This window comes from Pseudothauera rhizosphaerae, assembly GCF_004801305.1.
In the GTDB taxonomy this organism is placed as follows: Bacteria; Pseudomonadota; Gammaproteobacteria; order Burkholderiales; family Rhodocyclaceae; genus Pseudothauera; species Pseudothauera rhizosphaerae.
The window spans coordinates 1-92386 of the sequence record NZ_SSOD01000022.1; the positions used below are offsets into that span (position 1 = coordinate 1).

Annotated in this window: 101 protein-coding genes and 2 tRNA genes; 36 read left to right on the forward strand and 67 right to left on the reverse strand. The window is 66.2% G+C overall.

The window, feature by feature from the left end; genetic code table 11:
• Positions 1–74 precede the first annotated feature (74 nt).
• Genes E6O51_RS19885 through E6O51_RS19895 form a run of 3 tightly spaced genes read left to right on the forward strand, consistent with a single transcriptional unit; the run spans position 75 to position 3523 of the window.
• Positions 75–1004 (forward strand): electron transfer flavoprotein subunit alpha/FixB family protein, encoded by a 930-nt coding sequence (locus tag E6O51_RS19885; protein ID WP_136386770.1) that lies wholly within the window; start codon positions 75–77, stop codon positions 1002–1004.
• Between the two features lie 31 nt (positions 1005–1035).
• Positions 1036–1701, forward strand: coding sequence for an energy-coupling factor ABC transporter permease (locus tag E6O51_RS19890; RefSeq protein ID WP_136386771.1), 666 nt, complete (start codon positions 1036–1038; stop codon positions 1699–1701).
• 25 nt (positions 1702–1726) lie between these two features.
• The gene (locus tag E6O51_RS19895; RefSeq protein ID WP_136386772.1) at positions 1727–3523 is read left to right on the forward strand and encodes an acyl-CoA dehydrogenase; all 1797 of its coding nucleotides are present in this window, start codon (positions 1727–1729) and stop codon (positions 3521–3523) included.
• Between the two features lie 69 nt (positions 3524–3592).
• Here the strand turns inward: E6O51_RS19895 and E6O51_RS19900 are convergent, their stop codons facing one another.
• From E6O51_RS19900 to ompR, 7 genes are read right to left on the reverse strand one after another with little or no spacing between them, the layout of a single operon-like run.
• Positions 3593–4375: a peptidylprolyl isomerase gene (locus E6O51_RS19900; RefSeq protein ID WP_136386773.1), complete on the reverse strand. Its 783-nt coding sequence runs from the start codon at positions 4373–4375 to the stop codon at positions 3593–3595.
• Positions 4372–4668 (reverse strand): BolA family protein, encoded by a 297-nt coding sequence (locus tag E6O51_RS19905; RefSeq protein WP_408003425.1) that lies wholly within the window; start codon positions 4666–4668, stop codon positions 4372–4374. The genes E6O51_RS19900 and E6O51_RS19905 overlap by 4 nt, the downstream gene beginning before the upstream one ends.
• The gene (locus E6O51_RS19910) at positions 4665–4964 is read right to left on the reverse strand and encodes a YciI family protein (RefSeq protein WP_136386861.1); all 300 of its coding nucleotides are present in this window, start codon (positions 4962–4964) and stop codon (positions 4665–4667) included. Before E6O51_RS19910 ends, E6O51_RS19905 begins: the two co-directional genes overlap by 4 nt.
• Positions 4964–5575, reverse strand: coding sequence for a septation protein A (locus E6O51_RS19915; protein WP_136386774.1), 612 nt, complete (start codon positions 5573–5575; stop codon positions 4964–4966). Before E6O51_RS19915 ends, E6O51_RS19910 begins: the two co-directional genes overlap by 1 nt.
• A gap of 9 nt (positions 5576–5584) precedes the next feature.
• Positions 5585–6061, reverse strand: coding sequence for a group II truncated hemoglobin (locus E6O51_RS19920; protein ID WP_330997926.1), 477 nt, complete (start codon positions 6059–6061; stop codon positions 5585–5587).
• Position 6062: 1 nt separating this feature from the next.
• Positions 6063–7409: an ATP-binding protein gene (locus E6O51_RS19925; RefSeq protein ID WP_230976866.1), complete on the reverse strand. Its 1347-nt coding sequence runs from the start codon at positions 7407–7409 to the stop codon at positions 6063–6065.
• Between the two features lie 37 nt (positions 7410–7446).
• Positions 7447–8184, reverse strand: a complete 738-nt coding sequence (gene ompR / locus E6O51_RS19930) for an osmolarity response regulator transcription factor OmpR (protein WP_136386776.1) — start codon at positions 8182–8184, stop codon at positions 7447–7449.
• Positions 8185–8570: 386 nt separating this feature from the next.
• Between ompR and E6O51_RS19935 the strand changes: the two genes are divergently transcribed.
• From E6O51_RS19935 to E6O51_RS19950, 4 genes are all read left to right on the forward strand, one after another.
• Positions 8571–8879, forward strand: a complete 309-nt coding sequence (locus E6O51_RS19935; protein WP_136386777.1) for a hypothetical protein — start codon at positions 8571–8573, stop codon at positions 8877–8879.
• Between the two features lie 89 nt (positions 8880–8968).
• Positions 8969–9655: a tRNA (adenosine(37)-N6)-threonylcarbamoyltransferase complex dimerization subunit type 1 TsaB gene (tsaB, locus tag E6O51_RS19940; protein ID WP_136386778.1), complete on the forward strand. Its 687-nt coding sequence runs from the start codon at positions 8969–8971 to the stop codon at positions 9653–9655.
• Positions 9652–10137: a ribosomal protein S18-alanine N-acetyltransferase gene (rimI, locus tag E6O51_RS19945; protein ID WP_230976864.1), complete on the forward strand. Its 486-nt coding sequence runs from the start codon at positions 9652–9654 to the stop codon at positions 10135–10137. Before tsaB ends, rimI begins: the two co-directional genes overlap by 4 nt.
• Before the next feature lie 125 nt (positions 10138–10262).
• The gene (locus tag E6O51_RS19950) at positions 10263–11006 is read left to right on the forward strand and encodes a uracil-DNA glycosylase (RefSeq protein ID WP_230976867.1); all 744 of its coding nucleotides are present in this window, start codon (positions 10263–10265) and stop codon (positions 11004–11006) included.
• Between the two features lie 15 nt (positions 11007–11021).
• Here E6O51_RS19950 and lplT read toward each other — a convergent pair whose 3' ends face one another.
• On the reverse strand, positions 11022–12272 hold the full coding sequence (gene lplT / locus E6O51_RS19955) for a lysophospholipid transporter LplT (RefSeq protein ID WP_136386780.1): 1251 nt from the start codon (positions 12270–12272) through the stop codon (positions 11022–11024).
• Positions 12273–12427: 155 nt separating this feature from the next.
• Between lplT and E6O51_RS19960 the strand changes: the two genes are divergently transcribed.
• From E6O51_RS19960 to E6O51_RS19970, 3 genes are all read left to right on the forward strand, one after another.
• Positions 12428–13348 carry a LysR family transcriptional regulator gene (locus E6O51_RS19960; RefSeq protein WP_136386781.1) on the forward strand — a complete coding sequence of 307 codons (921 nt, stop codon included), beginning with the start codon at positions 12428–12430 and terminating at the stop codon, positions 13346–13348.
• Positions 13348–14721 carry a DNA repair protein RadA gene (gene radA, locus E6O51_RS19965; RefSeq protein WP_136386782.1) on the forward strand — a complete coding sequence of 458 codons (1374 nt, stop codon included), beginning with the start codon at positions 13348–13350 and terminating at the stop codon, positions 14719–14721. The genes E6O51_RS19960 and radA overlap by 1 nt, the downstream gene beginning before the upstream one ends.
• An 85-nt stretch (positions 14722–14806) precedes the next feature.
• On the forward strand, positions 14807–15199 hold the full coding sequence (locus tag E6O51_RS19970; protein ID WP_136386783.1) for a DUF4124 domain-containing protein: 393 nt from the start codon (positions 14807–14809) through the stop codon (positions 15197–15199).
• A 126-nt stretch (positions 15200–15325) separates the two neighbouring features.
• On the opposite strand, the gene E6O51_RS19975 is transcribed toward E6O51_RS19970, so the two are convergent.
• Positions 15326–16063 carry an S-methyl-5'-thioinosine phosphorylase gene (locus tag E6O51_RS19975; protein ID WP_136386784.1) on the reverse strand — a complete coding sequence of 246 codons (738 nt, stop codon included), beginning with the start codon at positions 16061–16063 and terminating at the stop codon, positions 15326–15328.
• A gap of 161 nt (positions 16064–16224) precedes the next feature.
• On the opposite strand from E6O51_RS19975, the gene typA reads away from it, so the two are divergent.
• Positions 16225–18042: a translational GTPase TypA gene (typA, locus tag E6O51_RS19980; RefSeq protein WP_136386785.1), complete on the forward strand. Its 1818-nt coding sequence runs from the start codon at positions 16225–16227 to the stop codon at positions 18040–18042.
• Positions 18043–18111: 69 nt separating this feature from the next.
• On the opposite strand, the gene galU is transcribed toward typA, so the two are convergent.
• The 4 genes from galU to smc form a co-directional block, all read right to left on the reverse strand.
• The gene (gene galU / locus E6O51_RS19985) at positions 18112–18984 is read right to left on the reverse strand and encodes a UTP--glucose-1-phosphate uridylyltransferase GalU (RefSeq protein WP_136386786.1); all 873 of its coding nucleotides are present in this window, start codon (positions 18982–18984) and stop codon (positions 18112–18114) included.
• On the reverse strand, positions 18981–21380 hold the full coding sequence (ligA, locus tag E6O51_RS19990; protein WP_136386787.1) for an NAD-dependent DNA ligase LigA: 2400 nt from the start codon (positions 21378–21380) through the stop codon (positions 18981–18983). Before ligA ends, galU begins: the two co-directional genes overlap by 4 nt.
• Positions 21377–22504, reverse strand: coding sequence for a cell division protein ZipA (locus E6O51_RS19995; RefSeq protein ID WP_136386788.1), 1128 nt, complete (start codon positions 22502–22504; stop codon positions 21377–21379). The genes ligA and E6O51_RS19995 overlap by 4 nt, the downstream gene beginning before the upstream one ends.
• A gap of 70 nt (positions 22505–22574) precedes the next feature.
• Positions 22575–26102: a chromosome segregation protein SMC gene (gene smc / locus E6O51_RS20000; protein ID WP_230976865.1), complete on the reverse strand. Its 3528-nt coding sequence runs from the start codon at positions 26100–26102 to the stop codon at positions 22575–22577.
• A gap of 157 nt (positions 26103–26259) precedes the next feature.
• On the opposite strand from smc, the gene dapC reads away from it, so the two are divergent.
• From dapC to E6O51_RS20030, 6 genes are all read left to right on the forward strand, one after another.
• Positions 26260–27456 (forward strand): succinyldiaminopimelate transaminase, encoded by a 1197-nt coding sequence (dapC, locus tag E6O51_RS20005; protein ID WP_136386865.1) that lies wholly within the window; start codon positions 26260–26262, stop codon positions 27454–27456.
• 16 nt (positions 27457–27472) lie between these two features.
• Positions 27473–28294 carry a 2,3,4,5-tetrahydropyridine-2,6-dicarboxylate N-succinyltransferase gene (gene dapD, locus E6O51_RS20010; RefSeq protein ID WP_136386790.1) on the forward strand — a complete coding sequence of 274 codons (822 nt, stop codon included), beginning with the start codon at positions 27473–27475 and terminating at the stop codon, positions 28292–28294.
• A 61-nt stretch (positions 28295–28355) separates the two neighbouring features.
• Positions 28356–29540 (forward strand): PilT/PilU family type 4a pilus ATPase, encoded by a 1185-nt coding sequence (locus E6O51_RS20015; protein ID WP_136386791.1) that lies wholly within the window; start codon positions 28356–28358, stop codon positions 29538–29540.
• 36 nt (positions 29541–29576) lie between these two features.
• Positions 29577–30731, forward strand: coding sequence for a succinyl-diaminopimelate desuccinylase (gene dapE, locus E6O51_RS20020; RefSeq protein WP_136386792.1), 1155 nt, complete (start codon positions 29577–29579; stop codon positions 30729–30731).
• 7 nt (positions 30732–30738) lie between these two features.
• Positions 30739–31683, forward strand: coding sequence for a 50S ribosomal protein L3 N(5)-glutamine methyltransferase (prmB, locus tag E6O51_RS20025; protein ID WP_136386793.1), 945 nt, complete (start codon positions 30739–30741; stop codon positions 31681–31683).
• Positions 31684–31686: 3 nt separating this feature from the next.
• A complete protein-coding gene (locus E6O51_RS20030) occupies positions 31687–32145 on the forward strand; it encodes a response regulator (protein ID WP_136386794.1) in 459 nt (152 codons plus the stop codon).
• On the opposite strand, the gene E6O51_RS20035 is transcribed toward E6O51_RS20030, so the two are convergent.
• The 12 genes from E6O51_RS20035 to E6O51_RS20090 form a co-directional block, all read right to left on the reverse strand.
• Positions 32139–32636 (reverse strand): glutathione peroxidase, encoded by a 498-nt coding sequence (locus E6O51_RS20035; RefSeq protein ID WP_136386795.1) that lies wholly within the window; start codon positions 32634–32636, stop codon positions 32139–32141. The two genes, E6O51_RS20030 and E6O51_RS20035, sit on opposite strands and share 7 nt — an antisense overlap.
• A 1-nt stretch (position 32637) precedes the next feature.
• Positions 32638–32832, reverse strand: coding sequence for a Fe-S cluster assembly protein IscX (iscX, locus tag E6O51_RS20040; RefSeq protein WP_136386796.1), 195 nt, complete (start codon positions 32830–32832; stop codon positions 32638–32640).
• On the reverse strand, positions 32832–33173 hold the full coding sequence (gene fdx / locus E6O51_RS20045; RefSeq protein ID WP_136386797.1) for an ISC system 2Fe-2S type ferredoxin: 342 nt from the start codon (positions 33171–33173) through the stop codon (positions 32832–32834). The genes iscX and fdx overlap by 1 nt, the downstream gene beginning before the upstream one ends.
• A gap of 13 nt (positions 33174–33186) precedes the next feature.
• Entirely contained in the window at positions 33187–35055 is a 1869-nt protein-coding gene (gene hscA, locus E6O51_RS20050; RefSeq protein ID WP_136386798.1) for a Fe-S protein assembly chaperone HscA, read from the reverse strand.
• Complete coding sequence (gene hscB, locus E6O51_RS20055; protein ID WP_136386799.1) at positions 35055–35588, reverse strand: Fe-S protein assembly co-chaperone HscB; 534 nt, start codon at positions 35586–35588, stop codon at positions 35055–35057. Before hscB ends, hscA begins: the two co-directional genes overlap by 1 nt.
• A 28-nt stretch (positions 35589–35616) precedes the next feature.
• Complete coding sequence (gene iscA / locus E6O51_RS20060) at positions 35617–35940, reverse strand: iron-sulfur cluster assembly protein IscA (protein ID WP_136386800.1); 324 nt, start codon at positions 35938–35940, stop codon at positions 35617–35619.
• Positions 35941–35956: 16 nt separating this feature from the next.
• Positions 35957–36340 (reverse strand): Fe-S cluster assembly scaffold IscU, encoded by a 384-nt coding sequence (gene iscU, locus E6O51_RS20065; RefSeq protein ID WP_136386801.1) that lies wholly within the window; start codon positions 36338–36340, stop codon positions 35957–35959.
• Between the two features lie 39 nt (positions 36341–36379).
• Positions 36380–37591, reverse strand: a complete 1212-nt coding sequence (locus E6O51_RS20070; protein WP_136386802.1) for an IscS subfamily cysteine desulfurase — start codon at positions 37589–37591, stop codon at positions 36380–36382.
• A 40-nt stretch (positions 37592–37631) separates the two neighbouring features.
• The gene (locus tag E6O51_RS20075; RefSeq protein WP_136386803.1) at positions 37632–38780 is read right to left on the reverse strand and encodes a cysteine desulfurase family protein; all 1149 of its coding nucleotides are present in this window, start codon (positions 38778–38780) and stop codon (positions 37632–37634) included.
• 11 nt (positions 38781–38791) lie between these two features.
• Positions 38792–39274 carry a Fe-S cluster assembly transcriptional regulator IscR gene (iscR, locus tag E6O51_RS20080; RefSeq protein ID WP_136386804.1) on the reverse strand — a complete coding sequence of 161 codons (483 nt, stop codon included), beginning with the start codon at positions 39272–39274 and terminating at the stop codon, positions 38792–38794.
• A gap of 102 nt (positions 39275–39376) precedes the next feature.
• Positions 39377–40132: a serine O-acetyltransferase gene (cysE, locus tag E6O51_RS20085; RefSeq protein WP_136386805.1), complete on the reverse strand. Its 756-nt coding sequence runs from the start codon at positions 40130–40132 to the stop codon at positions 39377–39379.
• A 47-nt stretch (positions 40133–40179) separates the two neighbouring features.
• Positions 40180–40908, reverse strand: coding sequence for an RNA methyltransferase (locus E6O51_RS20090; RefSeq protein ID WP_136386806.1), 729 nt, complete (start codon positions 40906–40908; stop codon positions 40180–40182).
• A gap of 78 nt (positions 40909–40986) precedes the next feature.
• Here E6O51_RS20090 and E6O51_RS20095 point away from each other — a divergent pair, with 78 nt between their 5' ends.
• From E6O51_RS20095 to E6O51_RS20110, 4 genes are read left to right on the forward strand one after another with little or no spacing between them, the layout of a single operon-like run.
• Positions 40987–41793, forward strand: coding sequence for an inositol monophosphatase family protein (locus E6O51_RS20095; RefSeq protein WP_136386807.1), 807 nt, complete (start codon positions 40987–40989; stop codon positions 41791–41793).
• 10 nt (positions 41794–41803) lie between these two features.
• Positions 41804–44395 (forward strand): DNA mismatch repair protein MutS, encoded by a 2592-nt coding sequence (gene mutS / locus E6O51_RS20100; RefSeq protein ID WP_211091476.1) that lies wholly within the window; start codon positions 41804–41806, stop codon positions 44393–44395.
• Positions 44392–45147 carry a fused MFS/spermidine synthase gene (locus tag E6O51_RS20105; protein WP_136386808.1) on the forward strand — a complete coding sequence of 252 codons (756 nt, stop codon included), beginning with the start codon at positions 44392–44394 and terminating at the stop codon, positions 45145–45147. The genes mutS and E6O51_RS20105 overlap by 4 nt, the downstream gene beginning before the upstream one ends.
• A gap of 11 nt (positions 45148–45158) precedes the next feature.
• The gene (locus E6O51_RS20110) at positions 45159–46298 is read left to right on the forward strand and encodes an NAD(P)/FAD-dependent oxidoreductase (protein ID WP_136386809.1); all 1140 of its coding nucleotides are present in this window, start codon (positions 45159–45161) and stop codon (positions 46296–46298) included.
• A 2-nt stretch (positions 46299–46300) separates the two neighbouring features.
• Here E6O51_RS20110 and dnaQ read toward each other — a convergent pair whose 3' ends face one another.
• From dnaQ to E6O51_RS20125, 3 genes are read right to left on the reverse strand one after another with little or no spacing between them, the layout of a single operon-like run.
• A complete protein-coding gene (gene dnaQ / locus E6O51_RS20115) occupies positions 46301–47020 on the reverse strand; it encodes a DNA polymerase III subunit epsilon (protein ID WP_136386810.1) in 720 nt (239 codons plus the stop codon).
• A 20-nt stretch (positions 47021–47040) separates the two neighbouring features.
• Entirely contained in the window at positions 47041–47499 is a 459-nt protein-coding gene (rnhA, locus tag E6O51_RS20120; RefSeq protein WP_136386811.1) for a ribonuclease HI, read from the reverse strand.
• A complete protein-coding gene (locus E6O51_RS20125; protein WP_136386867.1) occupies positions 47500–48237 on the reverse strand; it encodes a class I SAM-dependent methyltransferase in 738 nt (245 codons plus the stop codon).
• A gap of 224 nt (positions 48238–48461) precedes the next feature.
• On the opposite strand from E6O51_RS20125, the gene E6O51_RS20130 reads away from it, so the two are divergent.
• From E6O51_RS20130 to E6O51_RS20150, 5 genes are all read left to right on the forward strand, one after another.
• Complete coding sequence (locus E6O51_RS20130; RefSeq protein ID WP_136386812.1) at positions 48462–48800, forward strand: hypothetical protein; 339 nt, start codon at positions 48462–48464, stop codon at positions 48798–48800.
• Positions 48801–49404: 604 nt separating this feature from the next.
• Complete coding sequence (locus E6O51_RS20135) at positions 49405–49677, forward strand: DUF1902 domain-containing protein (RefSeq protein ID WP_136386813.1); 273 nt, start codon at positions 49405–49407, stop codon at positions 49675–49677.
• Complete coding sequence (locus E6O51_RS20140) at positions 49674–49919, forward strand: type II toxin-antitoxin system HicA family toxin (protein WP_136386814.1); 246 nt, start codon at positions 49674–49676, stop codon at positions 49917–49919. The genes E6O51_RS20135 and E6O51_RS20140 overlap by 4 nt, the downstream gene beginning before the upstream one ends.
• Before the next feature lie 287 nt (positions 49920–50206).
• Positions 50207–50833 (forward strand): JAB domain-containing protein, encoded by a 627-nt coding sequence (locus E6O51_RS20145; RefSeq protein WP_136386815.1) that lies wholly within the window; start codon positions 50207–50209, stop codon positions 50831–50833.
• Positions 50830–51606 (forward strand): phage antirepressor KilAC domain-containing protein, encoded by a 777-nt coding sequence (locus E6O51_RS20150; RefSeq protein WP_136386816.1) that lies wholly within the window; start codon positions 50830–50832, stop codon positions 51604–51606. Before E6O51_RS20145 ends, E6O51_RS20150 begins: the two co-directional genes overlap by 4 nt.
• Positions 51607–51728: 122 nt before the next feature.
• Here the strand turns inward: E6O51_RS20150 and E6O51_RS20155 are convergent, their stop codons facing one another.
• From E6O51_RS20155 to E6O51_RS22425, 3 genes are read right to left on the reverse strand one after another with little or no spacing between them, the layout of a single operon-like run.
• Complete coding sequence (locus tag E6O51_RS20155; protein WP_136386817.1) at positions 51729–58958, reverse strand: MuF-C-terminal domain-containing protein; 7230 nt, start codon at positions 58956–58958, stop codon at positions 51729–51731.
• On the reverse strand, positions 58891–59073 hold the full coding sequence (locus E6O51_RS21960; RefSeq protein WP_168735350.1) for a hypothetical protein: 183 nt from the start codon (positions 59071–59073) through the stop codon (positions 58891–58893). The genes E6O51_RS20155 and E6O51_RS21960 overlap by 68 nt, the downstream gene beginning before the upstream one ends.
• Positions 59070–59198 (reverse strand): hypothetical protein, encoded by a 129-nt coding sequence (locus E6O51_RS22425; RefSeq protein WP_269140112.1) that lies wholly within the window; start codon positions 59196–59198, stop codon positions 59070–59072. The genes E6O51_RS21960 and E6O51_RS22425 overlap by 4 nt, the downstream gene beginning before the upstream one ends.
• Before the next feature lie 268 nt (positions 59199–59466).
• Here E6O51_RS22425 and E6O51_RS20160 point away from each other — a divergent pair, with 268 nt between their 5' ends.
• Complete coding sequence (locus tag E6O51_RS20160) at positions 59467–59814, forward strand: hypothetical protein (RefSeq protein WP_136386818.1); 348 nt, start codon at positions 59467–59469, stop codon at positions 59812–59814.
• Here E6O51_RS20160 and E6O51_RS20165 read toward each other — a convergent pair.
• The 28 genes from E6O51_RS20165 to E6O51_RS20290 all read right to left on the reverse strand — a co-directional run bounded on the left by E6O51_RS20165 (position 59799) and on the right by E6O51_RS20290 (position 82101).
• A complete protein-coding gene (locus E6O51_RS20165; RefSeq protein WP_136386819.1) occupies positions 59799–61472 on the reverse strand; it encodes a hypothetical protein in 1674 nt (557 codons plus the stop codon). The two genes, E6O51_RS20160 and E6O51_RS20165, sit on opposite strands and share 16 nt — an antisense overlap.
• A gap of 19 nt (positions 61473–61491) precedes the next feature.
• Positions 61492–62466 (reverse strand): hypothetical protein, encoded by a 975-nt coding sequence (locus E6O51_RS20170; protein ID WP_136386820.1) that lies wholly within the window; start codon positions 62464–62466, stop codon positions 61492–61494.
• A 2-nt stretch (positions 62467–62468) separates the two neighbouring features.
• Positions 62469–62909, reverse strand: a complete 441-nt coding sequence (locus E6O51_RS20175) for a hypothetical protein (RefSeq protein WP_136386821.1) — start codon at positions 62907–62909, stop codon at positions 62469–62471.
• Between the two features lie 13 nt (positions 62910–62922).
• The gene (locus E6O51_RS20180; RefSeq protein WP_136386822.1) at positions 62923–65268 is read right to left on the reverse strand and encodes a hypothetical protein; all 2346 of its coding nucleotides are present in this window, start codon (positions 65266–65268) and stop codon (positions 62923–62925) included.
• A complete protein-coding gene (locus E6O51_RS20185) occupies positions 65265–66419 on the reverse strand; it encodes a hypothetical protein (RefSeq protein ID WP_136386823.1) in 1155 nt (384 codons plus the stop codon). Before E6O51_RS20185 ends, E6O51_RS20180 begins: the two co-directional genes overlap by 4 nt.
• Before the next feature lie 8 nt (positions 66420–66427).
• Complete coding sequence (locus E6O51_RS20190; protein WP_136386824.1) at positions 66428–68731, reverse strand: WD40/YVTN/BNR-like repeat-containing protein; 2304 nt, start codon at positions 68729–68731, stop codon at positions 66428–66430.
• 17 nt (positions 68732–68748) lie between these two features.
• A complete protein-coding gene (locus E6O51_RS20195) occupies positions 68749–69210 on the reverse strand; it encodes a hypothetical protein (RefSeq protein ID WP_136386825.1) in 462 nt (153 codons plus the stop codon).
• Between the two features lie 26 nt (positions 69211–69236).
• Positions 69237–69863, reverse strand: coding sequence for a hypothetical protein (locus E6O51_RS20200; protein ID WP_136386826.1), 627 nt, complete (start codon positions 69861–69863; stop codon positions 69237–69239).
• Complete coding sequence (locus tag E6O51_RS20205; RefSeq protein WP_136386827.1) at positions 69860–70081, reverse strand: hypothetical protein; 222 nt, start codon at positions 70079–70081, stop codon at positions 69860–69862. Before E6O51_RS20205 ends, E6O51_RS20200 begins: the two co-directional genes overlap by 4 nt.
• Positions 70078–70320 (reverse strand): hypothetical protein, encoded by a 243-nt coding sequence (locus tag E6O51_RS20210; protein ID WP_136386828.1) that lies wholly within the window; start codon positions 70318–70320, stop codon positions 70078–70080. The genes E6O51_RS20205 and E6O51_RS20210 overlap by 4 nt, the downstream gene beginning before the upstream one ends.
• Positions 70321–70577: 257 nt before the next feature.
• Positions 70578–71117, reverse strand: coding sequence for a glycoside hydrolase family 19 protein (locus E6O51_RS20215; protein WP_136386829.1), 540 nt, complete (start codon positions 71115–71117; stop codon positions 70578–70580).
• A 2-nt stretch (positions 71118–71119) separates the two neighbouring features.
• Positions 71120–71242, reverse strand: a complete 123-nt coding sequence (locus E6O51_RS22430) for a hypothetical protein (RefSeq protein WP_269140113.1) — start codon at positions 71240–71242, stop codon at positions 71120–71122.
• A complete protein-coding gene (locus tag E6O51_RS20220) occupies positions 71239–71550 on the reverse strand; it encodes a phage holin family protein (RefSeq protein ID WP_136386830.1) in 312 nt (103 codons plus the stop codon). Before E6O51_RS20220 ends, E6O51_RS22430 begins: the two co-directional genes overlap by 4 nt.
• Positions 71551–71553: 3 nt before the next feature.
• Positions 71554–72213 (reverse strand): phage adaptor protein, encoded by a 660-nt coding sequence (locus E6O51_RS20225; protein WP_136386831.1) that lies wholly within the window; start codon positions 72211–72213, stop codon positions 71554–71556.
• On the reverse strand, positions 72191–73591 hold the full coding sequence (locus tag E6O51_RS20230; protein ID WP_136386832.1) for a glycosyltransferase family 9 protein: 1401 nt from the start codon (positions 73589–73591) through the stop codon (positions 72191–72193). The genes E6O51_RS20225 and E6O51_RS20230 overlap by 23 nt, the downstream gene beginning before the upstream one ends.
• A 4-nt stretch (positions 73592–73595) precedes the next feature.
• Positions 73596–73862 (reverse strand): hypothetical protein, encoded by a 267-nt coding sequence (locus E6O51_RS20235; protein ID WP_136386833.1) that lies wholly within the window; start codon positions 73860–73862, stop codon positions 73596–73598.
• Positions 73863–73873: 11 nt separating this feature from the next.
• A complete protein-coding gene (locus E6O51_RS20240; RefSeq protein ID WP_136386834.1) occupies positions 73874–74074 on the reverse strand; it encodes a hypothetical protein in 201 nt (66 codons plus the stop codon).
• An 18-nt stretch (positions 74075–74092) separates the two neighbouring features.
• Positions 74093–74320, reverse strand: coding sequence for a hypothetical protein (locus tag E6O51_RS20245; protein WP_136386835.1), 228 nt, complete (start codon positions 74318–74320; stop codon positions 74093–74095).
• Positions 74321–74334: 14 nt separating this feature from the next.
• Positions 74335–74700, reverse strand: a complete 366-nt coding sequence (locus E6O51_RS20250) for a hypothetical protein (protein ID WP_136386836.1) — start codon at positions 74698–74700, stop codon at positions 74335–74337.
• 65 nt (positions 74701–74765) lie between these two features.
• The gene (locus E6O51_RS20255; protein ID WP_136386837.1) at positions 74766–75725 is read right to left on the reverse strand and encodes a N4-gp56 family major capsid protein; all 960 of its coding nucleotides are present in this window, start codon (positions 75723–75725) and stop codon (positions 74766–74768) included.
• 29 nt (positions 75726–75754) lie between these two features.
• Positions 75755–76825 carry a hypothetical protein gene (locus E6O51_RS20260; RefSeq protein ID WP_136386838.1) on the reverse strand — a complete coding sequence of 357 codons (1071 nt, stop codon included), beginning with the start codon at positions 76823–76825 and terminating at the stop codon, positions 75755–75757.
• A 67-nt stretch (positions 76826–76892) separates the two neighbouring features.
• A complete protein-coding gene (locus tag E6O51_RS20265; RefSeq protein WP_136386839.1) occupies positions 76893–77174 on the reverse strand; it encodes a hypothetical protein in 282 nt (93 codons plus the stop codon).
• Positions 77171–79291, reverse strand: a complete 2121-nt coding sequence (locus tag E6O51_RS20270) for a portal protein (protein WP_136386840.1) — start codon at positions 79289–79291, stop codon at positions 77171–77173. Before E6O51_RS20270 ends, E6O51_RS20265 begins: the two co-directional genes overlap by 4 nt.
• Positions 79291–79656, reverse strand: a complete 366-nt coding sequence (locus tag E6O51_RS20275) for a hypothetical protein (RefSeq protein WP_136386841.1) — start codon at positions 79654–79656, stop codon at positions 79291–79293. Before E6O51_RS20275 ends, E6O51_RS20270 begins: the two co-directional genes overlap by 1 nt.
• The gene (locus tag E6O51_RS21965) at positions 79653–79826 is read right to left on the reverse strand and encodes a hypothetical protein (protein ID WP_168735351.1); all 174 of its coding nucleotides are present in this window, start codon (positions 79824–79826) and stop codon (positions 79653–79655) included. Before E6O51_RS21965 ends, E6O51_RS20275 begins: the two co-directional genes overlap by 4 nt.
• Positions 79816–80001, reverse strand: coding sequence for a hypothetical protein (locus E6O51_RS20280; protein WP_136386842.1), 186 nt, complete (start codon positions 79999–80001; stop codon positions 79816–79818). Before E6O51_RS20280 ends, E6O51_RS21965 begins: the two co-directional genes overlap by 11 nt.
• A 2-nt stretch (positions 80002–80003) precedes the next feature.
• Positions 80004–81620, reverse strand: coding sequence for a hypothetical protein (locus E6O51_RS20285; RefSeq protein ID WP_136386843.1), 1617 nt, complete (start codon positions 81618–81620; stop codon positions 80004–80006).
• Entirely contained in the window at positions 81610–82101 is a 492-nt protein-coding gene (locus E6O51_RS20290; protein WP_136386844.1) for a terminase, read from the reverse strand. The genes E6O51_RS20285 and E6O51_RS20290 overlap by 11 nt, the downstream gene beginning before the upstream one ends.
• Before the next feature lie 333 nt (positions 82102–82434).
• Here E6O51_RS20290 and E6O51_RS20295 point away from each other — a divergent pair, with 333 nt between their 5' ends.
• Genes E6O51_RS20295 through E6O51_RS20305 form a run of 3 tightly spaced genes read left to right on the forward strand, consistent with a single transcriptional unit; the run spans position 82435 to position 83195 of the window.
• Positions 82435–82629 (forward strand): hypothetical protein, encoded by a 195-nt coding sequence (locus E6O51_RS20295; RefSeq protein WP_136386845.1) that lies wholly within the window; start codon positions 82435–82437, stop codon positions 82627–82629.
• Positions 82630–82644: 15 nt separating this feature from the next.
• Positions 82645–82947 (forward strand): hypothetical protein, encoded by a 303-nt coding sequence (locus tag E6O51_RS20300; protein ID WP_136386846.1) that lies wholly within the window; start codon positions 82645–82647, stop codon positions 82945–82947.
• 5 nt (positions 82948–82952) lie between these two features.
• A complete protein-coding gene (locus E6O51_RS20305; protein ID WP_136386847.1) occupies positions 82953–83195 on the forward strand; it encodes a hypothetical protein in 243 nt (80 codons plus the stop codon).
• A 480-nt stretch (positions 83196–83675) separates the two neighbouring features.
• Here the strand turns inward: E6O51_RS20305 and E6O51_RS20315 are convergent, their stop codons facing one another.
• The 7 genes from E6O51_RS20315 to E6O51_RS20345 form a co-directional block, all read right to left on the reverse strand.
• Entirely contained in the window at positions 83676–84209 is a 534-nt protein-coding gene (locus E6O51_RS20315; RefSeq protein WP_136386849.1) for a hypothetical protein, read from the reverse strand.
• The gene (locus E6O51_RS20320) at positions 84206–84649 is read right to left on the reverse strand and encodes a RusA family crossover junction endodeoxyribonuclease (protein ID WP_136386850.1); all 444 of its coding nucleotides are present in this window, start codon (positions 84647–84649) and stop codon (positions 84206–84208) included. The genes E6O51_RS20315 and E6O51_RS20320 overlap by 4 nt, the downstream gene beginning before the upstream one ends.
• A 192-nt stretch (positions 84650–84841) precedes the next feature.
• Positions 84842–85411: a hypothetical protein gene (locus E6O51_RS20325; RefSeq protein ID WP_136386851.1), complete on the reverse strand. Its 570-nt coding sequence runs from the start codon at positions 85409–85411 to the stop codon at positions 84842–84844.
• Positions 85365–86270: a DnaT-like ssDNA-binding domain-containing protein gene (locus E6O51_RS20330; protein WP_136386852.1), complete on the reverse strand. Its 906-nt coding sequence runs from the start codon at positions 86268–86270 to the stop codon at positions 85365–85367. The genes E6O51_RS20325 and E6O51_RS20330 overlap by 47 nt, the downstream gene beginning before the upstream one ends.
• Positions 86270–86644, reverse strand: coding sequence for a hypothetical protein (locus E6O51_RS20335; protein WP_136386853.1), 375 nt, complete (start codon positions 86642–86644; stop codon positions 86270–86272). The genes E6O51_RS20330 and E6O51_RS20335 overlap by 1 nt, the downstream gene beginning before the upstream one ends.
• A complete protein-coding gene (locus E6O51_RS20340) occupies positions 86632–87180 on the reverse strand; it encodes an adenine nucleotide alpha hydrolase family protein (RefSeq protein ID WP_136386854.1) in 549 nt (182 codons plus the stop codon). The genes E6O51_RS20335 and E6O51_RS20340 overlap by 13 nt, the downstream gene beginning before the upstream one ends.
• A 75-nt stretch (positions 87181–87255) precedes the next feature.
• A complete protein-coding gene (locus E6O51_RS20345) occupies positions 87256–87546 on the reverse strand; it encodes a hypothetical protein (RefSeq protein WP_136386855.1) in 291 nt (96 codons plus the stop codon).
• 182 nt (positions 87547–87728) lie between these two features.
• Here E6O51_RS20345 and E6O51_RS20350 point away from each other — a divergent pair, with 182 nt between their 5' ends.
• On the forward strand, positions 87729–87917 hold the full coding sequence (locus E6O51_RS20350) for a hypothetical protein (RefSeq protein ID WP_136386856.1): 189 nt from the start codon (positions 87729–87731) through the stop codon (positions 87915–87917).
• Between the two features lie 27 nt (positions 87918–87944).
• Here the strand turns inward: E6O51_RS20350 and E6O51_RS22520 are convergent, their stop codons facing one another.
• Positions 87945–88196, reverse strand: coding sequence for a transcriptional regulator (locus E6O51_RS22520; protein ID WP_136386857.1), 252 nt, complete (start codon positions 88194–88196; stop codon positions 87945–87947).
• Between the two features lie 83 nt (positions 88197–88279).
• Here E6O51_RS22520 and E6O51_RS20360 point away from each other — a divergent pair, with 83 nt between their 5' ends.
• The 5 genes from E6O51_RS20360 to E6O51_RS20380 all read left to right on the forward strand — a co-directional run bounded on the left by E6O51_RS20360 (position 88280) and on the right by E6O51_RS20380 (position 92305).
• Complete coding sequence (locus E6O51_RS20360; RefSeq protein ID WP_136386858.1) at positions 88280–88753, forward strand: helix-turn-helix domain-containing protein; 474 nt, start codon at positions 88280–88282, stop codon at positions 88751–88753.
• 52 nt (positions 88754–88805) lie between these two features.
• Entirely contained in the window at positions 88806–89450 is a 645-nt protein-coding gene (locus E6O51_RS20365) for an HTH domain-containing protein (RefSeq protein ID WP_136386859.1), read from the forward strand.
• 2250 nt (positions 89451–91700) lie between these two features.
• Positions 91701–91777, forward strand: a tRNA-Pro gene (locus E6O51_RS20370).
• 5 nt (positions 91778–91782) lie between these two features.
• Positions 91783–91858: transfer RNA gene (locus E6O51_RS20375), tRNA-Ala, on the forward strand.
• Between the two features lie 24 nt (positions 91859–91882).
• Complete coding sequence (locus E6O51_RS20380; RefSeq protein WP_136386860.1) at positions 91883–92305, forward strand: DUF1566 domain-containing protein; 423 nt, start codon at positions 91883–91885, stop codon at positions 92303–92305.
• Positions 92306–92386: the final 81 nt, after the last annotated feature.

Sequence of the window (92386 nt, forward strand, 5' to 3'; positions counted from 1 at the left end):
CAGCGCCGGCGTACGCGTGGCCGACGTGGCGCAACTCATCGACAAACTCAAGAACGAAGCGAAGGTGATCTGAGATGGCGATCCTGGTCATTGCTGAACACGACAACGCCAGCCTGAAGGCGGCCACCCTCAACACCGTATCCGCGGCCGCCAGGCTCGGCGGCGAGCTCCACGTCCTGGTGGCCGGCAACGGCGCCGCGGGCGCTGCGGCTGCCGCCGCGAAGCTTGCCGGCGTCGCCCAGGTCCTGCTGGCCGAAGCCCCGCACTACGAAGCCCAACTGGCCGAGAACGTCGCTGCGCTGGTGGTGGCTAACGCCGGCGGCTACAGCCACATCCTGGCCCCGGCCACCTCCTTCGGCAAGAACGTCGCCCCGCGCGTGGCGGCCCTGCTCGACGTCGCGCAGATCAGCGACATCGTCGCCGTGGACAGCGCGGACACCTTCGTACGCCCCATCTACGCCGGCAACGCCCTGGCCACGGTCAAGAGCGCCGACCCCGTCAAAGTGATCACCGTGCGTACCACCGCCTTCGAGGCGGCAGGCGAGGGCGGAAGTGCCGCGATCGAGAACATCGCCGCGGGCGCCGACCTGGGCCTGTCGAAGCTGGTCGGCCGCGAACTCACCAAGTCCGAACGTCCCGAACTGGGCGCGGCCAGGATCATCGTCTCCGGCGGCCGGGGCCTGGGCAGCGGCGAGAACTACCACACCCTGCTCGAACCGCTGGCCGACAAGCTGGGTGCTGCGTTGGGCGCCTCCCGGGCCGCGGTCGATGCGGGCTACGTGCCCAACGACTACCAGGTGGGCCAGACGGGCAAGATCGTCGCGCCGCAGCTCTACGTCGCCATCGGTATCTCGGGAGCCATCCAGCACCTGGCGGGGATGAAGGAGTCCAAGGTGATCGTGGCGATCAACAAGGACCCGGAGGCGCCCATCTTCCAGGTGGCCGACTACGGCCTGGTGGGCGATCTGTTCGAGGTCGTGCCGGAACTGACCAAGACCCTGTGAGGAGCCCGGCGGGGCACCGCCGGGACGTGCGATGAATCTGTCGGCCGAGCTGTTTTCCGCGGGATGGCACTGGTTTGCGCTGGTGCTCTCCGCTGCGGTCGGCTGGCTGGTATGGCGCACCGCCCCGTGGAAGCGGCTGGGGTCCGGCACGCAGTCGAACCTGCTGCTGGGCTTCGCCGTGGGCCTGATGCTGATGTGGAGCCTGAAGGCCGGGGTCAAGCCCGGCCTCAACCTGCACCTGATGGGAGCGATGGCGGCCACGCTGGCCCTGGGCCCGCAACTGGCCATCGTCACCCTGGGGCTGGCGCTCACTGGCATCGCGTTCAACGGTGCCATCGAATGGCAGGCGTGGCCGATCAACTTCCTGCTGATGGTGGTGGTGCCGGTGGTGCTGGCGCACCGCATCCACAGGCTGATCGAACGCTTCCTGCCGGCGCACTTCTTCGTCTTCGTCTTCGTCGCCGGTTTCTTCGGCGCGGCGCTCACGGTGATGCTGCAGGGGCTGGTGGCCTCCGGCGTCATGGTGATGGCCGGCGCCTACGAGGCGGCGTTTCTGGCCAGTGATTACCTGCCGTACTTCCTGCTGCTCGGGTTCTCCGAAGGCTGGATCAGCGGTGGAGTGATCACGCTGATGGTGGTTTATCGGCCCGAATGGGTGGCGGCCTTCGACGACCGCCGCTATCTGGCCGGCAAGTGACAACCCAAGTGGAGCAAACACACAAATGAGTGACTACACCGCACCGATCCGTGACATGCAGTTCGTCATGCGCGAACTGGCCGACCTGGATGCCGTGGCCGGCCTGCCGGGGTGTGAGGAAGTGTCCGCCGACCTGGTGGATGCCATCCTGGAAGAAGCCGGCAAGTTCGCCAACGGGGTACTGGCTCCGCTCAACAAGATCGGCGACCAGGAAGGCGCGAAGTGGAAGGACGGCGAAGTGACCACCGCGCCGGGCTGGATCGACGCCTACCGCCAGTTCACCGAAGCGGGCTGGACCGCGCTCGCCAGCGACCCGCAATACGGCGGACAGGGCCTGCCCAAGCTGGTGTCCACCGCGGTGATGGAAATGTGGAAGTCGGCCAACATGGCCTTCTCCCTGTGCCCGATGCTGACCAACGGCGCCATCGAGGCGCTGCTGCTGCGCGGCACCGACGTGCAGAAGGACATGTACCTGCCGAAGATGGTGAGCGGCGAATGGACCGGCACCATGAACCTGACCGAGCCCCAGGCCGGCTCCGACCTGGCCGCGGTGCGCACCCGCGCCGAACCCCAGGGCGACGGCACCTACAAGATCTTCGGCCAGAAGATATTCATCACCTACGGCGAGCACGACCTCACCGACAACATCATCCATCTGGTGCTGGCCCGCCTGCCGGACGCGCCGGAAGGGGTGAAGGGCATTTCGCTGTTCGTCGTACCCAAGTTCCTGGTCAGTGCCGACGGCAGCCTGGGCGCGCGCAACGACGTGCATTGCGTGTCCATCGAACACAAGCTGGGCATCCACGCCAGCCCGACCTGCGTGCTCGCCTTCGGCGACAAGGGCGGCGCCATCGGCACCCTGGTGGGCGAGGCCAACCGCGGCCTGGAATACATGTTCATCATGATGAACGAGGCCCGCTTCGCGGTCGGCATGGAAGGCCTGGCGCTGTCCGAACGCGCCTACCAGCACGCCCTGCAGTACGCCAAGGACCGCGTGCAGGGCACCGAAGTGGGCGTGCGCGGCGGCCCCAAGGTCAATATCCTGCACCACCCGGACGTGCGCCGCATGCTCATGTCCATGAAGAGCCAGACCGAAGCCATGCGCGCCCTGGCCTACATGGTGGGCGCGGCCACCGATCTGGCCCACCTGCACCCGGACGACGCGGTGCGGGCGCAGAACCAGGCCTTCGTGGACCTGATGATCCCGGTGGTGAAAGGCTGGTTCACCGAGAACTCGGTGGACATCGCCTCCACCGGCGTGCAAGTGCATGGCGGCATGGGCTTCATCGAGGAAACCGGCGCCGCCCAGCACCTGCGCGACGCGCGCATCACGCCGATCTACGAAGGCACTACCGCCATCCAGGCCAACGACCTGATCGGCCGCAAGATCGCCCGGGAAGGCGGCGAGACCATCAAGGGAGTGATCGCCGGGATGCGCAAGGTGGAAGCCGAACTGGGCGGTGTGCAGGACGAGTCCTTCGCCGCCATCCGCCGCACGCTGGGGGCGGGCATCGAGGCGCTGGAGAAGGCGGCCGGCTACATCGTCGCCACCTACGGTTCGGACATCAAGGCGGCCCATGTGGGCTCCGTGCCGTTCCTGAAGCTGTTCGGCATCGTCGCCGGCGGCTGGCAGATGGCCCGCGCCGCCCTGGTGGCCCGGCGCCGTCTGGACGAGGGCAGCGGCGACGCGGATTTCTACCGTAGCAAGATCGTCACCGCACGCTTCTACGCCGACCACGTGCTGCCCCAGGCCCACGGCCTGTCCTACACGGTGGTCAACGGCGCCGCCGGGGCGTTGGCGCTGAGCGAAGAGGCGTTCTGATCCCACGCCACGCCTGCAAGGGCGACAAAAAGCCGACCCGCGGGTCGGCTTTTTGTTGGGCGCCGGCGCTTACTTCACGTCGGCCTTGCCGCGCAGGTCGACCACGTGCTTTTCCACCTTCTGCTGCTGCAGGCGCTGCTGCAGTTGGGGCTTCACCTCGTCGAAGGCCGGGGCCTTGAGCGGGCGGATGTCCACCATCTGGATGACGTGGTAGCCGAAGTCGCTCTTGACCGGCAGGGCGGTGTACTCACCCTTTTCGAGCTTGACCATGGCCTCGGAGAAGGGCTGGACGAACATGCCGGGGTTGCTCCAGCCCAGGTCGCCGCCACGCTCCTTGGAGCCCGGGTCGATGGATTGCGCGGCCAGGTCCTCGAACTTGGCGCCGGAGCGCAGCTTGGCGATGATGTCCTTGGCGGCCTGCTCGGTTTCCACCAGGATGTGGCGCGGGTTGTATTCCTTGGTGCCGAGGCGGGCGACGATCTGGTCATATTCCTTGCGCAGGTCGGCGTCGGTCACCGGATTGGCCTTCACCCAGTCCTGCAGGTAGGCGCGCACCAGGATGGCCTGGCGGGCCAGGTCCATCTGCGCCTGCACGTCGGCCTTCTTGTCGAGACCGCGCTTGGCGGCTTCCTGGGCCAGGACTTCGCGGCGGACCAGTTCCTCGCGCACCGCTTCGCGCAGTTGCGGGCTGTCCGGCGCACCCTGGGCGCGCTGCTCGGACAGCATGACCTCCAGGCGCGAGGCCGGGATGGCCTTGCCGTTGACGGTCGCCGTCGAATCGGCGGCGTTGGCCGCCAGGGCGGTCAGGCCGGTCATCAGGCACAGGGCAAGACGGCTGGGCAGTGCTTTCATCGGGTTTCCTTCTCGGTGGGTTGATTGGCGGCCTCGGCGGCCGTGCGGGCACGAATGGCGAGGGCGTGGATGTCGCCCCCCATCATCTCGCCCAGTGCTGCGTAAATCATGCGGTGGCGGGCCACCGTGTTCTTGCCGGCGAAAGCCTCGGCGACGATTTCCAGCCGGTAGTGGCCGCCGCCGGAGCGCGCTCCGGCGTGGCCGGCGTGCAGGGCGCTGTCGTCGCCGACGTCGATGAAACTGGGCGCGAGCGTCTCCTGCAGACGCGAACGGATGCGCTCCACCACGCTCAAGGCAATACCTTCCGGAACGGGCGAACGGTGGTGCGGGCGAACACGCCCTGCTTCACGTAAGGGTCTTCCGCCAGCCACTGTTCGGCCTCGGCCTGGGAAGCGAATTCGGCCACCACCAGGCTGCCGGCGAAGCCGGCCGGGCCGGGGTCGGGCGAGTCGATGGCCGGCATGGGCCCGGCGATCAGCAATCGGCCTTCGTCGCGCAGAGCCTCCAGGCGCGCCAAGTGAGCCGGCCGCGCGGCCATGCGGGCCGCGAGCGTATCCGGCGCATCCTCGCCGATCATGGCGTAAAACATCATTGCTGGGGGTCCTCTTCGAGATAGCGGGACAGGAAGAAGCCTTGCGCGAGCACGAAGGCGAACATCAGCCCCATGCCGCCGAAGAGCTTGAAATTGACCCAGGCTTCCTCGGAGAAACTGTAGGCCACGTAGAGATTGAGCGCGCCCATGACGAGGAAGAAGCTCGCCCAGGCGAGGTTGAGGCGCTCCCACACCGCATCGGGCAGGCGGATTTGCGCTTCCAGCATGCGGCGGATGATGTTGCGCCGGAACGCCAGCGCAGAGACCGCCAGCACGCCGCCGAACAGCCAGTACAGCGCGGTGGGCTTCCACTTGATGAAGGTCGGGTTGTGGAACAGCAGCGTGGCGCCGCCGAACACGACGATGATGGCCAGGCTCACCCACAGCATGGTGTCCACCTTGCGGTGGCGCGTCCATACCCAGGCGATCTGGCCGAAGGTGGCGAGGATGGCGATCGCGGTGGCGAGCAGGATGGGTGCCTGGCGGGCACCGATGCCGTCGCCCAGCCATAGCGCGGCAAGCTGGAAGGCGGCGTCTTCGTTGGCGCCGGCAAGCTTGTAGACCGCGAAGAAGAGGATGACGGGGAGGAGGTCGAAGAGGAATTTCATGCGTGGGGATTATAGCGGCTGCTGGATGCGGACCGGCGCGGCGTGTTCGATGCGGTTGCGCATGTGGTCGGCGAGGGCGGCGAAGGACTGCTGCAGCTTGGCGCGCAGTTCGGCGTCGGTCACCACTTCGGCGAGCGCCTGGCTCATGCACAGCATCCACTGGTCGCGCTCGGCCGCGCCGATGGAGAAGGGCAGGTGGCGCGCACGCAGGAAGGGTGGGCCGAAACGCTCCACGTACAGGTTGGGGCCGCCGAACCAGCCGGAGAGGAACAGGAAGAGCTTTTCCGCCGCGCCGGAAAGATCCTCGGCGTGCATCCTGCGCACATCCCGGGTTTCGGGCAGGGCGTCCATCAGTTCGTAGAAACGCGTGACCAGCGCGCGCACGGCGGACTCGCCACCGATCTGCTCGTAGGGGGTGAGCACCGGCAGGGTGCGGGCGTCAGGCTGCATGGATGTCGACGGGTTCTGGAGGGTGATGTCGTTCATTCTAGCGCGTGCGCCCGACCGGCAAGCGCAGCACGGCGCGCAGCCCACCGCCCTCCCGCGGCAGCAGGTCCAGTTGGCCGCTGTGGGCGCGCATCACGCGCTCGACGATGGCGAGTCCCAACCCGGCGCCCTTGGTGTTGCTGCGCGCGTCTTCCAGCCGGGTGAAGGGCCGGCGCAGGCGTTCGACCTCCAGCGGTGGAATACCCGGACCGCGGTCGGCCACTTCGATGGCGACTTCGCCGTGGGACTGATGCACGCCGACCGTGATCGGCTTTTCGTTGCCCGCGTAGCGGATTGCGTTGTCGATCAGGTTGGCGACGGCGCGCCGCAGCGGCAGGGCGCGGGCTGGCACCGACAGGCTCTCCGGCAGATCCAGTTCCAGCGGGATGCCGCGCAGGCGGTAGGGTTCCAGCAGGCCGACCACCAGTTCGACGAGTTCCACGGGCTGCAGCGGCTCCTGCGGATCGCCGCGGCCGAAGTCGAGGAACTGGCCGATGATGCGGTCCATTTCCTCGATGTCGGCCACCATTGCGGCGACCTCGTCCTCGGGCGCGCCCGACATCTCCACGCCCAGGCGCAGGCGCGCGAGCGGGGTGCGCAGGTCGTGGGAGACGCCCGCCAGGATCAGGGCGCGGTCGGTATCGGCGCGCGCCAGGTCACCGGCCATCTGGTTGAAGGCGTGGGACACCACCGCCAGTTCGGCGGGGCCGTTTTCCTCCTGCCGCGGCGGGCTCTGCCCGCTGCCGACCATGCGCGCCGCGCGGGCAAGGCTGCGCAGCGGCGCGCTGATGCGCGAGACGATCAGGAAGGCGCCGAGCAGGGCGGCCACCAGCGCGGCACTGCCCCACACCAGCCATTCCAGCGCGTAATGCCGCTGCAGGCGCTCGCGCGGAAGCATCACCCAGTATTCGTCCGGGTCCTCGGGATGCAGGCGGAAGCTGACCCAGAAGCCGTCCAGTGCCTTCCAGCGCATGGCGAAGCGGGTGTGGTCGCCGAGTTGGCGGCGAATCTCCCTGGTGAGCAGGCGCATCGGCCGGGTGTTCGGCAGGGGTTGCAGCACGTCGGTGGCTTCGGCCGGATAGATGCGAATGCCTTCGAGTGCCGCCAGGTCGATCAGCAGTTCGGTGCGCAGGCGCGGCTCGGCGTTGAGCAGGGCGGTACGCGTCAGGTTCACGACGCTCGCGACCATCTGGGCGAGGTCGCGGGCGCGGGTGGGTTCTTCGAAATAGCGGAAGATCTGCGACCAGATGGCCAGCGAGAAGCCGAGCAGCAGGGCGATGAGCAGAAAGGTCTGCCACAGCAGCGTACGCGGCAGCCAGCGGGCGAGCCGCTGGCCGCAGGCGCGCACGAGCGCGGGGACGCGCACACGATGGGGCACGTGGGCGTTATTCGCTGTCGGCTGACTTGGGTTCGTCGGGAACGAAGACATAGCCGAATCCCCACACCGTCTGGATGTAGCGGGGCTTGGCGGGGTCGTCCTCGACCAGCTTGCGCAGGCGCGAGACCTGGACGTCGATGGCCCGGTCGAACACGCCGTACTCGCGACCGCGCGCCAGTTCCATCAGCTTGTCGCGCGACAGGGGCTGGCGGGGGTGCTGCAGCAATACCTTGAGCAGCGAGAACTCGCCGGTGGTGAGGGCGATTTCCTCGCCTTCGCGGGTCAGCGTGCGCGTGCCGAGATTCACCCGTACCCGGCCGAAGGTCACCACCTCGTCCTCGGGCGTCGGCGCACCCGGCAGGCTGGGCGGTTGGCGGCGCATGACGGCGTGGATGCGGGCCACCAGCTCGCGCGGATTGAAAGGCTTGGGCAGGTAATCGTCCGCCCCCATCTCCAGGCCGACGATGCGGTCCACGTCGTCGCCCTTGGCCGTCAGCATGATGATGGGCAGCTTATTCTCGGCGGCGCGCAGGCGTCGACATATGGACAGGCCGTCCTCACCGGGAAGCATCAGATCGAGCACCAGCAGGTCGAAGTGCTCACGGTGCAGTGCGCGGTCCATGGATGCGGAGTCGATCACCGCCTTGACGGTGAAGCCCTGTTCCTGCAGGTAGCGCGAGAGCAGATCGCGCAGGCGCGCGTCGTCGTCCACCAGCAGTACGCGATATCGAATTTTGGTATTCATAGGCCGAATCCTATCCCGAGCGATATTCGTGTGCCAGAGCCTTGCACAGGGCCCGTGGCGCCGCCAAGTAACCCTTCGTAAGGTAGCCCGTATCGGGCAATATCCCCTTACAAACCCGGCCGCTAGGGCGTGATGGATTCAACGCAACGTATGCAATTCGGACTATCTTGCGGTAGAGTCTGATCCCACTCGCTGCGTGGGGAAATATAATTCGTCCCGTGATGCTTACCTTGCCTGCCACCTGTCCGTCCGTCCCGTGCCGCCGACTTGCCGGTGCACCATGGCGCGCCGCTCAAACTGCTCTGTTCCTCGTGCTGCTGGCCGGGGGGGCGGGTGCTTCGCACGCCGACGAGCCGGGATTGTCCGCGCCCACGACGGAGGCGGCCATGTCGATGGTGCCTGAAACGGCCCTGGCGGCCGAAATAGTCCTGGCACCCGAAACATCCCTGGTGCCGGAAGTGCCTCTGGCGCCCGCAGCGTCGCTGCTGCAGGAGGAGTTGGTGATCGTCTATCCCCCTGCCGTGCCCGCAGTGCCCCGCCATGTGGAAGTGCGGCGCGCCTTGTTGAGCGACGACGACATCGCCGTCGGCCCCCATGAGCGGCGGCGTCTGAGCGCGGAGGAACGCAACACACTGCGCCTCGAGTTGCGCCGCGCCATGAGCCGCGCCTACCGGGACGACGCTGCCCTGCGCTGACTCCCGTTGCCGGCGATGCCGGGGGCTCCCCGGCGCACGCCGAACGCTTTCCTGCGCCTAGTCCCGCCAGCGGCTAAAATGGCGCGGCCATGAAGATTCTCTCCATCGAAACCTCCTGCGAGCACGGCAGCATTGCGCTGCTCGCCGACGATGCCGTGCTTGAGCACGCCTTGCACGGGCATGCCAACCATTCCGCGCATCTGCTACCCGAAGTTCGTGCCCTGCTCGCCGAAGCAGGCATGGTGCTGGCCGACCTGGACGCGGTCGCCTTTGGCAGCGGACCGGGCGCCTTCACCGGCCTGCGCCTCGCCTGCGCGGCTGCGCAGGGCTTGGCGCTCGGCGCCGGGCTGGGTGTGGTGCCGGTCTGCAGTCTCGCGGCCTTGGCGCTGCAAGGCGAGGGCGAGCGGATTTTCGCTGCCACGGACGCGCGCATGAACGAAATCTATTTCGCCGCCTTCCTGCGCACCGCCGACGGGCTCGAGACCGTGCTGGCGCCGCACTGCGCGTCGGCCGAAGTACTGAGACTGCCTGTCGGCGAATGGTTTGCGCTGGGCTCGGCATTTGCCGCCTACCCCGAACTGGGCGAGCGCTTTGCCGGGCGGCTGCACGGCCTGAAAGGCGATGCGGTGCCGCGGGCGGGCGAAGTCGCGCGGCTGGCCGCGGTCGAGGTGCGCCGCGGCGCGCTGGTCGCACCCGAACTGGCGGCGCCGCTCTACGTGCGCGACAAGGTCGCGCTGACGACGGCGGAGCGCCTGGCGCGCGGGGGGCGGGCATGACTGCGACTGCTTCCCTGCCCGTTTCCCGTGCCGCCGCCGGCGCGTTGAGCTACGTCCCCATGTCCGAGGCCGACCTGGAATGGGTGACCGCCAACGAGGCCGAACTGCACCCTTACCCATGGACGCGCGGCAACTTCGCGGACTCGCTTGGTGCCGGCTACAGCGCCTGGATACAGTCCGACGGCGGCCACCCCTGCGGCTATGCGGTGGTGCTGTCGGTGCTGGACGAGGCGCATCTGCTCAACATCAGCGTTGCGCGCGGGGCGCAGGGCAGGGGACTGGGCGGGGCGTTGCTCGACTTCCTGTGCGCGCGGGCGCGCGCGAGCGGGGCCACGCAGTTCTTCCTCGAAGTCCGGCCTTCCAACCAGCCGGCGCTCGCCCTGTATCGGCGCACCGGTTTCGAGCCGATCGGGCGGCGCAAGGGCTATTACCCGGCACCGGGCGGGCGCGAGGACGCCATCGTGATGAGGCTGCCGCTGTGACGGCGTTCCCGCACCGCGAATCCGTGCTGCGCGAGCTCGGCCTCGGGCCGATCTGGAGGCTGCGCAGCCGGGACACCGCGGAAAGCGGAGCCGGGAAGGCGGCGGCACCGCAGACCGGGCACGCGATGCCGGCCGAAGCGCAGGTCGAAACGCCAGCGGAGCGCCCGCCCGTACCCGTTGCGAAGCCGCCCGCGCCACCGCTTGCACAACCTGCACTGCCCAGGCCGGCCGTGCCGCAAACGGCACGAACGGCCGCACCGGCAGCGGCCGATCCGGCCCGCAGTGCGCACATCGCCGGGCTGGACTGGGATGAACTGGAAGCGGAAATCCGCGCCTGCAAGGCCTGCCGGCTGTGCGAGAAGCGCCGCCAGGCCGTGCCGGGCGTGGGCGACCGCCAGGCGCGCTGGCTGTTCGTCGGCGAAGGCCCGGGGGCCGAAGAGGATCAGCGCGGCGAACCTTTCGTCGGCGCCGCCGGCCGCCTGCTGGACAACATGCTCGCAGCGTTGGGGCTCAAACGCGGGGAAGGCGTCTACATCGCCAACGCGGTGAAGTGCCGCCCGCCCCACAACCGCACCCCGGAAGCGGACGAGATCGCCACCTGCCTGCCGTTCCTGGAACGCCAGATCGCCCTGATCCAGCCGCAGCTCATCGTCGTGCTCGGCCGTCCGGCCGCGCAGGCGCTGCTCGGCACCGAAACGGGCATCGGCGCGGCGCGGGGCAAGCGCTTCGACTACCGCGGCATTCCGCTGGTGGTGACCTACCACCCGGCCTATCTGCTGCGCAACCAGGCGGACAAGGCCAAGGCGTGGGAAGACCTGTGCTTCGCGCGGCGGCGGCTGGCGGAGAGCGGAAGCAGCGGGCAGGGCTGAGGAGCACCCGGCCGGTCAGTGCACGCGGTCTTCCAGCAGCGCAACCGCATCGAATTCGCGCTGGTTCTGCTCGTGGCGCATCCACACCAGCCACATGGTGCCGGCCACGAACAGGCCGAACAGCACGATCACCACCTTGATCGACACCCCGGTCATGATCAGCAGGGCGTAGAGCCCGGTCATCACCAGGATGGACAGGTTCTCGTTGAAGTTCTGCACCGCGATGGAGTGCCCGGCGCCCATCAGGATGTGGCCGCGATGCTGCAGCAGCGCATTCATCGGCACCACGAAGAAGCCCGCCAGCATGCCGACGATCACCATCAGCACCATTGCCACGGTCGCATGCGTGACCACGGTCATCAGGATGACCGCCAGGCCCATGGCGATGCCGAGCGGAATCACCTGTACCGAGCGGCGCAGCGTGATCATGCGCGCGGCGACGACGGAGCCCGCGGCGATGCCGATGGCCACCACGCCCTGCAGCAGCGAAGCCTGGGACAGATTGAAGCCCAGGTTGTGCTCGGCCCACTTGATGACGATGAACTGCAGCGTTGCGCCCGCGCCCCAGAACAACGTGGTGACCGCCAGTGAGATCTGGCCCAGCCTGTCCCGCCACAGCAGTTTCAGGCAGTGGTTGAAGTCGTGCAGCAGGTAGATGGGGTTGCTCTTCAGCGGCTTGTGGTCCACCCCGGTATCGGGGATGTAGACGTTGAACAGCGCAGCCAGCAGATAGAGCAGGCCGACGATGGGCACGGTGGCTTTCAGTGCCGTATCGATGCCGGGCAGGTCGAGCGCCACCAGCCAGGCGGCCACGCCGGGGTGGATCAGGGTGCCGCCGATGACCGTGCCGAGGATGATCGCGCCCACGGTGAGGCCTTCGATCCAGCCGTTGGCAACGACCAGCAGGCGGTGGGGGAGATATTCGGTGAGGATGCCGTACTTGGCCGGCGAGTAGGCTGCAGCCCCGAGGCCGACGACCGCGTAGGCGAACAGCGGGTGGGTGCCGAGAAAGAGCATCAGGCAGCCGCCGATCTTGATCGTGTTGCTGATCAGCATGACCCGCCACTTGGGCATGGAATCGGCGAAAGCGCCGACGAAGGCGGCCAGGGCGACGTAGGAGACGGTGAAGAAGAGCTTCAGCAGCGGCTCGTACTCGGCCGGCGCGGCCATGTCCCGCAGCAGGGCAATCGCAATGATGAGCAGGGCATTGTCGGCCAGCGCAGAGAAGAACTGCGCCGCCATGATGATGTAGAAGCCGAGCGGCATCGATTGCTGTCGCTGTGGTGATCGTCCGAGGAAGGCCGGTTTATATCACGAAGCCGTAACGCGCGTTACGAGTTGGAACAACATTTGACCAAACGGGACTGGCGGGTTGTCGATACATGTTGTAATAGTGCTCATAAATCATCTTTATCCAAATCATGGCAGATCGCAGACTCCAGGTGTTCCACGCGGTGGCCAAGCACGGCTCCTTCACCCGTGCGGCCGAGCACCTGTTCATGACCCAGCCCGCCGTTACCTTCCAGATCAAGCAATTGGAGGAGCACTTCAACACCCGCCTGCTCGACCGCGGCCACGGCCGGGTGGGCCTGACGCCGGCCGGCGAGATCGTCTTCGCCTACGCCGAACGCATTCTGGGCCTGAGCGACGAGCTGGAGGCGAGGGTGTCGGAGCTCACCGACGAGCTGTCCGGCTACCTGAACATCGGCACCAGCACCACCATCGCGGCCTACTGGCTGCCGCACCTGCTCGAAGGCTTCAAGCGCCGCTACCCGCGGGTGATCCCGCGCGTGGTGGTGGGCAACTCGCAGCTTACCGAAGACCGCGTCGCGGCGCGCGACCTGGACGTGGGGCTGATCGAGATCGTCACCGACCAGCCGGGCGTGGAGCGCCGCAGCGCCGCGCGCGACGAACTGCTGGTAATCTGTCATCCGGGGCACCCGCTGGCGCGCGCCAAGAAGCTGACCGCGCAGGAACTGGTCGGCCACGCCTTCATCACTCGCGACCCGGGCAACGCCATCCATGTGCTGGCCGAGCAGTTCTTCCAGGCCGCGGGCATCGGCATCGAGGAAATGAGCGTGTGCGCCGAACTCGGCAGCCTGGCCAGTGTGAAGCATCTGGCCGCCGAGGGCCTGGGCTTCGCCATCGCCTCCAGCGCCGCCATCCAGCGCGACATCCGCGAGGGCCGGCTGGCGGCGATTCCCCTCGATCCGCCGCTCTATACTCCGCTGGAAGTCATCCTGCCGCGGGACAAGTTCCGCTCGCGGCTGATCACCACCTTTGCCGACTACGCCACCGCCGAATTCGCGCACATGGCCACCGCACTGCTCAAGGCTCTGTAATGGCCAAGACGAAGACCGCCTACATCTGCACCGAATGCGGTGCGCAAAGCCTGCGCTGGCAGGGCCAATGCCCGCAATGCAGCGCCTGGAACACGCTGGTGGAATCGGTGGTGGAGCAGGGCGGGGCGGCTGGCGGGCGCTTCGCCGCGCTGGCCGGCACCACCAGCCGCCTGCAGCCCCTGGCCGAACTGGAAGCGCGCGAAACACCGCGCGTGCCCACCGGCATCGAGGAGTTCGACCGCGTGCTGGGCGGCGGGCTGGTGCCGGGCGGGGTGGTGCTGATCGGCGGCGACCCCGGCATCGGCAAGTCCACGCTGCTGCTGCAAGCCCTGTCGGGCCTGGCCCCGGTTCAGCCTGCCGTGTACGTCAGCGGCGAGGAATCGGACGAGCAGGTGGCCTTGCGTGCCCAGCGCCTGCAACTGGAATCCTCGCCACTGCAACTGCTCGCCGAGATCAACCTGGAGCGCATCCTCGCCACGCTGCGCGAGGCCAAGCCGAGGATCGTGGTCATCGACTCGATCCAGACCGTGTATTCGGAAGCCCTGCAGTCGGCGCCCGGATCGGTGGCTCAGGTGCGCGAGTGTGCCGCCCAGCTCACGCGCTACGCCAAGCAAAGCGGCACCACGCTGATCGTGGTCGGCCACGTCACCAAGGACGGGACGCTGGCCGGCCCGCGCGTGCTGGAGCACATCGTCGACACCGTGCTGTACTTCGAAGGCGACACCCATTCCAGTTTCCGCCTCGTGCGTGCGTTCAAGAACCGCTTCGGCGCGGTGAACGAACTGGGGGTGTTCGCCATGACCGACCGGGGGCTGAAAGGGGTGAACAATCCGTCGGCCATTTTCCTGTCGCAGCACGCACAGCAAGTGTCCGGCAGTTGCGTGCTCGTCACTCAGGAAGGCACCCGGCCGTTGCTGGTGGAAGTACAGGCCCTGGTGGACAGCGCCCACAGCCCCAATCCACGGCGCCTGTCCGTGGGCCTGGAGCAGAATCGCCTGGCCATGCTGCTCGCCGTCGCCCACCGGCACGCCGGTGTGGCCTGTTTCGACCAGGACGTGTTCGTCAACGCGGTCGGCGGCGTGAAGATATCCGAACCCGCCGCCGACCTGGCGGTGCTGCTCGCCATCGTTTCCTCCCTGCGCAGCCGGCCGCTGCCGCGCGAACTGGCCGTGTTCGGCGAAGTAGGGCTCGCCGGCGAGATCCGCCCCGCGCCCCGCGGCCAGGAGCGCCTCAAGGAGGCCGCCAAGCTGGGCTTTTCGGTGGCCATCATCCCCAAGGCCAACGCGCCGAAGCAGACCGTTTCCGGCATGCGCGTCATCGCCGTGGACCGCATCGAGGAAGCCCTGGACCGGGTGCGCGAACTGGAAGGCTGATCGATGGCCCCGGTTGGCGGGGCATTCCATGCTCCATGACGAACGCAACGGTGCTATCGTTGCCGAGTCCATGCCGGAGACATGAATGAAACGCCTGATCCCTCTGCTGACAGCAATCCTGGCGACCGCTGCCGATGCCCAGGTCTACAAGTGCAAGATCGAAGAGCGCACGGTTTACCAGGAGATGCCTTGCGAGCGCCCGGAGCAGTCGCATCGGATCGAGGAGCGCATGACGGTGGTCGAACCGTACCCTCAACGCGCCGCCCGTCCGCCATCTCGCACGGCAGCGGCCCCTCAGGCGGAAACGGCCGCGCCTGTTGCCGACAGCGAACATCCATCCTGCCAGCCATTGCGCGACCGCATCAGAAGCATCGATGTGAGCGCACGCCATCGTTCGACGCAGCGCCTCAAGGAGCAGCGCTGGGCAACCAAGCAGAAGCTTGCCGAACTGGGCTGCTCGGAGATGGGTCCGCGCTGAAGGAGGATATCCATACCGTACAGTGCGGCTCAAAGTTTACATAATACAAATTATGGCGATTACGGAGATCGCCGCGGTGACGATCATCACCGGAAACCAGTCAGCGTTCGCTCGTTCTTCGCTGGCTCAAGCTTTGCACAGGTGCTCGAGCACACAGCGCACGCGGATCATCGCTTCCTGCAGCACCAGCTCGATGCTGTCGAACTGGATGGCGTGTTCGCTGGCTGAGCGCCCGGCCGCGTAGTTGGCAACGACGCTAAGGGCCGCGTACGGCAGTTCCAGTTCGCGCGCTAGCGCCGCTTCCGGCATGCCGGTCATGCCGACCAGGTCGGCGCCGTCGCGCTCCAGGCGGTTGATCTCGGCGGCGGTCTCCAGGCGCGGGCCCTGGGTGGCGGCATAGACGCCGCCGTCGAAGACATGCTCCCCGGCCGCGGCCGCCGCGGCGAGCAGGCGCTGGCGCAGCTTGGCGTCGTAGGGTTCGGTGAAATCGATGTGGCGCACGGATTCTTCGGCGCCTTCGAAGAAGGTGGACTTGCGGCCCCAGGTGTAGTCGATGATCTGGTGCGGGATGACCAGCGTTCCGGGGGCGAAATCCGTGCGGATGCCGCCCACCGAGGCCACGGACACCACTGCGGATGCCTTGACCTGCTTGAGCGCCCACAGGTTGGCGCGGTAATTGACCTGGTGTGGCGGAATGGTGTGCCCGTAGCCGTGGCGCGCCAGGAAAACCACGGGCGTGCAGCTCAGTTCACCGAAGGTCAGCGCACCGGACGGCTCGCCATAAGGGGTGCGGACGACCTCCCGGTGGGTGATCTCCAGGGTGGACAACTGGGTGAGCCCGCTGCCGCCGATGATTGCCAGCATTTTCCGCCTTTCTCCGTTGCAAAGCCGCGCCGATTCTAGCACGCGGCCGAGCGCCTTCCCGGACGCCCACGGTGGCGGCCGCCCTGCTCCGCAGATTCCGATGCTGCGCCGCCGCAGGGCGTGTTAGAATCCGCGCCTTTTCAAAGACTTCCGCCCCATCCATGTCCCGCGCTATCCGCAACATCGCCATCATCGCCCACGTCGACCACGGCAAGACCACCCTCGTCGACCAGCTCCTGCGCCAATCCGGCACTTTCCGCGAGAACCAGCAGGTCGACGAACGGGTCATGGACTCGAACGACCTGGAGCGTGAGCGCGGCATCACCATCCTCGCCAAGAACTGTGCGATCCAGTACGGCGACACCCACATCAACATCGTGGACACCCCGGGACACGCCGACTTCGGCGGCGAGGTCGAGCGCGTGCTGTCCATGGTGGACGGCGTGCTGCTGCTGGTGGACGCGGTGGAAGGCCCCATGCCCCAGACCCGCTTCGTGACCCGCAAGGCGCTGGCCCAGGGCCTCAAGCCCATCGTGGTGATCAACAAGATCGACCGTCCGGGCGCCCGTCCCGACTGGGTCATCAACCACACCTTCGATCTGTTCGACAAGCTCGGCGCCACCGAGGAGCAGCTCGACTTCCCGGTGATCTACGCCTCCGGCCTGAACGGCTTCGCAGTGGAGAACATCGACGACGAGCGCAAGGACATGCGCCCGCTGTTCGAGGCCATCCTGCGCCACGTGCCGCCGCCGGAAGTGGATGCCGAGGGTCCGCTGCAGTTGCAGGTCTGTTCGCTGGATTACTCCACCTATATGGGCCAGCTCGGCATCGGCCGCATCAAGCGCGGCCGCATCCGCCCCAACCAGGAGGTGGTCGCCCTGTACGGCGACGAGAACCGCGGCAAGGGCAAGGTCAGCCAGATCCTCACCTTCAAGGGCCTGGAACGCAGTCCGGCGGACGTGGCCGAAGCCGGCGACATCGTGCTGGTGGCGGGCATCCAGCAGGTGAACATCGGCGTCACCCTGTGCGACCCGGACAATCTCGACGCCCTGCCCCCCATCGCCGTGGACGAACCCACGCTGACCATGAACTTCATGGTCAACTCCTCGCCGCTGGCCGGCCGTGAAGGCAAGTACGTCACCAGCCGCCAGATCCGCGAGCGGCTGGAAAAGGAACTGCTGAAGAACGTGGCCCTGCGCGTGAATTTCACCGAGGACGCCGACGTGTTCGAAGTCTCCGGCCGTGGCGAACTGCACCTCACCATCCTGCTGGAAAACATGCGCCGCGAGGGCTACGAGCTGGCGGTGGGCCGCCCGCGCGTGGTGTTCAAGGACATCGACGGCGTCAAGAGCGAGCCCTACGAGATGCTCACCGTGGACGTGGAGGAAGAACACCAGGGCGGCGTCATGGAAGAACTCGGCCGCCGCCGTGGCGAGCTGCAGGACATGCAATCGGACGGCAAAGGCCGGGTGCGCCTGGAATACCGCATTCCGGCGCGCGGCCTGATCGGTTTCCAGGGTGAATTCCTGACGCTCACGCGCGGTACCGGCCTCGCCAGCCACGTGTTCGACGACTACGGCCCGGTGGGCGGTGCCATGGGCGAACGGCGCAACGGCGTGCTGATCTCCCAGAACGACGGCGATGCGGTGGCCTACGCCCTGTGGAACCTGCAGGACCGCGGACGCATGTTCGTGAACCCGGGCGACAAGCTCTACGAGGGCATGATCATCGGCATCCACTCGCGGGACAACGACCTGGTGGTGAACCCGATCAAGGGCAAGCAGCTCACCAACGTGCGCGCATCCGGCAAGGACGAGGCCATCAACCTGACCCCGCCCATCCAGCTCACGCTGGAATCCGCCATCGAGTTCATCGCCGACGACGAACTGGTGGAGATCACCCCGCAGTCCATCCGCCTACGCAAACGTCACCTCAAAGAGCACGAGCGCAAGCGTGCGGCGAAGGCCGACGCGGCCTGAGCGCCCTGCTCCATCGCAGAAAAATGGCGTCCCGCGGGACGCCATTTTTTCGCCACTACCACTCGGAATTCAGCCCCGGCTGGCCAGCCAGGCACCGAATTCCTCGGCCACCTCCGGGTGGCGCAGGGCCAGTTCCACGGTGGCCTTCAGGTAGCCCAGCTTGGAGCCGCAGTCGTAGCGCACGCCGTCGTACTGGTAGGACAGCACCGCCTCTTCCTTGAGCAGGGAGGCGATGGCGTCCGTGAGCTGCAGTTCGCCGCCGGCGCCGGGCTTGAGGGCGCGGATGTGGTCGAAGATGCGCGGGGTGAGGATGTAGCGGCCGACCACCGCCTGGGTGGTGGGCGCTTCCTCGGGCTTGGGTTTCTCGACGATGCCCGTCATGCGCTGGACGTTGCCGCCCTCGCCTTCGGTGCTGACGATGCCGTAACTGCGGGTATCCTCGCGCGGCACGTTCATGGTGCCCAGCACGGAGCAGCGGTGGTAGTTGTACACGTCCACCATCTGCTTCATCACCGGCGTGCTGCCCGGGTTGTCCAGCAAGTCGTCGGCGAGCATCACCGCAAAAGCCTCGTCGCCGATCACCGGCGCCGCGCACAGCACCGCGTGGCCCAGGCCGAGGGCTTCGGACTGGCGGATGTAGATGCAGTTGACGCCCTTGGGCACGGTCTTGCGCACCAACTCCAGCATGTCCTTCTTGCCGCGCGCCTCCAACTCCGTTTCCAGTTCGTAGGCCTTGTCGAAGTGGTCCTCGATGGAGCGCTTGGTGCGGCCGGTGATGAAGATCAGGTCGGTGACGCCGGCGGCCACCGCCTCCTCCACCGCGTACTGGATCAGTGGCTTGTCCACGATGGGCAGCATCTCCTTGGGGCTGGCCTTGGTGGCGGGCAGAAAGCGCGTGCCCATGCCGGCGACCGGAAAGACCGCCTTGGTTACCTTCTTCATAACGAGAGTTCTCCTTGTTGTGGCGCCGCTTCGCCCGCCGTTGCCAGCAGGCGCCGCAGCCCGTCCTCATCCAGAATGGCGACGCCCAGCTCCTGCGCCTTGTCGAGCTTGGAGCCCGCCTCGGCGCCGGCCACCACGTAATCGGTCTTTTTCGACACCGAACCGCTGACCTTGCCGCCCGCCGCCTCGATCAGCGCCTTGGCGGCCTCCCGGCTCAGGCCGGGCAGCGTGCCGGTGAGCACGAAGGTGCGGCCGTCCAGCGCCCCTCCCCCCCTCGCCTCTCCGGCGCCTTCCTCGGCGCCGATGCGGATGCCCAGCCGCGCGCACTCGGCGAACAAGGCGCGCGCCGCGTCGCTGCGCAGGCGTTGCAGGGCGGCCTGGGCCTGGTCGGTACCGATGCCGGCCTCGTCCGCCAGCCGGCCCGCGCTGTAGGCGGGGTCGAGCAGGGTTTCCAGCGTCGGATGACAGGCGGCGACGCGCCCTTCCCCGGTTTTGCCGAGGCGGTCGCTCTTTTGCACCACGGTGCCGTGATGGGGGTCGATCTCGATGGGCTTCAGCACCGCCAGCACCGCTTCCGGCGCCAGCCGCACCGGCGCGCGCGCAGCGGTCGGCGGCTCGATGCCGTATTCCGGGTCGAGCAACTGGGCCAGCACTTCGCGGTTGTGCTCCGCCGCGAAGAAGGCGTGGATGGCGCGCGCGGTCAGCAGTCCCACGTCGGGCACCAGCAGCAGGCTGGGCAGCGTGGCCTGCTGCAGTGCGTCCAGGCTGCCGTAGAAGCGCGCCAGCGCCTTGGCGGTGGTTTCGCCGATGCCGGGAATGCCGATGGCGAAGATCAGCCGTTCCAGCGATACCCCGCGGCTGGCCTGGATCATCGCCAGCAGCTTGGCCGACGAGGTTTCGCCCATGCGCTCCATGTCGATCAGGTCGGCCATGCCCAGGCGGTACAGGTCCGCCGGGTTGCGCGCCCGGCCCCGGTCCACGAGTTGCTCGACCAGCTTGTCGCCCAGCCCCTCGATGTACACCGCGCGGCGGCTGGCGAAATGGATGATGGCCTGCTTGCGCTGCGCGCCGCAGGACAGGCCGCCGGAACAGCGCAACACCGCGTCGTCGGCGCTGATCTTGACCGCCTGGGCGCCGCACACCGGACAGTTTTCGGGCATGCCGAAGGGCTGCAGGCCGGGGGGGCGCCGTTCCAGCACCGGGCCGACCACCTCGGGGATCACGTCTCCCGCCCGGCGCACGATCACGAGATCGCCCACGCGCACGTCCTTGCGCTCGATCTCGTCCTGGTTGTGCAGGGTGGCGTTGGTGACCGTCACCCCGCCGACGAATACCGGCTCCAGCCGCGCCACCGGGGTCAGCGCGCCGGTGCGGCCGACCTGCACCTCGATGGCGAGCAGGCGGGTGATCTCTTCCTGGGCCGGATACTTGTGGGCCACGGCCCAGCGCGGCTCGCGGGTGACGAAGCCGAGCTGGCGCTGCAGGTCGGCATGATTGACCTTGTAAACCACGCCGTCGATGTCGTAGGGCAGTTCGCCGCGCAGCGCGGCGATGCGCGCGTGGAAGGCGATGAGGCCGTCCGGGCCGGAGGACACGGTGCGGTGTTCGCACACCGGCACGCCGAACCCGGCAAAGCGTTCCAGCAACCCGGCCTGGGTGTCCGGCACTTCGAAGCCCTGGTCGTACTCGCCGATGCCGTAAGCGAAAAAGGACAGGGGGCGCCGCGCGGCGATCTTGGGGTCGAGCTGGCGGACCGCGCCGGCCGCGGCATTGCGCGGATTGACGAAGACCTTTTCGCCCGCTGCGCGCTGGCGTTCGTTGAGGGCCTCGAAATCGTCGCGCCGCATGTAGATTTCGCCGCGGATTTCCAATATGGCCGGGGCTGCGCCGGCAAGCTGCAGCGGAATCTGGCGGATGGTGCGCACGTTGTGGGTGACGTCTTCGCCCGTTTCCCCGTCGCCGCGGGTTGCAGCGCGCACCAGCACGCCGTTCTCGTAGCGCAGGCTCATCGCCAGGCCGTCGAATTTCAGTTCGCCGAAATACTCCACCGGCGGGTCGGCCGGTTCCAGGCCGAGGGCGTTGCGCACGCGCGCGTCGAAATTGCGCACGCCCTGCGCGGTGGTGTCGGTTTCGGTACGGATGGAGAGCATGGGCACCGCATGGCGCACCGGCACCAGTTCCGGCAGCGGGGCGCCCCCTACCCGCTTGGTAGGCGAATCGGGCGTGGCCAGTTCGGGATGGGCCGCTTCCAGCGCTTCGAGTTCGCGGAACAGGCGGTCGTACTCGGCGTCCGGGATGGTGGGCGCATCGAGCACGTAATAGGCATGGTCGTGGCGGCGGATTTCCGCGCGCAGCCAGGCGGCGCGCCCGGCGGGGTCCTGCGGTGCTGCCATCATGCGGCGAACAGGCGGCGGGCGAGCACGCTGCCGGCGGGGATTTCGCTGCCGGCCATGCGGTCGTGGAACTGGGCGATCTGGGAGCGGATCAGCGCGGCCGCTTCGGTGCCGAGGGGATGGCGGTTGTCGTCCACCACGCTGCCCTGCAGGGTGTCGGCCAACTGGCGGGCGAACTGCATCATGCGGTCGAAGGCCTGCGCGCCATTGGCCACGCGCGGCACGTCGATCACCAGCGTGATGCCGTTGGTCTGCAGCGTGCGCAGGTTCTCCGCGGTAAACAGGGCCGGCTCCAGATTGCCGAGGGAGTACAGCGTGTTGCCGTCGTCGTCACGCGCATGGAAGCTGCCGTCGTCCTCCAGCGCCAGGCCCTGGGCCTCGGCCAAGCCGCGCAGTTTGGTGCCGGGGAAGGGCTGGCCGGTGCTCACCACGTTGATGCCGATCTGCACGTCCAGGTCGGCGCAGAAGCGGTCCAGGTCAGTGGCCGCGCTCAGCGTTTCGGCGCGCGCCGGCAGCGCGGCCGGCACGGCGAGGAACTGGTCGGCGATGCGCTGCACGCCGCCGGAGAAGCGCGCGAAATCGGCCTCGCCGATGGGGCCGCGGCGGTCCACGAGCTGCATGGCGACGCAGAACCAGTGGTAGCTGCCGGCGCTGTGGGCGGTGAGCGGGCGCCACAGATTCTGGGCATCGTCGAAGGCGAACCAGCGCACCGGCTTGGCGATGCCGTCTAGCTGTTCGCGCTGCACGCTCCACAGGCGGGAGACGTCCAGCGGCTCGATGGATTCGATGCGCACGATGCAGTCCACGCGTTCGTCGAGGACGTCAGGCGCCTCGGGCGAGGCGCGGCGGGACGAGGGTTCGCTGACCGCACGGGGCGCGGCGGGCTGGGGTTCGTCCTCGAACTCCTCGGCATCGCGCAGCGCCTCCGCGAAAGTCGGTTCGCGCCTGTCGTCGCCCGGGTCGTCCTCGCCTTCGCGCGGTTCGAGCAGCACGTCGCGGTGATCCGATTTGAAGGCCTGTTCGGCGTGGCGGCGGTGCTTGCGCTCCTGCCATTTGTTGTAGGCGATGATCAGCACCACCAGTGCGGCGCCTGCTGCTATCAGTCCGATCTGCAGTTCGCTGTCCATATGTCTTCCTGTCCGGGAGGTCGCCCGGGCGGCGCCCTCCTTCTACCTCATTCGGCGTCGTTCGCCTGTTTCAGGCTGTGACGGTCTCCGCCAGCCGCAGCGCTTCCTCGATATCCACTTCCACCACCCGCGAAGCGCCCTGTTCCTGCATGGTCACGCCCACGAGCTGCTGCGCGATCTCCATCGTGATCTTGCTGTGGGTGATGAAGATGAACTGCGTCTGGGATGACATGCGTTTCACCATGCGGCCGTATCGCTCGGTGTTGGTATCGTCCAACGGGGCATCCACCTCGTCAAGCATGCAGAATGGCGCCGGATTGAGCTGGAACATGGAGAACACCAGCGCGATCGCGGTGAGCGCCTTCTCCCCGCCGGAAAGCAGGTGGATGGAGCTGTTCTTCTTGCCCGGCGGCTGGGCCACGATCTGGATGCCGGCATCGAGGATCTCCTCGCCGGTCAGATCCAGCCGCGCCTGGCCGCCGCCGAAAAGCTGCGGGAACAGCGTGCCGAAATGCCCGTTGACGGTGTCGTAGGTGGCCTGCAGTTGCTCGCGGGTTTCCCGGTCGATGCGGCGGATGGCGTCTTCCAGGGTTTCGATGGCCTGGTTGAGGTCATCGGACTGGGCGTCGAGATACCCCTTGCGCTCTTCCGCGCTCTTGAGTTCGTCCAGCGCCGCGAGGTTGACCGCGCCCAGTTCCGCGATCTCCCGCGCCAACCGGCCCACTTCGCGCTGCAGCGAGGTTTCGCGCAGATCATCCGTGAGCAGGGGCGCGAGCGCCGCCTCGTCGGCATCGGCCTCCCGCAGGCGTTCGTCGAACTGGGCGGTGGCCAGTTCCGCGGCCTGCACCGCCAGGCGCAGCTCCGCAACCTTCTCGCGTATCGGCGCACTTTCCTGCTCGGTGCGTAGGCGCATCTCCTCGAGCTGCTTGAGCTGGGCCGCGGCCTGCTCCAGTGCGTCGCGGCGGGCGGCGAGCGCGGCCTCGCGGCTGGCGCGCAGGGCCAGCGCTTCCTGCAGCGCGTCGCGGCTGCGGGCGGTGTCGGTGGCTTCCAGTTCCTGGCGCCGGGCGTCGTGCTCGGCGCGGATGCGTTCGAGCTGTTCGGCGGCCAGTTGCAGGTTGCGCGCGATGTCCTCCAGCTTGCCGGCGCATTCCCGTTCGGAGAAGCGCGCTTCCTGCAGTTCGCGGGCGGTGGCCTGTTCCAGCGCGCGGGTGTTGCGCAGGGTCTGGTCGCGTTCTTCCAGCACTTCCGCGGCGGCGTCCAGGCGCTGGTGCTGCAGTTCGGCCAGTTCCGCGGCGCGGCCGTATTCCAGGTCGGCGCGGGCCAGATGCTCCCGTTCGGTTTCCTCCTGGCGGGCGAGGTCGGCCAGGTCGCGGTCGATCTGCTGACGGCGTTCCAGCGCGCGGCTGCGGGCCTGGGTGAGCTTGAGCAGTTCCACCTGCTCGCCGTGGGCCTGGTTCTGCAGCGCCTGGATGTCGCGCCGCAGGGCGTTGGCGCGTTCCTGCAGTTCGTGGGCGCGGGCTTCGGCCGCCAGCAGCGCGTCGTGGGCGGCGCGGCTCTCGTCTTCCAGCGCCTGCTGCTCGGCGGCCAGGGTGTCGATCTCGCGCTGGCGCTCCATGACGCCATGGGTGCGATCGTCCGGCGTGTAATGGGCGAGGCTGTGGCGGGTGAGCAACTGGCCCGTTCGCGACACCAGGGAAACGCCCTCGCCCAGTTCGGCGTGGTGCGGCAGCCAGTCGTGCAGGCTGTCGACGGCGTAGACGCCGTGCAGCCAACTGTGCAGCGCATCCTTCAAGGCCGGATCGAGCACCTCGATGCGTTCGATGAGCGGCGCGCTGCCGGCCGGAGCGGCCGTTGCAGGCTGCGGAGTTGCGGCAACTGCGCCGAACACCAGCGCCAGCGAGGCCGGCGGCGGCTGGTCCAGCAGCGCGCGGGCGGCGTTGTCGGCGGCAAGGAGTGCGGCCAGGCGTTCGCGTAGCACCGCCTCCACCGCCGGCTCCCAGCCCTGGGCCACGCGCAGGCCGCGCCACAAGGGGGTGAGTTCCGTGAGGCCATGGCGGCGCAGCCAGTCGCCCAGTTCGCCCTGGGACTGCACGCGGGCCTGCAACTGCACCAGGGCGTCGCGTCGCGCGCGCAGTTCGGTGAGGCCGCGCTGGGTCTGGCGCTCGTGGTCCAGGGCGGCCTTGAGCGTGGCCTGGGCGTCGGGCTGGGCAGCCTGCAGGCCCTGCAGTTCCTGCTGTTGTGCCTCCAGCGCCTGCTGCAGGGTTTCGGCGCGGGCCTCCCGCTCGGCCAGCGCGGTTTCGTCCGGCCCCTGGATCGCCGCGCCCTCCTCCTCCAGGCGCACGCGGCGCTGGGTCAGCGCCTCCAGCGCCCGGCTGGCACCGGCACGGTTGGCCTCCTGCACGCGCAACTGCTGCTCGGTCTGGGCCAGTTCCCGGCGAGCGGACGACACGGTGGCGTCGGCGGCCTGGCGGGCGGATTCGGCTTCCGGCAGTCGCTCAGCAATCTCGGCATGGCGGGCTTCGGCCTGCTCGGCGCGGATGGCGGCGTTTTCCTGCAACTCGGCCCAACGCTCGCGCTCTTCGGCCAGCGTCCCGCGGCGGGCCTGCCAGTGCTGTTCGTCGGTTTCGAGCTGGGCGATGCGCGCTTCCAGGCGCTGGCGGGCGTCGCCCAGGTGTTGCAGTTCGGCTTCCAGCCGGCTGACTTCGGCGGAGGCCGAAAACAGGTCGCCCTGGGCCTGATGCACGATCTCGGAAGCTTCGAAATGCGCTTCCCGTGCGGCCTCCACGGCGGATTCCAGTTCCTGCAGGCGGGCACTGTCGGACTCGATGCGGCGCGTGGCGTCGGCAAGCGTTTCCCGCAGGCGGCCCTGCTCGGCGCGCGCCTCGTTGCGCTTCAGCAGCCACAGCAGTTGCTGGCGCTCCACGTGGGCGGCGTTGAGCGCGCGGTAGCGCTCGGCCACCTCGGCCTGGGTGCGCAGGCGCTCGATGCGCTCGCCCAGTTCCATGCGGATGTCTTCCAGGCGGATCAGGTTGTCGCGGGCGTCGGCCAGCCGCCCTTCGGTTTCCTTGCGCCGCTCCCGGTACTTGGTGACGCCCGCGGCCTCTTCGAGGAAGCCGCGCACTTCCTCGGGGCGGGCCTCGATGATGCGCGAGATCATGCCCTGCTCGATGATGGCGTAGGCGCGTGGCCCCAGGCCGGTGCCGAGGAAGAGGTCGATCACGTCCTTGCGGCGCACATGGACGTTGTTGATGTAGTAAGTGGATTCGCCGGTACGCTCCAGCACGCGCTTGACGGAAATCTCCGCATAGCGCGACCACTGCCCCGCGGCCTTGCCCTCGTTGTTGTCGAACACCAGCTCCACGCTGGCGCGCGACACCGGCTTGCGGGTCGTAGAGCCGTTGAAGATCACGTCCTGCATCGACTCACCGCGCAGGGCCGAGGCGCGGGTCTCGCCCAGCACCCAGCGCACCGCGTCGATGATGTTGGACTTGCCGCAACCGTTGGGACCGACCACGCCCACCAGGTTGCCGGGGGTGAGCACCGTGGTGGGGTCGACGAAGGTCTTGAAACCGGAGAGTTTGAGCTTGGAAAGACGCACGTCGGGACGGTTCGGTTTCGGCCAGTCTGCGAGGGGCGCCGGGCTTCGGCGCGAAGCGCGCCATGATAACATCTTCGCCCTTCGAGCCCGCGTGGCTCCGTGTGTCGGCGCCGTGCCGTACCAGGCGTCCGGGCCGTTCTTCGAAGCGACGACCGCCGTGAATCCGAACCTCTCCCGCCTCCAGTCCTACCCTTTCGAGAAGTTGCGCGCCCTGTTCGAGGGGCTGACCGCCCCCGCCGGCCTGAAACCGATCCGGCTCTCCATCGGCGAGCCGCAGCACCCCACCCCGCCCTTCATCCGCCAGGCCCTGGCCGACAACCTGGACGGGCTCTCCACCTACCCCACCACTCAGGGTACGGAGGCATTGCGCGGGGCCATCGCCGGCTGGCTGATGCGCCGCTACAAGCTGCCGGCGGTCGATGCCGCCACCCACGTGCTGCCGGTCAACGGTTCCCGCGAAGCCCTGTTCGCCTTCGCCCAGTGCGTGGTGGACGGCAGCCGGCCGGGCGCGAAGGTGATCTCGCCCAATCCCTTCTACCAGATCTACGAAGGCGCGGCCCTGCTCGCCGGGGCGGAGCCGGTGTTCCTCAACAACACCGCGGCCGCGGACCACTTCGGCCCGAATTTCGACTCCCTGCCGGAATCCGTGTGGCGGGACGTGCAACTGGTGTACGTGTGCTCGCCGGGCAACCCCACCGGCCGCGTGCTGGGCCTGGACGAGTGGCGGGACCTGTTCGAGCGTTCCGACCGCCACGGCTTCGTCATCGCCGCCGACGAGTGCTATTCGGAGATCTACTTCGACGAGGCCGCCCCGCCCCTGGGTGCGCTGGAAGCCGCCCACCGCCTGGGTCGCGGCGATTTCCGCAACCTCGTCAGCTTCTCCAGCCTGTCCAAGCGTTCCAACGTGCCGGGCATGCGCTCCGGCTTCGTCGCCGGCGACGCGGCGGTGCTGAAGGCTTTCCTGAGCTACCGCACCTACCACGGCTGCGCCATGAGCCCGGCGGTGCAGGCGGCCTCCGTCGCGGCCTGGTCGGACGAGGCCCACGTGCAGGAAAACCGCCGCCTGTACCGGGAGAAGTTCGACCGCATCGAGCCCCTGCTCGCCCCCTGGCTGGGCATCCAGCGCCCGGATGCCGGCTTCTACTTCTGGGCATGCACACCGCTTCCCGACACCGAGTTCGCCCGCCGCCTGCAGGCTGAATATAATGTGACGGTCCTGCCGGGCAGCTTCCTCGCCCGCGAGGCGCACGGCATCAACCCCGGCGCCGATTACGTGCGCATCGCGCTGGTGGCCGAGCCGGGCGAATGCCTGGAAGCCGCCGAGCGCATCGCCGCCTTCTGTCAAAAACTCTGAAACACGGAAATCCCCCATGCAAGCACTGCAAAAGATCATCGACGACGCCTTCGAGAACCGCGCCAGCCTGTCGCCCGCCGCCGCCCCTGCCGAGGTGCGCGACGCGGTCACCCGAGTGATCGCCGGCCTGGACGCCGGCACGCTGCGCGTAGCGGAAAAGAAGGACGGCCAGTGGGTGGTCAACCAGTGGATCAAGAAGGCGGTGCTGATCTCCTTCCGCCTGCGGGACAACGAAGTCATCCCCGCCGGCGGCCTCAACTTCTTCGACAAGGTGCCGACCAAGTTCGGCGACTACACGCCGGAGCAGTTCCAGCAAGGCGGCTTCCGCGTGGTGCCGCCGGCCGTAGCGCGCAAGGGCAGCTACATCGCGAAGAACGTGGTGTTGATGCCCTCCTACGTGAACATCGGCGCCTACGTGGATGAAGGCACCATGGTGGACACCTGGGCCACGGTCGGTTCCTGCGCCCAGATCGGCAAGAACGTGCATCTGTCCGGCGGCGTGGGCATCGGCGGCGTGTTGGAGCCGGTGCAGGCCGGCCCGGTCATCATCGAGGACAACGTTTTCGTGGGCGCCCGTTCCGAGATCGTCGAAGGTGTGGTCATCGAGGAAAACGCCGTGCTCTCGATGGGCGTATACATCGGCCAGAGCACCAAGATCTACGACCGCGAAACGGGTGCGATCACGTACGGCCGCGTGCCCGCCGGCGCCGTCGTGGTGCCGGGCAGCCTGCCTTCGGCCGACGGCAGGTACAGCCTGTACTGCGCGGTGATCGTGAAGAAGGTGGACGCCCAGACCCGCGCCAAGACCGGCATCAACGAACTGCTGCGCGGCGCCTGAGCGCACTGCCCACGTCCGCGCGAAGCTTCCCCCTGCCCGATTCCCCCTGGAGCGCACCCTGATGATGTTCGACAAGCTCTTCCAGTTGATGGCCGACAAGAAGGCCTCCGACATCTTCATCTCGGCCGGCGCGCCGATCCACATCAAGATCCAGGGGCACACCATGCCGATCAACCAGCAGGTCATGGAACCGCCCATGATCAAGCGGATGATCTACGAGATGATGAGCCCCGAGCAGATCGAGCTCTTCGAGCACGACAAGGAGCTCAACCTCTCCTTCGGCCGGCGCGATCTGGGCAACTTCCGCGTCAACGTGTTCTGGCAGCGCAACAGCGTCGGCATCGTGGTGCGCTACATCCAGGGCGACATCCCGACCCTGGACGAACTGCAGTTGCCGACCTCGCTGGCCGACGTGGTGATGGAAAAGCGCGGGCTGATCCTGGTGGTGGGCGCCACCGGCTCGGGCAAGTCCACCACGCTGGCGTCCATGATCGACCACCGCAACCGCAATAAGTCCGGCCACATCCTCACCGTCGAAGACCCGATCGAGTACCTGTTCAAGCACCGCAAGTCGGTGGTGAACCAGCGCGAGGTCGGCATCGACACCCATAGCTGGCACGAGGCCCTGCGCAACGCCATGCGCCAGGCGCCGGACTGCATCCTGATCGGCGAAATCCGCGACCGGGAGACCATGCAGGCCGCGCTGGCCTACTCCCAGACCGGCCATCTGTGCCTGGCCACGCTGCACGCCAACAACGCCTACCATGCTCTGAACCGCATCGTTAACTTCTTCCCGCTGGAAAACCGTCCGCTCCTCTACCTCGACCTGGCGGTGGCGCTCAAATGCATCATCTCCCAGCGCCTGGTGCGCAAGCCCGACGGCAACCGCCTGCCCGCGGTGGAGATGCTGATGAACACCCGCCACGTGGCCGAGCTGATCGAACGGGGCGACCTCAACGAGGTGAAGGAAGCCATGGAACAGAGCCTGGCGCCGGGGTCGCAGACCTTCGAGCAGGACCTGTTCCGCCTCTTCCACAGCAAGATCATCACCCTGGACGAAGCGCTGGCGAACGCCGATTCACCCACTAACCTGCACTGGCTGATCAACAACGGCCAACTGGTCGAGGCGCCCAAGGACCAAGGCGGCAGCAAGAACACGCCCATCATCGATTTCGAACGCACGCAGCCGGACGGCACCTCCTTCCGCGAATTCACGCTGCACATGGACGACGAGCCCGCCACCTGACCGCCGGCCGCCCGCCAACACCACAACAACGGCCACATGACCCCCACCCCCGATTCCCCCACGCTGGCGCTGGCCGCCGAGCTGATCGCCCTTCCCTCTGTCACGCCGGAAGACGCCGGCTGCCTCGACCTGATTGCCGCCCGCCTGGCGCCGCTGGGCTTCCGCCTGGAGCGCATCGACAGCGCCGGCGTCTCCAACCTGTGGGCGCGGCGCGGCGAGACCCGCCCGGTCCTGTGCTTCGCCGGCCACACCGACGTGGTGCCCACCGGGCCGCTGGAAGCGTGGCAAAGCCCGCCTTTCGCGCCCGCGATCCGGGACGGCTTGCTGTACGGCCGGGGCGCGGCGGACATGAAGACCTCGCTCGCCGCCTTCGTCACCGCCATCGAGGCCTTCGTCGCCGCCCATCCGGACCATACCGGCTCCATCGCTCTGCTGCTCACCTCGGACGAGGAAGGCGTGGCCACCGACGGCACGGTCAAGGTGGTGGAAGCCCTGGCCGCCCGCGGCGAACGGCTGGACTGGTGCGTGGTGGGCGAACCGACCTCGGTGAATGCGCTGGGCGACATGATCAAGAACGGCCGCCGCGGTTCGCTCTCCGGCACGCTGCGGGTCAAGGGCGTGCAGGGCCACGTGGCCTATCCGCACCTGGCCCGCAATCCGGTGCATCAGCTCGCGCCGGCGCTGGCGGAACTGGCGGCCATGCGCTGGGACGAGGGCAACGAGTTCTTCCCGCCCACCACCTGGCAGGTCTCCAACATCCGCGCCGGCACCGGCGCCACCAACATCATTCCCGGTGAATGCGAGGTGCTGTTCAACTTCCGCTTCGCTTCGGTGAGCACCGCCGAATCCCTCCAGGCCCGCACCCACGAAGTGCTGGACCGCCACGGTCTGGAATACGAACTGGACTGGCATCTGTCCGGCAAGCCCTTCATCACCGGGCGCGGGCGCCTGGTCGCCGCGTTGAGCGAGGCGATCCGCGCCACGACCGGGGTGGAGACGGAACTCTCCACCACCGGCGGCACCTCCGACGGGCGCTTCATCGCCGACATCTGCGCCGAAGTGGTCGAATGCGGGCCGGTCAACGCCAGCATCCACAAGGTGAACGAATGCGTCGCCGTCGACGCGGTCGAGCCCCTGTCCGCCATCTACCGCCGCACGCTGGAAAACCTGCTGCTGGCCGAAACGAACTGAGCACGCGATGAGCCACGAACACGAGCACGATCATGATCACGAACATGAACACGAATTCGGCCCGCTGGCCGAGCTGGTCACCGTGCGCGACTGGATCCGCTATGCGGTGACCCGCTTCAACCGCGGCAAGGTGTTCTTCGGCCATGGCTGCGTGGACGCCTACGACGAGGCGGTGTGGCTGGTGCTGGCCAGCCTCGATCTGCCCCTCGACCGCCTCGACCCCTTCCTCGATGCCTGCATTACTTCGGAGGAGCGTGAGGAAATCTTCACCCGCATCGCACGCCGGGTGGACGAACGGGTGCCGACGGCCTATCTGGTGAATGAAGCGTGGCTGGGCGACTTCCGCTTCTACGTGGACGAACGCGTGATCGTGCCGCGCTCCTTCTTCGCGGAACTGCTGGAAGACGGCCTGGCGCCGTGGGTGGAGGACCCGGAGGCGGTGGGCAGCGCGCTGGACCTGTGCACCGGCTCGGGCTGCCTGGCGATCCTGATGGCGCACGCCTATCCGCACGCCGACATCGTCGCGGCGGACCTGTCCGGCGACGCGCTGGAAGTGGCTGCGCGGAACGTGGCGGACTACGGGCTGGAGGGGCGCATCGAACTGGTGAAGAGCGACGTGTTCGACGGCCTGGGCGGACGGCGCTTCGACCTGATCGTGAGCAATCCGCCCTACGTCACCGCCGAAGCCGTCGCCGCCCTGCCGCCGGAATACCTGCACGAGCCGCGGATGGCGCTGGGCTCGGGTGATGACGGGCTGGACGTGGTGCGCCGGCTGCTGGCGGATGCGGGTAAACACCTCAACCCCGGCGGAATCCTTGCCGTAGAAGTGGGTCATAACCGCCACATCGTAGAACAAGCCTTCCCGGATCTGCCGCTGATCTGGTTATCGACACGGGGAAGCGACGATACGGTCTTCGTGCTGCGCCGCGAGGATCTGCCCCAGGAGAGCTGATAAATGGCCATCGAGCGCCCCATTCTGCTGGTCGAGGACAATCCCGACGACGAGGCGCTCACGCTGCGCGCATTCAGCAAGAACAGGATCGTCAATCCGGTAGTGGTGGCGCGCGACGGGGTAGAGGCGATCGACTATCTGTTCGCCACCGGCAGCCATGCCGGGCGCGACGTTTCGGTGATGCCGGCGGTGATCCTGCTGGACCTGAAGCTGCCCCGCATCGACGGTCTGGAGGTGCTGCGCCGCATCCGCGCGGACGAGCGCACGGCGCTGCTGCCGGTGGTGGTGCTGACCACCTCGCGGGAAATCCAGGACATCCGCGAGGCCTACCGGCTGGGAGCCAACAGCTACATCCGCAAGCCGGTGGATTTCGAGCGCTTCATCCAGACCGTGAGCCAGTTGGGCGTGTATTGGCTGTCCCTCAACGAGGCGGCCGACGCCCCGGGGAACAACCACTACTGAGCGTCGCCGAGCAGCCGCTCGATGTCCGCAGCGATGTCCGCCGGCGGGGTGTTTGGCGCGTAGCGCTGTACCACCTTGCCGGCGCGGTCCGCCAGGAACTTGGTGAAATTCCACTTGATGGCCTGCGTACCCAGCACGCCCCGCGCGGCCTCGCGCAGATGGACGTACAGCGGATGGGCCTCGGGGCCGTTGACCTCGATCTTCTCGCTCAACGGAAAGCTCACCGCGTAGCGGCCGCGCGTGAAGTCGGCGATGGCGCAGGCGTCGCCCGGCTCCTGCCCGCCGAACTGGTTGCACGGGCAGCCGAGCACCGAGAATCCGCGCGCCCCGTAGCGTTCGTGCAGGGCCTGGAGCCCTTCGTACTGGGGGGTGAAGCCGCATTCGCTGGCGACGTTGACGATCAGCAGCACCTGGCCGCGAAAATCCGCGAGCGGCAGCGGTGCACCGTCCAGGCGGCGCAGTTCGAAATCGTAGACCGTGGCGGCGGACATCTCAGTGCACCTCGTCGATCCACGCCTGCTGGATCGCCTCCAGGATGCGCTCGCCGCAATGCTTGGGGTCGTCGTCGAACTCGGGCAGGTCGATCACCCAGCGCATCAGGTCCACGAAGTTGATCTTCAGCGGGTCCACGTCCGGGTGGGCGTCGGCGAGCTGGAGCGCGATCTCTTCCACTTCGGTCCACTTCATCAGTGCTTGCCCTCCCGGGCCATGTTGATGGTGTAGCGCGGAATCTCGATCACCAGCGGCGTGTCGCCGACGATGGCCTGGCAGGACAGGCGCGACTGCGGCTCCAGGCCCCAGGCCTTGTCGAGCAGGTCTTCTTCCTCTTCCTCGGCCTCGCCGAGCGAATCGTAGCCTTCGCGCACGATCACGTGGCAGGTCGTGCATGCACAGGATTTCTCGCACGCGTGCTCGATCTCGATGCCGTTGGCGAGCAGGTTGTCGCAGATCGAGTCGCCCGGCTTGGCCTCGATCACCGCCCCGTCCGGGCACAGTTCCACGTGGGGCAGCACGATGATCCGGGTCATGGTTCGCTCTGGTTCACAGTTCAATTTCATCCAGCTTGTGCCCGGTCAGCGCGCTGCGCACGCTGCGGTCCATGCGCCGGGCGGCGAATTCGTCGGTGGCACGCGCCAGGGCGTCGATGCACTGCTTGATGCGGCGGTGGTCGGTGCCGTCGCAGGCCTCGCGCAGCGCCGCAAAGGCCTGGTCGATGGCCGTGCGCTCGCTCTCGTCCAGCAGGTCGCCGTCCTGCGCCAAGGCGTACTCGGTGGCTTCCATGAGCCGGTCGGCTTCCACCTGCTGCTCGCGCAGCGCGCGCGCCAGCATGTCGTCGCCGGCGTGGTCCACGCCCTCGCGCAGCATGCCGGCGATCTCGTCGTCGGTGAGCCCGTAGGACGGCTTGACCAGCACGCTGGCCTCCACGCCGGAGGACATCTCCCGCGCCGATACCGACAGCAGGCCATCGGCGTCCACCTGGAAGGTCACCCGGATGCGCGCCGCGCCCGCCACCATGGGCGGGATGCCGCGCAGCTCGAAGCGCGCCAGCGAGCGGCAGTCGCTCACCAGTTCGCGCTCGCCCTGCACCACGTGGAAGGCCATCGCGGTCTGGCCATCCTTGAAGGTCGTGAATTCCTGAGCGCGGGCGATGGGCAGCGTGGAATTGCGCGGGATGATCTTCTCGGTGAGCCCGCCCATGGTCTCTAGGCCCAGCGAGAGCGGAATCACGTCCAGCAGCAGCCAGTCGTCCTCGTCCTTGCGATTGCCGGCCAGCACATTGGCCTGGATCGCGGCGCCCAGCGCCACCACCTTGTCCGGGTCCAGGTTGGTGAGGGGTTCCTGGCCGAAGAACTCGGCCACGGAGCGCTGGATCTGCGGCATGCGGGTGGCGCCGCCCACCATCACCACGCCTTTGACGTCCTCGGGCGCGAGCCCCGCGTCGCGCAGCGCCTTGCGCATGGGCGCCAGCGTCTTCTTCACCAGGTGCGCGGTCATGTCCTCGAACTGCCGGCGGCTGACGGCGAGATTCACCTCCTCGCCGCTGGCGAGCGACACCCGGATCGGCGCCTCGTCGCTGCCGGTGAGCAGTTCCTTGACCTCCCGCGCCTTCATCTGCAGGCGGCGGGCGTCCTCGGAGGACGGCGGTTCGATGTGCGACTGGTCCAGTATCCAGCAGAACAGCCGGTGGTCGAAATCGTCGCCGCCCAGGGCCGCGTCGCCGTTGGTGGACAGCACCTCGAACACGCCGCGGGAGAGCTTGAGGATGGACAGGTCGAAGGTGCCGCCGCCCAGGTCGTAGACCGCGTAGATGCCCTCGGAGGCGTTGTCCAGGCCGTAAGCCACCGCGGCCGCGGTGGGTTCGTTGAGCAGGCGCAGCACGTTCAGCCCGGCCAGCGTGGCCGCGTCCTTGGTGGCCTGGCGCTGGGCGTCGTCGAAATAGGCCGGCACGGTGATCACCACGCCGGTCAGTTCGCCGCCCAGCGCGGCTTCGGCGCGCGCGCGCAGCACCTTGAGAATCTCCGCCGAGACTTCCACCGGGCTCTTGATGCCCTGCACGGTGCGCAGGCGCACCATGCCCGGCGCGTCCACGAAATCGTAGGGGCTGGATTCCACGTGGGTGACGTCCTTCAGCCCGCGCCCCATGAAGCGCTTGACCGAGACGATGGTATTGCGCGGGTCCACGGCCTGGGCGGCCATCGCCCCTCGGCCGACCTCCACCGTGCCGTCGGCCTTGTAATGCACCACCGACGGCAGCATGGCGCGCCCCTCCTCGTCGGCCAGGCACACCGCGATGCCGTTGCGCACGGTGGCGACCAGCGAGTTGGTGGTCCCCAGGTCTATGCCCGCGGCCAGGCGATGCCGGTGCGGCTCGGTGGACATGCCGGGTTCGGCGATTTGCAGCAGGGCCATCAGCTTTCCAGCGCCTCGAGGGCGTCGTCGATTTGGTGTTGAAGTTTTTCCAGGAACATCAAGCGGCGCACGGTCTCCGCGGCGGCTTCCAGGTCTTGGCGTTCGTCGAAGGCCTCGTGCAGCGTGGCGAGCATCTCGCGGCCGTGCTGGCGCAGGCGCTGGTGCAGGTGTTCGAGTTCTTCCACCTCGCCGGCCGTGCGCGCCTCATCCACCGCCTCGCGCCACTCCATCTGTTCCATCAGGAACTCCGGCGACATGGCGGTGTTGGTCTCCAGCGCCGGGTCGATGCCGGCCAACTCCAGCAGATACATGGCGCGGCCGAGGGGCTTCCTGAGCGTGCGGAAGCCTTCATTCACGCGCGTTGCCCACTGCATGGCGCGGCGCTTGTCGGCATCCGGGAAATGGGCGTAGCGGTCCGGGTGAACCTCGCCCTGCAGGTCGTGGAAGGCCGTTTCCAGCGCCCCCTCGTCCAGTTCGAAGCGGCGCGGCAGGCCGAACAGCGCGAAGAAATCCTGCTGCAGGTCGATGCTCATGGCGAGTCCGGTTCCCCCCGTAGCCGACTCAGACGTTGAAGCTCTCGCCGCAGCCGCAGGAGTCCTTGACGTTCGGATTGTTGAACTTGAAGCCCTCGTTGAGCCCCTCGCGCACGAAGTCGAGCTCGGTGCCGTCGATGTAGGGCAGGCTCTTCGGGTCCACGATCACCTTGACGCCGTGGCTCTCGAACACCACATCCTCGTCCTCGGTGGCGTCCACGAACTCCAGCTTGTAGGCCATGCCCGAGCAGCCGGAGGTGCGCACCCCCAGGCGGATGCCGTAGCCCTTGCCGCGCCTGGCGATGAAGTTGGCAACGTGTTTGGCGGCGCTTTCGCTCAACGTGACGGCCATGGGGGCTTTCCTCCGCTCAGAGTTCGTGCTTCTTCTTGTAGTCGGCCACTGCCGCCTTGATGGCGTCCTCCGCGAGGATGGAGCAGTGGATCTTGACCGGCGGCAGCGCCAGTTCCTCGGCGATCTGGGTGTTCTTGATCTCCAGCGCCTGGTCGATGGTCTTGCCCTTCACCCATTCGGTGACCAGCGAGCTGGAGGCGATCGCCGAACCGCAGCCGTAGGTCTTGAATCTGGCGTCCTCGATGACGCCATCCCTGCCGACCTTGATCTGCAGCTTCATCACGTCGCCACAGGCGGGCGCACCCACCATGCCGGTGGCCACGCCTTCCTCGTCCTTGGCGAACGAGCCGACGTTGCGCGGGTTTTCGTAGTGGTCCAGGACCTTTTCGCTATATGACATTTTCCTTGCTCCTGTTTCCTTGCACCCAGTGCGCGGCCCTCAGTGGGCAGCCCACTGCACGGTGTCCAGATCGACGCCTTCCTGCACCATTTCCCACAGCGGGGAGAGCTCGCGCAACTTGCCGATCTTCTGGTGCAGCAGGGCGACTGTGTAGTCGATTTCCTCTTCGGTGGTGAAGCGGCCGATGGTGAAGCGGATCGAGCTGTGCGCCAGTTCGTCGTTGCGTCCCAGCGCGCGCAGCACGTAGGACGGCTCCAGACTGGCCGAGGTGCAGGCCGAGCCGCTGGAAACGGCCACTTCCTTGACCGCCATGATCAGCGACTCGCCCTCCACGTAGGCGAAGGAAATGTTCAGGTTGTGCGGCACGCGGTGTTCCAGGTCGCCATTGACGTAGGTGGCGTCGATGTCGGAAAGCCCCTTCAGCAGCTTGTCGCGCAGCCCGCGGATGCGGGTGTTCTCCTCGGCCATCTCCTCGCGGGCGATGCGGAAGGCTTCGCCCATGCCCACGATCTGGTGGGTGGGCAGCGTGCCGGAGCGCAGGCCGCGTTCGTGGCCGCCGCCGTGCATCTGCGCTTCCAGGCGCACGCGGGGCTTCCTGCGCACGTAAAGGGCGCCGATGCCCTTGGGGCCATACATCTTGTGGGCGGAGAAGGACATCAGGTCCACCTTGAGGGTGGCAAGGTCGATGTCCACCTTGCCGGTGGCCTGGGCCGCATCCACGTGGAAGACGATGCCCTTCTCGCGGCAGATCTCGCCGATCTCGGCGATGGGCTGGATCACGCCGATCTCGTTGTTCACGAACATTACCGACACCAGGATGGTGTCCGGGCGGATCGCGGCCTTGAAGGCTTCCAGGTCGATCAGGCCGTCTTCCCGCACGTCCAGGTAGGTGGCCTCGAAACCCTGGCGCTCCAGCTCGCGCACCGTGTCGAGCACGGCCTTGTGCTCGGTCTTGACGGTGATGATGTGCTTGCCCTTGCCCTTGTAGAACTGGGCCGCGCCCTTGATCGCCAGGTTGTCCGATTCGGTGGCGCCGGAGGTCCAGATGATCTCCTTGGGGTCCGCGTTGACCAGCGCGGCGACCTGCTCGCGCGCCTCCTCCACGGCCTTTTCGGCGTCCCAGCCGTAGGCGTGCGAGCGGCTGGCGGGATTGCCGAAATGCTCGGTGAGCCACGGAATCATCTTCGCGGCCACACGCGGGTCCACCGGCGTGGTTGCCGAATAGTCGAGGTAGATGGGGAACTTGAGCATCGCGTTTCTCCGCAGGTCTTGCTTGTGTCTGTGTATCAATCTAGACCGCCATCGCGGTCAGGTTCTTCAGTTCGTCGGCCAGCCGGCCGAAGGTGGTGAGAAAGCGCGCCACGTCGTCCGTGCCGTTGTCGCGCCCGAGGCTGACGCGCACTGCGCCGCGCGCGGTCTGCGCGGGCACGCCCATCGCCAGCAGCGTGCGGGAAGGCTCCGGGTTGGCGCTGGAGCAGGCCGAGCCGCTGGCGCAGGCGAAACCCGCCCGGTCCAGCTTGGCCACCAGGGTTTCCCCGTCGATGCCGTCGGCGGCGAAGAATACGGTGTTCGGCAACCGCGGGGCAGCCGCGGAAAATACGGTGGCGCCGAAAGCCGCGAGTCCCCGTTCGAGTTCCCCGCGCAGCGTGGTCAGGCGCTGCGCCTCGGCCTCGCGCCGGGCCGCTGCCCGTTCGCAGGCGATACCAAAGCCGACGATGGCGGCGACGTTCTCGGTGCCCGAGCGCAGGCCGCGCTCCTGGCCGCCGCCGGCGATCAGCGGGGCGAGTTCCACCCGCTTGTCCAGCACCAGCGCACCGGCCCCCAGCGGGCCGCCAATCTTGTGCGCCGACACGGTCAGCGCCTGCACGCCGAGGGCGCGAAAATCCATTTCCACCTTGCCCAGCGCCTGCACGGCATCCGTGTGCAGACAGGCGCCTGCGGCACGCGCCTCCCGCGCCAGCGCGGCCACGTCCTGCAGCACGCCGGTCTCGTTGTTGGCGAGCATCACCGAGATCAGCGCCGGCCGCTCCGCGAGGACCGCCTGCCAGTCGCCGGCATCGATCCGTCCCTGGCCGTCCACCGCGATCTCGCGCCCGGTCCAGCCCTGGCGGCGCAGTTGCAATGCCGGTTCGCGCACACAGGGATGCTCAATGGCGCTCACCGCCACCACGCCCGGCTTCATCGTCGCCGCGGCACCCTTGATGAAGAGGTTGTTCGCTTCCGAGCCGCCGCTGGTGAACACTACCTCGGTGTAGTCCGCACCGACGGCCGCGGCTACGCGCGCACGGGCCTCGTCGATCGCCGCCCTCGCCTGCCGGCCGTATTCGTGGCGGCTGGAGGCATTGCCGAAACGCCCGTCCAGCCACGGCAGCATGGCCTCGCGCACCACCGGGTCGAGGGGTGTGGTGGCGTTCCAGTCGAGGTAGGTGGGGGCGAACATGCGGGCGGACCTCAGGCGGACACCGCCTCGCGCAGGGCAACCATGGCACGACGGCGCACGTCGACGATGACGTTGAGGTCCGGCTCCGGCGCCACCTCGCGGTGCACCAGCGCGGCCAGCGTCACCGATGCCAGGTACTGGTACATGCGCTTGTTGAGGTTGGTCCACAGGTCGTGGGTCAGACAGACGTGCTCGTCCTGACAGTTCTGCCGGCCGCCGCACTGGGTGGCGTCGAGCGGTTCGTCGACGGCGACGATGATGTCGGCCACGGTGATGTCCTTCATGTCGCGCGCCAGACGATAACCGCCGCCGGGACCGCGCACGCTGCTGACCAGCTTGTAGCGGCGCAGCTTGCCGAACAACTGTTCGAGGTAGGAGAGCGAGATGCTCTGCCGCTCGGCAATGCCTGCCAGGGTTACCGGGCCGTCGGTCTGGCGCGAGGCCAGATCGATCATCGCCGTCACGGCAAATCGTCCCTTGGTGGTCAGTCTCATGATGGCTCCTCGCAAAGTCGGCGAAAGCGTCCGGATCACGAGCTCTGCGGCCAATACCCGAACGTTTCGCTCAACTATACGGTTTCCGACAAAAACGGTCAACTAATCGACCATCTTCGACAGATGGTCGGGATCGAACTCGTCCGCCGCGGCAAGCTCCCCGTCGAGCGGGATGCCCGCCGCCTCCAGGCGTTCCACCAGCACCTGCAGGCGGCGGTCGGTCTCCACCGCGTGGTCGAGCAGGCCGTGCAGCGCCTTGGACAGCGGGTCGTCCATGTCGCGGGTGACGCCGTAGGCCGAGAATCCCATCTGTTCCGCCTTCTGCGCACGCGCGCTCTCCCGCTCCGCATCGAGGATGCGCGCCGGATTGCCCACCACGGTGGCGCCCGCGGGCACCGGCTTGACGACCACGGCATTGGAGCCGATTCTGGCGCCGTCACCCACCGTAAACCCGCCCAACACCTTGGCGCCAGCCCCGACCACCACGCCCTGGCCCAGGGTCGGATGGCGCTTGGTGCCGCGGTACAGGGAGGTACCGCCCAGCGTGACACCCTGGTAGATGGTGCAGTCGTCACCGACCTCCGCGGTTTCGCCGATCACCACGCCCATGCCGTGGTCGATGAACACGCGCCGGCCGATGACGGCCGCGGGGTGGATTTCGATGCCGGTGAAGAAGCGGCCGATGTGGCTGACGAAGCGTCCCAGCCAGTAGAAGCCGGCCTGCCACGCTGCATGCGCGAAACGATGGAAGATCAGCGCGTGCACGCCCGGGTAACAGGTCAGCACCTCCCACGTGGAACGGGCTGCGGGATCGCGTTCGCGAACGCTGGCCAGGTCTTCACGCAGGCGGTCGAACATGGAAGCTTTTCTCCTGATGTGGATCGGATCGTAAATTTCCGACTATTTTAATCAACTTTGCGTTCGAAACTAGTGAGCAGGCCGCGCAGGATGCTCACTTCTTCCTTTTCCAGCCGGGCACGGCCGAACAGGCGGCGCAGACGCGGCAGCAGGCGCTTCGGGTTGGCCGGATCGTGGAAGCCGCTCTGCGTGCCGGCCCGTTCCAGATGGGCAAGGAAGCCCTCCACCTCGTCGTGGGTGGCCAGCTCCGGGCGCGGGTCGGCGGGCGGCCGGGGCGCCAGCGCCGCCATGCGCAGTTCGTAGCACAGCAGTTGCACCGCGGCGCCGAGATTGAGGGAGGAGTATTCCGGGTTGGCCGGGATGCTCACGGGCATGCCGCAGATCGCCACTTCCTCGTTGGTCAGGCCGCTGGTTTCGTTGCCGAACACCAGGGCGACCTCCCCGTCTGCAGTATGGGAGAGGAGTTCCGCCGCGGCCTCCCGCGCGTGCAGGCGCGGCAGAGCCAGTTCGCGCCGGCGCGCGGTGACCGCCGCCGCCAGCGCCGTGCCGGCCAGCGCCTCCTGCAGCGTGGACACCACGTGGGCCGCGTCGAGCACGTCGATGGCCCCGGAAGCACGCGCCCAGGCTTCCCGGCTGGGATGTTCCTGCGGCGCCACCAGCCACAGCCGCGACAGGCCCATGGTCTTCATGGCCCGCGCGGCGGCGCCGATGTTGCCCGGATGGGACGTGCGGGACAGCACGATGCGGACGCGGTCGAGCGCGAGGGCGCCGTTCATATTAAAATTCAACGTTTTTCGTTTTCATTCCTGCGGAAGCCGCCCATGGGACGCTTCCCTCACGCGAGACCGACGCGCATGCACCCCACCCTGAACATCGCCGTGAAGGCCGCCCGCAAGGCGGCCAGCATCATCAACCGCGCCTCCCTGGACGTGGACCTGCTCAAGGTTCAGTCCAAGTCGCCCAATGACTTCGTCACCGAGGTCGACCGTGCGGCGGAAGCGGCCATCATCGAGGTGCTGCGCGAGGCCTACCCGGAACACGGCATTCTAGCAGAGGAGTCCGGCGAGGCCGGCGACACCGCCAACAGCGAATTCCAGTGGATCATCGACCCGCTGGACGGCACCACCAACTTCATCCACGGCTTTCCCCAGTACGCGGTCTCCATCGCCCTGGCGAAGAACGGCGTGCCCGAACACGCGGTCGTGTTCGACCCCAACCGCAACGAGCTCTTCACCGCCTCCAGGGGCCGCGGCGCCTTCCTCAACGACCGCCGCATCCGCGTCTCCAAGCGCATCCGCCTCAACGAATCCCTGATCGGCACCGGCTTCCCCTTCCGCCAGCTCGACCACGTGGATGCCTACCTGGCCATGTTCAAGGAACTCACCGGCAAGACCGCCGGCATCCGCCGCCCCGGCGCCGCCGCGCTGGACCTGGCCTGGGTGGCCTGCGGGCGCATCGACGGCTTCTGGGAACTGGGCCTGTCGCCCTGGGACATGGCCGCCGGCGTGCTGCTGATCCAGGAAGCGGGCGGTCTGGTGTCCGACCTGGCCGGCGAAGCCGACTACCTCGCCACCGGCAACGTGGTGGCCGGCACGCCCAAGATCTTCACCCAGCTCCTGCCCATCATCCAGGCCTGGCGCCCGGCCGGCGTACAGGCTTGAGACCGCGCGGATGAACGCCCCCGCCCCGGCACCGATGGACGACGCTCTGCTCCAGCACACGCCGATGATGCAGCAGTACCTGCGTCTCAAGGCGCAGTACCCGGACACGCTGCTGTTCTACCGCATGGGCGACTTCTACGAGATGTTCTTCGAAGACGCGGAGAAGGCCGCGCGCCTGCTGGACATCACGCTGACCACGCGCGGCCAGTCGGCGGGCGAACCCATCAAGATGGCCGGCGTGCCCTTCCACGCGCTGGAGCAGTATCTGGCCCGCCTGGTGAAGCTGGGCGAATCGGTGGTGATCGCCGAGCAGGTAGGTGAGCCGGGTGCGACCAAGGGGCCCATGGAGCGGGCGGTGAGCCGCATCGTCACCCCCGGCACGCTGACCGACGCGGCCCTGCTGGACGAGCGCAGCGATTCGCTGCTGATGGCGGTGAATCTGCACCGGGGCACGCTGGGGCTGGCCTGGCTCAACCTCGCCAACGGCGACCTGCGCATCCTCGAATGCCCCAGCGACGCGCTGCAAGCCCAGTTCGAGCGCCTGCGCCCGGCCGAGGTGCTGAGCCCGGACGGTCTGTCGCTGCCCCTCCTGCAGCAGCTCGCCCCCGTGCTGCGCCGGCTGGCCGACTGGCAGTTCGACGCCGAGACCGGCACGCGCCTGCTGACCGGCCATTTCGGTACCCGCGACCTGGCCGGTTTCGGCGCCGAAGGCATGCCGGTGGCTCTGGGTGCCGCCGCGGCACTCTTCGACTACGCCAAGGCCACCCAGCGCCAGAGCCTGGAACACGTCACCGGCCTGCGCGTGGAGCGCGAGACCGAATACCTGCGCCTGGACGCCGCTACCCGGCGCAACCTGGAGATCACCGAGACCCTGCGCGGCGAACCCGCCCCCACCCTGCTCTCCCTGCTGGACCACTGCGCCACCAGCATGGGCTCGCGCTGGCTGCGCCACGCCCTGCACCACCCGCTGCGCGACCGTCTCGAAGCCGCCCGCCGCCACGGCGCCATCACCGAACTGCTTGGCGAAGGGGAAGCCCGCGCGCTGACTGGCCTGCGCACCGCGCTGCGCGGCATCGCCGACGTGGACCGCATCACCGGCCGGGTGGCCCTGCGCTCCGCCCGCCCGCGTGATCTGGCCGCCCTGCGCGACAGCCTGGCGCGCCTGCCGGAACTCCACGCCGCCCTCGGTACGCCGGCCGACCCCCTGCTCGCCGAACTGCGCGCGAACCTCGACATCCCCACCGACACTCTGGATCTGCTGATCTGCGCCGTGGCCCAGGAACCCGCCGCGGTACTGCGCGACGGCGGCGTGATCGCCCCCGGTTTCGACGCCGAACTGGATGAGCTGCGCGGCATCCAGACCAACTGCGGCGAATTCCTGATGGCACTGGAAACCCGCGAGCGGGAACGCACCGGCATCGCCAACCTCAAGGTGGAATTCAACAAGGTGCACGGCTTCTACATCGAGGTCAGCCGCGCCAACGCCGATAAGGTGCCGGACGACTACCGCCGCCGCCAGACGCTGAAGAACGCCGAACGCTACATCACCCCGGAACTGAAGTCCTTCGAGGACAAGGCCCTGTCCGCCAACGAACGCGCGCTGGCGCGGGAAAAGCTGCTCTACGACGACCTCCTCGAAGCGCTCGCCGCGCGCATCCCGGCCCTGCAGCGCATCGCCCGGGCGCTCGCCCTGCTGGACGGCCTCGCCGCGCTGGCGGAAACCGCCGCGCGCTACGGCTACGTCCAGCCCCGGTTCTCCGACCAGCCCGGGCTGGAGATCGCCGCCGGACGTCATCCAGTGGTGGAGCGCCAGGTGGAGGACTTCATCGCCAACGACTGCGTGCTCGCCCCCACCCGCCGCATGCTGATGATCACCGGCCCCAACATGGGCGGCAAATCCACCTTCATGCGCCAGGTGGCGCTGATCTGCCTGCTCGCCCACGTGGGCAGCTTCGTGCCCGCCACGGCCGCCCGCATCGGCCCCATCGACGGCATCTTCACCCGCATCGGCGCCTCCGACGACCTGGCCTCCGGACGCTCCACCTTCATGGTGGAGATGACCGAGGCCTCCGCCATCCTGCACGGCGCCACCGAACACAGCCTGGTGCTGATGGACGAGATCGGCCGCGGCACCTCCACCTTCGACGGCCTCGCGCTGGCCTTCGCCATTGCCCGCCACCTGCTGGAAAAGAACCGCTGCCTGACCCTGTTCTCCACCCACTATTTCGAACTGACACGCCTGAACGCCGATTACCCGGAATGCGCCAACGTGCACCTGGACGCGGTGGAGCACGCCCATCGCATCGTCTTCCTGCACGCCCTGGAAGAAGGCCCGGCGAGCCAGAGCTACGGCATCGAGGTGGCGGCCCTGGCCGGCATCCCGGCCGCGGTGATCCGCGACGCCAAGCGCCGCCTGCGCGCGCTGGAGAACCGGGAAATCACCACCGGCCCGCAAGCCGACCTGTTCGCCGCCCTGCCGGATACCGAACCCGAACCGCCCTCCCATCCGGCACTCACCGAACTGGCCGCCACCGACCCGGACGCACTCAGCCCGCGCGAGGCCCTCGAACGCCTGTACCAGTTGAAAAGGCTGGCTTCTTGAGCACACCCATCGACATCAGCGAGGAAGCCGGGGTGCGCTACCTGCACTTCGGTTCCGAGTGGGTTCAGGGCGCCATGCGCATCCGCCGCCCCAATGCGCTGGAACTGGCCTACACCCGAGAGATGATGGCCGGCCTGCTGCTGCGGGACGCCGACGCCTGGCCGCGCACCGCGCTGGTCATCGGCCTGGGGGCGGCTTCGGTGACCAAGTTCCTCTACCACCACTGCCCGCAGGCGCGCATCCAGGTGGTGGAGATCGAACCCCGCGTGGTGGCCGCGGCCCACCAGTTCTTCCGCCTCCCGGACGAGGACGCGCGCCTGGCCATCCACGTGGGCGACGGGGCCGAGTACGTGCTGAACACCCAGCGCCGCTTCGACTACATCCTGGTGGACGGCTACGACCGCAACGCCCGCGCCGGCGTCCTGGACACCCTGCCCTTCTACCAGGCCGTGCGCGCCCGGCTCACCGACAGCGGCCTGATGGCGGTGAACCTGTTCGGCCGCTCCCGCGGCTATCGCGCCAGCCTGGAGCGCATCATCACCGCCTTCGACGACCGCGCCATCGCCTTCCCCTCCTGCGACAGCGGCAACGTGGTGGCCTTCGGCGCCGCGGGCGAAGCCGTCGAACTGCCGCTGGCCGAACTGCGGGAACGGGCGCAGGCGCTGAAGGACCGCACCGGCGTGGATCTGCTGCCCACGGTCACCCGGCTGGAACAGGCGGGCAGCCTGCCCGGCGGGCGGCTGGTGCTGTAGGAAGCTGAGGCGTGGAGCGCATCGACTGCGCCGTCATCGGTGCCGGCGTGATCGGCCTGGCTTGCGCCCGCGCGCTCGCATCGGCCGGACGCGAAGTCCTCATCCTGGAAGCCGGCGACCGTTTCGGTGGCGGCAGCTCCAGCCGCAACAGCGAAGTCATCCACGCTGGCCTCTACTACCCGACCGGTTCGCTCAAGGCCGCCCTGTGCGTGCGCGGCCGGGAGCTGCTGTACCGCTATTGCGCCGCCCGCAACCTACCCCATCGCCGCTGCGGCAAGCTGGTGGTCGCCACCGCATCCGCCCAGGAGGCCGGACTGGACCGCATCGCGCAACGCGCGGCGGCCAACGGCGTGGACGATCTCGTCCGGCTCACGGGCGCGGCGGCCTGCCGCCTGGAACCGGCGCTGCACTGCACGGCCGCCCTGCATTCGCCCTCCACCGGCATCGTCGATTCCCACGCGCTGATGCTCGCCCTGCTGGGCGACGCCGAGGCCCACGGCGCGCTGCTCGCCCTGCGCACGCCGGTGCTGGGCGGCGAATGCGGGCCGGAGGGGCTCGTGCTGCACACCGGCGGCGAGGCGCCGCTGCGGATTCACGCGAACATCGTGATCAACGCCGCTGGGCTCACCTCACCGGCGCTGGCCGCCCGCTTCGACGGCTTTCCCACCGCCCACCTGCCCCAGGCGCACTTCGCCAAGGGCAACTACTTTTCCCTGCAGGGACGCACGCCCTTCTCGCGGCTGGTCTATCCGGTGCCGGAAGCCGCCGGCCTCGGCGTGCACCTGACCCTGGACCTGCAGGGGCGTGCGCGCTTCGGCCCGGACGTGGAGTGGTTGGACCTGGCGGGGCGGGACCTGCCGCCGGATGCGCAGGATTTCGACTACCGCGTCGACCCGCGCCGCGCCGATGCCTTCCATGCCGAAATCCGCCGCTACTGGCCGGCCCTGCCCGACGACGCGCTGGCGCCGGACTATGCCGGCATCCGCCCGAAAATCTCCGGGCCGGGCGAAGCGGCGGCAGATTTCCGCATCGACGGCCCGCAAGTGCACGGTGTGCCGGGACTGGTGAATCTCTTCGGCATCGAGTCGCCCGGCCTCACCGCGTCCCTGGCCATCGCCGAACGGGTGGCTGCGCTGCTGCGCGAAGCCTGAGATCAGGCCGCCGTCGGTTCCTCCGCCGGCGGCAGCCACAGGCAGGCGCCCTTGCTGGCCTTGGCGATGTCCTGCAGCACCACCGCGTGGGCGGCGAGTTCCTCCTCGCTCGCCCGCAGCACGGCCAGCGCCGGGCGCTCACCCAGCGCGGCCTCGGCCTCCACGCTGCCCGGTGCGGGCTCTTCCAGGGCGATGATCAGACTCTCCTGGCCGCGCGTCATGGCCAGGTAGACCTCGGCCAGGATCTCCGCGTCCAGCAGCGCGCCGTGCAGCGTGCGGTGGCCGTTGTCCACCTGGTAGCGTTCGCACAGGGCGTCGAGCGAGGCCTTCTTGCCCGGGTTCTGCTCCTTGGCCATCTTCAGCGTGTCGATGACGCCGCCGCACAGGCTGTTCAGCGTGGAGCGGCCGAGCAGGGACAGTTCGTGGTTCAGGAAGCCCACGTCGAAGCTGGCATTGTGGATCACCAGTTCCGCGTCGCGCACGAAGTCCTCGAACTCGGCTGCCACGTCGGCAAAGCGCGGCTTGTCGGCGAGGAACTCCTCGGTGATGCCGTGCACCGCCACCGCCTCGGCGTCGATGCCGCGCCCCGGATTGACGTACACGTGGTAGTGCCGCCCGGTGAGGCTGCGGTTGACCATCTCCACGCAGCCGATTTCGATCACCCGGTCGCCGTTGCGCCAGTCCAGGCCGGTGGTTTCGGTATCGAGGACGATTTGTCGCATCTTGGCAATTCCTGTTCGCTTCAGTTTTCCACCGCGGCGCCGGCCTTGCGCACGGCGTCCACACCGCGCCGCGCCAGGGCGTCGGCCCGCTCGTTCTCAGGATGGCCGGCGTGGCCGCGCACCCAGATCCAATCCACCTTGTGGCGCCGCGCCGCGTCGTCCAGCGCCTGCCACAGGTCGGCGTTCTTGACCGGTTCCTTCGCGGCGGTCTTCCAGCCGCGCGCCTTCCAATTGTGGATCCACTCCGAGATCCCTTTCTGCACGTACTGGCTGTCGGTATGCACGCGCGCGTCCACCGGGCGCTTGAGGGCATTGAGCGCGCGGATCACCGCCAGCAGTTCCATGCGGTTGTTGGTGGTGTGCGGCTCGCCGCCCCACAGTTCCTTCTCGTGCGCGCCGGCGCGCAGAATGGCGCCCCATCCGCCGGGGCCCGGATTACCGCTGCAGGCCCCATCGGTAAAGATTTCCACGACTTCCATCTACTGGCTTTTCCTCGTTCCTGTGACCGACCGCCCGCGCTGGGCGATCGGTGCCATGCGTTTTGCAGTGGCGCGCTTTTCGCGCCAGTTGGGGGTGATGAGCCGCATCCCCTGTACGCGCTTGATCCCGTGCAGCATGTAAGCCGCCCCGCACACCGGCCACCAGCGCGCCCCGGCCTGGTCCATGAAGCGCCAGTGGTCGAGCCATTTCTCGCTGCCGGCCGCCGGCGCGTAACAGCCGAAGGCGGCCCCCTGCATCTCCAGACCGAGCAGCGTCAGCCAGTCCTTGATGCGGAAGGGCGACAGATACTGCCCCCGCCACGGAAAGGCGCCGCGCCGGCGCGCCAGCAGGCGGCGCGCGCCCCACAGGCTGAACGGATTGAAGCCGGCGATGATCAGGCTGCCTTCCGGCATCAGCACCCGCTCGACCTCGCGCAGCACCTGGTGGGGCGTGGGCGAGAACTCCAGCACGTGCGGCAGCACCACCAGGTCCAGGCTGCCGCTGGCAAAGGGCAGTGCCTCGCAGCGCGTGACCACCGCCACGTCACCCAGCCGGGCGGCACGAAAACGGTAGGGCATGCGGTTGGCCCGCAGGAAATCCACTTCCGGCAGGCCGAGCTGCATCGCGTTGTAGCCGAAGATGTCCGCGACCATGCGGTCGAATCCCGCCTGCTCCCATTCGAGCAGATAACGGCCTTGCGGCGTGTCCAGCCAGTCGGACAGGCTGAGGATTGACATGGGCGATTGGCGCTTCAGAATCTGCGGCATGGACATTATCCACGCGATTTCGCGCTGAAACCAGCGTGGATGCTTGATCGTAGAGGATATGCGTCTAATTCAAAGATAGAGATCTGAGACGCTACATCCCGCGTTCGTGCTGGGGCGATTCACGAGTATTAGACAGCCTACCCCAGCTGGACGCAGATCGCTAAACTGTATATCCGTACAGCCTCAGTGCCGCCATGTTCGTCCGCGTCAAATGCCTCCGCCGCGGAGGACGCCGAATCCCTGATCACGAAGCCGATCACCAGGACAACCACTTCTGTGGCGATCTGCAGACCCGCGCCAGGGCATTCGAAGTCCATCCGCCACTATCCAGTCACGGACCGCTGCGCGTGCTCTACGACGCCAGCGTCGTGGTTATCCTGTCCGGAGCTAGCGGTGGCATGCTGATCCGTGGCTACGAGGAGTGCCGCGGCGCGGCGGTACTTCAGGAGTGGGAGGTGCGCCCGCTTGCTGCGGCGATTAGTCAGGACGGGATCGCCCGGTGGGAATGGCCAGATATTCCGGCCAGCCGATAGCCGCGCGCACGCCGACGGCGCGCTAGACCCTGCATCGCGTCAGGCGCGGCCCGCCGTGGCAGATGACCACGACCAGCCCGAACAAGTCACGTTCGATCCAGAAGGTGTAGTGGCGGCCGTCGCCGCGGGTCCAGCGCTCCATGAGCTGGATCGTGGCACCGCAATACGGCTTGCCTCGCAACGCGTTCGCAACGAAACGCCTGATCGCACGCATGGGCGGCGCAACCGATGGACAATGGCACAACAAGGAGAGCTTCCATGCAGACCACCATCATCATCCCCAGCCCGCAATGCGGCCACCCCAGTCAAGCCATGGGGGCCTAGTGCGGTGGAAGTCGCGTTTTTCGGCCTGATCCTCGTGGCCTATCTCGTTGCAGTAGCGATCATCCCATGGCAGGGTCTGCAAGCCATCCTCGGTGTGACATGGGCGCTGATGGCCCTATCCGTCGTATGGTCGCTGATCTCCGGGCTCTTCCGGTAGCGATGGCGCTGTACGCACATCCAGTTATGCTGCACGGCCGCTTGCTTCTATACTTCGGAGATGAAAGCGCCAAACTTGATTCTTCGCTGCTATGCCAAGCAAGAAGACAGGCAATGGGTCGCCGTGTGCATCGACCTGTGCCTTGCCGCCCAGGCCGACACCTTTCATGCTGCGCGCCAGAAGCTCGAAGCGCAGATTCTGGAGTACGTCGAGGACGCGCTGACCATCGACAAGGCGTTTGCCGACGACCTTCTCCGCCGCAAAGCGCCCTTGCGGCAACGCTTGGAATACCTCGCCATCGTCACAATGGCGCGGCTGCATCTCCTGCGCCGCAAGCTCGGCCACGCATTCCGCACCACCCTCCCCGTCCACGTCGGTAAAGACTGCCACGCATGAGTGGGGCGCATCCGCCCCTCACATGCAAGGAAGTCAAGGCCGCGCTCAAGCGGCTTGGGTTTCATCCGCGCCCGCAGAAAGGCACTTCGCACGAGCAGTGGGTGAAGTACGACCGCGACCGCCTTGTGGGCAAAGTCACCGTCGATTGCCCAAAGCAACCGTTCTCGCACACGCTGGTCGCTTCAATGGCGAAGCAGGCCGGCGTCTCCAAGGCATCGTTCTACAAGGCCGCGAAGTCATAACCCACGCTTGACCTTGCCGCCGATCCGGGCGTAACCTGCGCGCATCCCGAGAGGGATGGAGGCGTCAGAACCTTCGAGATAGAGCGGCACCCGCACCCGAAAGCCATGCGGTTTTTTTGCGCCCGCGCCATGTAGGTCAATGGCCGGGAGGGCGACGGCCATACAACACCCGCAAGGGGAAAACCGTCCGCCTGGCTCTATCCAGGTTCTGAACCTCCCGGCCGCCCAGCCGGTGCGCGTCAGAACGCTCCGGCTGTGCTTCGAGCACTCATAGAGGAGCGTTTCTCATGACCCGCACCGCCCTTGGCGCACCCGCGCCTGAATCACCTTCCGTTTTCACAACCCACGAAGCCCGCACCATCCGCCGGGCGCTCGACATCATCGAGGAAAAGCGCCTGCGCAATGCGCCGGTGCTCTACTACTTCGAGGATTTCCAGCGCTACCTGACGCTGCGCTTCGCCGGGCTGGCCAACGAGCAGGGCCACGTCCTTTACCTGGACGTCGAACGCCGGCTGCTGGCAGCAGAAACGGAATTCTTCGGCGACCACAAACGCGTCCCGTGGGACATCCGCAGGGTGGCGCTGCGCGCCATCACCCTGGGCGCTGATAGCGTGGTATATGCCCACAACCACCCCAACGACAACCCGACCCCGTCGGAACCGGACGTGAGACACCTGACGTGGCAAGAGGGCGCGCTGAGTCCGCTCAACATCACCCTGCTCGACAGCTACGTCGTGACATCTCGCGGCATCACCAGCATCAAGGACTACCGCAAGCGGCAGCAGGAAGAAGACTTGCGCCTCCGCATGGAACAGGCGGATCGCTGGAGCGCCGAGCGCCGCGCCAAGATCGCCGCCACCAAGGCCCGCAAAGCCGCCGAACGTGCAGCACAACGCCAAGGAGAAGCAGCATGAACGCCCTGATCCCCACGGCCGGCGACGGCCTGACCATGAGCAGCATAGACCTGCTGGAAATGGTCAATGCAGCACGGAAGCAGTTTGGTGAAACCGAGGTGCGACGCAATGACTTCGTTGCTCGATGCAAAGACGAACTGGACGGGGAGTACTACGAAACTTTCGTAGTGAAGAATCCGAACGGGACGGAGTCCGAAGCTATCAAGATGACGCGGGATCAGTGCATGTACGTACTGATGCGCGAATCGAAGGCTGTGCGCCGTTCGGTGACGAATCGCTTGAAGGCTCTTGAGGCGCCCGCCATCCCGCAGACGCTCCCCGAGGCGCTGCGCCTGGCGGCCGAAGCCATCGAGCGAAACGAGCGGCTGGCGCTGGAGAACAAGGCGCAGGCCGAAGCGCTGGCCGAGGCGGCGCCGAAGGTCCAGGCGCTCGAACTCATCTCCGCCGGCAAGGACTCGCTGACGCTCACCCAGGCCGCCAAGGTGTTGGGCGTGAAGATTTCTGAGCTGACCACCCGGATGCACGCGGAAGGCTGGATTTACCGCCAGAACGGCACATGGGTCGGGTACGACTACCGCATCAAGAGCGGCGCCCTGTCCTACAAGGAAGCCAACTACACCGACGAGAAGACTGGACTGGCGTGCATCAAGCCGTACTGCCACGTCACGCCGAAGGGGTTGGTGAAGCTCGCGGTAATGTTCGGTGTCGACCTGCCGAGCGGCGAGTTCGTGCCGCCGTCTCCGTCGCCGTCTGGCCCCAGGCCGCACGCATGAAAACCCTTTCCCTCTACCGCACCCTGCGCCGCGCCTTCGGGCCGGCGCGCTCCTACCGCCTCGCCCGCCTTCTGCGCGGGTGACGCCTGGCCCGCCGCGCATCCTGCCGCGGCGGGCCTTCCTCACTGCGCCGTCGCCGCCGCCCTGAACCGCTTCGCCACCTCCTGCGCAAACTCCGGCCCCTCCATCACCCTCGCCTGCTGCACTGCCCTGCCCGCGGCCTGAGCGCCGATCACTAGTGGCGGCGGCGTCCCGCGCATCAGCGCCGCGGCGTTCGCCCGCGAAATCCCAGACTGCTGCAGTACCTGCCGAATCTGGAACGGATTCATCCCGGCCGCCCTCGCCGCCTGCACCAGCCGGTGCATCTCGGTGAAAGCATCCTCCTGCCGGCGCTGGGCCGTCGTCCGCGCCTCCCGGATGTCCTCGGGCGACACCGCATTGACGCTGCGCAGCGTGCGCGTCAGCACCTGCCTGGCTTCCGTCATCGCGTCGTTGAACTCGAACGAGCGGTAGTAGAGCGCCGTCTTCGGGTCCATCGTGGAAGCCCGCCAGCCCAGCAGCGCCACCATCTCATCTTCCATGTCGTAGGGCTGCCCGCTGCCCTCCCGCCGCACGCCCTGTGCTGCGAGCGTCAGCCGCTCGACGTTCCCCACGAATCCAGGCTGCAGCGCCTTGCGCAGATGGTTGGCGATATCGCCCGCCTGGTCGAACGCAGCGGCGTTCTCCTGATACACCTTCCCGCCCGTCTCCTTCTTGTTCGCCAGCACCTGGAAGATCGCACTCGTTGCGATGTCGGCGCCGAAGAACGGCGTCAGCATGTCCTTCACGGCGCTGGCTGCCGCATCCTCCCACGGCTGGTCGCGCAACATCGCTGTGATCGGCCGCTTCCAGTATCCGTAAGGGTCGAGGAAGCTCAGATCGAAGTAGCGCAGGTTCCCCTTCTCGTCGCGGCCGGCAAAGAGGAAGGTGGAGTTCTTCTGCCACTCCGGCGCCAGATCGCGCAGCGCCTCTTCCTCGTCGTCATCCACGCCCGCCATCGCTTTGGTCAGCGCGGCCAGGCCGTAGAACATGCCCGACACCATCGCCATGCCCACGGCCCGCTTCATTCCCATCGCACGGATTGCCGGGTTGTCGCTCTTCAGATCGGCGGCGGTGATGCGCAGCATGTTCGCCGTGGTGCGCACGATCTCGGCCGGGAAGGACACGAAGGTTCCCATCAGCGGGAAGCGCGAGAGCCACCGCACGCCAGCCCCCACCATCGAATAGGTCGGGTAGGTGTTGCGGATGCGCTGCGCCGCCTCACGCTCGGCCTCGGCCAGGCTCATGCCGGCCTTCATCAGGTTCGCCTTCTCGTTCTCGAAGCCGATGACTTTCCAGAAATCGTCGCCGAAACTATAGAAGCCCTGGGCGATCTGGTTGACCTGCCTCATCCCGCGCAGACCCTTCGCAATCGCTCCCTCGCTCGCCCCGAAGAGGCGCATCACCGCGTCGACGCCGGTGTCGGCCTTGGCGTCCTCGATGTAGCGCATCATCTCGCCCGCGTAGGGCGTGTCGTAGACCACACCCAGCTTCTTCAGGTGGCGTAGGTAGGCCAGATCGTCGCCGCTGGCGTTCTGGCGCACCTGCTCGCGGAAGGCTGCGACGCTCTTCCTCATCTGGCTCAGGTCGAAATGCCCGTTCGCCAGCGCGAAGAACATCGCCGACTGCCAGTTGCGCATCGCCGTGGTCGGGGAGAGCACCGTCTTGCCATACTTCACCAGCCCGTTCGCCCGCACGATGAAGCGGTAGAGGTCGCTCATCTTCTCCTTCGCCAGCGCGTCCTTGAATGCCTGGGCCACCTCCGGGAAGGTCCATAGGCCGTTGAGCGGCGCATACACCTCGGAGCCTTCCGCGGCAATCTGCGTCGTTGCGGCCGGCGGCCGGTCTCGGCCCTCGAACAGGAAGGTTCCGACGCCAATTTCCCTCACCCGATCCAGGAAGCGCTGGTTCCAGATCAGCCGACCCATCTTCGTGGCCGACTTGGTGAAGTTCAAACGGGAGTCGGTGTATTCCCCGAGCAGCGCGCGAATCTCCGGCGGCACGTTCTTCCGGCGCGTCAGCACGCTCAAGTCCTTGGCACCCAGCTTGCCCTCGGCGATGAAGCTCTCCATCGAGTCGTAGGCCGTGCCGTTCTTCAGAATCTCGTTCAGCGCCACATCGGCCAGCCGCAGGGCTTCGGCCTCGCTCGTCTTGCCGTCCTCCATGTAGCCGTCGCGCAGGTAGCGCCGCGCCGCGTTGAGTGTGGATGTCGGCACCTTCCGGAACCACGTCGGATCGTCGAACGCCTGGTAGGACCGATGCACATAGGCACCGATGTTGCCCCTGATCTTCTCGTACAGCTCGATTTCATTGATCGCCGCCGCGGCATCATTGGCGCGACCTGACGACTGCGCCTGCAGCATCAGCGCGTCGATCCTGCTCTGGATGATCTGCAGGTATTCGCCGGACAGGCTGTCGATGTACTGGCGCATCGCCACCACCGCGGCGCGGGTCGCCTCCGGCAGCCCCGCCGGCACCTTTCCCGCCAGCGCCTCGGACAAGGCGCGCTGCTGCGCATCGGTCAGCTTGTCGAACGGCACGCCGTAGTCTTGCTTCACCGCCCGTTCGAGTCCGCCGACCGCATGCCGGACATCAAACTCCACTGCCTGGAACTCGCTGTCGCGCTTGATCTTCTCCGCGAACACCGCATCGGGCAACAGACCGCCGGGCGAGAGCCAGCGGCGCAACTGCTGCTTGGCCTTGTTCCACAGCGTCCTGTCCTGTTCGCGCAGTCGGGTGTTTTCGGCCCTGAAGGGGTCGTTCTGGTTGGAACGCTGCTGGCCGGTGGCGCGCTCGTAGAGGAGCTGCGCCTGGTTGGAGATGGCAGAGGCGGTACGCCCGGCGCGCGAGAACCGGAACCGGTCATCGAACTCGTCGAACGTCCCGCGGTTGTCCGTGCTCTTGAACTGCCACGGCTCGAACACCACGAAAGCCCACGGCTTGCCGGCGTCGTCCAGCATGATGATGCCGTCGCGCCCCTGGCGCTTGAGCGCTTCCCGGCGCTTCGCCGCAGACTGCGGGTCTTCAATCGCCTGCGTCTCTGAGAGCTTCATCACGTAGGGGTTTTCCATCCGCAGCCAGCCGCGGTAGAGGTGTCCGCCATCGGCGTACTTCTCGGCCACGCCCTTGTCGCGGGTGAAGAAGTGACCCATCCCCGCGGTGGCGTGGTTGGACGACAGGCCCAGCCGGCCGTTGTCGAACGCCTCGAACTCGTTGGGCGAGCCGTGCATGAAGACGATGGGTTTGCCCTCCGTCGTCTTCATCTTCGAGTCGGCGAACCACATCTTGAAGTTTTCGGAGGCGGTCACGGCCGCCAGGTCCGGCCGGCTCGCCTGCCGCCCGTCGTCATCCTCTTTCGTCAGCACATCCCCGCGCGCAGCCTGCCGCACGCCAGCCCGTGCGAACGCCACCAGATCATCCACCGTCAGGTCGCGCGGGTAGAAGCCGTGCCGCATGCCCCAGGCGCGGATCATTGCCACCCACACACGCACGATGTCGCCCACGGGCTTGCCCAGGCGCATGTCGATCCAGTTAAGCAGTTTGCCGTCTGCCGCGCTAAAACCCGCCTGCCGGCCTTCCAGTACAGCCTGCTCCACGATGTAGGCCGCCGCCTCGCTCTGGTTGTTGGCCTCGCCGGCATCCATCATCCGGCCGGCCACGCGCGAGAGGAAATCACGTAGCGGACGTGCGAGCTTGTCGCGCCGGCCGATCAGATCCATCGCCTTCGCGTCGATCCGCTCACGCTGCTGGCCGTGGGTCGTCTCGTGCAGCAGCACGGCCGGCACGGTCTCGGCGGTCAAGTTCGGACCAACCATGAAGGTCAGGCCAGACTTCGGATCGTAGAAGCCCTGCACAGTCTCCCCTTCCGAGAAGTACTGCACCGACTCCATGGCCGAGCGCCCCGTTGCGCGGGAATACGCCTGCGCGATGCGCAGCGGATTGGTGCTGTCGATCATCACCAGCCCGCCACGCTTGCCTTCATCGCCACGCTTGAGCATCGCATCCACGGCGCCGGCCAGCGACGGGAAGCGGGCCGCCATAGCCTCGCGCAGGGTGGCGCGGGTGATGGGCGACGCCTGGGTCGGCGCAGGACCAACCGAGCGGCGCAGGCCGGGTGCGGCATTGACAACGTCCGCCTCGGTGATTACGCTTGGGTTGAGCCTCTTGATGGTGTTCGCCTCGGGCAATTGGAGCCCGACTGCACGAAGCCATTGAGGGGCTTTTTGTGTTTGGTAGTAGCGCAGATCGCCACGCATCCAGTTCTCGATGTCGGCAACCCTGTCCTTGCCGTAGATGCTGGCGATCCGGTTGATGCGGTGAAAGCCGCCGCCCTTCGCATCCATGTGGATCGCCACGACAACCGGGCGGCTGCTCGCATCGCGCGCTTCCACCAGCGCAACCAACGCCCCTTGCTCGGTACGAGAGTTGAACACCATCACCGGGTCAGCCAGCAACGCCGGCAGATTGCGCAGCACTTCAACCGGCACGTCGTGCTCGCGCACCGCCGGCCGGCTGGCCTTGTGGATCACGCTCGACGGCATCTGAACCGGCAGCGCCTTCGCCCCCAGCGCGCGCAGCACGGCAGGCGTGTCTCCCACAGTCAGATCAGTACGCGGCGCGGTCTCTGCTGCTGCGATGCGATCCACCGCCTGCGCGAACTGCTGCGCGTCGTATGCGTCGGGAGTGAAAGCGGCTCGGCCGGCGCGCGAGAAGCGCAATCCTCCCGTCTCGCCCTCTTCGTACTCGATGGACTGCACCGGCGCCTGCTGCCCGGTCTGCGCATCGAGCCAGTCAAGGAACGGCGCACGCCGGGCCGCCAGGTTGCCGGCTGGAATCCCCGCAGCGTCGTACAGCAGGCGCTCCACCTGCGGCACGCTGGTGCGGAACTTGTAGTTCGGCGCGGCCTCGATCTCCGCCACGCGCTGCCCGGTGAGCGCCGCCACGATCTCGGCGCGCGCCTGCGCGTTCTCCGGTCCAGTCAGACCATCCGGAGAGCCGTTGCCGTCGGTGCGATCGAGCAGGATGCGCAGCGCCTGGCCGAGCGGAGAGCCGGCTTCCGGCGGCGCTACTGCCGCCCGCCCGCCGTCCGCTGCTCCAGCAGATTCAACCGCTGCGCCGCCGGCCACAGGTCCTGCGGAAGCGGATTCCACTCGGCCCACGGCGGGCACATCAGGCTGTTGTGGTGCAGCGCCTGTGCCTCGGTCCAGGTCAGCGCCTGCTTGCGCACCGCTCGGCGTAGCCACTGCGGCATCGGTTCGGTCGTCAGGGCTTGCGCCATCTTGGGATCCTTGGATTTGTGCGGCAGGAACCGCAGTGAAGCGGCCGGCCACCTTCGGGTGAGGAACGACGGTATAGGGCTCGCCGCGCTCGCGCGACCAGCGTTCGGCGGCGCGTGCAGCACCGGTTTCGGTGAGCGGCATCGCCCGCGTGGGCTGGGCCTGTTGCGCTGCTCCCTGATTGGATTCGGGCGCCACCAAGGCGGCCACGAACCGGCCCTCCCGCTGCGGATGGGGCATCGCCACCCACTCGCCGCCGGAGCGCTCGCGGTTGCGCGCCGCCACACGCTGCGCCGCCTCCATCGTGCCGAGCGGGATGCTCATGCGCTCGATGCTTCGGGCGGGTTCGGGCGCGACTTCGGTCGATTGACCACCACCAGAATATCCAGCAATGGCGCGGGATTCCGCTTGGTCCACGGGGGTGTTCGCCGCCATCCGATCAGCACCACCGGATGCCGCCGCATTCGGCTCCTGCGCGGCGACCTGCTGGGCAAGCTGCTGCGTCGCCCCGCCATCGACCGCCAGCGCCGCCGCGGCTGAGATCGGGCCGTCCGCAGGATTGATGCCCATCTGCTCGGAAGGCCTGCGCGCGGCCTGCAGACGCCGGCCCGCCTCGATGTTCCGCTGCTGCTTCGCCATGCGTTCATCAATCTCCGCATGGAACAGGTCGATCTCGTACCGGCTGGTCGTGCTCTTCGGGCGGCCGTTCTCGTCGAGGATGACTTGAGGTTCGACCTGTTCGCGGAGCGCAGCTTCGACGTCCCGCCGCCTGGTTGCAGGGCTCTGCACCATCTCTTCAGGGGCGGCTTGGCCTCGGCCAGCCTCGAACTCCGCGCGCTGACGGTACAGCTCCGCAGCGCGCGCGTCAGCCGCAGCCACTTCGTTCTCGCGCTCGACCTCGGCCTGCAGGATCTGTTCGTTCGGCGTGCCGGTGCTCACCGGGGCGGGCAGCAGGCCGGCGGGCTCATCCACGAACTCCGGCTCAATGGTCAGCCCGGCGGGCTCCTGCTGGCCGGCATCCGAGCGGCGTGCCGGCAGCACGTTCGCACCCGCCCCCATCGCGCCGCCGGCAATCGCCCCTTCCACCGCTGCACGCGGCACGCCTTCCATCAGGTCGCGCCCTTCGGCCCAGTTCTGCCACATCTGCTCCTGCACGGACTGCGGCAGTTCCTCGAACGCGCCCTCGCTCAGCGCGCCGCCGAGCATCCGGCGGACCAGCCCCTGCGGCGGGCGATCCGCCGCCAGTCCGCCGGCAATCGCCGTTTCAGGATCGACCACGCCCAGCCGCTGCGCCAGCCGGCCACCGGCATATCCCAGTCCAGCAGTCAGCGCTCCGGTACCAGCCGCCGCTGCAGCGGCCCGCCGGGGATCGACGCTCTCGTCGATATGGCTCATGGTCTGGCCGGCAGAGATGGCACCTTCACCGCCCGCGCCAGCAATAACCGCCTGGCGGGCTGCCTGCGCAGCGCCCGCGGCGCCGGCAGCGGGGCGAGCGACGGCCCCCGCCATGCGCCCCACGGTCAGCGCGCCGCGCCCGATAAAGCCGCCGGCCGCCATCCCCGGCAGGGATTCCGCCACCAGCCCCGCCACGTTGCCGGGGTTGCGCAGGTAGGCGCCGGCCACGTCCGCCGCGCTGCCCTCGTCCCACGCCTGTTCGATCTCGGCAGTGCCTGCCTGGCGCTGCGGGCTGTACTCGGCGCGCGCCTCCTCGGCCCACTTGCCGGGCTGGAAGCCGGTCGCTTCGCCCAGGGCGTCAGCCGCCTCGCTCACGTAGCGCTCGCCGGTGATGGCCGCCACCGGGATGTCGGCGAGGCCCGTCAGCGCGCCGGGCAACTGCTGCGCACCGCGCTTCACGTCGGTGGCGAGGTCGCCGGCAAGGGAGGTGTTCTGCTTGGGCGAGGCAGTCCCAGCCAAGCCATCATCGAACTGATCAAAGAAGTTGCCAGCTGCTGGCGCGGCATCCTCTGCGTCGAATTGATCGAAGAAATTCGTCGCCATTCCCTACTCCTTCCTGCTCAAACGTACAGCGCTGGCCGTCAATCGCCACGATCACCGCACCCCACAGCAGCCGCAACAGGCGCGGCGACTTGTCGATCAGTTCCAGTGCGCTCACTTCGCCTTCCACGCCAAGAGCAGCCCAACGATCCAGCCGAGCGGCGTCAAGGCCATGACCACAAGCCACACCCACAGCAGAACGAAGCGCCAGGGCGGCAGGTCTTTGATGGCCGCAATCACCATTCGCGCAGCACCCAAAGCAACGGCGTTGCCGCCAGCATGAGGATCGCCAGGCCGATGCAGAACCGAAGCCATGGCGACAAACCCGCCTCAAGCTGAAGTCCGTCCTTGTTCATGTGGATTCCCCCTGTGAATGTGTTCGGTAGCAGCGGGAGGGCACCGTCCCCCTCCCCGCTGGTAAATCAAACTGGACGCGATGCCCCCGTCAGCAACACAGCAAGGCCGTTCCGATAGGCTTGCGCCGTCCGTCCAGCGGTGATATGAAGCGAGGATGCATAAAACCATCCTCGCTTTCTTTCTGGCCTTGCCTGTAGTCGTCCAGGCTGCGAACTACGGCACCTGCCTTCTCGACAAGCTACCCGGCACCGCCAACGACGTAGCCGCCAACGCCATCGTGCAGGTCTGCCTGGCGGAGAACCCCGGCGGTATCCAGGCAGTCGCACAGGGCTCCGGACGGGGATGGTTCAGTCACAAGTCTGGTGCCGAATGCACGGCCAAGCTCGCCGCCGACACCCGGAGCAACCGGGCGGCGGCGTTGATTCGGCAGGCGTGCGTGAAGCTGTACGATGAGCCGAACTTTTTCGACCAGTTCGACCCGCCTGCTCAACCTGCCAGATAGCGCGCGGCTGCCCCTGCCCCATACTTCCTATCGAACTCGGCCGCACGCTGCGGATTTGCTTTGAGGGCAGCCACTGCAGCCGTTGGAACTTGCGTGGAAGCCGCCGCCGGCTGCTCCACGAACTGCCCGGTCTGGTTGTTGAGCACCCTCGCCGGTACGTTCCGCATCGTGTTCGCGGCTTGGTCGAACTCCTGGCCGCCGGGGACGACGGTGAAGCGGTTCGGATTGGCCTGTCCAGACCACAAACGGATCTGCTCTGCGATGGCTGGACGATCCGCCGGGGCGGCCTGATCGTACTGCTGCTGGAGTGCTTCTACTCGCTGCGCAGCGTTATTCTGGAAGCCGCGTGCGATGGCTTCGCTCAGTGCGCGCTGCTGATCCATCCCGAGGCGCTCGCGGTCCAGGCCGAGCCGCGCAGTCGCCTGCGCATCCTCCTGCTGGCCGCGGATCAGCCCTGCGGCCACCTGCCGGCCGGAACGGCTCGGGCCGGTGAGCATGTCGCGGAACATCTCCGTGGCCGTCTTCTGCCGCGAGAGGGCGCCGCCCTGGTTGAAGGTGATCCCGTCTCGGATGGCCGTCATCTCGCCCCTGATCTGGTTCGCGCGGGCCATGCGCTGGTTGGCGAGGTTCAGGTCGATGCCGCCAGGAAGTCCACCACGCTCGGCAAAGGCGCGTGCAACCAGCCCGCCGCCGCTCGGCACGGTCGACACCCCAGGCCGCATGCCGCCCGCAACCCAGTCCGCCGTATCTTCCTGGTCGTTGGTGTAGATCGTGCGGCCGTCCGCCCCGGTCAGACGGGTGATGCCCGGCGCGCCGGAGACCGCGCGGGCGGCGAAGCCCTGGCCGGCCAGCCGGTCACCGGCCGTCAAGCCCTGGTTGGCGATGGTCGGACCGAAGGCTTCGCGCATGAAACTGCGCTGGGGACCGCCCGTCAGTCCGTATTCCTGGATGAGCGGAGTCATGTTCTTCAGCGCCCCGCTGTCCTGCAGGGCGCGCCGAACCAAGCCGCCACCTTGCGGTGCGTCGAAGCCGACATCGCGGTTCATGAAGCTCGTCGGCGGCTCGGCTGTTGGCTGCTGCCCGCCCAGGCGTACCGGCTCAGGGTTGCCGGTGAATGCGGTGCGCGCTGCAGTGGAGATGCCTTCAGCCACGGGCCGCGTGGCCTCGGTGAGCGCATTGGACGCCCCGGACGCAGCACGCCATGCATCACGCGCGGCACCCAGCGGCACGCCAGCCGCGCTGCGCAGGGTCTGCCCTGCCGCCGCACCAAGGCCGCCCGCCCGGTAGGCCCCGGAAATCTCACCCGGCGCACCCAGCACTGCCCGCTGCGTGTTCGGGATGGTGTTGCTCGCCCCCAGCGTGCTCATGAGCCCGCGCGCCACGTTGCCCAGTTCGCTGTTGGCGCTACCGTAGAGCCCGCCGGAGCGATTCGCGTTGACGCGGTTCATCGTCTCGCCGAAGGTCGGTGAGCGCTTCAGTGCCTGCGCGACGAGGCCGGTTCCGGCCGGCTGGCTCGTCCCGCCGGGCGGACGGGTAATACCGGAAGACGCCATCAGCGAACCACCGCCAGCTTGCGGCGGCCGAGAAAGCGCCTGCGCCACCAAGCCACGAGGCCGCAGCGGATCGGGTCTGAAGAGGTCGTCGTCGTTCGTTGCCATGTTCCTTCTCCTTTGAAAATCAGCTCGTCTCGCTCTGCACCGCCACTTGGGCGGAGGCGTGCACCGCGTTGAGGGCTGCCGCGGCTTGGTTGCCGGCCGCTTGCGCGGCATCCCCAAGTGTGCGCGTGCGTGCAGTGAGCCGGTTGCTGAACTCGTGCAAATCCGCCTTGGCAACATCCACCTTCTGGAGCGCGTTGAACTTGATCACGTCCCAGTCGATTTCCTGCAGCCGTACCCTGGTGTTGAAGAACCCATTCGCAGCAGAAATCAGCCGCGCTTGAGCGTCTGACGATGACGTAGCCAGCTTCTCTGCGATCTGCGGTCCTAGCGCGATGATGCGCACGTAGTCGCCGGCTGCGGCGATGCCATTGGTCATGTAGTCGATGGCCTGCGCTACGGCGAAGCGCACGTTCTCTACCTCCATCCGTGCCGCCTCGATGGCGCGCGCACGGCTGGATTCCGCGTTTTGCTGCAGGGCGTTCTGCTGGTTCAGGCTGATCTGGTGTTGCAGAGCGCCCGACGGAAGGGGGAAACCGCGAGCGGCAAAGATGCCGATGATTTCTTCGCCAGAACGGTTCGTCTCGCGCAGCGTTCGCGCACACTCACGGTCCCAAATCTGGTTTTCGATTTCCGGCTTGATGCCGGTCCCGCCGTTCGTGATGGCATTCGTCAGCCAAGATTGCGCCGCTGCGAGCGACCCGCCAGTCGGGAAAAACTCGGAGAAGAAGTCCGAGAAGGCCGTCGTCAGGTCACTCACGATCTGGCTGCGCACCTCGTCGTACAGTTCCATGTCCAGCCCAGCGGCTTCCTCCGGGATCGTGACGTTGGGCTCCACGTCATCCGGTGTGAATGCGACGGGGGTGTAATTGATGCTCGCGGACCCACTGGACGCCGTGATGGCCTGTTCAGCGAAGTCCGTGAATTCTGCCGCCTTCTCTGCGGCCGTCGTCAGCGCCTGCTCGATGATGTCGGCGACGAAATCCTCTGCAGCCATGCTCAAATCCTCCTGCTGAGCGGGACGACGACCCACTCGACGGTTGCCAACTCCGCGTCGTCGCCGTCCTCGCTGTAGATTTCAAAATCCATCCAGTTGGCCCGGATGCCACGACCAATATCCACGCGCTGCGCCTGCAGTTGCTCACTCCAGCCGCGCGCCGCGTAGGTATATTCCTGCTCGCCGACAATGACCTTGAGCATGATCTTGCCGGTCGATGTCGTGCCCAAGTAGGCGTTGGTCACGGACTTCATGGCCGTGGTGCCGAAGTCCTGTTTCCCCAGCCGGATCGACCACGCGATGGGATCCCCGTCATCCGTGTCGCCATCCAAGCGCCAGATGCCTTCATCGTCGGCGCCGTAGGCAACCCCGTCGATCACAGCGAAGCTGTTGAAGTCGAATCCGGTGTAGCGCGTGAGCCCTCCCGTATCGACGTTGAGCACCCATGTATCCATGTCAGGCCCACCCAACGAAACGCGAGCCCACGACGGACTCAGGATTTTTCAGCGGACCGGTCCCGACGTAGCGTCCATCCACGCTGCCGGAGAATGAAATGCCGGCGTGGTAGTAGGGATCGGTCTTCATGATGTTGAACAACGCCGAGTAGGAAATTTCGGCCAGCGGCGCACCGCCTATCGCATCCTCAGCCTGCGAGGTCCATACGTCAGTCAGAATATCCGGGTCCAGGTCGCGGGGCTCGGCGTCCAGCACCACCGTTGGGTCCGGCATGCCGGACGGCTGCCAGCCCTGGACTTTCTCGCTGACCTGGCGCCAGGGCGTAATCGCACCGATGGGCTGGTCAACGCCGTGGTCGGACGAATAGGCACGGTAGGTGTGCTGGGTCACCCAGCCGTAGTACGTCTCGACGCGGTGCGACCAGTCCGTCATCTCGTCCAAGTATTCGCGCTCGGAGAGATACACGGCTTCCGCGTCGCCGGTCGGGATCGCCATCGTCCAGCCGGCGTAGCGCCAACCGGTCGCTGAGTGCGATATGAATGCACCGGTTCCGCGAGAGCCGCCGCTGATATTGATCGTGGGGGGGAACAGGCCGCCCGCCCCCGGCAACTGCGCGGCGGCATCAATCAGATCCTGATAGCCGGGGGCGGATGTGTGGTTCTCATAGGTAAAATCGACATATTGCGTGACGATCACAGCCGGGCCGTTCCACGTGTATCCAGACACATTCGACACGTCGAGCCGATGCCAGGCATGAACCCCGTAGCGGGACCGGCCTCCGAACACGGTATCCCGGTGCGCCAGCGTCATCGAATAGCCTTGATATTCCTCAGTGAGTTCCGCGGTCCATCCGGCATCGGCCAGGTAGTAGCCGTATGAATACCGTTGCCACAAATTCATGTCGAAGCCGCTGTTGTAGATCAGTCCGGTGTCCGACTGCTCGCGGATCGGGTTTCCAACCGTCGCCCCGCTGTCCGACCGGCTGATCGTGACCAACTCGAATTCGTCATCCACGTAATACCCGTAGAGCGGCGCATCGCTGAAGTTCGGAATGCTGCGCAGTCCTGACTGTTCGGCCCTCACGGAGTACAGCGTCAGCGCTCCACCGGTCTCATCCTCCGGCACGAGGATGTTGTGCGAGCCCCAACCGTCCATCCACTCCGTGTAGCCGGTCGCCGATCCACTGACCGATAGCCAGGCCGGAGACGGAGATTCCTCGGCAACCGGGGAGTAGCCGAACTGCAGCGTGACAACGCTGGACTTGATGTGCTTGTCGCTGGGCCAGCCATCCTTCGCTACCAGCACGACCTTGGCCTCGGAGCCATCAGGATTGAACTTCCAGCCGTAGGCCAGCGCACCGCCGATGCGCTCCGGGTCGTAGGTGCCAATGGTGACCTTGGCGGCCAGGTCGATCCGGCTGTGCGCGAACATGTAGGACTCGATTTTCCGACGCGTGTCCTCGCTCACAACCGCCGCCACCGTAATGGTACGGTAAGCCCGGTGCAGCGCACGGCCCACGGCACCCTGCCCGACCACCGGATACGCGTCCACCATGAACGCGGTGCCGGACGGCTGCCGGATGTCGAGCAGCCAGTAGCGATGATCCGGTGAGCGGAATATGCCTGGCGACCTGTGCGACCAATATCCGGCCTGCCACTGCGTTTCGACGCCCGGCTGCGAGTACAGCAGCACCGGCTGTGTGCCGACGATATCAACGATCCACGGCCATGTGCTGCGGGCCTGTCTGGCACCCCACTGGGCTTGGATGAAACGGCGCATCAACCCAGTCCAGAGGCTGGCCGGGAAATACCCCGCGCACAGCTTCTTCATCACCGTCATGACCTCGGCCGCGTCCCGTCTGTCGGCGTCAACCACTGGATCGTCGCTGCGAGGGTATCCGATGGCGAGCGAATCCATCCCCTCCGTGAGCGGCCGGCGTGCGCGCTGCGCACCGGTTTCTGCCCCCATCTTCGGGTGCCGACGGGTTAATCCGCCGTTCATGCGAATGCCGCACACCTCGCCCAGCCACGGGGCCGCATCCATCGTGTGCGGGTCGGCAGGCGGGTTGTTGTATGGGATGTCGCCAAAGTGCCACGTTGCAGGGTACGCACGATCCGGGTTCAGCGGGCCGGGGAATGTCCAAGACAACGTGCCGGATTCCATGTAGATCGGCGCGTCCTGTCGGCCGGACTTCACCTCTGCGAGCCGGTCCATCACATTGGCCTCGACCCCATCCGCGGTGTGCGCGGAAAGCCACGGCACGCCGGTACGCTGCAGCGCACGAACCAGCGCTTCGCCAACGGCGGACGAGTTGTGCCAGAGCTTCGGATATGGGGGGTAGCTCATGCCAGCGTGACGATCAACTGCCGGATACCGTCCTGCGCACGGTAGAGGGCCGCACCGCGCTCGGACTCGATTGCCAACTCCATTCGGTCTTCCTGCACGTTCTTCGCTCCTCCATCCTTGCTGGCGGCGACAAGGCCCTTCGTCGAGCACCACCATAAGGCACCTGTGCGCGGATCATCGAGGTGCGTGCCTTCGATGGCGCCGTAGGGCAGCGGCTGGTAAACCTGCGGCGCGGCCTCCACGTCTCCGCCAGGTAGCCAGTAGGTGCGATCCGCCACGACATAGACCCCTGCCTCGCAAGGCGCCACGATGCTGATGCGCGCAGGGAACGGGATGTATCCGCGCGCTGGGTTGTGCAGGCCCGGCGCGAAGGGCTCCGAGTAGTAGAGGATGTTGTCGCGCGCAACCAGCAGCCGGCCGGAGTGCCAGCGCACAATGTGTCCGGCAGGCAGGGGGCACAGGCCCAACGTTGCAGGCTGCCGCCCCACCGTGTCGGGGAGGTCATCCACCGTGCCGCTGCTACCGTGCAGGAAGAGCAGATCGCCGTTCGTGCTGGACACATAGACACGGGCACTGACCGGCAGGCCGGTAACGGTGATGAGGCCATTGGCCGGCACGGTCACTTGTACCGGCCAGGTCAGGCCGGATTCCTCTCCGGCAGCATTCACGGCGCTGACCGCGACCATGTATAGCCCCGCCGGCAGGCTACCGCCCGTCGAAGGGGTGACCGTCGGCGCGGCAGGCGTCGTCACGCCGATGGTTTCTGACACCGTGCGGATGCGCTCCAGTATCTCGCCGTCCGACCAGTACACCGCCCCGTCCGGCCCGAGGCAGTACGACACGGACAGCCCCGGCGTGAGGCCGGCGCGCACAGCAGCGCTTGGGAACCGGTACAGCGTGCCGCCGTCCGCGTAGTACGCGGTCACGCCGTCGCCGGACCACAGGCTGCGACAACCCGTTGCGGCCTCAACGGTGCGCGTACCCCTGCCCGATCTACGGCGGAGCGTGCCGACGTTGGTCAGATCAACATTGACCGCATCGCGCAGGTAGTCTCCCGCGTGCCGGCCGCCGTCGGACACGCCCAGCGAATAGTCGGGCCGGCGGGTGTCGATGCCGAGGAACGGGCCGGAGCGGACGGTTTTAGCAGCCATGCTTTTTCTCAGGTCGGCGGCACGCGCACATGCGTGCTCTTGCTCTGCACCCGCGCCAGCGCCTCATCGCGGTAAATCCGCACCGTGGCTTCGTCGCGTGGCACGCGCACATAGACGCTGGCTCGCAGCAACGCGAACGGGTGATGCACCGCGGGGCGATAGCCGCGGAACACGACGTGGCCGGCGCTGGGGCGCAGCGTGAGCGGCTGCGTCTTGCCGGGTGCGTGGCCGGTCAGCACGAGATGTCCAGCGCTGTGGCGGATGGTGTTCGGAATGGTGGGGGGGTGACCGGTCAGCAGGATGTGTCCGGTGCCTGGATGCACGGCCTGCGGGGCCACGATAGCGGGAGCGTGCCCGGTCACGATGATATGCCCCGTATCGGGGCGAACGCGGACCGGGTACTGAACGGCCGTAGCGTGGCCGGTCAGCAGTATGTGACTTGTTTCGGGGCGGATAATATTATTGATGACCGGGGAGTGTCCGCGGAACAGTGCCCGACCGGTTCCGGGCTGCAGGATGCGCGGTTGCAGTACCTGCGGAGCGTGTCCCGTGATTTCGATGTGCCCCGCCCCCGGAGACACCACGCCGGTGCTCATACCCGGGCGGTATCCGGTCACGACGATATGCCCCGTGCCAGACACAATCGAGGTGCCTTCCTGCGGCGCGATGGTCTTGTAAGGATGGGTGTTCTCAAGCGCCCAAGCGATGTCCCATTTGTGGGCGAGATAGCCCTCAATGCGTTGCCGCGTCGCTTCGTCCGCGACGTAATCCAGAATGACGATTTCTGCGATGCCGCCAGCAAACTGACGCGATGTGGACGTGTTCTCGCCGCCAATGGTGACATCAGCCAGCGCCGTCCAGCCGGCGAACGATGTGTCGGGCGTTCCGGCCACGCCGTTGCTGTAGGCCACACCTTCGGAGTACGTGGCGAGCACTGCGGCCTGCATGTACCGGCCACGCCACCCCACTGCAGAATTGGCCTGCGCGCTCGAACTCGCGACTATGAACGCGATGAGGCCGTTCGAGTTCGTTTGATACAGCGCGAAATGCCCTGTGCCGGGCGAACCGGCCCCGCCCGTGCCACTCGACATGATGGTCTGCAGATCGGAGGCGGTGCCGTTGCCATTGAATACGAGGAAAATTGAGCACGCATCGGCAGGCAGCGCCGGCATGACCAGTTTCCTGTCGCCGGGAAACCATACCGCGTCGCGGCCGTCCTGATCCGCAGTTAACCGCAACGGCAGCATGGCGCCGTTAGGCTGTATGGCGTGCCGATTGTTGCCGCTCCTATCGATCCATTGGCAAACTTCGCCCAGCCCGCTCAATCGTAGAGACCACGACGCACCAGCGTCGGCGCTACGCGCCAGACGCGCCCCCGCCGAGGTGCCGCCGATCCATGTGCCGGCGTCGCTGGCTGCAATCAAGTAAACGGGCAACGCCGCGAAGATTGTGCCGGCCGCGCTCCACGATGCGCCGTTGTCAGTGCTGCGCGACGTCGTTCCAGCCAGGCTCCCGGCGACCCAATTCCCCGCGCCGTCGGTCGCCATGCCGAAGCAGTCGTTCGACGCGAGGGCGCTGGTGACATTCGACCAAGACGCCCCGTTGTTTGTGCTGCGCCTGAAGTTCGTGTTCGTGTTGCCGCCGAACACCCACACCCCAGCCCGATTCGTCGCCATGGCATTGATGGATTGTGACACCCCGGACGTGACAGATGACCACGACACACCGTTATCGGTGCTGCGACGCAGCGCTCCAGCGGCATTTCCGGCACACCACACCCCGGCCCGGTCGGTGTCCAGGGCGAAGATGTGGTTGCTGTCAAACCCGCTGGGGACGGTCGTGAACGTGACGCCATTGTCGGTGCTGCGGGACATCTGACCGCTTTCGCCAACGATGACCCACACGCCTGCGCGGTCGGTCTGAACCGCACGGATACCGCCCGTCGAGAATCCGCTCGTAACCGGGCTCCAGGTCTCCCCGTCATCGGCACTGCGGAAGAGTTGCTGCTGTGTTCCTCCTGCAAGCCAGGTGCCGGCGCCGTCCGATGCTACCGCTAAGCAGTAACTGTTATTGGTAGTCGCGAATGTCTCTGCGATCTGCGTCCAGGTGAGGCCGTCGTCTGTACTCCGGTAAAGCGCCCCATACCGTCCACCGGCGATCCACGTGCCAGCATCGTCAGATGCCGCGGCGCGAAACTGGGCGGTGTTGCTCAGCCCAAGACCAGGCGTCAGTTCCGGCAGGATCGTGCTTTCGTCGGCCGCATCCAGCCAGCAGTGCGGCGGCGCGTCGAGGAGTTCCGGGGTCCAGAGCATTGCCGGTCAGACCTGCATCACACCCGCTTCACGTCGAACCATCCGCCCGACGGCACTTCGAGTTGCAGCGGATTGCCGTCGGCCGTGGCCGGCGAGTCGGCGGGCGTGGCGTCCGCAATGATGTAGCCGATCAGCGGGTCGGTCTTCCCCCACAGCGAACCGGACACGCGCAGCACGGCGTAGCGCCACGCCGGAATCGCGCCGCCGTCGGCATTCCACTGCACGTTGTCGCTGGTGAGTTTCCAGCCGTTCGTGATCGCCGTCACAGCCACGTTGGTGAGCGTGGCCCCTCCCGCGGTGTAGCCGTTCGCTGTGGTCAGCTCGTTGTCGATGTCGGCATACACGGCGTCACCGCTGGTGCCGTCGTCCGGCGTATAGCTCGACGTGTGCAGGGTCATCTTCAGGGTCGCGCCCACCAGGTCGTTCAGACGGATGTCGTCCAGGTTGGCGGCGTAGAGGATTAGATCGGATGCGGCCATGGTGTTTGGCTCCTTGATTCGTCAGGTCAGGCGTGGGAGGTCGTGTTTTCGGTAGTCACGGTGATGGTGGAATCCGACGAGCAGATGCGCAGCACCGTGCCATCTGGCTCGACGAGCTCAGCGTCGAACACGCCCTTCGTCCAACTCAGCTCCGCGGATTGCTCAGCAGTGAGGCGCAGCCACAGGCAGTCATTCGCTGCGTCAAGTCCTAGTGTTCCCTCGTCTGTGCTGAACGAGGCCAGCAGATCGCCGCCCACTCGGTTGCGCACGTCCATCCGTGCGCTGTCATAGAGCGCAAGATTCACGGGCAGGTAGTACGCGAGCTGACCTCCGGAGACGTAGGGTTTGAAGCCCGCGCCATTGACCGCGTTGAACGCCACGGTACTTGTGTCGAGCCGTGTCGTCCGGCGGAAATCGCTATCCCGCGGCGGGTTGTTTGCGGCGTTCAACTCGACCGGGCCTTTCACGTTCATGACGGCCGCGCGCCACCCGTCCGGGATGCCATGGCCAGACGCGACGATCTGTACCGGCGCGCTCTGCAGCACGTCGTTAATAGTGGCGTAGGCCAAGGTGTCGGATTCGATACGGATGGGCAGCGCGACTGTCGCGCCGCGGATGATGCACAGGTCGAGTTTTTGGAGCTTGCAGCTCACTTCATGGCCCTCCACATGTTCCGTACCAGCCGAGAACACGCCCACAGAGTGGCGCCAAGCGCGAATAGCCAGGCGCCGGGTGCGTAGTGCTGCAGCCCTTCCGGCGTGACGACGATGAGATGCGGCACGCCCCAGTGCGCCGAGCGCCGGGCGACGAGATAGCCGCCGTCGGCGTGCCAGGCGTTGAGCGCGAACGTCAGGCAGTTGAAGGCGGTCATTTCAGCAGTCCATCCACGCAGTCATTGTGCAGCGCCCGGCACGCCAGGCCCCACGACAGCACTTCCACTTCCCACAGCTCTCGCGGCAGGCTCCGAGGCGGCGGGTCCGGGCAGCGCAGCACGCATTCCAGCGGGTCCGCTTTCGGGACCGAATCCGTATGCGGAATAGATGGCGTCGATGCGCAGCCGGTGAGCGTCGCGCCACTCGCAGCCAAGATCCAGATCAGCAGCAGCTTCACCTTTCACCTCGCCCGCAGATGCAGCACGACGGCCTCGCGCCTCTGCAGCGGAGACCGCGCGTTTTCGTTCAGTCGCAAGGTCTGCACGGACAGCCGCAATAGCGGACTGGCCCCACTCGGCGTAGCCCTGGGCCACCACCAGCTCGCGCTTCGCGCAAGCCCCATCTGCCAGCCGATAGCCGCCCCAGCCGCCCAGCACGCCAGCCACGGCAGCGGATGCCACAGCAGCAATGATCGTTGTTCGCACATCACATCTCCTATGCGAGCAGCGCCTGTGCACGCTCATGCAGGGCCACACGGTCTGCGCGCCCGTTCTGGCCGCCGTTGATCCGACTGGTGATCTTCGTGAAGTCGCCAGCGTCGGCCAGCGTGTTGAGGCCACGTGCCGCCCACCACCAGCACGCCGACTTTGCCGCCCAATTCGGCGTTTCGAGCAGTGCCGGGTAGGCGATGAAGTCCTCACCCAGCGCATCGGACGCCTGCTGATAGTTGGCGCGACCGGTGATCTGGATGAGGCCGCGGCCGAGATACTTCTTGCCGTCGCCGGGTTCGGTGTTGCCCAAGTCCTTCCGCCCTTCGTATCGAGCCTGGGCTGGCGTCGGCCCCCATATTTCGCGCACGTAGCGCAGGCGGCCGGACTCGTGCCCGATCTGCGCCAAGAACGCCGCGATGCGGGCCGGCGTGTCGATGCCGTACTCGCGCATCCCTTGGTTCAGGGGTTCGCAGAACGTCGCCGCGCGGGTGTAGCTGCAGTCGTACAGGATGACGAGTTGGCCGGGCGTGACGAGCGTTTCCATGCTCAGTCTCCCTTCCTGCGCCGGTTCGTCAGTTCGAGGTCGTGCCGCGCGCAGGCCGTGAGCCTGGCGCCCAGCACGGCCGCGACGATGCACACCGCGATCAGCAGCACATTGGCCCAGGTCATTGATCCGCCCTCCCTGCCCCGCCGCCAATGACGCGCTGAAACATCCGCTCCAGCCCGGATGTCCCGAGGCTAGCCAGTCCGGCAGCGATACCAAACTGCCCCACCGGAGACAGGTCAGGCACGAACACCAGCACCGAGCCGGCGGCCATCGCAATGCCGGCGGTCGAGATGCAGCGGCCGATGACGATGCGCGCCGTGATGCGCTCAGACGACGCCAGAAGTTGGCCGACGCCGATCACAGCGCCGATCACGGCGAACGAGACAGCAGTTTCGAGGTCGCGGAAGACGCGGGAGAGCCAGTCGGTCATCAGTTACTCGCTCGCATCCAGGTTGTCGAAAGGAAGGTTCCGCGCGTTCCACTCTTCGGTACGCGCCGGCAGCGCCTCGCCGAATGCCGCGATGAAACGACCTTCTGCGCGCACAGCAAGCGCAACGTCCTCGGCGTCGGCATCCTTCTTGTCGTATGCGCGCTTGATGATCCAGTGCCGCAGATCGCGGATGAAACGAGGATTGACCTCGAACGTCGAATCCAGCGACTTGATGGGATGCAGCGGCAGCCGTACAACGCGAAGCAGTAGCGTCGCAGCGGCGTCAGGGGTCGGCGCAAGACGGATTGCCCCAGTCTTCCAGTCTGTGACGATGATGGACGGCTCGCCGGCCATGTCCTCCCACCCGAGACATTGCGAATCGAGGTGAGCAGTCGGCATCAGCGACATGGGCCTCACCACGCCAACAAGACGCGCACGGCGGATGCGGATGATGCGCGAGTCGATCTCGTACTCCGCCTCACCTTCCTCGACGTCGATGCGGCAGAAATCGCTGTTTGAGTCGACCAGGAGGCTCGCGCGTCGGCATGCCTCGTTCTGCGCGTCGTCTGCGAACTCGATCAGGTCGTCATCGGTATTGAAGTACGGCTGCTCGCGGTCTCCGATCTCGCGGCGCACGATGTCAATCAGTTCGCCAGCGTTCATAAGCCCTCCTGATCGCATCGAATGCCAGCGCCGGATCGATGGCCTGTTGGCAGATTGCCGCGCCGGTCTCCCGGTGTTCGTGGCAGTAGTCGCGCCCGTAGTGCAGGCGATGGCATGGGTAGCACCCAACCTCGACAGGGGGCGTCAGCACAGTCGTATTGACCCAGTGCTTGGTCAGGTTCTCGTGGCTTGAATGGGAGAGCAGGATGACCTTGGCGACGCTTGCCTCGAACGCCACAGCATTCAGAACGCCCGTCTCCGGTCCGATGACCGCCTGCGCCTGAACGGCCATCGTCAGCGTGTCGCGAATGGGCAGTGCTCCGCTGCGGCAATGCACGCGCGGCTCCGCCTCCCATCCAGCTTCGAGAAGCTGGCAGGCGTAATCACCAACCAGATGGAACACAACATCCGGCAGTTCCAGCAGGCAGCGGGCGATCAGCGCATCCTGGTGAGGCCAGAACTTGTGAATGCTGGAACCGGCCAGCGCGAATACAACATGGAATTTGCCAGGCTCCATCAAGCCCGCAACGCGCTGACACTCCGCAGCGTCCGGGTAGAAGCGCGCTTCACTGCCGTAGGGAACTTGGGCAAGTTCGCTCGTCCATTCCAGATAGTTCCTCCCCAGTTCCTTGCGGCGCACCGCATCCGGCCAGTGGAAGTTCGCGCGGCACGGGATCGGCAGAAGCGTCCCTTCGACCGACTCGGACAGGTTGACGAACCGGTCAAAGCGCGCTTCCTGAACTTTCCAGAACGCGGCCAGTTCATGGTTTGGCACTTGGTCGGTGTCCTGGATGAACCAGGCATCAACATGCGGGTCTTCGCGCAGGATGTCCTGCCCCTTGGGCGTGGTCATCACCGTGACGTGAAATCCCTCCCGCTTGAGCGCCGGCAGGATGTTGGATGCCTGCAACATGTCGCCGAAGCCGCCATAGCGCACAACGCAGGCCGTCGGTTCGGATCGGATGTTGGTGAGCCATGACTGCTTGAACTGACCTGTCGGAAACGCCGGCTTCTGAAACACCTGCAAGAAATCGTCTTCCTGCGGTTCGCACACGATCAGGTCGAATCCGGTCTCGACGGCAGCGGTTCGCATCTCGTGCTCGACGGCAGCCGGAATGAACCCGGCGCCCGTGGTGTCTAGGTGCGGCAGGTGTAGCACGAGATGACCGCCGGGCAGGACGGTCCGCCACCATTCGCGCAGCGACTCCACTCCGGCGCCTTGATACGACGCCACGACGAACGCCTGGCTTTCGTCTGCCACATCATCGACAGATGCCGCTTCCACGAAATGCGGGAATGCCTTGCCGCCCAGTTCGATGCCGATGCCGCGGGTGTAGGGCACGATGTGGTACTTAATGCGCGCAGCTTGCGAGGACATGCGCTCAGCCCCCGAGCTGCGCGGCGATCTGTTCGTCGATGGGATTGGCAACCTTCGGTGCCACCGGCTCTTCGACGGCCGCCTTCGGCTTACGCCCTGGGCGCGCGGCAGGCTTGGCGTCCTCTTGCGGTGCCACCGGCTCTTCGACGGCCGCCTTGCGCACGATCTCGTCTCCATGGGCGTCAAAGTAACGGCCGTCCTGGTGGAAGCGCGCACCGTCAGGCGTGCGGCCGTAGATTTCCCCGTAGGATTTCGTCTTGTCGAGCTTCATGCTGCCCTCGCTCAGTAGTTGGCCTGCGGATCGACGGGCATATCGCGATCCACCGGATGCGAGCGCCCCTTGAATCCGCCCTCGCGGTTCGTGGCGTCAGGCGAGATGTCTGCACCATAGGTGTCGCCAACGCCTGTTCCGGTGCCGCGGTTCGGCATCGGGCGGTTGTCGCCCTGCAGTTCGCCGTTCGGGATGTAGCATTTGTCCTTCATGGTCTTCTCCTGTCCTGGTCAGCGTTCCCAGCCGTGAGGACGACCGCAGAAACCGCCGGACTCCTTCTCCGTCTCGAACATGGAATAGAGGTCACCGGCTTCTTCGGGCATGCCGGCCGCGGTGTAACCGCGCTTCAGGTCTGCCACCGAAGCGCCGCCGAGCGCGCCATAGCTGCCACCCGAGATGCCGCCATCGGAAGACGGCAACGGGGAAGACGTGTTGAGGTCCAGGTTCTTGTCGCGCATCACATCCTCCTGGATCAGGTCTGCACCGCATCAGGCAGGACTTCGTACTCGTAGATCACGTCTGCCTTGCCGGTGGCGTCCGCGCCGCTCTTGACGCTGATCGCCTCCAGGGAGCCAACGGACCGGTCCAAGGTGGTGCTGGAACTCTTGACGCCCGCTGTCGACGTGGAGAGCGCGATGGCGCCGATGGAAGTCGTGCCGTGCAGGATGTCGAGCTTGTGCGTGGTAGCAGTGCCAGCAACGGTGACCACCGCATGCACGGCCTTGAGGCGGATCTTCTGGAAGCTGCGGAACTTGCCGTATTCGGTCGTGGCGGAGCCGCCGGCCTCGCCGGCATAGCGCTCGCGGCGAATCTGGAAGTTCGGATCGTCGTATGACATGGTGCATCTCCTTCGGGAATGAAAACGGCCTCCTGAAGGAGGCCGTCATGTAGCGTGCTGGGCGATCAGGCCGCGGAGTCCCACTTCACAATGCGGGTATTCTTGCTGTTGTCCGCAGCGTTGAGGGGGTGGACAATGCCGAACCCGCCCAGGTAGTACCAGGCAATGCCCTTGGAACGGCCGTAGTCGGTAGGAATCTTGCCGCGCATCTCTTCCGGGATCGCGACGCCCTCGGCCACGGTGTCGTTGCCGAAGAAGAAGGCCCATTCCGACTTGGCGTTTGCCCAGCCTTCCTTGGCGATGTTGGTCTGCTCGACGAACCGCGTGTTCTCGTAGCGGCCGATCTCGCCGTTCAGGATCATCCCGAAGCCTTCCGGCGTGTATTTGTGGATGTCCTCCAGTTCGTTCTTGAAGTCACGCAGAGTGGACGGATGCGCCAGGCAGATGTAGTCGTCGCCGGTGTAGGGCGGGATGTTCCGCTCCTTCATCGTATCGACGATGGCCTTGACGTGATCGGCGCCGAGCGCGACGTTGTTCGTTTCGGTCGCCGTGCCGTTGGTGGTCAGGACGATGGCGTCGGTGGATGTGCCGCCGTAGGGAGCAACACGCAGCGGCGTGGCGTTGAATTGCGCATGCGAGGCAACGTCGAACGCCTTCTTCGCATCGTTCTTCAGCACCTTGTTGATGACCTCCTTCACGGGCTGCTCGGACAGGTCGTCCAGCTTGCCGGTGTAGGGCACCGAGTTTCCGTACTCGGTGATAGTCATCGTGCCCTGGGTGATGGTGAAGTTGGTTTCCGGCAGGGTATTGGTTTCCACCAGGGTCGTGCCCTGCGTGGCCACGTCGGAATACACGTTCCAGTGGAAGGTGTCGCCCTTGCCCTTGCCCTGCACAGCCGCGTCCTTGATGTCAGCGAACTGGCGGAACTTCACCAGCGGCTGGACGGAGTGACGCAGCACCTTCGACAGCGAATCGCTGTACATGTAGCCACCAAGCGTGTTGGTGAGCCAGACTTGGCCTACCATGATTTGATTCTCCTATTCGGAAAGGTTCTTCAACCCTGGGCAACGCGCGACTTCCGCAGTTCTTCCATGGCTTCGCGCCGGATTTGCTCTTCGGTAAGCGGTTCCTGGGTTGTGGATGACTTCGCGGTAACACTGGCCGCACGGACGTTGTCCAGTCTGGCCTTTCGCTCCAGCCTCTCGTTTCGGGCAGCGGTCGTGGCCGGCTCGTCGGTCGCTGCGCCGCTCTTCCCCTTGATCCAGCCACGTAGGTCTTCGCCGGTTTCGCGCAACGCGTCGGGAAAGGACGTGCCTTCCTGGACTTTCTGCTGCACGGCCTGTATCGCAAGGACTGAGAGGTATGGGTCGGAGTCGATATCGGCGTAGTCCGTACTGAACTGCCGCAATGCGCTCTCTACTTCGATTTGCTGCTTCACGCTCTGCGTGATTTCTTCGACAGACGGGATAGCCGGCACTTGCTGTTGGCGTCCGTTCATGACCTCGTCGAAGATGGTGGCGACCTCGGCCTCATTGCCCTCCATGAGCGCCGCGACCGCTTTTTCTGCGAGTTCCTTCGTACCGGGTGCTTTTTCATCCGCCCGGCCCGGCTCTTCCTGCTGCTTCTCGTCATTGGCATCGTTCGGTGCCGTAGCGCGTTCCTTCGCCTCGTTCAGAATCTTGGTGGCTTCCGCCAAGCGTCGATCAGCCGCGCCGTTCTTCTGGAACTGGCGTAGCACTTGATCGAGCGACACTTCCACTTCCTCGCCGTCGATCTTGGCGCGCACCTTCACCTTGTCGAAGCCGTCGGCGATCACCGTCGGATCGGTCTGCTGTGCCACTTGGGCATCGGCGCTCAGATCTTCTTCCTGCCGCTGCTCTCCCTGCTTCTGCCCTTGCTCTTGCTTGTCGGCGCCTTCTGCGCTCGATTCGTCCTCGCTAGACCGCCGCTCTTCCTGCTCGATCTCCACGCCTTCGGCGGCCAGCGTCGCGCGACGGTTTTGAGCCATGCGCTCCATCGCCTCGTCGCGCGGAGAGCGGAACTGTTGCTGCTGTTCTTCCTGCGCGGCGGCTTGGCTTTCGTCAGCCGGCGCGCCCTGCTGGGTGGCGTCGTCCTTCACGGTCATGGTGCTATGGCTCCTGAAACGAAAAAGCCCGCACGCGGCGGGCTGGTTGGAGAATTGCGGTCAGCGGTTACTGCTGGGCGTTTTCCTGCATCTCATGCAGCGCGTTGCGGCCCTCGGTGATCAGTTCGGCGAGCCAGAACTGAAACGACTCTGCGCGGTAGATACGGTTCTGCAGTTCGCGGATGTACTTCGGGTTCTCTGCATCCGCTTCCTTCAGTTCTGCCATCGCAGCGTCACGCTCTGCTTCCGCTCGATCGACCAGATGGCGGCCAAGGTTGGTCTTCAGGAATCGTTCCGCCTCGTCCATCAGGCCGACACGAATCAGTTGTTCGGTGCGCTCCGTGCTCATGCAACACCATCCGCTTCCATCGTCTCGATACCGTCCAGCGCACCGACAGCGGGACCGGCCGGCGTGTCAGGACTGGTATCACCAGGCGCACCGCTGATGTAGTCCTGCTCGTTCATGAGCGGCTCGGCCGGCACTGGCAGATTCGGATCAATGCCGGTCGGATCAGGTCGGAATCCCTCGTTCTGCAGCACCACGTCTGCCACTGGGGCAATGGACGGGTTGGCCGCGATGACCTGGGCGGTCTGAACCGCGGAATACTGGCTCTTCACGCCGGTCTCTTCTGCCGCCGCTTGCAGCTTCTTGATCTCCGCGTCCAGCTTCTCGATCTGCTTCGCCAGCAATTCAGGCGGCGTCTTCGAGTCCAGCGCTTGCTGCAGCCGTGCGATTTCCTGTTTCGCTGCAGTGAGCGCTGGGTCTTCGTTCTCCAGGTTGAAGAACCGCCCGCCAGAACGGTAGCCGAGCTTGCCGAACACTTCGCTGATGACTTCCTCGATATCCAGTCCGTAGCGCTCCAGCACGCCGTCGGCCAACATCTCGCGCAGCGCGTTCATGCCGCCGATGAACTTCTGCATTTGATCGACCGGGTTCGTAGCGCCAATGCCGACATTGACGTTGAGGAACATGTCCTGATCCAGCAGATCGAAGGCCATGGAGAATGCAGCCTCCCCATACTGCTCGACGATTTTTGCCCGTCGCGCCGAGAGCGCCAGGATTGCCTCATCGGTCTCGTAGGCTTGTTCGAGCGCGAGCACCTGACGCAACACCGGTTCCACCCACGTCTCGACAAACGTCCGCAGTTGATAGCCGGATACCTGGTTGGCCGAACTCGACAACAGGTTAAGCCCGCCAACCGTCTCGTTCAGGTTGCGGTTGCTCTGTACCGACGCCTGCGAGAAAGCGCCTGTCACGTCGTCGAAGTCCAGGTTCAACCGGTCCTGCTCTGCATAGGCCGAGCTGGTCACGTCGGTGAAGGCGACCTCCCTTACGTCCTTCTCCGGGTCATCCATCAGCGTGGCGCTGCCCGGCGTGTTGCGGGTGAGCGAACGCAGGTCGACTTGCTTGTTGCGCTTCACGAAGTAGCGCTTGTTCAGCACGAACCGTATGTTGTCGATCCGCAGGTTCGCCAAGTCATTGATCTCGGCCTGCACGTCGCGCCCAAGGCGAACCGAACCGCCTGGATAATTCCGGTGTGTCTCGATCACCGAAACGCCGAGCACATAGTCTCTGCCGATGGGCGAAACGTCAGAAAGAGGAACCGGGTCGCTCAACAGATGCTGCGTGCCCAGCGTGTAGTACAGCCAGTCCTTACCGTCATGCTCGACGATATTCCGATGCACCCACACGATGGTGTATGCCGTCAGCGCGCTGGCGCTGTCCTTCGGGTCCTGTCGGTTTCCCTCCCGCACTAGTCTCGTGGAATCTCCGTAGGCGGTCGCTGCGGCCAGCAGCGTGCCATCATCCGCCCTCTTCCACGCCGCGGTACCGGTCTTACGGCAAGGACCGTCCATCCGCCGCCGCACGTTCTTCACGTACATCGGGATCATCTGGATCAGATAGGGCGATGTCTCTATCGGGCATGCCCAGTTTGCCCCTGGGTCGATGCGGAAGTTCTCGACAGGGATCAACTCAATGACCGGCCGATCAATCCCGCGATCAGGGTCATAGTCCCAGTACTGGCGCGACACCACCACACCAGCCACTTGAGCATCCTGATAGGCGCCACATGCCGTCATGAACCACGGCACCGACTTGGTAAGCCTCCACTTCAGCAACTCCTGCGCCAGATCGGCCCCGGCACGCTGAATCGGGTTCGAGTCGTCGAACGGCATCACAGTCACAACATCATCCGTACTGAAGAATGCCTCGGCTGCCACCGCCTCGTTGCGTCTTACCGAGGACCGCGTCTTCGGCCGGAACAGTTTCGAGCGCCCGGCATACGACTCAGCGTTGTACTTCGATCCAGCCGGATGCCGCCCTTGGAACTGCCTGATGTCCTGCTCGATGTCTCGCCGCACGCTGGCGTCGAACCACGACGTGCTCGTGCCGAACGCATCGCGGGCAAGACCAAGCCAATCAGGCGCGCCGCCCTGCTCGACATCCGGCGGTGCTTCGCGCATCAGTCGCGCTCCACGGCGATACGGCCGGCGAAGTCCGTCGGCAGTGTCATGATCTGGCTGTGCGCACGATCCAGGCTGGCACGCATGACGCGGTAGCGCTCCAGGATTTCACCACCAGCCATCAGCACCCGTTTGTCCCATTCGCTCGCCGAATAGATGCGCGGCAGATGCAGGGTGTAGCCCATGTTCCCGGACAGCATCAGGTTGCGGATCGTGGCGACGCCCTTGCTGCCGTCGCACGTCACAGCCCACAGGTGGCCTGGATAGTGCCTGTGCAGGGTGTCGGCCATGTGCTTGGCGGTCACCAGGTCGTTCGCATCCAGTTGCGGCGCGTCCGTGGCGATCTGTTGCATGCTGACGCTCATACCCCATCCTCGAAAGTCTCTGGCTCGGTTTCCTCGCGTACCAGTCCGGCCCGCCGCGCATCGCCAATCGCGACGTACTCGGCCGGCGTGTAGTACTGGCGGATCGATACCGGCAATTCGTTGTACTCGCGCGTGCCGTGCGCCATCGCGTCACACAGTTCAGGACGCATCGCTGTACGGCCCCTTGCCGTCGTCGAACCTGCGACCATTGCTGAACACGTAGCCCGGTTCCTTCTCCGGCAGCAGCGTTTCCGCCTGGGCTGCTCCGACCTCTTGCGACCACAGGCGGTTGCTAACACGCACTTTGGTGCGCGGGTCTTGTTGCTGGTTCTGGTTGTCCGCCATCGTCACACCCCATCCGCAAACGTTTCCGGCATCAGCGCGCGCTCATCCACGATCACCGGCGGCTGCGGGTCCATGTCCTCGATCCGAGAGCAGGCATCCAAGAAGTCATCGTGTGCCGAGAACGGATAGACCAAGTACTCGTCGAGCAGCGTCTTGCTCAGGCTGTAGATGTTCCCGTTCTCGTCACGCCGCCTCGTTGGTTCGTAGATACGGAATGCCTGTCCGGCCTCGCGCACCTTGCGTTGTCCTGCGGTCTCCGCCTTTACCACGGCCGGCAGGATGAACTGTCCGGCCCGGAAATACGGCTCCAACCGCTGGATGCGGTCGTACTTCGATTCATTTCCTTCACGCGTCCAGTTCAGCTCTTCGATCTCGAACGAATCGCGATCGCGTCGCATCTGCTCGTCGAAGTACTCCAGATCTGAGAGAGCGCCGTACCGCTCGTATCCGACTTCCACGCGCTGCACGCCTGGCATCGCCATCCAGACTTTCCGCAGTCCGCGCAATGCCTGCCAGCGCTCGGATAGGCTCATTCGGTGGTGGTAGCCATCAAGTAGCCAGCGGTTCTTCGCGGCGTCGATCCCGATAACCGCGATTGCCGTTCGGTCGCTGTCCTTCTTTTTCGAGCTGGCCGGGTCGCACAGGATGTACACGTTGAGCGTCGCCGGCCGCATGTCCAGGAAGCGAAGCCATTCCTTCCTGAACATCGCCTGCTGGCCGGCTGCCGGGTTCTGCAGCATCTGCGCCGCCAGGATCGCAGACGGCTGGGTCTTCACCTTCTCCGCCCAGGCCTCGCGCGACAGGAAAACCGGGTTTCCGTCGATCTTTCCGTTGTCAGTCGCCGGGTGAATCCTTGGCTTCAGGATGCTGCGGTCCAGAATGTACTGGTACGTATCAGCGAACGAGTAGCGCGTTCCGATGTGCCACTTGCGCAGCCTGCCGTCCGCCCCACGGGCGCCAAGGTTGTCCGACAAGCCCCAAGCGTCCGTCGTTTTCTTCACCTGCTCCGGCGTGGTTACGGATTCCCGCGTCACCACGTCGTCGTAGACCATCAACAGAAAGTGCCGGCCGGTCGGCTGACCATCCACGAGACCGTGCGCCTCGATGGTCGCCTCCTTCGGGTTCCCTTTCCGCTTGACGATCAGCCCGCCATCCAGCGACCACCGCGGAGATTCCGATGCAGGGTCTGCATAGAACACCTCCGGGTATGTCGACTTCAGGTCGTCATTCGACTCAAACTCGCGCTTGAGCTGACCCAGGAATGTCCTCGACACCCCTTTGGTGTGCGAGAAAATCCCGACTGTAATCTCAGGGTCTCGCACGACCTCCTGCACGATGCCGGCGAACGTGATGATCGTGCTCTTGTAGTGCTCCCGCGCCCACAGGTCCAAGCAGCCGTCAGGCTCGGCCTCGACCTCTCGGCAGCGCTCGTACAGCCACGGCTTGAACGCATCTGGTCGATGCAGCGCCGAGACGAGCAGGAAGAACCTATCCGCCCGGCCCAATTCAGCCCGCCCGTACTTCGCCTCGAACCACTCCCACGCATCAATTACCGCACTGCCGTTCTTCCCCCATGCGCAGCGCTGCAGGGCGACGTAGTCGGCAGGATCAACCGCCATCGTCCTTGAGGGCGGCCCGCAGTGCGGCGTAGTCGGTGCGCGAGACTTCGACCTGCACCGGCCCGCCGTCCTTACCGGTGACCTCGTGCTCCTGCTTGTCGCGCCACTTCTTCGGTTGCCGGTTCTTCAGCCAGAAGATGCAGGCCGTCGTGTCCGGCGGGTAATGCTTGATCGTCGGGGTGATGACGATTTTTCCAGCCACTACGCGGATATCGTCTTCCGGATGCGAGTAGCCAATGGCGCGCTGCGCGAGCGCCACTTCAACGCGCTCCGTGTCGAACCGGTCCTTGCCACGCTTTAGGGCCTCCAGAAACTCAGGATGAACCGCCTTCCACGTATTGAGGGTCTGTATCGACACCTCGAAGAACTTCGCAAGCTGATCGTCCGTGAAGCCCTCCGCGCACAGCTTCTCCGCTTGGGTCGGCATCACGTCCTTGTTGTACTTGCTCGGACGGCCGCCACGGCTTTTTCGCTCGGCCATTGTCCAGCCCTCTTCGGAAACGAAAAAGCCCGCTCAGCTTTCGCCTGCGGGCTCTTGACGCATCATCGGTACGGTATAAAAAAATACTACTCTAAGGGGTCAAAAATTTCAACCCCTTTCTTCGACGCCCATCGGCAGCACCAAATTGGCCATCTTGGTCGTTGTCGCGGAGATCATCGTCCGCGACTCAAAGCCGGCACGGCGACGGCCGGGGAGTTGATCATCTGCAGCTGGTGAAAAGTTGTTGACTGCACGATATATCGTGTGTATCATGTAGTCACGGTGGCGATGACGCTACCGACCGCGCCTCCCGGTAGCGGGGCGGAGAAAAAAATGAAAGCCAAGCTCATCAGGTCCATCCGGGAGATGCTTGAGTTCCGCCTGACCAAGGCCCCTGACGCCGAGACCCGCGCAAAGGGTGAAGCGATGGTGGCGGAATATCTCGCCAAGGCAGAAGCTCAGCCGGAATCGTTCTTCGATGGCGAAGACTCGCGGTCGATCGTGCTTAAGCTGAACAATCTGAAGTAAGCCGGGAGTAAGAAAATGGGCAAGTTCGTCAAGTTCTTGGGCCGCTGCGCGCTGAACGGTAAGCAGATTGCGGTGTATGAAAACGGGGGCGGCTCCTTCCGGCTGTCCGCGGAAACTGTCGGCGGCAAACCGGTGTTCTACAGCTATCGGGACGAACGCGGCAGGTCACACACTGTCGCAGTGCGTGACATGGAGCTCTCCGCGGACGAGTTCGATTCGTTCGAAGACCGCGTCAGCGCTGGCGTTGTCGGCCGTTCGGATGCCCGCATCGTGCAGCGCGGGCTGATCGAAATGGGTTATCCGGAGTCGATGGAGTAACGACCATGATCATTTCGGAGGTAGGAAAAGTGAACGTTTCCGCGCTGAAGGTGCATGAAGGGGGGATGCTGGAGCATTCCCAGGTCGGCGCTGTCGGTGCCCGTACATGGGCAGACGGGATCGGCCGTATCCTCACCGACTCCGGTCGTACCGAAACCGTAATGGGGTGGGGCTACATGGACGGAGATCTCCGTGTCCTCGTCGATGAGATGGGCCGCGACGCCTATTTGATCCATGCTGGGACCTGAAATGAAACACACCATGCCTGCACCGTGCGCAAGCCCCTCTCCCCTCGCGGGAGAGGGGTTGGGGAGAGGGGGCTGGGACGGGCGCCGTGCGCGGCGAGGCGGCGAGCCGTCATGACTCCCGATGCGTTCGCGGCTCTCTGCGCCCTACATCGGACCCGCAGCCCTGCGGCTCAGGAGGCCGCGCGCCTGGTCATGGTCGAGGGCCTCAGCCAGACCAAGGCCGCGGCGCGGGTTGGTGTCTCGTCGGGGTCGGTGAGCAATGCCGTGGCCACCCTGCGCGCTCGCCTGGCGCTCGCACGACGTGCGGCCGGGGTGGAGTAGCCTCGGCCTCCTCGGACCACATCCGCAATTAGATTTCAGCCCGCGCAATCGCGGCAGGCGGCATTTATCGCACTCATCATGCCGCATTTATCGCGGCGCGCTTCAAGGATAAACCCCATGTGGACCGTCGGGGTGGCGCCCAATGAACGCGTTACGCTGTCAAACGCAATTTGATGTCACCAACCCCGCCTCGACGAGCGCATCATCGGCCGCATTTTCTGCTGCGCTCTCGACGGCTTTCAGCCGATCTCGACACCTCTGCCATCGCCTGGTCATCGTCGCAGCGTCCATGCGAAACTCATCGCACAGCGTCGCCAAATTATAATCCGCGCGTCCGAAGTACCGGCAGATCAGTTTGAGCGCCATCCGCGTGTAATGCGTGCCAGTTCCAAACGATGCAATGACGGGCTTCAGCAGTGCGTTAGCTGATTCTGCGAACTCGCGGTCGCTGAGCGTGTAGCGACAGATCAGCGCATGGCGGTAGTCGTGCGGCAGCGACTGCACGACGCGCTTGACGTTGCCGGCCTCAGCGGCGCCGTCCAAGCCGTGCAGTCCTCGCCCTGATCCAACCGGTCTGCCGCGCATCATCCTGCCCATGATCGTCATGGGGTACTGCTGTGCGTTGTAGGCATAGGCGAAGCGCAGGGCTTCGTGACCGCTGCGGAAGATCGCCGCCTCTGTGGTAGCTGTCATGCACGAACCTCCATGATCTCGATCACCGCCCCCGGCGAGTCGAGCGCATCGACATCCTCTCCGGGGTAGGCTTTCCACAACTTCGTGTAGCCGATTACCCGGGCGTCGTCGGTCCAGATACCTGCGTCGGTCAGCGCGTCCTCAGTTGAGCGTGCCAGTTTCGACAGGTCCGGCGTGCGCATCGGGTACGTACGGCGGCGCTTCGGTGCGCTGACAGGCTTCGACAAGGTGAAGGTCATTCTCACCACGACCGGCCCGTCGATCGGCGCCGCGCCGGTGCGTGCCCGCCAGTCCTCGGCGGCTGACTTCACGTCCTGGCGCCACGGTCGCACCTTCTTCGACGACTCGGTGAGGATCGCGCGGCCGGCCTTGCTCATTCCCTTGAAGCTCTTCGAGCCCTGCGGAGCCGGCGTGCCGCGCACCACGATTCGGATCGTCATCGCCAATCCCCCGGCTCTCCCCGGTTCCCGCGCACCCACTGATCGCTCGCTGCCGCCGCCAACGCCGGGTAGTGCGAGCCGCGCTTGAGCGCTTCCAGCGCCTGCCGGTTGCGCTGAGCCCGGTATCGCAGCAGGGATCGCACCGCGCAGCGGAACATGTGCTCTCTCGTCCATTTCGGCCCCCTCTCGATGTCAGGCAACAGCACGGGTGTCGGTTTCATGCCCCGCTGCCTCCAATGCGGCCAGTGCCCGCGGTGCACGGATCACGCCGGCTCCGACGTGCTGGGCCAGGATCGCGACGAAACGCGGCTCGCCGGCCTCGGCCAGTTCGATTATCCAGCGCTCCCACACGCTGCCGCGCGGGCTTGCCGGCGGGGTCTCCGCCCACGCGGTACTGCCGACTGGGCGGCTGGCTACCCGGTCCGCGGCGCGGCGCAATTCCTTGGCGCGTTCCAGAGCGACATCACGCGAAACTTTCGGCGCAGGCAGCGCAGGCACCTCGGGGCGTGGGGCCTGCTGGCACAGCCCTCGGAACATGGGCAGCGTCGGCGGCAGTTCGCGCGCCTTGCACTGCTCCATCGCCCATGCGATCTGAGCACCACAGAACGGCGCGAGGTCATCAGCCCATACGTCCTTGACCTCTGCCAGGTCGGTGCCGACCCACATCTCGGCGAACAGCCGGCCGTACATCGCCGACATCCGCGCGAAAATCCGCTCAACCCACAACACGCGCTTCTCCTTGGAGAGTTCTCGCAGCGGCATCGTCGTCGTCGCGCTTGCACCCGGTGAGTTCGGCAATGGTGTCGGCGCGCTGCTCGGCAGCGCTACGTCGTTGAGGCTTCCCATGGTTGTCCTCGCGTCTGGGCGCGGATTGCGCCTTGATTCGGTCGTTCTTCAGGCTGCGGATGAAGGCGTGATCCCACTCGTGCTGCGTGCGCTGGTCTGCCCGGGTCAGCCAGTACGCGACAAACTCGACTCGCGCAGCATCGAACTCGGCGTTCCCTGGGATTGGCAGTCCGGCCTGATGGGCCAGCGTTGCGAATGTCGATGACGGTCGCCACTCCGAGTGCATCGGCACGCGATCTGCCGATGGCGGACCGGTCTCGCATGCGCGCGCGCTGGGGGAGGAAGGGGGAGGTTTACTCCTTTCCCTTCCCTTCCCTTCCCTTCCGTCCGTGAGTGCTCCGTGATCGCTCAATGAGTCATCAGCGAGTGCTCCGTGACAAACCGTCGAATCCGCGCCGGCATTGGTCTGTTCGTCCTGTCCGGCGGCGGAGGGAAGCGGCGCACCGCGCGGCGGCTCCGGGTAGCGGGACTTCGATGGACGGTTGATGACCTGGTGGTGCCAGCCGGTGACGAACCACCAGCGGCGGCTCTCGGCTTCGAACTCAATGAGCAATCCCTGGGTGATCAGCTCGCCGACTAGCTTCTCAACATCTGAAGAGAGCAAATCGTCGGCCGGGAACACTTCGGCCTTCAGGGTCTTGTAAGCAACCGGATGCACGCCCCGGTCGTCACAGAAATTCCACATGCCAATGAACAGCAGGCGTGCCATGGGCGACAGCTCCATGACCTGTTCAGCCGTCCAGAACTCGGGCTTGATGGTGCGGATGCGGGCCACTACACAGCCTCCGCGAACAGGTCTTGTCGATCCGCCGGCTGTCGCTGGCGAGCGAGGCGGATGAAATGCCCGTCCAGGCCGCACGCGCTCAGGATCTCGGTGTCGCGCTGGCCGTAGGCAATGAGCACGCTCGGTGCCCCGCTGTTGGCCTTCGCGCGGCTGCCGTCGGCATGGTGGAAGTGTCCGTTGTCCTCGATGGTGAAGTGGCGGTCGGCCGTGTTCCACGGCCGGCGGGCGAGAACGGGTGCGCATGGGTCCAGATCGAAACGGCCCAGCCTTGACAGGACATGCGGCGGCGTCAGCCACTCGTCGTTCTGCATGCGCGCGCTGTGGTGGGAGCCGATGCCGGACTTCCGATGTGTCAGTCCGTGCATGCGCAGTCCTCCAGAGCAACATCCTCGGCGAACTCGAACAGTTCCCCCTGTCCGCCTTGCGCAAGCTCCAGCATCCGCGCGTAGCTGATGCGGTCGTTGCGGAACCGGTTGCCATCTCCCTTTCCATCGGCCGGCCTTTCCTGCGCAGCCCACCAGATGGCGCGCTCCGGCTGCTCGCGGATCAACGAGAACACCTGCGCGGCCGGCTTGAGGAAGCACAGATCGCAGTTGCCGTGCATGGTCTTACCGCCGATGTTCGGGAGCCGCAGGTCGAACGGCTGCTGCTTCCAGAACGTCGCCACATCGGCAGCAGAGATGCCGATCCGCGCCAGCGGTGCGAAGCGGTCATAGGGCTCCTTGTGCGGCAAATCCAGCGTTTCCGGCGCCTCCTTGCCAGTGTTGGCGAACAGAACGCGCACGTCGTTGGGTAGCTGGCCGCCGTGGGAATCCAGGATTTTCCGCAGCATCATCCCGGACGTGCGCCCACCGCTGAACGAGATGACGGCAGGGCCTTCTACGCGGCATGGGTCTGCCATCGCCCTATTCCTCCTCGGGCGGCATGAGCCAAAGCAGCAGGTCGTGCAGCAGGCCGATCAGGAATTCGAGGACGATCATGGCCGCCCCTTTCGTAATGCCCGCGCATCGTCAGGCTCGGGCAAATTCTCATCATCGGAATCCACGGCCTTGGCCAGCAGATGGCGCATGTACTCACCCAGCGAGAGCCCCATCACCCGCGCCTTGCGCGCACCGAGGATGCGCAGCTCGTGCGGAATCCGCATCGAGAAGATGCCGTCCATCGGGATGTCGGTGGAGTCGGATGCGCGCCGCGACAGCCGCGGTTCGTCGTCGACAGGGGAAGGCTCGGGCGCGGCAGACTGCCGGCGCGTGAAGGGCCAGACCATCAGCGGCACTCCCGTACTGTAAAAGGCGGCCTCTCCAATGCAGATAGAATGGAAGTTCTCACGCAACCATCCCCAGCAAAGGAGAAGCCATGAACGACTAGCAGAAGAAACCGACGACCATTGCCGATCTTGAGAAGCGAATCGCAAGCCTCGTCGGGCAAACAGCAGCCTTGCAGGTACTGGTGATCGCACTCATCGAGGCACACCCCGATCCCGCCGAGATTGCGGCGCAGCTTCGTCGGCTGACCGAATTCGGGATTGCAAAACTGCTGCCCTCCGAAGGGTCTGACGCAATCGTTCAGGCATTCCAGGACGTAGTCGCGCTCGCCTGCGCCCGCGCAGACGAGAAATCGCGAGAGCCTGGTCGATGATCTGGGCAATGGCTTCAAAGGAGCGCATCAGGCGGGCTCCTGGGGGGCGGGAGACGGCTGTCGGTTGGAGAGATACGCCCAGTGCTCAGCAAGGTCGGGACGAAGGTCTTCGCAAGTCACTTGGCGGTTGGTCAGTGACTCGATTTCCGAGCACCGCTCAGATGGGACGAGCTTCTTCATCGCAGCCCACTCGGACACCGTCGTCGGAGTAACGCCGAGGCTCAATGCCAGCCTGGATGCCCGCCCACGCTCTTTGGAAAGGTAGGTTTTGAGGTTCATGGACGTACTTTAGCCATTAGCTAACGCATCAGTCAAGCCTTTGGCTAATTCACAATGTTAGCCATAAGCTATAAAAAGACCGAATGAAGCTGATTGACGATATTCGCGCTGAAAACCTTGCCCGGCTGGCAGGCGAGCATGGGTCTGTAAAGAACTTGGCAGAGCACCTTCGCAAGTCAGAGTCCCAAGTAAGCCAGTGGATCAACCGCTCAACCAACTCTGGCACCGGAAAGCCAAGAACAATGCGATCCACAACCGCTCGCGCGATTGAGGAAGCGTGTGGCAAGGAAGTTGGATGGCTAGACCGTGATCAAGATCACGCGCCCATAGAAAATGCCGGCGACGTATCACCTTCGACAAATATTCATGGCGGCGGAGAGATGGAAAAATCCAAAGCTGCGCCCACTGCAGCTAGATGGCCGTTTCTTGCAGTCGATGAGTCTGCCTACAACGCTCTCACGAACGAGGGGCGCGCTTGGGTGCAGGCGCGCATGACTTCGGCCATAGAAGAAGCTGCAGCAAGGTACGGCACGCTCTCCGAAAAACGGAAAGCGTGACTCGGCCGCTGGCGAAGGTCTATCCATTCCCAACCGAAAGGACAGGAGCAAGATGAGCACGACGCTTTCGCCAATTCTGTCTGTTGCACGAGATATCCTTGCCGAAGCCAGGAAGCCGCTGCATGTGGATGAAATTGCAGCCGAGGCTGTTCGCACGAACAGAAACCTTCAACTGTCCGCAGAAGATTTCTCCGCAAAGGTTGCCGCAGCTCTCTCGTCGAACCTGAGAACGAAGTCGCCGTCTTTTGGGAAGGTCAAGAACAAAACCGGCGGTCTGAAGCGCGGCGTGTATCGAGTTCGCCAGGGCCGGAGCAAGCTGGGCTTGCCGCCAGTTATCGTGGAGCAGACGACTCCGGTCAGCAGCAACTTCATTGGGAAGGCCGGCGAACACGCCGTAATGGCTGAACTGCTCTACCGCGGCTTCAACTCGTCGTTGATGGCTGTTGATGAAGGGGTCGACATCGTTGCGTCCAAGAACAACCAATATTTCCACATTCAGGTCAAAACGTCAGCGCTTGGCGCGAACGGGAAGTACACCTTTTTCATCAAGAACTCGTCTTTCGATGCGAACAACGGCGGGAAGGTCTTCTACATACTGGTGATGCGCAGTCCAGATGGAGCCACGAAGTTTGCAGTCATTCCAAGCGTTCAGCTTTCGATCCGCGATCGAAGAGCGGGGCTGATGGCGGGCTCTTGAACGCCACCCAGGCTGAGCGCCGGGTCTACGATCAGTCGGCGCATCAGCCGCCCCCATAGCAAGTAGATCGTCTTCCACATCACATCCTCCCCAGCCCGCCCAGCGCGGGCTTTTTTGCGCCCTCAGATCGGGGCGTGGGGGGATTATCGCATGAAAAATTAGCTAATAGCTATTGACATTGCGTTAGCTTATGGCTAAATTTCACCTATCGCAGCACGCAACACCGCAGCGACCCGGCAGCCCAGGCGCGCAGAACCCCGGATAGAGCAGTACCGGCAAGTACGGTCAGCCGCCAAGACGTTCTGGGCAGAGTGAAGCGGCAGGTCTACGGAGAAGCCGCACGGGAGAACGCAACCGCAGCACCGAATACCGAAGCCCGGCGCATTGCCGGGTGGCAGCACCGATCTTTACCAGGCCAGCGCCAGAGCAGCGGCGCCCGCTACAACTCGGACGGATAGGCAGCGAGTCGCCGAACGGCGGCTGCGCTGCGCCCCCACAGACGCCAGCCGGGCACAACGAGGCAGGCAAGACGGCACCGCCGGAGTCCGACGCAATGAGGCGGAGACGGGCCGGGGGATGTCGAGCATGCGCAAGCATGGCGCCCGCCGCGGTGGCGCTGGTAACCGCGAGAAGCCGGCGCGAAATGCCGGACGCCTGCTGCAGACATCGGTCGCCGCTGATCGTGACGCAGACCCCGGACGAGAGTAACCGGGACCGAATTTTCCGCGGTCGAATCAACTCCGGAATGCCAGCCAGGGACCGCTGACGGCTGGACGCCACGCACGTATCAAGTCGAGAACGCCCGGTCGCTGGAAAGCCGCGTGGGGAAGCAGGCGTGACTTACGCCGGATGGAGAGAATCCGGCCCAACATCAAAGCGGCGGGAGGAACGCGTCCTCGGCGTAGGGACCAACGCAGGCGCATAGAAGCTATCCGGCAGTAGCAGCGCCCGGTCTGGAAATCAGGCCCGCTTTGATGTTGGTGAGCGCTGCAGATGGGCGTCGATAGTGCGGTTCGCTGCCGCACGAACACACGGGGATTGCGACCTCTGGTCAATCGACCGCCAACACCCGAACCCCCTGCCGGGGCAGCAAGCAGGGGGAACAGCAGAGCGGCCGGGGTGTGATGGTTGCATTGCAGGTCACAGCGAAAGCTGACCGGAGAGGAGCTGCCGGGGGAACTGGTTCGATTCCAGTCGGACGCTCTGCTGTTGATCGTGTAGCCCAGGCGTCGACCGCGTGCTCTGACCGCATGGGCTTTGTGTAGGGTGTGCCGCCCGCTGGAACACGCGGCGAAGGCGAAGCGGATGCACTCAGACTCGCAAGGATTGCGGACGCCGGAACGGTGGCGTCGGAAGACCAGCGAGCAGGCCGGTGGAAGTCCGGCACGAATCCACAAGAGGGGCCAAGCCGGTGAAGTCCGCCGGCGGTAAAGGCATGACGCTCGGGCAGTAGCTGCGGAAGGCAGCCGGGCAATAGGCGATGCAGGGATCTCGTCCGCTTCCGCTACCGCGCCCCGTTACCGCGAGCAGTGCCCGATGAGAACCCCGGTCGCAGGCGACAGACCCTGCAGATGAACCCTGCGGCCGGCATTGGGTTGAGCAGCATCCAGAAGCGAGACGGTGGTTTGAACGGCGAAGCGTACCGCGGTGAGTAGCCCAGTATTGCCGCCGTCTCGGCTTGTGGGTGCAGCACTGAAAGTCGGGGAAGTGCGCGGAAGGGAACCCCTTCGATGGGGCCTGAGTTGAGAGCCAGAACGAGCCGTGAAAGCGGGGGACCTGGAGCCGCTGCAGGACAACTCTGCAACCAGCCGGGTAGCGTCCGGCCACCCACAGCCATCAGGCCAGCCGGCCATCGGCCGCGCCCTCCCTGCACCAGCCCGCATCGGCTGGCTCCCCTTTCGAGGCTTCCATGTTCCTCCTGCTGATCCAGTTGGCGGCGATGCAACTCGCCCCGGCCACGCCGCCGCCTGCTAGGGTGGCCTCGCCCGCCCTCCCCGACGGCACTGCGCCGCCACCGCTACCGCATGCCAAGGGGGCATGCACGGGGCGATAGACGCAAGCCCGGTGTAGCGCCCCGACAGTGCGCAACCGGTTCCAACTGGCCCGATCCGCGACGACCTACCGGTGCGTCAGCAGAACACCGCGAACGGAGATGACGGCACCACGACGACACGAATGCGGCGCGCCTCTGCCACAAGCGGGGCTTTTGACGCGCACACGGCCGGAGAGCGTAACCGGCCGCTCCATCCTCCGTCTGTAGCGCAGTCCGGTAGCGCGCTCGCTTTGGGAGCGAGATGTCGGGGGTTCGAATCCATCCAGGCGGACCAATCACGGGGCCATAGCTCAGATGGGAGAGCGCCTGCCCTGCAAGCAGGATGTCGCCGGTTCGATCCCGGCTGGCTCCACCACTTCACCACCGAGGACCGCGCACCATGAGCGAAACCACCACGACTATTCCTCCGACAATCGGCCAGCCGTGGCCCGAACAGGGTGGGATTTTCATCGGCAGCCGCCTGATCGATGGCCAGGTCCATCACATCATCACGCCGGCCGGCATCGAGCACGACCGGCGGGCCGACTTCGACCAGATCGAAGCCGGCGGCGTCGAGTTCGGCGATATCAACGGCCACAGCGACTGGCAGGTCGGCGAGCAGGAAGACCTGATGCTGGCCTGGGTCACGGCCCGCGAGCACTTCGTGCAGACCGGCGGTCTGGACAGCATCTACTGGTCGCGCTCGTTCCATCACGGCTGGCCGTGGGCTGTGGGTTTCGAGTACGGCTACGTGTACTACCGCTACCGGGACCTCGTGTTCCGCGTCCGCCCCTTCCGCAGCGTCATCGCTTCGTCGCTTTAACCCTTCGCGGGCGTAGCCCGCCGACGGCATATCCGTCGCCCCGTCTCCCTCCTCTCGGCCGGCCGTGCTGCGAACGCAGCC

What these genes read in the sequence shown, in the direction of transcription:
- E6O51_RS19885 (WP_136386770.1), top strand. Translation starts at nt 75, where the DNA reads ATGGCGATCCTGGTCATTGCTGAACACGACAACGCCAGCCTGAAGGCG.
- E6O51_RS19890 (WP_136386771.1), top strand. Translation starts at nt 1,036, where the DNA reads ATGAATCTGTCGGCCGAGCTGTTTTCCGCGGGATGGCACTGGTTTGCG.
- E6O51_RS19895 (WP_136386772.1), top strand. Translation starts at nt 1,727, where the DNA reads ATGAGTGACTACACCGCACCGATCCGTGACATGCAGTTCGTCATGCGC.
- E6O51_RS19900 (WP_136386773.1), bottom strand. Translation starts at nt 4,375, where the DNA reads ATGAAAGCACTGCCCAGCCGTCTTGCCCTGTGCCTGATGACCGGCCTG.
- E6O51_RS19910 (WP_136386861.1), bottom strand. Translation starts at nt 4,964, where the DNA reads ATGTTTTACGCCATGATCGGCGAGGATGCGCCGGATACGCTCGCGGCC.
- E6O51_RS19915 (WP_136386774.1), bottom strand. Translation starts at nt 5,575, where the DNA reads ATGAAATTCCTCTTCGACCTCCTCCCCGTCATCCTCTTCTTCGCGGTC.
- E6O51_RS19920 (WP_330997926.1), bottom strand. Translation starts at nt 6,061, where the DNA reads ATGAACGACATCACCCTCCAGAACCCGTCGACATCCATGCAGCCTGAC.
- ompR (WP_136386776.1), bottom strand. Translation starts at nt 8,184, where the DNA reads ATGAATACCAAAATTCGATATCGCGTACTGCTGGTGGACGACGACGCG.
- E6O51_RS19935 (WP_136386777.1), top strand. Translation starts at nt 8,571, where the DNA reads ATGTCGATGGTGCCTGAAACGGCCCTGGCGGCCGAAATAGTCCTGGCA.
- tsaB (WP_136386778.1), top strand. Translation starts at nt 8,969, where the DNA reads ATGAAGATTCTCTCCATCGAAACCTCCTGCGAGCACGGCAGCATTGCG.
- rimI (WP_230976864.1), top strand. Translation starts at nt 9,652, where the DNA reads ATGACTGCGACTGCTTCCCTGCCCGTTTCCCGTGCCGCCGCCGGCGCG.
- E6O51_RS19950 (WP_230976867.1), top strand. Translation starts at nt 10,263, where the DNA reads ATGCCGGCCGAAGCGCAGGTCGAAACGCCAGCGGAGCGCCCGCCCGTA.
- lplT (WP_136386780.1), bottom strand. Translation starts at nt 12,272, where the DNA reads ATGCCGCTCGGCTTCTACATCATCATGGCGGCGCAGTTCTTCTCTGCG.
- E6O51_RS19960 (WP_136386781.1), top strand. Translation starts at nt 12,428, where the DNA reads ATGGCAGATCGCAGACTCCAGGTGTTCCACGCGGTGGCCAAGCACGGC.
- radA (WP_136386782.1), top strand. Translation starts at nt 13,348, where the DNA reads ATGGCCAAGACGAAGACCGCCTACATCTGCACCGAATGCGGTGCGCAA.
- E6O51_RS19970 (WP_136386783.1), top strand. Translation starts at nt 14,807, where the DNA reads ATGAAACGCCTGATCCCTCTGCTGACAGCAATCCTGGCGACCGCTGCC.
- E6O51_RS19975 (WP_136386784.1), bottom strand. Translation starts at nt 16,063, where the DNA reads ATGCTGGCAATCATCGGCGGCAGCGGGCTCACCCAGTTGTCCACCCTG.
- typA (WP_136386785.1), top strand. Translation starts at nt 16,225, where the DNA reads ATGTCCCGCGCTATCCGCAACATCGCCATCATCGCCCACGTCGACCAC.
- galU (WP_136386786.1), bottom strand. Translation starts at nt 18,984, where the DNA reads ATGAAGAAGGTAACCAAGGCGGTCTTTCCGGTCGCCGGCATGGGCACG.
- ligA (WP_136386787.1), bottom strand. Translation starts at nt 21,380, where the DNA reads ATGATGGCAGCACCGCAGGACCCCGCCGGGCGCGCCGCCTGGCTGCGC.
- E6O51_RS19995 (WP_136386788.1), bottom strand. Translation starts at nt 22,504, where the DNA reads ATGGACAGCGAACTGCAGATCGGACTGATAGCAGCAGGCGCCGCACTG.
- dapD (WP_136386790.1), top strand. Translation starts at nt 27,473, where the DNA reads ATGCAAGCACTGCAAAAGATCATCGACGACGCCTTCGAGAACCGCGCC.
- E6O51_RS20015 (WP_136386791.1), top strand. Translation starts at nt 28,356, where the DNA reads ATGATGTTCGACAAGCTCTTCCAGTTGATGGCCGACAAGAAGGCCTCC.
- dapE (WP_136386792.1), top strand. Translation starts at nt 29,577, where the DNA reads ATGACCCCCACCCCCGATTCCCCCACGCTGGCGCTGGCCGCCGAGCTG.
- prmB (WP_136386793.1), top strand. Translation starts at nt 30,739, where the DNA reads ATGAGCCACGAACACGAGCACGATCATGATCACGAACATGAACACGAA.
- E6O51_RS20030 (WP_136386794.1), top strand. Translation starts at nt 31,687, where the DNA reads ATGGCCATCGAGCGCCCCATTCTGCTGGTCGAGGACAATCCCGACGAC.
- E6O51_RS20035 (WP_136386795.1), bottom strand. Translation starts at nt 32,636, where the DNA reads ATGTCCGCCGCCACGGTCTACGATTTCGAACTGCGCCGCCTGGACGGT.
- iscX (WP_136386796.1), bottom strand. Translation starts at nt 32,832, where the DNA reads ATGAAGTGGACCGAAGTGGAAGAGATCGCGCTCCAGCTCGCCGACGCC.
- fdx (WP_136386797.1), bottom strand. Translation starts at nt 33,173, where the DNA reads ATGACCCGGATCATCGTGCTGCCCCACGTGGAACTGTGCCCGGACGGG.
- hscA (WP_136386798.1), bottom strand. Translation starts at nt 35,055, where the DNA reads ATGGCCCTGCTGCAAATCGCCGAACCCGGCATGTCCACCGAGCCGCAC.
- hscB (WP_136386799.1), bottom strand. Translation starts at nt 35,588, where the DNA reads ATGAGCATCGACCTGCAGCAGGATTTCTTCGCGCTGTTCGGCCTGCCG.
- iscA (WP_136386800.1), bottom strand. Translation starts at nt 35,940, where the DNA reads ATGGCCGTCACGTTGAGCGAAAGCGCCGCCAAACACGTTGCCAACTTC.
- iscU (WP_136386801.1), bottom strand. Translation starts at nt 36,340, where the DNA reads ATGTCATATAGCGAAAAGGTCCTGGACCACTACGAAAACCCGCGCAAC.
- E6O51_RS20070 (WP_136386802.1), bottom strand. Translation starts at nt 37,591, where the DNA reads ATGCTCAAGTTCCCCATCTACCTCGACTATTCGGCAACCACGCCGGTG.
- E6O51_RS20075 (WP_136386803.1), bottom strand. Translation starts at nt 38,780, where the DNA reads ATGTTCGCCCCCACCTACCTCGACTGGAACGCCACCACACCCCTCGAC.
- iscR (WP_136386804.1), bottom strand. Translation starts at nt 39,274, where the DNA reads ATGAGACTGACCACCAAGGGACGATTTGCCGTGACGGCGATGATCGAT.
- cysE (WP_136386805.1), bottom strand. Translation starts at nt 40,132, where the DNA reads ATGTTCGACCGCCTGCGTGAAGACCTGGCCAGCGTTCGCGAACGCGAT.
- E6O51_RS20090 (WP_136386806.1), bottom strand. Translation starts at nt 40,908, where the DNA reads ATGAACGGCGCCCTCGCGCTCGACCGCGTCCGCATCGTGCTGTCCCGC.
- E6O51_RS20095 (WP_136386807.1), top strand. Translation starts at nt 40,987, where the DNA reads ATGCACCCCACCCTGAACATCGCCGTGAAGGCCGCCCGCAAGGCGGCC.
- mutS (WP_211091476.1), top strand. Translation starts at nt 41,804, where the DNA reads ATGAACGCCCCCGCCCCGGCACCGATGGACGACGCTCTGCTCCAGCAC.
- dnaQ (WP_136386810.1), bottom strand. Translation starts at nt 47,020, where the DNA reads ATGCGACAAATCGTCCTCGATACCGAAACCACCGGCCTGGACTGGCGC.
- rnhA (WP_136386811.1), bottom strand. Translation starts at nt 47,499, where the DNA reads ATGGAAGTCGTGGAAATCTTTACCGATGGGGCCTGCAGCGGTAATCCG.
- E6O51_RS20125 (WP_136386867.1), bottom strand. Translation starts at nt 48,237, where the DNA reads ATGTCAATCCTCAGCCTGTCCGACTGGCTGGACACGCCGCAAGGCCGT.
- E6O51_RS20130 (WP_136386812.1), top strand. Translation starts at nt 48,462, where the DNA reads ATGTTCGTCCGCGTCAAATGCCTCCGCCGCGGAGGACGCCGAATCCCT.
- E6O51_RS20140 (WP_136386814.1), top strand. Translation starts at nt 49,674, where the DNA reads ATGAGTGGGGCGCATCCGCCCCTCACATGCAAGGAAGTCAAGGCCGCG.
- E6O51_RS20145 (WP_136386815.1), top strand. Translation starts at nt 50,207, where the DNA reads ATGACCCGCACCGCCCTTGGCGCACCCGCGCCTGAATCACCTTCCGTT.
- E6O51_RS20150 (WP_136386816.1), top strand. Translation starts at nt 50,830, where the DNA reads ATGAACGCCCTGATCCCCACGGCCGGCGACGGCCTGACCATGAGCAGC.
- E6O51_RS20155 (WP_136386817.1), bottom strand. Translation starts at nt 58,958, where the DNA reads ATGGCGACGAATTTCTTCGATCAATTCGACGCAGAGGATGCCGCGCCA.
- E6O51_RS22425 (WP_269140112.1), bottom strand. Translation starts at nt 59,198, where the DNA reads ATGGTGATTGCGGCCATCAAAGACCTGCCGCCCTGGCGCTTCGTTCTG.
- E6O51_RS20160 (WP_136386818.1), top strand. Translation starts at nt 59,467, where the DNA reads ATGCATAAAACCATCCTCGCTTTCTTTCTGGCCTTGCCTGTAGTCGTC.
- E6O51_RS20165 (WP_136386819.1), bottom strand. Translation starts at nt 61,472, where the DNA reads ATGGCAACGAACGACGACGACCTCTTCAGACCCGATCCGCTGCGGCCT.
- E6O51_RS20170 (WP_136386820.1), bottom strand. Translation starts at nt 62,466, where the DNA reads ATGGCTGCAGAGGATTTCGTCGCCGACATCATCGAGCAGGCGCTGACG.
- E6O51_RS20180 (WP_136386822.1), bottom strand. Translation starts at nt 65,268, where the DNA reads ATGAGCTACCCCCCATATCCGAAGCTCTGGCACAACTCGTCCGCCGTT.
- E6O51_RS20185 (WP_136386823.1), bottom strand. Translation starts at nt 66,419, where the DNA reads ATGGCTGCTAAAACCGTCCGCTCCGGCCCGTTCCTCGGCATCGACACC.
- E6O51_RS20190 (WP_136386824.1), bottom strand. Translation starts at nt 68,731, where the DNA reads ATGCTCTGGACCCCGGAACTCCTCGACGCGCCGCCGCACTGCTGGCTG.
- E6O51_RS20195 (WP_136386825.1), bottom strand. Translation starts at nt 69,210, where the DNA reads ATGGCCGCATCCGATCTAATCCTCTACGCCGCCAACCTGGACGACATC.
- E6O51_RS20205 (WP_136386827.1), bottom strand. Translation starts at nt 70,081, where the DNA reads ATGACCGCCTTCAACTGCCTGACGTTCGCGCTCAACGCCTGGCACGCC.
- E6O51_RS20215 (WP_136386829.1), bottom strand. Translation starts at nt 71,117, where the DNA reads ATGGAAACGCTCGTCACGCCCGGCCAACTCGTCATCCTGTACGACTGC.
- E6O51_RS22430 (WP_269140113.1), bottom strand. Translation starts at nt 71,242, where the DNA reads ATGACCTGGGCCAATGTGCTGCTGATCGCGGTGTGCATCGTCGCGGCC.
- E6O51_RS20220 (WP_136386830.1), bottom strand. Translation starts at nt 71,550, where the DNA reads ATGACCGACTGGCTCTCCCGCGTCTTCCGCGACCTCGAAACTGCTGTC.
- E6O51_RS20225 (WP_136386831.1), bottom strand. Translation starts at nt 72,213, where the DNA reads ATGAACGCTGGCGAACTGATTGACATCGTGCGCCGCGAGATCGGAGAC.
- E6O51_RS20230 (WP_136386832.1), bottom strand. Translation starts at nt 73,591, where the DNA reads ATGTCCTCGCAAGCTGCGCGCATTAAGTACCACATCGTGCCCTACACC.
- E6O51_RS20235 (WP_136386833.1), bottom strand. Translation starts at nt 73,862, where the DNA reads ATGAAGCTCGACAAGACGAAATCCTACGGGGAAATCTACGGCCGCACG.
- E6O51_RS20240 (WP_136386834.1), bottom strand. Translation starts at nt 74,074, where the DNA reads ATGAAGGACAAATGCTACATCCCGAACGGCGAACTGCAGGGCGACAAC.
- E6O51_RS20245 (WP_136386835.1), bottom strand. Translation starts at nt 74,320, where the DNA reads ATGCGCGACAAGAACCTGGACCTCAACACGTCTTCCCCGTTGCCGTCT.
- E6O51_RS20250 (WP_136386836.1), bottom strand. Translation starts at nt 74,700, where the DNA reads ATGTCATACGACGATCCGAACTTCCAGATTCGCCGCGAGCGCTATGCC.
- E6O51_RS20255 (WP_136386837.1), bottom strand. Translation starts at nt 75,725, where the DNA reads ATGGTAGGCCAAGTCTGGCTCACCAACACGCTTGGTGGCTACATGTAC.
- E6O51_RS20260 (WP_136386838.1), bottom strand. Translation starts at nt 76,825, where the DNA reads ATGACCGTGAAGGACGACGCCACCCAGCAGGGCGCGCCGGCTGACGAA.
- E6O51_RS20265 (WP_136386839.1), bottom strand. Translation starts at nt 77,174, where the DNA reads ATGAGCACGGAGCGCACCGAACAACTGATTCGTGTCGGCCTGATGGAC.
- E6O51_RS20270 (WP_136386840.1), bottom strand. Translation starts at nt 79,291, where the DNA reads ATGCGCGAAGCACCGCCGGATGTCGAGCAGGGCGGCGCGCCTGATTGG.
- E6O51_RS20275 (WP_136386841.1), bottom strand. Translation starts at nt 79,656, where the DNA reads ATGAGCGTCAGCATGCAACAGATCGCCACGGACGCGCCGCAACTGGAT.
- E6O51_RS21965 (WP_168735351.1), bottom strand. Translation starts at nt 79,826, where the DNA reads ATGCGTCCTGAACTGTGTGACGCGATGGCGCACGGCACGCGCGAGTAC.
- E6O51_RS20280 (WP_136386842.1), bottom strand. Translation starts at nt 80,001, where the DNA reads ATGGCGGACAACCAGAACCAGCAACAAGACCCGCGCACCAAAGTGCGT.
- E6O51_RS20285 (WP_136386843.1), bottom strand. Translation starts at nt 81,620, where the DNA reads ATGGCGGTTGATCCTGCCGACTACGTCGCCCTGCAGCGCTGCGCATGG.
- E6O51_RS20290 (WP_136386844.1), bottom strand. Translation starts at nt 82,101, where the DNA reads ATGGCCGAGCGAAAAAGCCGTGGCGGCCGTCCGAGCAAGTACAACAAG.
- E6O51_RS20295 (WP_136386845.1), top strand. Translation starts at nt 82,435, where the DNA reads ATGAAAGCCAAGCTCATCAGGTCCATCCGGGAGATGCTTGAGTTCCGC.
- E6O51_RS20300 (WP_136386846.1), top strand. Translation starts at nt 82,645, where the DNA reads ATGGGCAAGTTCGTCAAGTTCTTGGGCCGCTGCGCGCTGAACGGTAAG.
- E6O51_RS20305 (WP_136386847.1), top strand. Translation starts at nt 82,953, where the DNA reads ATGATCATTTCGGAGGTAGGAAAAGTGAACGTTTCCGCGCTGAAGGTG.
- E6O51_RS20315 (WP_136386849.1), bottom strand. Translation starts at nt 84,209, where the DNA reads ATGACAGCTACCACAGAGGCGGCGATCTTCCGCAGCGGTCACGAAGCC.
- E6O51_RS20320 (WP_136386850.1), bottom strand. Translation starts at nt 84,649, where the DNA reads ATGACGATCCGAATCGTGGTGCGCGGCACGCCGGCTCCGCAGGGCTCG.
- E6O51_RS20325 (WP_136386851.1), bottom strand. Translation starts at nt 85,411, where the DNA reads ATGCCGCTGCGAGAACTCTCCAAGGAGAAGCGCGTGTTGTGGGTTGAG.
- E6O51_RS20335 (WP_136386853.1), bottom strand. Translation starts at nt 86,644, where the DNA reads ATGCACGGACTGACACATCGGAAGTCCGGCATCGGCTCCCACCACAGC.
- E6O51_RS20340 (WP_136386854.1), bottom strand. Translation starts at nt 87,180, where the DNA reads ATGGCAGACCCATGCCGCGTAGAAGGCCCTGCCGTCATCTCGTTCAGC.
- E6O51_RS20345 (WP_136386855.1), bottom strand. Translation starts at nt 87,546, where the DNA reads ATGGTCTGGCCCTTCACGCGCCGGCAGTCTGCCGCGCCCGAGCCTTCC.
- E6O51_RS22520 (WP_136386857.1), bottom strand. Translation starts at nt 88,196, where the DNA reads ATGAACCTCAAAACCTACCTTTCCAAAGAGCGTGGGCGGGCATCCAGG.
- E6O51_RS20360 (WP_136386858.1), top strand. Translation starts at nt 88,280, where the DNA reads ATGAAGCTGATTGACGATATTCGCGCTGAAAACCTTGCCCGGCTGGCA.
- E6O51_RS20365 (WP_136386859.1), top strand. Translation starts at nt 88,806, where the DNA reads ATGAGCACGACGCTTTCGCCAATTCTGTCTGTTGCACGAGATATCCTT.
- E6O51_RS20380 (WP_136386860.1), top strand. Translation starts at nt 91,883, where the DNA reads ATGAGCGAAACCACCACGACTATTCCTCCGACAATCGGCCAGCCGTGG.